This is a genomic window from Pseudomonas sp. B19125, assembly GCF_044218855.1.
GTDB lineage: Bacteria > Pseudomonadota > Gammaproteobacteria > Pseudomonadales > Pseudomonadaceae > Aquipseudomonas > Aquipseudomonas edaphica.
On the sequence record NZ_CP162589.1, the window covers coordinates 57,672 to 170,575 of the forward strand.

Sequence of the window (112,904 nt, forward strand, 5' to 3'; positions counted from 1 at the left end):
ATCCTGCATATTTGCAATAAAACTCAAGGAAATCTTCAGCACCCAAATAAATGATGCACATATATCAATACTTTCGAAAAAAGAAGTCATGCAGCTAGATTTCATAAGAAAAAGCAAATCCATTTTAATTGGATCAGTATCTTCTAATGCCATGAGCATTGAAGCTATAGCTATAAGAGAAAAAATCATAGGACAGCATCCCGCCCCTTCAAGAAACACTCACAATGTAGAGATGTAAAAACCAATAAACCCACATAGAAACATAACAACTTCAAAAATAATATTTCCCCCCGCCTGATAATGACTACATCTCTCAAGATCATCAACCTGTAAAATTCGGCTCTTCAAGCCACTTCAGCTACATGACTCGCGCGAAACTAGATAAAGCTTAAAGGGTACTTTATGAGATACTCTGCATCACTTCGACTTAAAGAACATCTTAAAAACAACAAGATAAAACTCTATTCGACTCCTGGTGCCGCACCATATCTCGAAGCCCCGCAATGCGGGGCTTTGTGGTTTCTGCGGTTTGGGAAACCGCAAAAAGTCAGATCACCGTTTTGGCCAAAATGCCCAAAAAGTGTCCACACTTAACATCTCGGGCTGCTTGCCTCAGTCCAAATCTCGATTTCTATGACGCCTTGCTCAGCTCAACGTCAGTCCCGGGAGACGTATTCTCCAAACCCACCGGACCACCAAAAGCCACCCTCACCCCGCCTCCCAAGTTTTATTCATAATTATGGCTAGCCAATAATTATGCCGCCCTCATAAAACCAATAATTTCACCAGCCACCTATTCGAACCGCCTCAACTGACCGAAAAAACAACCCATCAATTTTCCCGATTGCTCCCCACCCCTCACCACGCTAACCTCCCCCCGTCGCTACCACCCAGCGACCGGGCCTGAGAACCCGATTTGATGCAGGCGCCACTAGCGCCACGCATTCGTTGTCACAACGAACGTGTTGCTCTCACTCAATATGGGAGTTCCACCAATGACCGCAACAAACCCACCCGCACTCACCACCCTCGGCGTCACCCCTTTCTCCTTTCACTCCGACCAACCTCTGTTCCGCGTCAACAGCGGTGTTTCCCTGCATGAAGCCTTGCACCACGTTTCCGATTTGCTTCACGTCGCCAAGTTGCTCGCAGAAGATGCGGCGATGACGAAGGAGACGGACCGTTATGCCTGGGCGTCGCATTATTTGCAGGAGATGAGCAAGGCGGTGATTGATGATGTGGTGAAGGTGTTGGCGTCGCCCTGTAATGCTGAGCAGTAAGCGGTAAATGGGCTCGCCGGGCGGGCGCTATCGCAGTTCAGCCCGGCTCCCACATAGAAGCGCTTGGTTGTCGGATGCGCGTATCGCGCAGGCGCTAAGGGCTATTCATGCAACGCCGACCAAGCAGGAAGGTCGCATCGGCGAGGTGGATTTTGCGATTGGCTATGAGTCCGAGGCCGCGTTCAGCCGAGCCTATAAAGCCTTTTTCCGGCGCTCGCGACGGGATGACCACGCCCGGCCGGGTTAGGCCAGGCGCGTCAGCGTGTCAGTGCCCGGCGCTTTGCCCGCCGTCCACATGCAGGATCTCACCGGTGACAAACCCCGCGCTTTCCAGGTAGGTGATCGCCTGGGCAATATCACTCACTTCGCCCATACGCCCTACCGGGTGCAGTTGCCCCAATGCAGCGTGGGAGTCTTCGCCATGCATCGGCGTCTTGATGATGCCCGGGCTTACCGCGTTCACTCGAATGCCGCGTTTGGCGTATTCAATCGCCAGGGATTTGGTCGCGGCATTCAGCCCGCCTTTGGTGAGGCTGGCGAGTACCGAAGGCACGCCGTCGATGGCGTGATCGACCAGGCTGGTGGTCACATTGACGACGTGGCCAGCGCCGTGTTTTTCCATCTCGGCGATGGCCAGTTGGGTGATGTAGAAAAAGCCGTTGAGGTTCACTGCCAGCACGTTGGCGTAGTCGTCCTGGGTGTAGGCGGTGAAGGGTTTGGCGATGAAGATGCCGGCGTTGTTGATCAGGCTGTCGACGCGCCCGAAGGTGGCCAGGGCTTCGCGGATGACGCGCTGGGCGGTGGCCGGGTCGGCGATGTCGCCGGGCACCGTGAGGATGTTCGGGTCGGTGGATGGCTGAATCGAACGCGAGGTGGCCACCACGCGGTAATCGAGGGCGCGGTAGGCTTGGACCACGGCGGCGCCGATGCCTTGGGAGGCACCGGTAATGATCACGACTTTACTCATTTTGTTTCTCCGGTAAGGGCTTGGGATTTGCGGTATTCGGTGGTGGTGATGCCGGCGTAGCCCCAGTTATCGGTGTCGATTTCTTCGATGACGATGTGGGTCAGGTCCGGGTGCTTGTTGAGCACGCGTTCGAGGGTTTCGGTGAACTCGGCGATGACCTGGGCTTTTTGCTCAGGGGTCACGCCGTCACGGGTGATGCGCAGGCTGACGAAGGGCATAGTGATGGCTCCAATGGGCGGGCATCGGGGTGATGGGCCGGCAGTGGGGTCAATTTAGGCGTGCGCTGAGTCGAGATAAATGGGGGTTTGAGTACTACATTAGTGATGTGGTGTAACAAGTTCCCGCGGTACTTCTACACGATTGGACGCCTCCCGCTGGCGTCCGCAAAACTGATAAAAAACCACCCTTGATCGTTGACGGCGGGACGCGGAGCGTCCCTAGAGGCGTTCCCACGCAGAGCGTGGGAACGATCACCGTCGCTGATCCAAAGGCATAAAAAAACCCCGAACCAGTCGGGGTTTTTTATCGCCTGGCATCAGGCGCGACGTGCGATCAATTAGAAAACGTTGATCGGGTAGTCGGCGAACAGACGGATTTCGTTACCGCCTACGTTGTAGTTGCTGGCGTTGCTGGAGACGCGCAACCAGGACGCACGAGCGCGCAGGCTCAGGTCTTTGGCTGGGCCGCTTTGAACGACATATTTGAACTGGTTGAAGATTTCACGCTCGGTGCCACTGCCACGGTTGGAACCGTCGTCAATGTTGGTGCCGCGCACGTAAGCGATGTTGTAGGTCAGGCCAGGCACGCCGAAGGCGCTGAAGTCCAGGCCGTAGCCTGCTTGCCAGGAGCGCTCGTCCTTGCCGTTGAAGTCGGACCAGTAGGAGTTGGCCAGCAAGATGGTATTGCCGCCGTCGCCGATACCGCCAGCGTTGCGGTAGCCGCCGTACAAGTAGCCGGTGTCACCGGTGCTGCGCTGGTGAGCGAGGGTGAAGCTGTGCGGGCCAACAGCCCAGGTAGCGCCCAGGCTCCAGATTTTGTTGTCGCGGGCGTCCGCATCACCTTGGTTTTCCAGGGCGAAGCTGCGGTCCAGCTTGGTTTTGTAGCCGTTGAAGTCAAAGGTCAACGATTGCTTTTCTGGCAGGGCCAGCACGTAGTTGACGTTGACGTATTGCTTCTTCAGCACGTCCTGCATGTTGGAGGCGTACAACGCGGCCGACAGGCTTTCGGTGAATTTGTAGCTACCACCGATGTAGTCGATGCTTTTCAGCGCGCCACTGTCAGAACCTTCGGCGCTCTTGCGAGCTTCCTTGGTGAAGTGACCGGCGTCCAGTTGCAGGCCGGCGATCTCTTTGGAAACGATCGAAGTACCGGTGTAGGTTTCCGACAACAGACGGGAGTTGTCGTACTGCAGCACAGGCACAGCCGGCATCTGGTCACCGTACTTGAGTACAGTGTTGGAGACACGGAACTTCACGGCAGCGCCGCCCTTGGCCAGGTCGTTGGCGGCTTCGCCGCTGTCGCCTTGCTTGAAGAAGTCGATACCGCCAGCGCCGCTGCGACCTTTACCACCGTCCAGGCGAATGGCGTATTGGCCGATCACGTCCACACCCACACCGACGGTGCCTTGGGTGAAGCCGGATTCGAACTTGCCGATGAAGCCCTGGCCCCATTCGGCTTTGTCTTGCTTGCCGTTTTTGTAGTCACGGCTGATGTAGGCGTTACGTGCTGCGATGTTCAGGTGGCTGTCGTCCACGAAACCCTTGGATTGCTCCTGGTCGTTAGCCATTGCTGTCGATGCGCTCAAAATCCCCAGAGCGATCAGACTCATCCGTTGCTTCAACATTTCTTATATTCCTTATTACTGGTTGAGTACGCGCTGTGACACCAGGCTCCGTGTCGCTTTTCTGGTGTCGACTTCCTCCAGAAAAAACAAGGCCCGCGGACGACTGAACTGCCGCGGGCCTTTTTTTATTGGATGAGTCATGGCGGTGAGCCACAGGCGTTGGGCGCAATCCTATGCGCGCGTTGAACTATGTGTCAATTTCGTGAATCGTCTGTATTTAGGCGAAATAATTCTAAGCGGTGCATTCCAAGGCCCTCGCTCGAGCCTGAAAAATCGTCTGATTCGTCAAGAAAACACATTATGTAACATTTTTGACGAGGGTATGTTTGGGAATAGATAACCTGCGCAAATGCAAAGCATTACCATTCGCGCACTTTCCTTTTTCCAACACTTTTGGATTTATTCCCCATGCCTGCCTCTCGCCTGACGCCCATCACTTTTGGGCTTTCTGTTTTGCTGTCTGCCGGCTTCGCCTGTGCCGCCACGGTCTTGCCCGAAACGTCGGTGAGCGCCGAAGCCGACGAAGACGACCCGCGCGTCAAGGAGACCAACACCGCCACCCGCACAGCCACCTCGGTGCGTTACGTGCCCCAGGCCATCGACTCGGTTAAAACCGAAAGCCTGCGTTCCTACGGCACCAACGACCTGGGGCAGGCGTTAAGCGGCATTCCCAACGTCAGCAGCGGCGCCGATACGCGCTTCGACAGCCTGCGTATCCGGGGTTTTGACGCGAGCAATGACTTCTACCTGGACGGCATCCGCGACGACAGCCAGTACGTGCGCGACCTGCATAACATCGAGCGCATCGAAGTGCTCAAAGGCCCGGCCGCCGTGCTGTACGGGCGCGGCGGCCAGGGCGGGATCGTCAACCGCGTAAGCAAACTGCCCCAGGCGGGCCACACCTCCAGCATCGAAGCCCAAGGTGGCAGCCAGGATCTGCGCAGCCTGTATGCCGACCTCAGCACCGACCCAACGGATAACATCAGCCTGCGCCTGAACATGGGCAACCAGGACAACAACAGCTTTCGCGACGGTGTGAGCGGCAATCGCCAACTGTTCGCGCCGTCGATGAGCTGGCAACTGACGCCGGACCTGAACTGGCTGGTGCAATACGAATACAGCCGTTACAACCGCACGCCGGACCGTGGCATTCCTGGGGTCAACGGCCGCCCGGCCGATGTGAGCCGCAGCACGACCTACTTCGATAGCCGCGATTACATCGACGATAAATCCCAGTCCCTGCGCTCCAAGCTGGCTTATGAACTCAACGCCAACTGGCAGCTGCGCCACACCCTCGGCGTGTTCAAGCTCGACAGCGATTTCGACAACACCTACCAGGTCGGCTACGACCCAAAAACCAACAAAGTCTCGCGCCAGCGCTGGCAACAAGACCTGAACACCCGCAACGTGTTCAACAACCTTGAGCTGGAAGGCGGGTTCGACACTTTCGGCCTGGAGCACCGCCTGCTCACCGGCCTGGAGCTGGGCAGCCAGCGCCGTGATCCAAAGTTGTACAGCGCCACCGCCACCAACCGTGGCGGCCAGGCCGTGCCGAGCCTGGACCTCAACCAGCCCGACCGCCACTTGAGCCACACCGGGCGCATGAGTGTTTCCAGCAACAACCACACCGAAGTCGAAAGCCGCGCCCTTTACGTGCAGGACCAATTGCGCCTCAACGATCAATGGCAAGTGCTGGCCGGCCTGCGTTACGACCACTTTGAAGTGGACACCACCAGCAAGCTGCTCAACACCCAGCAGGCGGTCGACAGCCACAGCACCAGCCCGCGCATCGGCCTGGTCTGGACGCCGCTGGAACACCACTCGTTCTATGCCTCATGGAGCAAAACCTTCTCGCCGGCCGGCGGCGGCTTGATCGGCATCACCCCCAATGCTGCAGGCGCCGTCAACGACCTGAGTCCCGAGTTGACCAAGCAAAAGGAAATCGGGGTTAAAAGCGACTGGCTCGACGACCGCCTGAGCACCACCCTGGCCGTGTACGAGCTGGAACTCTACAACCGCCGCACCAGCGACCCACTGGACCGCACCATCACCCTGCTCACCGGCGAGCAACGCTCACGCGGCGTGGAGCTGACCGCCACCGGCAAAGTCGTCGGCAACTGGTATGTACGCGGCGGCATCGGCCTGCAGGATGCCAAGGTGGTGAAGGACAACAACGGCTTTGAAGGCAAACGCATCAGCGACGTCGCCAAGCGTAACGCCAGCCTGTTTATCACCTGGAAACCGGAGATGGGTTGGTACGCAGAAACCGGCCTGACCCTGGTGGGCGACCGTTACGCCGACAACCTCAACACCGTGGTGCTGCCTGGTTATGGCCGCTGGGATGCACTGGCCGGGTTCCGCCAGAAAGAATGGGACGTGCGTGCGGCGCTGAACAACATCGCGGACAAAAACTACTACGCCTCGGCCACCAGCGCAGCGCAGATCCAACCGGGCGAGCCACGTAGCCTGGTGGTAACCGGCACCTACAATTTCTAAGTTTCACTCGGTCAATGTGGGAGCTGGCTTGCCTGCGAAAGCGGTGTATATGCTGGAAAGTCGCTGGCTGACAGAATGCCTTCGCAGGCAAGCCAGCTCCCACTATTGATCTCAGTGGTCTTCAGGTTCTGATCGTTCCCACGCTCTGCGTGGGAATGCCTCCTGTGACGCTCTGCGTCGCGACCTCAGAAGCGGGACGCAGAGCGTCCCGGCTGCGTTCCCACGCGGAGCGTGGGAACGATCAAATCTGGGTGTTCTTCAGGTTTTCAGTAGTTCGCACAACGCCAGCAGCTCATCCTCACTGAACAACCCCGCCGGGTAGCGCTCAATCATCACACTGCGCACATCAGGCTGTTGCTGCCTCACCTGTCGCGAGCCGTTTGCCTTCAACCAAAGCGCCAGCGCATGGATCGCATCACCACTAACCCGCGTCGGGTGGAACGGGCGCGTGTAGATCGGGTTGATATCGGCATTCATTTCAGCGCTCTCTCCTACTGCGTGAGCGGCTAACTTACTCAAGGTTTGTGACAGAACTGTGCAGTCATCACCTTGGGACACTGTGGCAACACCGATACAAGAGCTATGCCAATGTCCCGTATTTATAGGCATTCGGACACAAAAAAGCCCGCAACCTAGCCAGGCTGCGGGCTTGCTGCAAGCGCTATAAACAAGTAGCGCTCGGCGTTCACTCAAACGCTGTTACAACCGCACTCAGTTTTTGTGCGGTGCCGGCTGTTGTTGGGTCAGGCAATGGATATTGCCGCCGCCCAGTAACAGTTCACGGCCCGGCACCATCACCACTTCGTGCTGCGGGAACAGGTTCTGCAGGATCTCTTTGGCCTGGCTGTCCAGCGGGTCGTCGAAGCTTGGCGCGATGATGCCGCCGTTAACGATCAGGAAGTTCACGTAGGAACCCGCCAGGCGCACAGTAGGATTACGCTCCTGCGAGCCGTCTACCGGATCGACACCGGCGCATTCTTCTTCGGTCGCGTACAACGGGCCTGGGATCGGCATTTTATGCACTGTGAACGGGCGGCCTTTAGCGTCCGTGCTGCTTTGCAGCACGGCCATGGCGGCGTGGCAGCGCGCGTAGTTAGGGTCTTGCGGGTCATCGGTCCAGGCCAGCAACACTTCGCCGGGGCGCACGTAGCAGCAGAAGTTATCCACATGGCCGTCGGTTTCGTCGTTGAACAGGCCGTCCGGCAACCAGATGACTTTATCCACCGCCAAATTGTCACGCAGCACCGCTTCGATCGCCGCACGGTCCAGATGCGGGTTGCGGTTGCGGTTCAACAGGCATTCTTCGGTGGTGATCACGGTGCCTTCGCCGTCGACATGGATCGAACCGCCTTCCAGCACGAAGCCTTCGGTGCGGTAGCGCGGCGCACGTTCGATCTCGAGGATCTTGCCGCCCACCTGCGAATCGCGGCTCCACGGCGCATACAGGCCGCCGTCAAAGCCGCCCCAGGCGTTGAAATCCCAGTTCACGCCGCGCACTTCGCCGCTGTTATTGATCACAAAGGTCGGGCCGGTGTCGCGCACCCAGGCGTCGTCGTTGGACATTTCCACCACGCGGATATTGGGCACATCCAGGCGCGCACGGGCGTTCTCGTACTGGCCGGCAGACACTACGACGGTCACCGGTTCAAAGCGCGCAATGGCCTTGGCCACCGCCACATGGGCCGCCTGCGCCGGCTTGCCGCCCAGGCGCCAGTTGTCCGGGCGCTCGGGCCAGATCATCCAGGTTTGGGTTTGTGGCGCCCATTCGGCAGGCATGTAGAAGCCATCGGCGCGAGGTGTGCTGTGCAGGGTGGTCATGGCGTTCAGGACTCCGAATGGGGTGAAGGTCGACTTTATAACGGATAAAAATCGGCTTTAGAAGTGATAAAAGATCATAGCCGACAAGTATGACAAGCCTTAGTCGATAACAATCGACTACCTATAGTTGCTCATCGAGCACCTTCGACAACATGTCGACAAAGAAATCCACGCTGCGTTTAGACGCCACCATCGGCGGCTTGATCTTGAGGATTTTGAGGTAGTCGCCGGTCCGCAGCATGGAAACCCAACTCGCGCAGGCGATCAAGGCAACCCTTCTTCACCCGAGTATGCTTGCGCCGCCCCGCCGCGTAACTCAAGCTATGCTCTGGCTTAATGTCTGTCTTGGAAAAAAGGCTCTCTGAATGCGCATTCTCATCACCGGCGGCGCCGGCTTCATCGGTTCTGCCCTGGTTCGTCACTTGATTCAACACACCGAGCACGAAGTGCTCAACCTGGACAAACTCACCTACGCCGGCAACCTGGAGTCACTCACCAGCATCGCCGCCAACAGCCGCTATGAGTTCGTGCAGGCCGACATCATCGACCAGGCCGCCGTCAGCTCCGTGCTGGCGCGCTTTGAGCCGCAGGCCATCATGCACCTGGCCGCCGAGTCGCACGTCGACCGTTCCATTGATGGCCCCTCGGACTTTATCCAGACCAACATCGTCGGCACCTACAGCCTGCTGGAAGCCACCCGCGCCTATTGGCAGACCCTGGAAGAACCGGCCAAGAGCGCGTTCCGTTTCCACCATATTTCCACCGACGAAGTGTACGGCGACCTCCACGGCGTGGATGACTTGTTCACCGAAACCACGCCTTACGCACCCAGCTCGCCGTATTCGGCCAGTAAAGCCGCCTCCGACCACCTGGTCCGCGCCTGGCAGCGCACCTATGGCTTGCCGGTGCTGCTGACCAACTGCTCAAACAACTACGGGCCGTTCCACTTCCCCGAGAAACTGATCCCGCTGGTCATCCTCAACGCCCTCGCCGGCAAGCCACTGCCGGTCTACGGCGACGGCCTGCAGGTCCGCGACTGGCTGTTCGTCGAAGACCACGCCCGCGCCTTGTTGAAAGTGGTCACCGAAGGTGTGGTCGGCGAGACCTACAACATCGGCGGTCACAACGAGCAAAAGAACATCGACGTGGTACGCGGCATCTGCGGCCTGCTCGAAGAACTGGCGCCACAACGCCCGGCCGGTGTGGAGAAGTTCACCGACCTGATCACCTTCGTCAAAGACCGCCCAGGCCACGACCAGCGCTACGCGATCGACGCGAGCAAGATCGAAAACGAGCTGGGCTGGGTTCCGGAAGAAACCTTTGAAACCGGCCTGCGCAAAACCGTGCAGTGGTACCTCGATAACCTGGACTGGTGCCGCAGGGTCCAGGACGGCAGCTATCAAGGCGAGCGCCTGGGCAATACCGACCCAAAAGACCTGATCGCATAAGGTTTTGATCACACGACCTGTTCACCCGGCGAGTGCAACCGATGAGTGTGATCGCTACGGAGTTGCCCGAAGTATTGATCCTCGACCCCATGGTTTTGTGGTGCTCAGCGACTCTGCCGAGTTCCTTTACAAAACCACCGATTACTACACGCCTTCGGCAGAGCGTTGTATTCGCTGGGACGACCCGGAACTCAATATTGACTGGCAGTTTGAGGGCGCACCGACCTTGTCCGCCAAGGATCAGAACGGCAAGGCATTGGCAGACGCCGATCTGTTTGCATGACCGGCGAGTGCCTTGCACGCCGGCCCTAGGCATAATGCGCCTGTTCCCACAGGCGCATGACTCCCATGACTCCACCCCTCCCGCGTAGACCTCGCTGGCGCAGCCTCGCCTTATTGGCGTTGTGCCTGGCACCGCTGCTGTGGCCGCTGGAGCATCTGGCCGAGCGCTATTACCGCAGCGAACTCGCCGGGCAAAACCGTCAGACCCTCGACCTGTACGTCGCCAACCTCCTCGGCACCCTGCACCGCTATGAAGTGCTGCCGCAGATCCTCGGTGACTTGCCGGCCCTGCGCACCGCGCTGGATGCGCCTCAGGTCAGCGCCAACCTGACCAACGCCAACCTGCTGCTCAAGGACGTTGCCGCCCAGGCCGGGGTGGAAGTGATGTACCTGATGGACACCACCGGCAAGACCCTCGCCGCCTCCAACTGGGACAAGCAGGACAGTTTTGTCGACCGTAACTTCTCGTTCCGGCCCTATTTCAGCGAAGCCATGGCCGGGCGCCTGGGACGGTTTTTCGGCCTGGGCACCACCTCGGCCAAACGCGGCTACTTCTTCGCCGCCGCTGTACGCGATGGCGCCAAAATAATTGGCGTGCTGGTGGTCAAGGTTGACCTGGACCACACCGAAAGCCTATGGGGCAAAACCCCCGAGCAACTGCTGGTGACCGACCACAACGGCGTGGTCATCCTCACCTCACGCCCGCAATGGCGCTTCCGGGCGACCCGGCCGCTCACGGCGCAAGAGCGTCAGGCAATCATCGCCATCCAGCCCTACCCGACCCGCGACCCGCAACCGCTGGCGTTGAGCACCACGGCATGGCTGCGCCAATCCACGGCCATCGCCGAGACCGGCTGGACCGTGGAAATTCTTGCACCGCGCTCGCTGATCAATCGCCCGGTGCGCACCGTAGTGGCCGTTGGCGGCGCGACGCTGTTGGTGCTGATGTTGCTGCTGGGCTTGATGATGCAGCGCCGTCGCCACTACCTGGAGCGCATCGCCTTCGAAGCCAAGGCCCGCCGCGAACTGGAAGCGCGTGTGATCGAGCGCACCAGCGACCTCGAAGGCCTTAACCGCCGCCTCAAACAAGAAGTGCTGGAGCGTGAGCACGCCCAACAGGAACTGGTGCGCGCCCAGGATGACCTGGTGCAGGCCGGCAAGCTGTCGGCGCTGGGCACCATGTCGGCGAGTATCAGCCACGAACTCAATCAGCCGCTGGCGGCGATCCGTAGCTACGCGGAAAACGCCGAGATCCTGCTCGACCACGAACGTACCAACGACGCCCGTGGCAATCTCAAGCTGATCAGCGAACTGACCGGGCGCATGGCCTCGATCATCGCGCACTTGCGCGCCTTCGCCCGCCGCGACCGCCACGCCCCGGAAAGCGTGGCCCTGCAACCGGCACTCGACGATGCCCTGGCGTTGCTGGCCAAACGGCGGCGCTCGATGGAAGTCGAGTTGATCCGCGACTTGCCCGAGGCGACCTTGTGGGTGCAAGCCGGCGAAACCCGCCTGCGCCAGGTGCTCGGCAACCTGCTGGCCAACGCCCTCGACGCCCTCACCGAAAAAGGCCCGCCGCGCAAACTGTGGCTGAGTGCCCAAACCACCGAACAGGGCGTCAACCTGTACATTCGCGACAACGGCCCAGGTTTTTGCATGGAAGCCCTGGGCCGCGCCAGCGAGCCGTTCTACACCACCAAGACCCGCACCCAGGGTTTGGGGTTGGGCCTGGCGATCTGTGACACCTTGATGCGTGCCTTTGGCGGCGAATTGTTGTTCGCCAACCACAAGGAAGGTGGCGCACTGTTAACCCTGAAATTGCGTGCCGGCTCGCCGGGCGTGAGTCTGCAACCGTCCGAGGACCGCAGTGTATGAGTATCGATAACCAGATCCAGGTGGTGTTGATCGACGACGATCCACACTTGCGTCAGGCTCTGTGCCAGACCCTGGACCTGGCCGGGCTGAAAGTCCTGACTCTGGGCGAAGCCACGGGCCTCACGGCGCGCCTGTCCCGCGATTGGCCGGGCGTGGTGGTCAGCGATATCCGCATGCCCGGCATGGACGGCCTGGAGCTACTGGCTGAACTGCACGGCCAGGACCCGGACCTGCCGGTGCTGCTGATAACCGGCCACGGCGATGTGCCGCTGGCGGTGCAGGCCATGCGCGCCGGGGCCTATGACTTCCTCGAAAAACCGTTCGCCAGTGATGCCCTGCTCGACAGTGTGCGCCGCGCGTTGGCTTTGCGCCGCCTGGTGCTGGATAACCGCAGCCTGCGCCTGGCCCTCAGTGATCGCCAGCAACTGAGCACGCGCCTGGTCGGGCATTCGCCGCAGATGCTGCGCTTGCGCGAGCAGATCGGCGCCCTGGCGGCAACCCGCGCCGATGTGTTGATCCTCGGCGAAACCGGCGCCGGCAAAGAAGTGGTGGCCCGCGCCCTGCACGACCTGTCGAGCCGCCGCAGCGGGCCTTTTGTGGCGATAAACGCCGGCGCCCTGGCGGAATCGGTGGTCGAAAGCGAACTGTTCGGCCATGAGCCGGGCGCCTTTACCGGCGCGCAGAAACGCCGCATCGGCAAGTTCGAGTTCGCCAATGGCGGCACGCTGTTCCTCGATGAAATCGAAAGCATGAGCCTGGATGTGCAGGTCAAATTGCTGCGTTTGTTGCAGGAGCGAGTGGTCGAGCGTCTGGGTGGCAATCAGCTGATCCCGCTGGATATCCGCATCATCGCCGCCACCAAGGAAGACCTGCGCCAGTCCGCCGACCAGGGACGCTTCAGGGCCGACTTGTACTACCGTCTCAACGTCGCGCCGCTGCGCATTCCGCCACTGCGCGAGCGCGGTGAAGACGCACTGATGTTGTTCCAGCATTTTGCCGACGAAGCCAGCAGCCGCCACGGCCTGCCGTTGCACGAGCTGCAACCGGGCCAACGCGCCCTGCTGTTGCGCCACAGCTGGCCGGGCAATGTGCGCGAACTGCAAAATGCAGCCGAGCGCTTTGCCCTTGGGCTCGAACTGGCACTGGACGCCACAGCGGACAACCCCGCCGCGGGCGTGCTGACGTCAACCTCTGGCGGCTTGAGCGATCAGGTCGAGCAGTTCGAAAAAAGCCTGATCGCCGCCGAGCTGACCCGCCCCCACAGCTCGGTGCGCAGCCTCGCCGAAGCCCTGGGCATCCCGCGCAAAACCCTGCACGACAAACTGCGCAAGCACGGCCTGAACTTCGCCGACAGCGCCAGCCACAGCGCCGACGACGAATGACCCGCCAAGAGACCGCCATGAACCGCGACAGCCGCTACCTGGAATCGATCCTTCACCACGACATCCCCCTCACCCGGGAAATGGGCCTCAAGGTGCTCGGCTGGCAACACAGCCAACTGCAGCTGCACCTGCCCTTACAGGCCAATATCAACCACAAGAGCACCATGTTTGGCGGCAGCCTCTATTGCGGCGCCGTATTGGCGGGTTGGGGTTGGCTGCACCTGAAACTGCGCGAAGAAGGTGTCGAAGACGGGCATATCGTGATTCAGGAAGGGCAGATCAGTTATCCACTGCCAGTGACTCAGGATGCGATCGCTATTTGCGCGGCGCCGGAAGACAAGGTGTGGAAGCGCTTTGTGGCGACATACAAACGCTATGGCCGGGCGCGGTTGGCGTTGGAGACGTGGATTGTGAATGAGGGCAGTGAGGAGCGGGCTGTAGCCTTCACTGGCCAATACGTCCTGCACCGCTAACCGTCACAACACAAAACCAACTGTGGGAGCTGGCTTGCCTGCGATGAGGCAGTGTCAGTCGAATCAACTATCGACTGATACACCGCTATCGCAGGCAAGCCAGCTCCCACATTTTGACCTGTTGTGGCCTTAAGAACGGGCCAGGGTCAGCAGGCGCTCGCGCCACGCTGCCTTGGCCGGCAACGCCAGAAAGAACGGGTTTAACAACGAAGCCCGCGCCGGATAGCTGAACGGCGCACCACTCAACTCCAACACCTCACCACCCGCCCCTTCCAGCACACCCTGGGCTGCAGCCGTGTCCCACTGCGACGTCGGCGCCAGACGCGGGTAGCAATCGGCACTGCCTTCGGCCAACAGGCAGAACTTCAGCGAGCTGCCAATATTCGCCAATTTCAGCTCACCCAAACCTTCGCTCAAGCCACTGAGCAAGCGTTCCTGTTCCGGGCTGCTATGGCGGCGGCTGGCTACCACGGTAAACGCCTCGCCGGCCGCCGGGGTCTGGCGTACCTGGATCTGCTTGGGCGCCTCACTCACGTCCGAGCGCCACGCGCCCAGGCCCGCGCCACCGAAGTAGCAACGGCCACTGGTGGGCATCGACACCACGCCAAACACCACGCGGCCTTGCTCGATCAACGCAATGTTGACGGTAAATTCTTCGCTGCCGGAAATAAACTCCTTGGTGCCATCCAGCGGGTCCACCAACCACCAGCGCTGCCAGCCGGCACGCACGTTCTGGTCGATATCGGCGTCTTCTTCGGACAGCACCGGGATGCTCGGGTCCAGAGCGGTAAGGCCCGCCAGGATCAGATGGTGAGCCGCCAGGTCGGCCGCCGTCACCGGTGAATCATCCGCCTTGGCGGTGACCGCTACGTCCGCGCGCCAATACGGCAGGATGACTTCACCTGCCTGGCGTGCCAGCTCGATCACAGGGGCAATAAACGGATGGCCTAAAAACAGTTCGCTCATGCGACAAAAGCTCCACGCTGGGTCAACAGGTCTCGTACCAAATACAGGGCCGCCAATGCACGGCCTTCACTGAACTGCTCGTTTTGCGCCAGCATCGACAGCTCGCGCAGGTTGACGCGCTCCACACGCATCGGCTCAGGTTCATCGCCTTCCAGGCGCTCTTCATACAGCTCGGTGGCCAGCACCACCTGGATTTTCTGGCTCATATAGCCAGGCGACAAGGACAGTTCGGTAATGTGCTCCAACTGGCGCGCGCCATAACCGGCCTCCTCCTTGAGCTCGCGGTTGGCCGCCGCCAGTACGTCCTCGCCAGGTTCGATCAGGCCCTTGGGCAACGACAATTCATATTCGTCGGTACCGCCGCAGTACTCTTCCACCAGCAACGCGTGGTCGGCATCGATCATCGCCACGATCATCACCGCGCCGTAACCGGCACCGCGGCCTACCAGGCGCTCGTAGGTCCGTTCAACGCCATTGGAAAAGCGCAATTGCACTTCCTCCACGCGGAACAAACGGCTACTGGCGACTATTTCGCGGGCGAGGACGGTGGGTTTCTGGCGCATAAGCGGCTCCTTGGCGTGATCGGGTTACTATACCGTGGCTTTTCCGATTGTCTGTGTCGGATATCTTTACTTACATGAGAACGCCCCATGCCCTCTTTGCCCTGGCACGCCATCGACACCGTCCTGCTGGACATGGACGGCACCTTGCTCGACCTGCACTTCGACAACCACTTCTGGATGGAGCACCTGCCCCAGCGTTACGCCGATTTGCACGGGGTGAGCCGGGCCATGGCCGACATGGAGTTGCAGCCGCTGTTCGAGCGTAACGCCGGACAGTTGCAATGGTATTGCCTGGATTTCTGGAGTGCCGAGCTGAACATTCCGGTGCGCGAACTCAAACTGGAAACCGCCCACCTGATCGCCCTGCGCCCGGACGCGGACACCTTTCTGGCGGCAATCAAACAGGCCGGCAAGCGTGTGATTTTGATCACCAACGCCCATCGTGATTCGCTGTCATTGAAGTTGGAGCGCATTGAACTGGCGCCGTATTTCGAGCGGTTGATCAGTTCCCACGACTACGGGTTCGCCAAGGAACACCGGCAATTCTGGGATGCGTTGCAAGCCGACATCCAGTTCGACCCGGCCCGCAGCCTGTTTATCGATGACACCTTGCCGATCCTGCGCAGTGCGCGCGAGTTTGGCGTGGGGCATTTGCTGGCGGTCAAAGAGCCGGACAGTAAGAAAGGGCCAAAGGACACAGGGGAGTTTGCGGCAGTCGATGATTACCGAGATCTGATTGCCGGGCTCTAATGTAAATGTGGGAATGTGAATGTGGGAGCTGGCCAGTGTGGGAGCTGGCTTGCCTGCGATTGCATCACCGCGGTGTGACTGACACACCGCGCTGCCTGCATCGCGGGCAAGCCCGGCTCCCACACAAAGCTGCTCCCACAGTTAGCTCTGTGTGTTACTCAGGAATACGCAGTACTTGCCCTGGGTAAATTTTGTCCGGGTGCGACAACAACGGCTTGTTGGCCTCAAAGATTTTTTGGTATTTATTGGCATCGCCATATTCGCGCTTGGAAATAGCGCTGAGCGTGTCACCTTTTTCAACGGTGACAAAACGGGCGGCTGCCGCAGCCGGGCCAGTCACGGTGATCTGGTCATCCACACTGCCAACACCGGCGATATTGCCCGCAGCCAGGATGATTTTCTCTTTCTCTTCCTGAGTGGCAACTTCACCTTTAACGGTGACTTTGTCGCCCTCAACGGTTGCGGTGATGTTCGGATTTCCGAGCCCTACCTTGCTGATGTGATCCTTCAGCTCATCACTCGCATTGGCGTTACCCGGCGTCAACAGGTCAATCAACTTCTCGCCTGCTTCCTTAACAAAGCTAAAAATACTCATGGTGCGCTCTCCTTGGGGTTTAAGTTCCAGATGCCCAAGACTAGACCAGTCCTGCAGTCTTGGGTTCCAGGCACGTCAAAGACCCAAACACGCTAGCCTGCGCGCTGCCAGGAATAAGCCCGCAACACGCGCCTTGATCGACGCCATCTATCAATAGATCAGTACAGCCGATTAGACGCGACCCTTTGTCGCGCCTAGTCTAAACATTGATCATTCCCTCGGTGGTACTGCCCCATGAACGCCAAGCGCCCAGTCTGCGCGGCGCCTGCCCTCGAAACGCCCGCGCCGGCCGCCAGCCAGAGCTACCAGTTTTGCAATCTGGAACACACTGAAATTGCCAGCACTGCATTGGCCGAAGAAGTGGCGTTGGCGATTGCCTACAACGACATCAGCCAGGCGGTGATGCTGGTGACGCCCACCGACCTGGAAGACTTTATCGTCGGCTTCAGCATCGGCAGCGGCATTATCGCCGACGTTAGCGATATTTATGATCTAAAACTCAGCGGCACGGGCTCTGCCCAATACGCTCACGTACAGATTTCCAGCCGCGCCTTCTGGAACCTCAAGCAGCAACGCCGCCAGTTGGCCGGCACCAGCGGCTGCGGCCTGTGCGGCGTAGAGGCCGTAGAACAAGCCTTGCCGGACCTGCAAGTGCTGGCCGGTGCGCCCTTGCCGCCCGCCGAATGGCTCGACGGCCTGCGCCAACGCATCAGCGCGTTTCAGCCCTTGGGCCAGTACAGCGGCGCGGTGCATGCGGCGATCTTTATGAATAACCAGGGCGAGTTGCTGATGGGCCGCGAAGACATCGGCCGACATAACGCCCTGGATAAATTGATCGGCGCGCTGATCCGCCAAAAAATTCCGACCGACGGCGGCCTGGCCATTGTCACCAGCCGCTGCAGCCTCGAATTGATCCAGAAAGTCTTGCGCGCAGGCATCCAGACCCTGGTCAGCCTGTCGTCGCCCACCGGCCTGGCCCTGCAATGGGCGCGCCGGCACAACCTCAATCTCATCCACCTGCCGCAGAAAAGTGCGCCGCGGGTCTACAGCCCTGCGATGGAGAACCAGCCATGAGCCTGCATCACCAAGCCGACCAAACCCCGACTCCGCGCTACAAGCCTTACAAAGGCCCGGCCGGCGGCTGGGGCGCACTGATCAGCGTGGCGCAGGCCTGGCTGACCAGCGACAACGCCATGAAAAACCTGCGCATGATGCTCAAGACCAACCAGAACGGCGGTTTCGACTGCCCTGGCTGCGCCTGGGGCGACTCGCCGGAAAGCGGCATGGTCAAGTTCTGCGAGAACGGCGCCAAGGCGGTCAACTGGGAAGCCACCAAGCGCCGTGTGGACGCGGCCTTCTTCGCCAAGCACAGCGTGACTGCACTGCTGGAGCAGAGTGACTACTGGCTGGAATACCAGGGCCGCCTGACCGAGCCGATGCGCTACGACGCCGAGACAGATCGCTATAAAGCCATCAGCTGGGACGCCGCCTTTGACCTGATCGGCAAGCACCTCAACACCCTGCCAAGCCCGGACATGGCCGAGTTCTACACCTCGGGCCGGGCCAGCAACGAAGCAGCGTACCTGTACCAGCTGTTTGTGCGCGCCTACGGCACCAACAATTTCCCGGACTGCTCGAACATGTGCCACGAAGCCAGCGGCGTCGCCCTGGCGCAAAGCGTGGGCGTAGGCAAAGGCACCGTGACCTTTGATGACTTCGAACATGCCGATGCGATTTTCGTCTGGGGCCAGAACCCCGGCACCAACCACCCGCGCATGCTTGAGCCGCTGCGCGAAGCGGTAAAACGTGGCGCCCAGGTGGTGTGCATCAACCCGCTCAAAGAGCGTGGCCTGGAACGCTTCCAGCACCCGCAACACCCGCTGGAAATGCTCACCAACGGCGACAAACCGACCAACACCGCGTACTTCCGCCCGGCACTGGGTGGCGACATGGCCATCCTGCGCGGCATGGCCAAGTTCCTGCTGCTGTGGGAACGCCAGGCCCAGGCCGAAGGCAAAGAGGCGGTGTTCGACCACGACTTCCTCAATGAACACAGCGTCAACGTGCTGGAGTACCTGGGCCAGATCGACGACACCCCATGGGATGAAATCGTCGCGCAGTCCGGCCTCACCCTGGTCGAGATCGAGCAAGCGGCGCGCATGTACGCCAAAGGCAAAAACGTGATCATGTGCTGGGCGATGGGCATTACCCAGCATCGCCATTCGGTGCCGACCATCCAGGAAATCGCCAACCTGATGCTGCTGCGCGGCAACATCGGCCGCCCAGGCGCTGGGCTGTGCCCGGTGCGCGGCCACAGTAACGTGCAGGGCGACCGCACCATGGGCATCAACGAACGCCCGCCGGTGGCGTTTTTGGATTCGCTGGAGCGCCGCTTCCAGTTCCAGGTGCCGCGTACCAATGGCCACAACGTGGTCGAAGCGATCCACGCCATGCTCGAAGGCCGTTCCAAGGTGTTTATCGGCCTGGGCGGCAACTTCGCCCAAGCCACGCCAGACAGCCCGCGCACCTTTGAAGCCCTGCGCAGTTGCGACCTGACCGTGCAGATCAGCACCAAACTCAACCGCAGCCACCTGATGCACGGCAAAGACGCGCTGATCCTGCCGTGCCTGGGCCGTACCGACATCGATATCCAGGCCGACGGCCCGCAAGCCGTGACAGTGGAAGACTCGTTCAGCATGGTGCACGGCTCCAATGGCCAGCTGCAGCCGCTGTCGAAGCTGATGAAGTCCGAGCCGGCGATTCTGGCCGGGATTGCCGCCGCCACGTTGGGCAGCAAGCCGGTGGACTGGAACTGGCTGGTGGCCGACTACGGGCGCATCCGCGACTTGATCGCCGATACCATCCCAGGCTTCAAGGACTTCAACGAACGCATCAAACACCCAGGCGGTTTCTACCTGGGCAACTCCGCCGGTGCACGCCGCTGGAACACGCCGTCGGGCCGCGCCAATTTCCGCCCGAACGTGCTGCCCAAAGACCTGATCCACGAACGCACCCACGCCACAGGGCGGGTGCCGGACCTGATCATGCAATCGATGCGTTCCCACGATCAGTACAACACCACCATTTATGGCCTGGACGACCGCTACCGTGGGGTCAAAGGCCAGCGTGACGTGCTGTTCGTCAACGAAGCCGACATCATCCGCCTGGGCTTCAAGCCGGGTCAGAAGGCTGACATTGTGTCGCTGTGGGAAGATGGCCGCGAGCGCCGCGTGAAGGGCTTTACCTTGCTGGCGTTTGATATTCCGGCGGGCCAGGCGGCGGCGTACTACCCGGAAGTGAACCCGCTGGTGCCGCTGGAAAGCACCGGGGATGGCAGCCATACGCCGACGTCGAAGTTCGTCGCGATTTGCCTGGAAGCGGCGAGCGACAGTGGCTTGATCATGGCCCGTTCAGCCTAAGCAGAGCCCATCGTGGCGAGGGAGCTTGCTCCCGCTCGGGTGCGTAGCGACCGTAATAATGTTGGGGTCGCTGCGCAACCCAGCGCGAGCTTGCTCCCTCGCCACAAGAGAACAATGCCGGCAGTTTTACTCAGGCACAAAAAAAGGCCGCTTTTGCATAAAAGCGGCCCTTCCGAAGTAGCTAAAGACTCACAAAATCGACTTAAGTTCCCTATACAAAACAGCAACTTAGCGAATTGTATACAACCTCTACCGCCGGTCGGTTTTCGATTGTCAGCGCCTCGATACAACCTCAGGATCGCGCCGTCATCCTCTTGAGGTCTCTCTATGAAGTTCTCCTCGATTCTCTTGTTGTCCCTTGGCCTGGTCAGTGGCGCAGCCATGGCCGGTGGCACCACCGAAGCCGGTGTGGGCGGCGCATTGGGCGGGGTTCTAGGTTCGGTTGTCGGCCAGCAGTTGGGCGGCAACACAGGTTCCACCATCGGCGCAGCCTTGGGTGGCGCAGGCGGCAGTGCGGTGGGTGCCGATAGACGCAGCCGTGGCGAAGCCGCCATTGGTGGCGCACTGGGCGCAGCCGGCGGCAACGTCGTGGGCCGCAGCATGGGCGGCAGCACCGGCGCACTGGTCGGCTCAGCAGCCGGCGGTGGTGCAGGTGGCGCGCTGGGCAACTACATGGGCAACAAGAGCGATGACGACGACCGCCGCTACCGCGGGCGTGACAACCGTCGTTACGATCGAGATGACCACCGTGGACGCGGGCATGCCTATGGGCATCGCAAGAACAAGCATCACTACCGTCATCGGTAAGTTCTAAAGAACACAGCTGGCCCCCTGTGGGAGCTGGCTTGTCGGGTCGCCGCATCGCTGCGATAGCGGTGGGTCAGGGTTAGATGTGCGTCCTGACCCACCGCTATCGCAGGCAAGCCAGCTCCCACATTTGATTTTCATTGCATGAAAAAGGGCCTCATACCACCAACCGCTCCAACGCCTCGCGCAACTTCCCCGCAATTGCCACCGGCTGGTTCGATGCCCGATCCACAAACACATGCACAAAGCGCCCCGCCGCACTGGCTTCGTCCTCTCCGGCCTTGAACACCGCCAACTCATATTGCACCGAGCTGTTACCAAGCTTTCCAACCCGCAGGCCAATATCCAGGCGATCCGGAAACGCGATCGAAGCAAAATAATCGCACGCCGAACTCACCACAAACCCCACCACCTCACCGTCATGAATATCCAACCCACCTTCTTCAATCAGGTAGGTATTCACCGCCGTGTCGAAAAAGCTGTAGTAGGTGACGTTGTTCACATGGCCATACACATCGTTGTCGTGCCAACGCGTGATGATCGGCTGGAAGTGACGGTAGTCGGCGCGTTGCGGCATTGAGTCAGGCATGGGCGGTTCTCTGGAAAGTGGGTTTACAGGTCATTCCGGTGGGCTTGCGCCCACTCACGCACCTCGGCGTATGGGTAGTCCTCCAGCGCAGCAAAACCCCGTATACCCCGCGCCTTCAACTTGGTAAACAGCGGCACGCTGATACCGCCGAGAAACCGCGTCAGCCGTTCCGCTTCTGGCAGGCTCATGGTGTGCTCATGATGCCTGTGGATAAAATCACCGCACAGCCCCATGAAGTTTTTATCCACAAGTGGCGGCAAACTCGGCGGCGGCGGCAAATGTGCGACGTGGCCGTGGCATACCGAACAATGCCCGCAGCGTTGAGGGGCATTTTCATCACCAAAGTACTTGGCCAGACGCTGCCCCAGGCAATGCTCGGTAGCAAAAAGATCGAGCATGGCGTGGATCCGCGCCACTTCCGTCACTTCATGGTGCTTGAAGCCTGTGTATAACTCGGCGCTCAGCACCCGTGGATCAAAGTCGGTATCGAGCAGGCTGTAGACCTCGGTCATCTGCTTGCTTTCCAGCTCGATCAGGCCCTGTTCCTGGAAGTAGTCCAGCGCCTTCACCACCCGGCTGCGCTCGGCATTGTGCTGTTGGTACAGCGCATCGAAATCCACCGTCGCCCAGGTTTTCGCGCGTTTACATACCTGGATGATCGCCGCGACAAACTGCTGCCGCTCGCCGGAAAACCGCGCCAGCAACGCCTCGGGCTCGATCAGGTATTTGAAGCGGTATTCGGCGTAAAACGCATAACGCGGTGCGATCACACCCTTGAGCTCCAACTGCACCAGCAGCGTCTTGAGCGGCAGCTCGCGGATGTTGCTGTGGTCCGACAGCGACCTCAGCAGGAACTCCCACTGGCCCTCGCTTCGCGCCGCCTGCAACTCCTCCAGTACACGGCGAATGCCCTCCTGCTCCGGCGTATCGCCATACACAAAGTTTTCCAGCACATTGAGGCTGTCGCGGTTGGCCAGCACCAGGCAATCGGACGGCTGTCCATCACGCCCGGCGCGGCCGATTTCCTGGCTGTAGTTCTCGATAGACTTGGGCAGGTCGAAGTGCACCACGTTGCGAATATCACTCTTGTCGATGCCCATGCCGAACGCGATGGTGGCAACAATGCAATTGGAGCGCCCGCCCATGAAACGCTGTTGGATACCTTCGCGTTTATCGTGGGGCAACCCGGCGTGATACGCCTCGGCCTGGATGCCATTGCGGTTCAGGTGTTCGGCAATCTGCTCGGCGGTTTTTTGCAACGTGACGTAAACGATGCTCGGCTGATTGGCCCGCGCGCTCATCCACTCGACCAAGCGCCGGCGTTTGTCGTGGCCGCTCACCGGCTCTACCAACAAGTTGAGATTGGGCCGGTAGAAGCCCGTGGTGATCACATCATCCGGCGCAATGGCGAACTTGGCCTGCATGTCGGCAATCACCTTGGGCGTGGCTGTAGCCGTCAGCAGCAGCGCTTGTGGGATATTGAACTGGCGCTGGTAGTCCGGCAGCTTCAGATAGTCCGGGCGGAAGTTGTGGCCCCATTCGGAAATACAGTGCGCCTCATCCACCACCAACAAGGAAATCTGTACGCTTTGCAGGAAGTTACGGAAGCGCTCGTTCTTTAAGCGCTCCACGGAAATCATCAAAATCTTCAACTCACCCGAACGCGCGCGGGCCATCACCTCATTGGCATCTTCACGGCTCTGCGCCGAATCGATACTGCCAGCACAAATGCCATGGCGTTGCAGGAAACCCAACTGGTCCTGCATCAGCGCCAACAGCGGCGACACCACCAGCGTCAGGTGCGGCAACAGCACCGCCGACAGCTGATAACACAAAGACTTGCCGGAACCGGTGGGGAAAATAGCCGCAGCCGAACGACCGGCCAGCACCGCGCTGATCGCGGCCTCCTGGCCCAAACGAAACTGTGGGTAACCAAAGACCTGTTGGAGGGTGTTGTGCATAAGCTGTCACTCCGTTGACCGCTGAACGAGTCAAAAACATAGACCAGCGATCGGTAAACGGTCGGGGATAAACGCTACAAACTGATACAGAGAAAACCAGCAAGACCGCGCAAAAATGCAGACAGTAGCACGCTTGATTACAAGCCCCGACAAGGAGTCGTGAATGTCTCGCATGCCACCGTTTTCTTTGCTCCTCGCAATGCCCTTGCTGCTGATGGGCTGTGCAACGCCGCCGAAACCCACCTCCGAGCAACTGGCCGTGCATGCCTTTGAAACGCCCGAATACTTCTCCGCAAATGCACTGCCTATCGTCAAGGCATCCACCCTCTATGCGCGTGGCGGCACTGGCCAAGGCGTGAAAGTGGCGCTGATAGACTCAGGCCTCAACAGTGAATTACCTGAGTTCCAAGGTCGCTTGGCCGACATCGGTTACGACTTTGTTCGCCAACAGCCTGGCACTGTCGACATCAAGGGCCACGGCACGCAAATGGCCGGTATTCTCGCCGCCAACAAGAACGCTCAAGGCATGCACGGGATCGCCTTCAACGCCCAGTTAATCCCCATGCGCTTCGGCGACGATAAGGAGCCGTTTTATTTCGACAGCGAAATTGCCCAGGGCTGGCGCCTGGCACATACCCAAGGCGCACGCTTTTTCAGTAACTCCTGGGCAAACCCCATTGAAGCCAACACCAATGAAGTGCCGATCTATGAACGCCTGATGGGCGACTCACTGGAGGCGGCCAAACACCTGGTGGCTGAAGGCGCGGTCTTTGTGTTCTCAACCGGCAACGAGGTCAAACGCGAGCCTCTTGCCGAACCCGGCCTGCCTGCCTTGGTGCCGGAACTGGAAAAAGGCTGGATCGCCGTCATGGCCCTCAAAAATGATGGTAGCGCGATCAACCTCAAGTCCAACTACTGCGGGCTTGCTGCGCGCTGGTGTATTGCCGTACCGGGCGGCGATGGCGGAGCGGGCCTGCTGACGACACAGAAAGATGGCAGCTATGGGCCGACCGCAGGCACTTCCCCGGCCGCCGCGTTGGTCAGCGGCGCCCTGGCGGCATTGCAGAGCCGCTTTCCCGAAATGACCCCGCAGCAGGTTCGCGAACGCTTGCTCAGCACCGCCAATCGGACGGGGATCTATGCCAACAGCGAAGCCTACGGACGCGGGTTGATGGACCTGGATGCGGCTTCGCGTCTGTAGGCTTGGCGATGGCCGTCCCACCTGATCGTTCCTCACGCTCTGCGTGGGAATGCCGCGTGGGACGCTCCGCGTCCCGCCATCCGCGCCCGGCTTTACCCTTCGGCAGTGGTGACGCAGAGCGTCACGGAAGGCATTCCCACGCAGGAGCGTGGGAACGATCTGCCCCCCTACTTAAACCATCTGTTTATTGCTCGAAATAACGCCCACTTCTAAGGTTTGGCCCATCGCTGCCAAGTCAGCGATCGGGTTTGGTCACTCGAAAACAGCGCACATAAGTGCCACTACATGCTTTGCGAACGTCTATCGTCTCGTAAAGCACTGTTATGGCGGCTGTGTGTGGGACGTCTTCGGACGTGCCGGATTGCTGTTTCCGGCTGGCCAACCTGCGCACAGTCCGCCACCCACCGTTTGGCCACGGTGATGTCGGTTACCTAACAGCAAACCGAGTACCTTCAAATGCAAATACCTGAAACGATGGATCGCTATCGTCAGCTACGCACCAACTTCACCGACACCCACCCTCTCGTCATCGACACCGAAGCCGCCGCCGAAGATATCCAGTGCGCCGCACACCAGCGCATCCGCGCTGCCACTGACTTGCTGGAAACCTTCACCTGCCTGACCTACGAACACGCCGACCTCAAAGACATTTCCCACATCATCAATGCCCTATATCTGCTGGTGCAGGATGGCTGTGATCTGCTGGAAGCAGCGCAGCACGTCCAACTGCAACCGGCAGTCGACACGCAGCCCCAACCAAGCCAACCACTGAGCTAAACCTGTGGGAGTCGGGCAAGCCCGGCTCCCACATTGGCTGGGTGTTGCCAAAAAAATCACTGTCAAATCGCAAATGCCGGAAAGCTTTGTGGGAAGCAGACAAACCCCGTGTAGTCCTCTTCCCAAACTGCTTAAAACAGCTATCTCACCCTCTACATAACCTCCCTTCATATGACCGAAACTGGTGACCTCTCAACTGTCCCGGCAAAAACCCGTGAATATCGAAAGGACTCAATACATCGGCCATTACGGCGTCACCTTCATGGTGATTCGCCTTACCGTTTTACCCACCCACAAGCACGCTTTGACAAACCTCTGCTTGCTGGAAGCTGGTACTTCGGCAAACGAAGTGCGCTATCGACTGGTGGATCTCTACGAAAAGATGTTCGCCCGAGATTTGCCTTGCAAGATGACAGTCGCGATCTCCAAGCCACTGACCCGACAACAAGCTGAACTGCTTAACGAACGCGGGACCATCGTCACCTTGCTACTGGCTGGGGCCTTCAGCGTTCCCCTTCACCCGCTTTCGAAACCTGTAGCACGCGTTGTCGGCGTCACAGTGGGTCTATTCACCAAAAACATCATTCGCAGTTATCACGCAGGTGATGTGATTGTCGGAAGTGAAGCTCAGGTAGACGGAGGAATAGGTCCTCAGCGCTCAATGTCTGCAATGGTCATTCAATTTCAGGGAGGAGGGAGACGTTGATGGAATACGTCCAATGGATCATTTTTATCGTGGTGAGCGTTGTCCTGGACAACAAAATGAGGTCCAAAAACCTTAGAAAATATGTCGGTTTATTACTGTTCGCTGTGGGCCTGATCTGCGCAATATGGCTCCCTTACTGGGCACAGGAAGTCCGACTCCCAAGCCTGCCTATAGGTGCGTTGCTATTAGGCTCGGGCCTATATCTGGATCGGCACCGTTATAGCCGAATCAGGTCCTCTCACCCATTGCTCGTCGCCCCCACACTTAACCTGGCAGCCGACTTTCCCGACGACCCCGTCATGCGTCACCTCCTGCAGCTCGTGAATGAAGACGTGGGCCTGCCCAAACATCAAGCTCTCAGCCTCAGCACTTCAATAAATCATGATCTCGGATGCAGCAGCTCTGAGGCTAGAAAATTGATGGCCGCACTGAAGCAAGATTTCGGCATGACGTTCGGAGACTACAGGAGCAATCGCTATTTCAAGCGTCGAGGCTTTGACATGTATTTGAGACATGTGGACAGAGGCAGCAAAGGCAAAATCCCGCTCACCATCGACATGCTCTACCAGGCCGTCAAAGCCAAACGCTGGAACACACGGGCACTCGAAGCAAGGAGATTTCAAGAGTCATGAATATCGTCCTGCAACTAGCCTGTTTCTTTGGTTTTTACCTTTTACTGCATTACCAGATCACTGACTCTATTCTGAGAAAACGCCTTGCAGTCACTTGCCTCGTAACCGGCCTGGCATTGACGTTCTTATTACCCTACATGGCAGTAATCCTTAGAATGCCCTTGCTCCCTATCTTCGTATTCTTGATAGGCTTGGCACTCTTCATCACCCGAAACAAATTCCGCCGCCAACGCAACCCTCCTCCCCACCCACTTCTGCGTGCCCCCACCATGAACCTGGCCCCCAACTTCCCCGAAGACCCCGTGATGCAGCAACTCCTGCAATTGCTGCACGAAGAAATCGGCCTGCCAAAGCACAAGACCCTTCGCCTGGAAACTTCGCTCAATTTCGACCTGAGCTGCGATGGCAGCGAGGCCAAGCAGTTGATGGACGCGCTGGAACAAGAGTTTGCCCTCGACCTGGGCGACTACGATGCTTATCGTTATTTCAAACCGCCGGTGTTCGATGTGTTCCTCAAGCGCCGCGCCAAAGGGCGCGGCGACAAGGTGCCATTGACCATCGGCATGCTCTATCTGGCGATCAAGACCCATAGCTGGGACACGCAAACCCTGGAAAACCTGAGCTGATCCCAAGATCACCGAGTATCAAATGTGGGAGCGGGCTTGCTCGCGAAAGCGGTGTGTCAGGTAGAGTATTTCTCATTGATCTACCGCATTCGCGAGCAAGCCCGCTCCCACAGGGGTTATGCGTTAGTCTGGCGATTTGACCCAATAACAAGGACCTTACATGGACGTAATAATGGGCCTGCTGGCCGCCCTCCTCTGGGGCGGCACGGACTTTCTCGTGGGCCTCAACGCCCGAGCCGTGGGCGTTAAACGCGCGGTGTATTTCGGCCAAGCCCTTGGCTTTTTGATCATGACGCTGTTGCTGGTGATCTTCCCGGCTTTCCTGTTCAAATCCCTGAATGCCCCGTTGAGCGTCTGGCTCCTGGGCATCACCGCCGCCCTGCTCACCGTCTCCGGCGCGCTGGCACTGTCCAAGGCCTTCGCACTGGGCAAAGCCGCCATCGTTGCGCCTTTGGTGACCTCTTACGGCGTAGTCACCACCCTGCTGTCCTGGGCCAGCGGCGAACACATCAACTTAATCCAACTCGGTTGCATCGGCCTCTGCGTAATCGGCGTGATCCTGTCCAGCATCCACAAGGACAACGGCACGCCCCACAACAACCCGCGTCAGTCCATCGCCTACGCCATGCTCGCTGCCTTGCTGTACGGCACCAGCTTCTGGTTGCAAGGCCGCTACACGCTGCCGGCGTTGGGGCCGATCACCATGTTGTGGCTGGGTTACCTGGTGGGCCTGTGCGTGCTGGTGGTGATGGTGCTGAAGATCAAGGACGGCCTGAAGATCCCGCCGTTGAAAAACTGCGCAACCTTGACCGGTGCGAGCCTGATGAACCTCGGCGGGTTCTCGGCGTTTTCCTGGGGCGCGATGGCGGGCTCGGTTTCGGTGGTAACGGTGATCAGTACATTGTCCGGTGGGATTGCGGCGATTCTGGGGTTTGTGTTTTTCAAGGAGCGGTTGTCGGCGGTGCAGGTTCTGGGAGTTGCGCTGGTATTGGTAGGAGCCATAATTTTGCACCTCTAGTCGGTTAACGTTTATAAAAGCCAGACTTTTCTTACAACTGAACGTGACTTTCCAAGAGCCAACCTACAGCTTTTGAGGAACGCTTCCGATGCGAACTATTGATTCTTCATTCATCCTTTCATAGGATGATTTCGACACAACAGTGGCAAAATGGCATTATAAAAGCTAGGCTTCCTGACAGATGTAAAAAATTAATGCTGCCACCATACATAATATAACTATAAGGGAAATACTATGACTTCGGCCGAAAACTTAACTGACGAAATAGTAATCAGCAAAAATTCAGTCATTGAGAGAATCATCTTTCACATTGTAGGGCCAGACCTAAATACGCCTACTATTCTAACTGAAGTTGAAGATCCTAGTACTCACTCAGACTTTTTTGTAGCACGCCTAATTGAAACATCAAAAGGCACTCACTACAATTTTAATCCGGCATCAGGTGTAAAGGACCAGATAAATCAATCCTTAGTAAGCCCACATGCCTTTATAGATTGTTCTCAAATATTAGCCGAACGCTTCCAAAAATTGTATGAGCGCGACAAACGCCTAATCCCGGGCGTGTTGATGCTTTTGCAAATCAAAAGCGGAACGGATACCTATGCAGCAATAATAAAATATGACGATACAAAAGTAATATCTTATAAAACCACAACGACAAAAGACGGAAAAATAAACCCGATACTAAACCACATCCTAAATACTTTTGTACAAGACAAAAAAGCACTTCAAAAGTCTGCGGTAATAAAAATAAAAAATGACACCGACCAACTTATTTGCATTGATCGAAGTGGAAAAAATGGAGACATCACTGAAAAATTTAAAGATTTTCTTGATATCACTAGAAAGTTCACACACGAAGTACTAACCGAACGCCTCCTTGAAGCATTAAAAGCAACAGCAAAAACACATAAAGATATTTTATCTCAAGAGATAACCAGCCAGCTATCCACGATGGCAAAAGGAGCTATTTCATCCATTGAGATATTTAACCCGACAACCCCCAATATCCTTCTGAATGCATTATTTGGAGATTTGCACCTAAACGAACAACTACAACTTACATTTGAGAAAGAACTAAAAAAACAAAAAATACAAAATGAGATTATTAAAATTCCAAAAGGCCACTTCCCTAAGCCTTCCCGTAAAACCAAGGTTACATACGAAGGTATTCAAGTTATCTACACGCAAGCACATGAAGACTCAAAACAGATTGAGTTCGATGAAACAAACGGAACAAAAACATTCAAAGTCTCCACGTTGAAATACGTCATTGAAGATGAATTTCATGGAAAAATTTAAATCAGTTTTATCTACGGCAACGTACGTGAGCGAAAACCTAGACAGTGCGATGTACGAGCTCACGATTAACAGCATGAATAACCTAGATACTCTGAACAAATTTTCAGAAACTCAAAAAGAAAATTTCTCCTTAGAGATCAGACTTCATGATGGGGACCGATACCAGCTCCCGGACAACAATAAGGCAATATTAAACAAAACTGTATCTCTCAAAATATCCAAGTTGAACCGTTCCGACTTTTATGTGTTTTTTTCAGAGCAAGGTTTTTCTAACGGTCTAAAAGAAAAAGAAATTCACAATCGAAACCGCATATATGTAAATTCTAACTTTTCCGAATTTTCATCTCGCAGATGCAAATTCAAGACCTTTAACGGGATGTATGATACCGTCGAATCCTATCAACCTCCAATTGACCCAAGGAAATTTATTAAAGATTCAAGCGGAGGAGAACTTGTAAAAAATCTTGAATTTTGGATAACGAATCAAACGCCATCAGAAGAAAGCAACATCTTTACACTCTGGCTGGAAATAGCGCTAGAGAAAAGCACACTTTTATTCTGCTCCGAAATATGGAATACAGAGGATAGTCTTAATCTAGTCTTCAAAGGAGTTCAAACATTAGAAATTAGTTTTAACCAAAGAGAAAAATCACTAGCTCCCCAACATATAAAAATACTAGAGGCTGCCTCATGGATTTTGGAATTGGACCGAGAGGTCGAAATAAGACATAGTTTGATCTCGTCGCGAATCGCAAATGAGCAACTGAGAAGAGAAGACTCTTGGCCAGAACTCTTGGAGCGCAGCCTCACAAAAATTCTCGAAAACTCGAAAAATGATTACAAAGCATACCTACATAGCAAATCTTCCGAAACCCTGAAATTAATCGCCGAAATACGAAAATCAATTGCTGAAGAATCAGCAAAAATTATTGACCGCACCCATGCACTGTCATCAACTTTATTTAGGGATATAGCCATCGCGTTCGGTACTATCAGCGTGAAATTTTTGGCTTTAAAAAACAAAGATGATTTCAAGGCTGAGATATTATTTTTACTTTTATTTACCGCCTGCTGGTTAGCAGCAAGCCTTTGCATTACGACCAGCACTAATAAAATGTACATAATATCACTTACAAAATCTCGCTTTTTTTGGAGCAGAAAAGTTAATCAGTCCATTCCAATTACAGAATTCAAAGAGCTATCAGAGCGACCATTCCGCGATGCCGTTAAGGCCTACAACAAAACTCGACGACAGGCTTCACTGGTATACGGGCTCGTGATAGTTGCACTACTTGCAATGGCCTTGTCGAGCACACGATGGGCAGGAGCAATAACCGAAAAGCTTGAATCAATCGAAAACAACGTATTTCTCTTTGATTTTTCACACTATAGGAACATGCCGTAAGCCTAGGCAAAAAAAGCCGCCCCGGAGGGCGGCTTTTTCACAACAACCGAACCTTACAACTTAGGCCCGGCCGCCTTGATCGCATCGCTCACTTCAAACTTCTTGAAGTTCTCGATGAACAGACCAGCCAGCGCTTTCGCCGCTTCGTCGTAGGCAGCCTTGTCAGCCCAGGTGTTACGTGGGTTCAACAGGCCGGTATCAACGCCCGGTACGGCCAAAGGCACGTCGAGGTTGATGGTGTCGAGGTGTTCGGTTTGTGCACCGATCAACGCGCCGCTCTGGATCGCCGCGATCACGCCGCGAGTGGTCGGGATGTTGAAGCGCTTGCCGACGCCGTAGCCGCCGCCGGTCCAGCCGGTGTTGACCAGGTAAACCTTGGAGCCGAAGCCGCGCACACGCTTGATCAGCAGTTCGGCGTATTCACCGGCTGGGCGTGGGAAGAACGGCGCGCCGAAGCAGGTGGAGAAGGTCGACTTGATGCCGCTGCCCGAACCCATTTCGGTCGAGCCCACCAGAGCGGTGTAGCCGGACAGGAAGTGGTAGGCCGCTTGTTCTTCGCTGAGGATCGAGACGGGCGGCAGTACGCCGGTCAGGTCGCAGGTCAGGAAGATCACAGCGTTTGGCTCGCCGCCCAGGTTCTTCTCGGAACGCTTGGCAACGTGCTCCAGCGGGTAGGCGGCGCGGCTGTTCTGGGTCAGGCTGACGTTGGTGTAGTCGGCGTGCTTGGCATCGTCGATCACCACGTTTTCAAGCACGGTGCCGTGCTTGATGGCTTTCCAGATTACCGGCTCGTTCTTCTCGGAGAGGTCGATGCACTTGGCATAGCAACCGCCTTCGATGTTGAACACCACGCCTTCGCCCCAGCCGTGTTCGTCGTCACCGATCAGGTAACGGCTTTCGTCAGCCGACAGGGTGGTTTTACCGGTGCCCGACAGACCGAAGAACAGAGTCACGTCGCCGGCTTCGCCGATGTTGGCGGCGCAGTGCATTGGCAGCACGTCGGCGGCCGGCAGCAGGAAGTTCTGCACCGAGAACATGGCTTTTTTCATTTCACCGGCGTAACGCATGCCGGCGATCAGCACTTTTTTCTGGGCGAAATTGAGGATCACGCAACCGTCGGAGTTGGTGCCGTCACGCTCTGGCACGCATTCGAAGTTGGCGACGTTAAGCACTTGCCACTCATCACGGCCGGCTGGGTTGTACTGGGCCGGGTTGATGAACAGGCAACGACCGAACAGGTTCTGCCAGGCAGTCTGGGTGGTCATTTTCACGGCCAGGTAGTGGTCTTCTGCAGCCCCTACGTGAACATGGGAAACGAAATGCTCTTGCGCGTTGTTGAATGCCTCGACGCGAGCCCACAGGGCATCGAACTTGTCGGCCGGGAACTTGCGGTTGATCGGGCCCCAGGCAATTGCGTCCTGGGTGGAAGGCTCTTCAACGATGAAACGGTCAACCGGCGAACGACCGGTGCGGTGACCGGTTTCTACGACCAGCGCGCCAGTATCGGCAAGCACGCCTTCACCGCGCTGCAGGGCTTCTTTGACCAGATCGTCAACACTCAGATCGGTGTATACGGCGTTATTGGCTTGCGTCATGAGGTTCCCCGTCGGCCTATGGCCGAGTGCTCCAAACGTTTTGTAGTAGAAAGTTGCGCACTACTACCGCGAAAAAAGTGGGCCGGATTATGCCAGAAAAGCCCAAAAAGAGTAGGGTCCTCCCGTCAGAACTGCGCTAATCCGGCGTTTGTCAGGTGATTTACCTGTGCTTAAACGTTTTAGTGGCGGGTGTCGGAGGGGGTGTCGATGCCTGCGCCGGCGAATAATTGGGCTACATCGGCCGCATCGAACAGGTAGCGCTGGTTGCAGAATTGGCAGTCGATCTCGATATTGCCGCCATGTTCCACCACCAATTGCTGCGCATCTTCAAGGCCCAGGCTAACCAAGGCGTTGGCCGAGCGCTCACGTGAACAACTGCAACGGAAGCGCAGGCCCTGGGCGTCGAACAGGCGCACGGCTTCTTCGTGGTAAAGGCGATGCAGGATGGTTTCGTTATCCAGGCCCAGCAGTTCTTCAGCCGTCAGGGTGCCGGCCAGGGCGGTCAGTTTTCGCCAGCTGTCGGTGCGCTCATCGTCGTCCTTGATGCGGTCAGCCGGCAATTGCTGAAGCAGCAGGCCACGGGCGCGCTTGCCGTCAGCGTTGAGCCAGAATTTGGTGCCGACCTGCTGGGACATCACGAAATAGTTGGTAAAGCAGTCCGATAGGGTTTCGCCGTCGAGGTCGACGATGCCCTGGTAACGCTGGCCTTCGGTCGGGTCGACGGTGATCGCCAGCACGCCATTGGCCATCAGGTCTGACAAGGTCGCGTCCGGGGCGATCTGGTCCGCTTCGTAACGGGCCAGGCCACGGATTTCGCGCTCGCTCGAGCACTCGATCATCAACATCGGCACCGGGCCTTCGGAACGGGCCTGCAAGATCAGCAAACCATCGAACTTCATGGTGCCTACCAGCAGCGAGGCCGCCGCCATCAGCTCACCGAGCAGCTGCGCAACCGGCTCCGGATAGGGGTGCTTGGCAAGGACTTCGGCATAGCTGCGCTCCAGCGAGACCAGTTCGCCGCGGGCGTCGTTCTCATCGAAGATGAAGCGTTGGGTGAAGTCGGTATCCGGTAGATCAGTCATAGGTCTGGGTATCTGAATTGATGACAAATTGGTTACAAGGTTTATAGAATTAAACGCTTTGGCACCTTTTTGGTGCGTTTTTACAGAGCGAAGAGGGACAGTTTATGAACAATCCGGGTTTGTTCCAAGCCAGGTGGAACCTCCGGGGGTGGGCCTTTTGCAATCTAGTCGCTATCGGGCTGCTGTGTTTTTGGCTGTGGCCCACGGGACAGATGCTGTGTGTGGTTTTCGACGAATGGCTGTTTCATCTGCTTAATGACCCATTGGCAAGCAATTCGACATGGTTGCATGTGTGGGCGGTGGCCAGTCTGCGGCCGTTTGATGCCGTGGTTGGGGTGATTTTGCTGGCACTGCTGATTCGCGGCGACTGGGTGTTCAAGGCCATCCAGGTGCGACAGGCGTTCTTCGGTTTCCTAAGCATTCTGCTGCTGTTGCTGTTTATCCGTATGCTGTTTTCCAAGCTCACGGCGCAAATGGGCTGGCAGCACAACAGCCCGTCGATGGTGATCAGCGGCGCGATTCATATGAGCGATTATTTCCCGGGCCTGGAGAAAACCTGGGAGCTGAAGGATCGTTCCAGCCAGAGCTTCCCGGGCGATCATGCGTCGGTGCTGCTGATCTGGGGCATGTTCATGACGGTGTTTGCCCAGCGTTTCACCCAAATTGTGGTGATCTGGGGCTTGGCATTGTTGTTCATGATGCCGCGGCTGGTGGCGGGCGCACATTGGGGCCAGGACGACTACATCGGCGGAGTGCTGCTGGCGTTGCTGGCGCTGGGTTGGGGGTATTACACGCCGTTTGCGGCGAAAGTGTCGGGGTTGCTGATACGGGTGACGGCGCCGGTTTTCGGGTTGCTCGGGAAGCTGCCAGTCATCGGGCGGTTGAGTGTCATGCGCATAGCCGCGTAACACCGCAGCCCTAATGTGGGAGCTGGCTTGCCAGCTCCCACATTTTTGATCTCCTTTTGAAGGAAGATCCGTGTCATTAATCATCATTGCCACTGCCGCGAAACTTGAACAAATCGCGACGCTGCTTCTTGCTCGGCTTGCCGTCGGTGGTCATGCCGGTTGCGCCGGCCTTACGCATAGCGGCCGCGTTTTCGCGCTTGGCGATGCTGGCTTCGGTCTCGGCGTAAAGCGCCTGCGCTTCTGGAGCACCACGGCGCACGACGGAAAGCGCCTGGACGACAACCGTCTTTTCGTCAAAACCTGTACGAATCTGCAGCTCGTCTCCGACGCGCGGTTCCTTGCCCGGCTTGCAGCGCTCGCCGCGATGGTGCACCTTGCCGCTCTCGATGGCCGCCTTGGCCAGGGCACGGGTTTTATAAAAACGCGCCGCCCACAACCACTTGTCCAAACGGACCTTTTCTTCCTCTTCCTGCTTTTGAGCCACTTGAATTCCTCGCTCTGAAAAATGTCGCAACTTTACCGTTGAACCCCTTCAACGCATAAATCCCAAGCCTCACCTAAGATACGCCAGACACCCGGTTTTTTGCGGGACTTTGCATTCCATCCACTGATTACCAACACCGGAGCGATATCTGTCGCCATTTGCCGGATATTCTGCGTGAATACCGCGAATTCGGCGCCTGGCCCTTGATGAAGGTTTGGGGATTGTCACAATCCATGCGCAGTTGGACGTTACTGTCCTCGACGACTACGAAGTATTTCTGAATGACCGGTTACCCATATTGAAGACATTTGACCATTTGACCGTTGTGGGTCTGCGCGAGTGGGTGGCCCTTCCCGACCTGGGAGTGGCTGGCCTGCGCGCGAAGATCGACACCGGTGCCAGCACCTCGAGCCTGCACGCCACCGATATCGAGCCCTTTGAGCGCGACGGTGAGAAGTGGGTGCGCTTCACTGCGCACCTGGGCAGCGTGGTGCAATTGCGCCATCGTCGCTGCGAAGCGCCCCTGGTGACGATGAAAACTATCAAGAGCTCCAACGGCCATGCGCAGGTGCGGTATGTAATCAGCACCACCCTGGCACTGGGTGACCGAGTATGGCGGGTGGAATTCACCCTGGCCTGTCGCAAGGCCATGCGTTACCGCCTGTTGCTGGGCTCCAAGGCGCTGATTGACGGCCAGTTGGTGGTCAACCCCGGCGTCAAGTACGTTCAAGACAAGCCGGTGTTCCCGGTCTCTACTATTTCTGCCCCAGGTGCTGCATGAAGATTGCTGTGCTGTCGCGAAACCCGCGTCTGTATTCCACCCGCCGCCTGGTCGAGGCCGGCACCGAACGTGGCCATGAAATGGTGGTGATCGACACGTTGCGTGCCTATATGAACATTGCCAGCCACAAGCCGCAGATCCACTACCGGGGCAAACCGCTGGAAGGCTTTGATGCGGTGATCCCGCGGATCGGCGCTTCGGTGACGTTCTACGGCTGCGCGGTGTTGCGCCAGTTTGAAATGATGGGCGTGTTCCCGCTCAATGAGTCGGTAGCCATCGCCCGTTCGCGGGACAAGCTGCGCTCCCTGCAATTGCTGTCGCGCCGGGGTATCGGCCTGCCGGTGACCGGCTTTGCCCACTCCCCCGATGACATCCCCGACCTGATCGAGATGGTCAACGGCGCACCGCTGGTGATCAAGGTGCTCGAAGGTACCCAAGGTATCGGCGTGGTGCTGTGTGAGACGGCGACTGCCGCCGAGTCGGTGATCGAGGCGTTCATGGGCCTCAAGCAGAACATCATGGTGCAGGAATACATCAAGGAAGCCGGCGGTGCGGATATCCGCTGCTTCGTGGTCGGCGACAAGGTGATCGCAGCCATGAAGCGCCAGGCCAAGCCGGGGGAGTTCCGCTCCAACCTGCACCGTGGCGGCAGTGCCAGCCTGATCAAGATCACCCCGGAAGAGCGCATGACCGCGCTGCGGGCCGCCAAAGTGATGGGCCTGGCAGTGGCGGGCGTGGATATCCTGCGCTCCAACCACGGCCCGCTGGTGATGGAGGTGAATTCATCACCGGGCCTGGAAGGGATCGAGACCACCACCGGCAAGGATGTGGCGGGGATCATCATTCAGCATCTGGAGAAGAATGGTGGGCCGAATATGACCCGGACCAAAGGCAAGGGTTGATACAACCCGGCCTTCCACCCACCGAAAAAACCTGTGGGAGCTGGCTTGTCGGGTCGCCGCATCGCTGCGATAGCGGTGGGTCAGCAACCCATTTGTTAACTGATACACCGTTCTCGCAGGCAAGCCAGCTCCCACATTGGGTTGCTGTTGTTTTTTAGACCGCATCCCTTGGCAGCATCAAGCCCAGCGGCAAGCGCACCCGTGCTTCCAGGCCGCCTTCTTCGCGGTTGCGCAGCTCAACATTGCCGCCATGCATCGAAGCAATTCGCCGCACAATCGCCAGCCCCAGCCCCGTACCCTTGCCGCCCCGCGCACGGTCGCCACGGGTGAATGGGTTGAAAATACCTTCCAGCTCCGCCGGGTCGATGCCCGTACCACGGTCCATCACGCTCAACACCACATAGGGCGCCGTGCTGTCGCCGGACACATAGGCGGCCACTTCCACATCTGAACCCGCGTGATGCAAGGCGTTGCCGATCAGGTTGTTCAACAGGCGCTTCATCGACACCCGACGCAATGCAAACGGCTGGATCGGCTCCAGGCGCATGCGCACCTGTTCGCCATTCTGGTTGTAGGGCGCCACCACCTCACGCACCAGGTCCGTGAGGTCGACTTCCTCCACCACCTCATCACGGCCATCGCGGATAAACGCCAGGAACTGATCGAGAATCGCGTCCATGTCCTCGATGTCGCGCACCATGTCGTCGGTCAGGTCGTTATGGTTGCCCATCAACTCCAGGGACAGCCGCAAACGCGTGAGCGGCGTGCGCAAGTCATGGGACACGCCCGCCAGCATCAGCTCGCGTTCGCGCCCGGCCTGTTCGACATCCTCCGCCATCTGGTTGAAGGCACCGTACACCTCGGTCATCTCACTGGGCGTATCGCTGATCGGCAGGCGCACACTGCGCCCCTGCCCGAGTTGGCGGGCGGCAAACACCAGGCGTTTAAGCGGTTGGTTGAGCTGTCGGACGAAAATCCACGCGGAAGCGGTTGAAAGTAAACCGATGGCCAGGAACCAGCCCAACACGTTCCAGATTTTTTGCCCGCGCAGCGGATGGGGGTAAAGGGGCACCTTGATCCAGGCATCTCCCAGACTCGGAGCCCTGACCCAGAGTGCAGGTGAAACATGCATGCGCAGGCGCACCTCGGTGTCCTCTCCCAGCTCAGCCTGCATCTGACGCTGATAAATCTCGCTGTAAGGCCAATGCTGCTCACCTTCGGGCACACCAGCGCCGTCGACTCGAATCAGCGTCGAAGCCTTTGCTACCTTTTCGCGGTTTTCAGGGTCAACGGCCCAGTAGGCACGCAGTGTCAGGGCGACACCGTGGCTGTACTGCCTGTCTACCAGCACGTCTTCGTTCATCAATAGATAAACCAGCGTGAGCGCCTTGGAAAACAGAACGACGATCAGCACCAGCCAAAGGGTGCGAGAGAAGAAACTTTGCGGGAACCACAACGGGGTTTTCATAGGAGACAGCTAAACACCTTGCAGGAACGAGCGGCGCTCGCAGAATTGCAGACGCCGGGCATCCCGTCGACCCTCATGGAGTCAAACGCCGGGATGCCCGCCCCTGCAAGTCATCGGTCACTTGGTTGCAGTGCCATCCGGCACAAACACATAACCCACGCCCCACACCGTCTGGATGTACCGCGGCTTGGCCGGGTCCGGCTCGATCATCCGGCGCAGACGCGAGATCTGCACGTCGATGGAGCGCTCCAGGGCGTCCCATTCGCGGCCACGGGCCAGGTTCATCAACTTGTCGCGGGTCAACGGCTGGCGAGCATTCATCACCAATGCCTTGAGCACGGCGAACTCGCCGGTGGTCAGCATGTGCACTTCTTCGCCACGCTTGAGTTCGCGGGTCGCCAGTGACAGCTCGTATTCGCCAAAGGTGACGCTCTCGTCTTCGCTGCCTGGCGCGCCCGGTACCGGCGGTGCCTGGCGACGCAATACGGCCTTGACCCGAGCCATCAACTCGTCAGGGTTGAACGGCTTGGCCAGGTAGTCATCAGCGCCCAGTTCCAGGCCCTTGATGCGGCTCAGCTCATCGCCCTTGGCGGTCAGCATGATGATGGGGATCTGGTTGTTCGCACCGCGCAGGCGCTTGCAGGCGGTAAGGCCGTCTTCGCCGGGCAGCATCAGGTCGAGTACGACCAGGTTGAACACTTCACGCCCCAACAGGCGGTCCATCTGCTCGGTGTTCGGCACCGCGCGGGCACGGTAGCCCTTGGAGTTGAAAAAACGTTCCAGCAGGCTGCTCAGCCCCGGATCGTCGTCAACGATGAGAATTTTTTCGCCTTCAGCAGTTTGTGCAGTGCTGCTCATTAGATGCTCCTCTTATCTCGGCGCGCATTATGGCGTAGCTGCCGTTATACGCACCGTGTGCATTGTTAGCAGATTTTTCCTCCACCGCCAGCGAACCCGCGTCCTACAACCACCGGCGCAGTACCCCCCAAGGGCAGAACGCTGGTTATAATGCGGCGCCTTCACGCAGGGCACTGTCAGACTTTACTGTTTGCAGCCTCAGCCGTTTTTTCAGCGCGGGGCAGCAATTTCCCGATTTCGAGGGTCAATAGGCAGCCTTTTGACCCAGGCAGCGGTGCCGCTGGCGCCGCTCAACCAGCCTCGCAACGCCTTGTTTTCCGGGCCTGCGAGCTGCTTTCAAGAATTTCAGGTGGTTTTATGGACAGCATCAACAGCCGCATTGCCGAGGAACTCGGTGTACGCCCACAACAGGTCGAAGCGGCCGTCGCGCTACTGGATGAAGGCTCCACGGTGCCTTTCATCGCCCGTTACCGTAAAGAAGTGACCGGCAGCCTCGACGACACCCAATTGCGTCACCTGGAAGAGCGCCTGCGCTACCTGCGAGAACTCGACGAACGGCGCATCAGCATCCTCGCCAGCATCGAGGAACAGGGCAAGTTGACCCCGCAACTGGAACGCGACATCAAGCTCGCCGACACCAAGACCCGCCTCGAAGACCTTTACCTGCCGTACAAACAGAAGCGCCGCACCAAGGGCCAGATCGCCCTGGAAGCCGGTTTGGGCGAGCTGGCCGACGGCCTGTTCAACGACCCGTCGCTGGCCCCGGAAGCCGAAGCCGCGCGCTTTATCGATGCCGAAAAAGGCGTCGCCGACGTCAAGGCCGCCCTCGAAGGTGCCAAGTACATCCTCATGGAGCGTTTCGCTGAAAACGCCGGCCTGCTGGAAAAACTGCGCACCTACCTCAAGCAGGAAGCCATTCTCAGTGCTCGCGTTATCGCCGGCAAAGAGGAAGAAGGCGCCAAATTCCGCGATTATTTCGAGCACGACGAGCCGCTCAAGAGCATGCCGTCGCACCGTGCACTGGCGATTTTCCGGGGTCGCAACGAGGGCATTCTCAGCTCGGCGCTGAAAGTCGGCGACGAATTGCCGGGCACCATGCACCCGTGCGAAGGCATGATCGGGCAACAATTCGGCATCCAGAATCAGAACCGTCCTGCGGACAAGTGGCTCGGTGAAGTCGTGCGCTGGACCTGGAAGGTCAAGCTCTACACCCACCTGGAAACCGACCTGCTCGGCGAGTTGCGCGACGGCGCCGAAACCGAGGCGATCAACGTGTTCGCTCACAACCTGCACGACCTGCTGCTGGCCGCACCGGCCGGCCCGCGCGCCACGTTGGGCCTCGACCCGGGCTTGCGTACCGGCTGCAAGGTTGCGGTGGTCGACTCCACCGGCAAGCTGCTGGACCACGCCACCGTGTACCCGCACGTGCCGCACAACAAGTGGGACCAGACCCTCGCCACTCTGGCCGCCCTGTGCGCCAAGCACGCCGTGGACCTGATCGCCATCGGCAACGGCACCGCCAGCCGTGAAACCGATAAGCTGGCCGCCGAGCTGATCAAAAAATACCCCGCCATGAAGATGACCAAGGTCATGGTTTCCGAGGCCGGCGCTTCGGTGTACTCGGCGTCGGAACTGGCTTCCAAGGAATTCCCGGACCTCGACGTGTCGATCCGTGGCGCCGTCTCCATTGCTCGCCGCCTGCAGGACCCGCTGGCAGAGCTGGTGAAGATCGACCCTAAATCCATTGGTGTCGGCCAGTACCAGCACGACGTGTCGCAGCTGAAACTGGCGCGCGGCCTGGATGCGGTGGTGGAAGACTGCGTGAACAAGGTGGGTGTGGACGTAAACACCGCCTCGGTCGCGCTGCTGGCGCGTATTTCCGGGCTTAACACCACCCTGGCGCAGAACATCGTCACCCACCGCGACGAAAACGGTGCGTTCAAAACCCGCGCCGCGCTGAAGAAAGTCGCACGCCTGGGCGAAAAAACCTTTGAACAGGCCGCCGGCTTCCTACGGGTCATGAACGGCGATAACCCGCTGGACTCGTCTGCGGTTCACCCGGAAGCCTACCCGCTGGTGCAGCGTATTGCCGCCGAGACCGACCGCGATATCCGTTCGCTGATCGGTGACGCCGCGTTCCTCAAGCGCCTGGACCCGAAGAAGTACACCGACGAAACCTTCGGTGTGCCGACCATCACCGACATCCTGCAAGAGCTGGAAAAACCTGGCCGCGACCCGCGTCCCGAGTTCAAGACCGCTGAGTTCCAGGACGGCGTTGAAGACCTCAAGGACCTGCAACCGGGCATGATCCTCGAAGGCGTGGTCACCAACGTGACCAACTTTGGCGCCTTTGTGGATATCGGCGTGCATCAGGACGGTTTGGTGCACATCTCTGCGCTTTCGGAGAAGTTCATCAAGGATCCACGCGAAGCGGTAAAAGCCGGTGACGTGGTCAAGGTCAAGGTCATGGAAGTCGATATCCCGCGCAAACGCGTGGGTCTGTCGATGCGCATGAGCGACACCCCAGGCGAGAAAATCGACGGCGCCCGTGGTGCACGCCCAGGCTCGGCCCCGCGCCAATCCCAGGGTAACGCGCCGCGTAAAGAGCCCACCGCCACGGCCGCACCGAGCTACAACGCCATGGCGTCGTTGTTCGCCAACGCCAAGCAGTTGAAGAAACGCTGATGGAAATCCCGGCCGGTTTGACCCAGAGCGCGTTCAGCGAACTGATCGGCTGCCGCCTGCAACGCCTGGACGAGGGCGTTGCCGAGGTGGCCCTGACCCTGGAGCCGCAACTGCGCAACCGCGCGGGCAAGCTCCATGGCGGGGCGATTTTCAGCCTGGTCGACATCACCATGGGGCTGGCCTGTTCCAGCGCCCATGGATTTGACCAGCAGAGCGCGACCATCGAGTGCAAGATCAACTATATCCGCGCCGTCGAAGACGGTGATGTGCTGTGCACCAGCCGGGTGATTCACGCCGGCAGACGCACGTTGGTGGTGGAAGCCGATGTGTATCAAGGCGAAAGACTTGTCGCAAAAGCACAAGGCACCTTCGCTGTCCTCTAGCTCCCCGCCCTCGATTTGAGTTAATTTCGGCGCTGCGACAACAGCGTCGGAATTTTCTTGCTGCGCTATAGCCCAATTCATGGAGTGAAGTAGGCTTTTTCAATGTGAGCCAAATCGACTCTAAACCAGGCGATAACGCCAGTTTCAACTTCACCCTTGTAGACCGTCCTGCCCACCCCCATATTGGGGCGACTGACGCGTGAAGGAATCCAACTTGAGCGAACTTCTCAACCGCCGCCTGGCCCTGCTCGGCAAGCGCGAACACCTCTCCCTGCTAGAGCAATGCTTGCACGGCATCGAGCGTGAATGCCTACGCGTCACCGGTGAGGGTCGCCTGGCACAAACGCCGCATCCAGAAGCCCTGGGCGCCGCGTTGACCAATGAATTGATCACCACCGACTACTCGGAATCGCTGCTGGAGTTCATCACTCCCGCCCTGCCCAACCCGGCCGACACCCTGAGCAGCCTGGACAAGATCCATCGGTTTGCCTACAGCAAGCTCGGCAGCGAGTACCTGTGGAGCCCTTCGATGCCGTGCCCGTTGCCGGCCGAGGAAGATATTCCGATCGCCTACTACGGCACCTCCAATATCGGCCAGCTCAAGTACGTGTACCGCAAGGGCCTGGCCCTGCGTTACGGCAAGACCATGCAGTGCATCGCCGGCATCCACTACAACTTTTCCCTGCCGGAACAGCTGTGGCCGTTGCTCAAGGAGACTGAAGGCTTCGTCGGCACCGACCGCGACTACCAGTCCACCGCCTACATCGCGCTGATCCGTAACTTCCGCCGCTACAGCTGGCTGCTGATGTACCTGTTTGGTGCTTCACCGGCCCTGGACGCGGGCTTCCTGCGCGGTCGTTCGCACCAACTTGAAGTGCTGGACGCCGACACGCTGTACTTGCCGTACGCCACCAGCCTGCGCATGAGCGACCTGGGTTACCAAAGCAACGCCCAGGCTGGGCTGACGCCGTGCTACAACGACTTGAACAGCTACACCGACAGCCTGCGCGAAGCGGTGGCAACGCCCTACGCGCCTTACGTCGAAATCGGCACCCATAAGGATGGTGAATGGGTGCAGCTCAACACCAACATCCTGCAGATCGAAAACGAGTACTACTCCAACATCCGCCCCAAGCGCGTGACCTACACCGGCGAGCGGCCGATCCAGGCGCTGATGGCCCGTGGCATCCAGTACATCGAAGTGCGCTGCCTGGACATCAACCCGTTCCTGCCGATGGGCATCGACCTGCCGGAGTCGCGTTTCCTTGATGCGTTCCTGCTGTACTGCGCGTTGAACGACAGCCCGCTGTTCGCCAACAACGAGTGTGGCAATGCCACCTCCAACTTCCTCAGTGTGGTCAAGGAAGGCCGTCGCCCAGGCCTGCAATTGCAGCGTGAAGGCCAGGCGGTGGACATGAAGGAATGGGCCACCGAGCTGCTGGAGAAGATCGCCCCGCTGGCGGCCTTGCTGGATGAGAGCCATGGCATCACCGAGCACAGCCAGGCGCTGGACGCTCAGTTGGCGAAGGTCAAGGACGCGTCCCTGACGCCGTCGGCCCAAGTGCTGGCAACGATGGCCGAGCGCAAAGAGAGTTTTGCGCAGTTCTCCCTGCACCAGAGCGAGGTTCACGCCGCGCACTTCCGTCAGGAGCCTTTACCGGCCGAGGAGCAGGCACGCTTTGAAGAGTTGGCACGTAAGTCGCTGGCTCAGCAGGTGGAGCTTGAGCAAAACGAAGTGGGCGACTTTGACGTGTTTGTCGGCTCGTACCAGGCAAGCATTCTGGCGATCAGTAACTAAAGCATCACGCCATCTCCTGTGGGACCTGGGTTGTGTGGGAGCTGGCTTGCCTGCGATGCAAACACCTCGGTGTATCTGTGATACCCAGGTGATGCTATCGCAGGCAAGCCAGCTCCCACATTTGCCTTCATTGGGTTGAAGATTGCGCTCACTCTTCTCCTCATAAGCTAATTCGAAAATGTTATTTATTTTCGAGTTCTTAGATCATTTAGTCTCCTCACACGCCGACCCTCGGCCGCCTGATTGAGGAGCTTCCCCTTGAAACTGCTTACCCCATTGCGCCTCTTGGCCGCATTGTCCCTGGCCGGTGCCAGCCTGTTTGCCCAGGCGGCAGATGTGACCATTGCTTACCAGACCACCGTAGACCCGGCGAAAGTCGCCCAGGCCGACGGTGCGTATGAAAAAGCAACCAACGCCAGGATCGACTGGCGCAAATTCGACAATGGCGCCGACATCATCGCCGCCATTGCTTCCGGCGACGTCCAGATTGGCTACCTCGGTTCCAGCCCGCTGACCGCTGCGGTAACGCGCAAAGTACCCGTTGAAACCTTCCTGGTCGCCACCCAGATCGGCGCCGCCGAAGCGCTGGTAGCGCGCAATGGTTCGGGGATCAACAGCCCACAGGACCTGGTCGGCAAAAAGATTGCCGTGCCTTTCGTGTCTACCGGCCACTACAGCCTGTTGGCAGCGCTGAAACACTGGAACATCGACCCTTCCAAAGTGACCATCCTCAACCTCGCACCACCGGCAATCATTGCGGCGTGGAAGCGCGGTGATATCGACGCGACTTACGTGTGGGACCCGGCCCTGGGCGTTGCCAAGGAAAACGGCAAAGTGCTGATCACCTCCGGCGAACTGGCCAAGTTCGGCGCGCCCACCTTCGATGCCTGGATCGTGCGCAAAGACTTCGCCGAAAAACACCCGGAAATCGTCACGTCCTTCGCCAAAGTCACCCTGGACGCCTACGCCGCCTACCGCAAAGACCCACAGGCCTGGCTGGCCGACAAAGGCAACGTCGACAAGCTGGTGAAGCTCTCCGGCGCCAAGGCCAGTGATATCCCACTGCTGCTGCAAGGCAACGTCTATCCGCTGGCCGCTGACCAAGTAACCCTGCTGGGCGCACCGACTACCAAGGCTGTAACCGACACCGCCGCGTTCCTCAAGGAACAAGGCAAAGTCGACGCCGTGCTGCCGGACTACGCCCCTTACGTCAGCGCCAAGTTCATCACTAACTGATTCAAGGAGCTCATCGCGATGGCCTTGCTACAACTGGAGCGCATCAGCGCACAGTACCCAGGCGCCACAGAACCGGTACTGTCCGATATTTCACTCGACCTTGGGCCTCAGCAATTGCTGGTGGCCCTCGGCCCGTCCGGCAGTGGCAAGACTTCGCTGTTGAACCTGATTGCCGGCTTCGTCGAACCTTCTGCCGGGCGTATCACCCTCGATGGCGTACCGGTCAAAGGCCCGAGCGCCGAACGCGGCGTGGTATTCCAGGACGACGCTCTGCTGCCCTGGCAGGACGTGCTGGCCAACGTCGGCTTCGGCCTGGAACTGGCCGGTGTGCCCAAGGCACAACGCGAAGTGCGCGCCCGGGAAATGCTCGCACTCGTCGATTTGGCCGGTTTCGACAGCCGCCGTATCTGGCAGCTTTCCGGTGGCCAGAAGCAACGCGTCGGCCTGGCCCGCGCGCTGGCGGCTGACCCTCGCGTGCTGCTGATGGACGAGCCTTTCGGCGCCCTCGATGCCTTCACCCGCGAACAGATGCAGGAGTTGCTCCTGCAAGTCTGGCGGCGCACGGCCAAGCCGGTGTTCCTGATTACCCATGACATCGAAGAAGCGGTATTTCTCGCCACCGACCTGATCCTGCTGGCGCCCAACCCAGGCCAGATCGTCGAGCGCCTGCACCTGGACTTCGGTCAACGCTACGCCGCCGGTGAATCGGCGCGGGCGATCAAGTCCGACCCGCGCTTTATCGAAACCCGTGAACACGTGCTGGGCAAAGTGTTCTCGCAACGGCAGGTGCCTGCATGAGCAGCTACGAACTTCCCGCCACGGCCGCCAAGCCGGTAGCGCACAAGGTTATTCCAGTACGTCGTAGCCTGAGCACACGCTGGATCAGCGTACTCACCCTTGTCGCCTTGCTGGTAATCTGGTGGGCCGTCACCGCCACTGGCTTGATCGAACCGTTGTTCCTGCCGCCACCTTCCGCCGTGCTGCAAAAAGGCTGGCTGCTGGCGACCACCGGCTATATGGATTCCACCTTGTGGCAGCACCTGGGCGCGAGCCTCACGCGCATCGGCCTGGGCCTGGGCTTTGCGGTACTGACCGCCGTGCCGGTGGGGATTGCCATCGGTGCCAACCGCATTGCCCGTGGCATCCTCGACCCGCTGATCGAGTTCTATCGGCCGATTCCGCCCCTGGCTTACCTGCCGCTGATCGTGATCTGGTGCGGCATCGGTGAGCTGTCCAAGGTATTGCTGATTTACCTGGCGATCTTTGCGCCTATCGCCATCGCCACCGCGACCGGCGTGCGCACGGTCGACCCGGCCAAACTGCGTGCCGCGCAGTCGTTGGGCGCCACCCGCGCCCAGTTGATTCGCCATGTGATCCTGCCGAGCGCGCTGCCCGACATCCTTACCGGCGTGCGCATCGGCCTGGGTGTGGGTTGGTCGACCCTGGTTGCCGCCGAGCTGATCGCCGCCACCAGCGGCCTGGGCTTTATGGTGCAGTCGGCGGCGCAGTTCCTGGTCACCGACGTGGTGGTGCTGGGGATTCTGGTGATCGCCCTGATTGCCTTCGCCATGGAAATGGGCCTGCGTGCCCTGCAGCGCAAATTAGTGCCTTGGCATGGCCAGGCACATTGAGTGAGAACCGCATGAGCAGCCTGACCGTTACGCCAATAAGCACCGCCCTGGGCGCCCTGATCAGTGGCGTCGATATCACCCAACCGTTGAGCCTCCAAGAACGTGACGCCATTGAGCAGGCGCTGCTCAGCCACTCGGTGCTGTTCTTCCGTGGCCAAGCCGTCACGCCGCAGCAACAGGCGCGGTTTGCGGCAAATTTTGGCGACCTGCATATTCACCCGATCTACCCCAACGTGCCGGAGCAGCCCGAAGTGCTGATCCTCGACACTGCCGTGACTGACGTGCGCGACAACGCCGTATGGCACACCGACGTGACCTTCCTGCCGACGCCGGCGCTCGGCGCGGTGCTCAGCGCCAAACTGCTGCCGGCCTTTGGTGGCGACACGTTGTGGGCCAGTGGCATTGCGGCGTATGAAGCCCTGTCGGAACCCTTCAAGCGCCTGCTCGACGGCCTCACGGCGACTCATGATTTCACCAAATCCTTCCCGCTGGAGCGCTTTGGCAACACCGCCGAAGACCTGGCGCGCTGGGAAGAGACCCGCAAGAAGAATCCCCCCCTGTCACACCCGGTGGTGCGCACGCATCCGGTCAGCGGGCGTAAGTCGCTGTTTGTCAGTGACGGCTTCACCACCAAAATCAACGAGCTGGAGCCGACGGAAAGCGAGGCCATACTCAAGCTGCTGTTTGCCCACGCAACACGGCCGGAATTCACCATTCGCTGGCGCTGGCAGGAGAACGACGTGGCGTTCTGGGACAACCGCGTGACCCAGCACTACGCCGTGGATGACTACCGTCCGCAACGGCGCGTGATGCATCGCGCCACAATCCTGGGCGACGTCCCCTTCTAAACCAGGCACAACCTCTGAATCAATGAAGATCAAAATGTGGGAGCTGGCTTGCCTGCGATAGCGGTGGACCAGCCACAACTTAATCGACTGACACACCGCCTTCGCGGGCAAGCCCGGCTCCCACATTGACCGCGTACTGACGAATGAATTTGCCACACTGAAGATCAAAATATGGGAGCTGGCTTGCCTGCGATAGCGGTGGACCAGCCACAACTTAATCGACTGACACACCGCCTTCGCGGGCAAGCCCGGCTCCCACATTGACCGCGTACTGCCGAATGAATTTGCCACACTGAAGATCAAAATGTGGGAGCTGGCTTGCCTGCGATAGCGGTGGACCAGCCACTACTTCATCGACTGATGCACCGCCATCGCGGGCAAGCCCGGCTCCCACATTGACCGCGTACTGCCGAGTGAATTTGCCACACTGAAGATCAAAATGTGGGAGCTGGCTTGCCTGCGATAGCGGTGGACCAGCCACTACTTCATCGACTGGCACACAGCCATCGCGGGCAAGCCCGGCTCCCACATTGGCCGAGTACAACCGAGTGAATTTGCCACACTGAAGATCAAAATGTGGGAGCTGGCTTGCCTGCGATAGCGGCGTACCAGCCCATGCATTCATCGACTGACACACCGCCTTCGCGGGCAAGCCCGGCTCCCACATTGACCGCGTACTGCCGAGTGAATTTGCCATACTGAAGATCAAAATGTGGGAGCGGGTTGTACCGGCTTATTCAGCAGTGGACGGTTTTTCCCACAGGTTAATCCCGCCTTCCTGCGCAAACCGATCAATCTCCGCCAGTTCTTCCGCGCTGAAGCTCAGGTTCTTCAACGCGCCAACGTTTTCAATGATCTGCTCCGGCCGGCTCGCACCAATCAAGGCACTGGTCACCCGTGGGTCACGCAGGGTCCAGGCCAGGGCCAGTTGCGCGAGGCTCTGGCCACGGCGCTTGGCGATTTCATTCAACCCGCGCACATGGGCAATGTTCGCTTCAGACAAGTGCTTGGCCTGCAACGAGCCGCCACCTGGGCGGTTGACCCGCGCATCGGCTGGCACGCCGTTGAGGTACTTGTCGGTGAGCAAACCCTGGGCCAGTGGTGTGAAAGCAATCACCCCTGCGCCAAGTTCGTCGGTGGTATCCAGCAGGTCTTTTTCAATCCAGCGGTTGAGCAGGTTGTAGGCCGGCTGGTGGATCAGCAACGGCACTTTCCACTCTTTGAGCAGCGCCGCCATTTCGCGGGTTTTCACCCCGGAATAAGACGAGATACCGATGTACAACGCCTTACCCTGTTGCACGGCAGTGGCAAGGGCGCTGGCGGTTTCTTCCAACGGGGTGTCGGCGTCAAAACGGTGAGAGTAGAAAATATCCACGTAGTCGACGCCCAAGCGTTGCAGGCTCTGGTCCAGGCTCGCCAGTACGTATTTGCGCGACCCGCCACCCTGGCCGTAAGGGCCGGGCCACATGTCCCAGCCGGCTTTGCTGGAAATGATCAGCTCGTCGCGGTAGTGCTTGAAGTCTTCACGCAGCAAACGGCCGAAGTTGATCTCGGCGCTGCCATACGGTGGGCCGTAGTTGTTGGCCAGGTCGAAGTGGTTGATCCCCAGGTCAAACGCAGTGCGCAGCAGGGCGCGCTGGGTGTCAATCGGGGTGCTGTCGCCAAAGTTGTGCCACAGCCCCAGGGACAGTGCCGGCAGCACCAACCCACTGCGACCTACGCGGCGGTACGGGATAGATTCATAGCGGTTTTCGGCAGCAATGTAAGTCATCGAATCCTCTCTTGGACGTAGGCAAATAAGGCCCGGGAATAAGGTTATTCCCAGGCCTTTTAACCAGCTGAATCGCTTAAGCCTGCCGTTCCGTTCTACAGCAATTTCCTACCAGAGTGGAACGACGTAGCTGACATAAAAGCGATTTTCATCTTGAACGGTGGCACCGGTAATATCCGGGCTGGCGTGGGCATTTTTCCAGGTCACGCCCAGGCCCTTGAGGGTGCCGGTCGGTACTTGGTAAGCCACGGCAATGTTGCGTTCCCACTCGCTGGTGGTGCCTTGTACGGTGCGGATGTCATCACCGTGGGCATAGGCCGCCGAGAACGTCAGGCCGGTAAGGCCCAGCTTACCGAAGTCATACTTGTACTGCGCAAGCCAAGTGCGCTCACCGGCGTGTTGAAATTTATTCAACTGCATGTTGGTGAGCGCCGGGGTGTCTGCGCCTGAGCCCGGCCCTTGGCGGTTGTCGCCGCTGTTGAGGCCGGAATCGAGGTACGGGAAGTCGCTGTCACCGCTGTTTTTCTGGATGCCCAAGCCGACGGTGTGACCATCCAGGCTGTAGCTCTCCAGCAAGCTGGCGGTGGTTTGGTTGATGCGGCCCTTGCTGGTGCCGTCGCCATACAGACCGGCGCCGGTAAAGTCTTTATCGCCGTCGGCGTTGGCGCCTACACCAAGGCTGCGGAACACACGCACGTCGGTGTCGATGGCGCCCACGGACAACGCGTCATGACGCTTGGCGCCGAGGAAGAACTGCTGGTAGTAATCCTCAAGGTTGGAGTACCACAGGCTCACGGTGGTGTTCTGGATGCCGGTGTAATCCGCACCGCCGAACAGGAAGCGATCGCTTTCTCGGGTGCCGCCGGCGGTGATCATGCCTTGGTCGCCGGTTTCGTTGCGGATCTTGGTCTTGAAGATATCGCCGCCGGTGAAGGTGAAGTCGCTGAGGTCCTTGGAGACCAGTTGCACGCCGGTGTTGGTCTGCTGGTACAGGCGGCCGTCGGTGTTGGCCAGTACCGGGTTGTTGCCATACAGCGTGCCAACCCGCAGTTCATCTTTGGCGAAACGCATCTTGAAGGTCGGGCTGAGTACACCGAACTGGTCGGCGGATTTGCCGTTGTCCAACGGGAACATGCTGCCTGGGTAACGGCCCTGGTGATCCTTGTCGTTGAGGTCGCCGCCGGAGTCGAGTTTCAAGCCGTAAAACGCCTGCAAGTCCAGGCCAAAACCTACCGGGCCTTCGGTGTAGCCGGACTTGAAGTTGAACTCGAAACCCTGGCCCCAATCCCGCACGCTATGCGCCTTGGCGTTGCTGCCCACCACATCACGACCTTGCTGGTTGAGATAGCGGTTGAGCAGGGTCACGTCGGCGTGGCTGTCGTCGATAAAATCGGCATGGGCGGACAGCATAAAGCTCGCCATGGCGGCACCTACCATGGGGCTTATTAACGTCTTCATTGTTACCGGTCTCCGTCACTGTTCTGAAATGAAAGCGTCAAACGCTTCACACAATTACGCAGTGGCCAGATGACAGTTCGGAGTCAAAACGCTTAGTTCACGAATGAAATTAAGTTTAAGAAAGCCTTTAATTACACGGGTTTGCGGGCATTTGATCGTTCCCACGCGGAGCGTGGGAACGATCGGTGGGTCAGCGCACCAGGTGCAGGAACTGCAGGTGGCGCTCGTACTGGTCGAGGATGTCGTTGATGATCTGCTCCTTGGTGTAGCCGACCAGATCGTAGTCCTGGCTGCCCTCACTCAAGTGCACTTCCGCGCGGTAATAGCGGCGGTTGTTGATCTCTTTGGAACCCATGCCACCCCGGGCAAACGACGGCGTGAAGTAACCGCGCATCTGCACCTGGTAAACGAATGGATGCTCCTCGCCATGCCCGATTTCCAGGCTGACGCTGTCGTTGGACGGGTCCGGCTGAGTCACCACATTCAGGCCTTTCTCGACAAACACCGCCGTCACTTCTTCGATCGCCGGGCGCACCGTCGATTCGAGGAAACGGTACACCTCATCACGTGACGGGAAGTGCACAGCCTGGCTCAAACGCTGGCGCCAACCGCCTCGGCCTTTGCGCGCCGCCGACACCGGTGCCAGCGAATGCAACTGGGCAATCTGTTTCTGCGATTCGAGGTAGAAGGCCTTGTGCAGCCCCCACATCATCAGCAGCAAAATCAGCGAGAACGGCAACGAAGTCAGCACCACCGCCGACTTGAGCGAGTCGATACTGCCGGCAAACAGCAACGCACTGGTGACCAGCGCCGTCATTGCGCCCCAGAACACCCGCAGCCATTTCGGCCCGTCTTCATCGGCGTTGCCGCCTTTGGACGAAAGCGTCGACAGCACTACAGTGCCGGAATCCGCCGAAGTGACGAAGAACACGAAGCTGATAAACACCGTGACGGCGATCACCGTCTTGCTCCACGGGTAGGTTTCCAGCAGCAAGTAGAGGCTCATCGAAGGGTCATCGATGGCCGACTGGCCCAACGCGGTCATGCCGTGGTTGAGCACCTGGTCGATGGCGCTGTTGCCGAAGATCGACATCCACGCCAGGGTGAAGCCCAGCGGAATCAGCAGTACGCCGAAGACGAACTCGCGGATGGTCCGACCACGGGAAATACGCGCGATGAACAGGCCCACGAACGGCGACCATGCGATCCACCAGGCCCAGTAGAACACCGTCCAACCGCCCAGCCAGTCGCTGGGTTTGTCGTAGGCGTACACATCGAAGCTCTTGGTCGGCAAGGCGCCGAGGTAGTCACCGATGTTCTGGATCAAGGTGTTGAGCAAGTGCTGGGTGGGGCCTGCGAACAACACAAACAGCAGCAGCGCACAGGCCAGCAGCATGTTGATGTCGGACATCACTCGCACGCCCTTGTCGACGCCGGCGACGGCAACCAGGATCGCGGCGCCCATCATCAAGGTGATCAGGCCGACCTGGATCCACTGCGTATGCGCGATGCCAAACAGGTAGTCGAGACCGGAGTTGAGGTGCAACACGCCAAAACCCATATCGGCGCCCAGGCCGAACACCGTGGCGATGATGCCGAAGCCGTCCACCGCATAACCGATGGGGCCGTTGATGCGCTTGCCGATCAATGGGTACAGCGCCGAACGCAGCGCCAGCGGCAGGTTATGCCGGTAGGCGAAGTACGCCAGGGCCATGCCGACAAAGGCAAACACGCCCCAGCCATGCAGACCCCAGTGCAGAAACAGGATCTGCATGGCCTGGCGAGCCGCATCGGCATTCATCGGCGCGCCCTGAGGCGGCTGCACCAGGTGCGTCAATGGCTCGGAGACGCAGAAGAAAAACAGCGTGATGCTGATCCCCGCGGCGAACAGCATGCCGGCCCAGGACAGGTAACTGAATTCGGGCTCGTCGTGGTCGGCACCGAGTTTTATCTTGCCGTAGCCCGATAGCGCGGTGACCACCACGAAGACCAGATACAGCGTCATCGCGAGCATGTAGTACCAGCCGACCGTGTTGGCCGCCCAGTTTTGCGCTGCCAGCAGCCAGGCACCGGCCTGTTGCGGAATAGCGATGACAGTGATGCCAAACAGCAGAATGAAGGTTGCGGCAAAGTAGAAAACCGGCGCATTCATGCGCACCAGGCCGCTGGATGGGGTGGACGATGCACTCATGAACGATGCACCCCGAAGGTGTGTGATGTGGCTGTAAATAACGGACTCAGCAAAGGTAAGCCTCCTGTTGTGAGCGGGCAGCGAACCACCGGGTTTAACTTGAACGAGCATTCAAGTTAAACATAGGTAGGCGGTTTTGGACTAATCGCAGGGCTGAGTGGTAGACAATTCCTACACTAGCTCAAGGATTGGTATGACGGGCGCGAGAGGTAAATCGTTCAGCGATTACCGGTCTAATTTGAAATGCGGTTAACCCTGTGGGAGCTGGCTTGTCGGGTCGCAGCGATGCGGCGACCCGACAAGCCAGCTCCCACAGTTGATCGGTGTTTGGCTCAAATACTATTTCTGCGCACCGTCGTCATGCTGCAAATTCGCCTGCGTGATGTTCGCCCCCGCCGGCACGCTGCGGGTCAGCCACACATTGCCGCCGATGGTCGAGCCCTTGCCGATGGTGATGCGCCCCAGGATCGTCGCCCCGGCGTAAATCACCACATCGTCCTCAACGATCGGGTGGCGTGGATGGCCTTTCTGCAACTGCCCGTCCTCATCCGCCGGGAAGCGCTTGGCGCCCAACGTCACGGCCTGGTAGATGCGCACGCGCTCGCCGATGATCGCGGTCTCGCCGATCACCACACCTGTCCCGTGGTCGATAAAGAAACTCGGACCGATCTGCGCACCAGGGTGAATATCGATGCCGGTGGCCGAGTGAGCAATCTCTGCACTGATCCGCGCCAGCAACGGCAGCCCGGCGCGGTACAGATGGTGCGCCAGGCGATGGTGAATCACCGCCAGAATCCCCGGATAGCACAGCAGCACTTCATCCACACTGCGCGCAGCCGGGTCGCCGTGGTAGGCGGCGAGCACATCGGTGTCCAACAGGCTGCGCAGCGAGGGCAAGGCCAGCGCGAAATCCTGGATCAGGCGGATGGCCAGGGCATCGACCTCGCTGTCATCCCTTGCGCCCTGGCGCGCGGCGTAGCGCAGCTCCAGGCGGGCCTGGGCGAGCAAGGCATTCAGGGCGACGTCGAGGGTATGGCCGACGTAAAAATCTTCACTTTCTTCACGCAGGTCCACCGGGCCCAGGCGCATCGGGAACAGCGCGCCGCACAGCGCTTCAAGAATCTGCGCCACCGCCTCGCGGGACGGCAACTCGCGGCCACCGTGTTCGCCACTCAGGCGGCCATTGCGCGTTCGCCACTGGTCCCGGGCGCTGCGCAGCTCGCTGACGATGGTCTGTAATTGCCAATGACTGGAACGCTCACTCACGGTATTCACTCCTGACGAAATGGCCATCACTTTACGGTATGCACCCTGGCCACCCTTAAGAACCAATGGTGTGATGCTAAGAACTATCCGGAATAAGCGATTGGCGGTTGCCGGTTGAAAAGTGCCTGCCTATAGTCGCCCCATCACTTAGCCACTGTATGTCGCCATGATCAAACAACAGCTCGACCGTTTTAACCGCCTGGAACTGCTGGGCGGCGCCACCGCCCTGGAAAAACTCGAGCGGCTGTCGGCCTGGCTGGGCAGGGACATTTACGTCAAGCGCGACGACACCACGCCGCTGGCCATGGGCGGCAACAAGCTGCGCAAGCTTGAATACCTGGCCGCCGATGCCATCGCCCAGGGCGCCGACACCCTGGTGACCGCCGGCGCCATCCAATCCAACCATGTGCGCCAGACCGCCGCGCTGGCCGCCAAGCTTGGCCTGGGCTGCGTGGCGCTGCTGGAAAACCCCACCGGCACCGAAGACCCCAACTACCTCGGCAACGGCAACCGCCTGCTGCTGGAGTTGTTCGACGCCAAAGTCGAATTGGTCGAGAACCTCGATAACGTCGACGACCAACTCAACGCCCTTGCCGACCGCCTGCGCAGCAACGGCAAGAAGCCCTACCTCGTCCCCATCGGCGGCTCCAATGCCTTGGGTGCCTTGGGTTACGTGCGCGCCGGGCTGGAGCTGGCCGGGCAGATCGAAGACAGCGGCATTGAGTTCGCCGCCGTGGTGCTGGCCTCGGGCAGCGCGGGCACCCATAGCGGCCTCGCGCTGGCGTTGAGTGAAGTGCTGCCGAACCTGCCGGTGGTGGGCATTACCGTGTCGCGCACCGAAGAAGCCCAGTTCCCGAAAGTACAGGGTCTGGCCGAACGCACCGCCGAGTTGCTGGGCGTGGACATTCCCGAAGCCTTCAAAGTGATCCTGTGGGACGAATATTTCGGCCCGCGCTACGGCGAACCGAACGCCGGCACCCTGGCGGCGGTCAAGCTATTAGCCAGCCAGGAAGGCTTGCTGCTGGACCCGGTCTACACCGGCAAGGCCATGGCCGGTTTGCTCGATGGCATCGGGCGTCAGCGGTTTGAGGACGGCCCGATCATTTTCCTGCACACCGGCGGGGCACCGGCGTTGTTTGCGTATGACTCGGTGCTTAACTGAATAAACACCGATCAAAATGTGGGAGCTGGCTTGCCTGCGATAGCGGTTCGTCAGCTACAAATGTGTTGGCTGATACACCGTTATCGCAGGCAAGCCAGCTCCCACATTAGATCAACCCCATATTCAAAAAAGAAATATCAAATTAATTTTATATTATTTTCAAGTCTTAAAAACTCGCTTTATAGTCGCGCCGAAGGCGAAGACGCGCACCGCGCTTTAAGGCAGGATACGACTACTGCGTCACCTGCTTCGCTCAACATAAAAAACACAGGGGCTGTTCATGACTATTTCTGTATTGCGTCGCACGTTGCTGGTTGGCACTTTGGGCTTGGCACTCGGGGCTGGTCTGATGGGCCAAGCCATCGCCGGCGAGCAGCTGAGCACCATCAAGAAGGCGGGCGAGATCAAGATCGGCCTGGAAGGCACCTACCCGCCGTTCAGCTTTGTCGATGAAAGCGGCAAGCTCAGCGGCTTTGAAGTCGAGCTGTCCGAAGCGCTGGCCAAAGAGCTGGGTGTCAAGGTCAAGCTGCAGGCCACGCCATGGGACGGCATCCTCGCCGCCCTGGAATCCAAGCGCTTGGATGCAGTGGTCAACCAAGTGACCATCTCCGAGGAGCGCAAGAAGAAGTATGACTTCTCCAAGCCTTACACCGTGTCCGGTATCCAGGCGCTGGTGCTGAAGAAAAACGTCGACAGCATCAAGACCGCCGACGACCTGGCCGGCAAGAAAGTCGGTGTGGGCCTGGGCACCAACTATGAGCAATGGCTCAAGGACAACCAACCCAAAGCCATCATCAAGACTTACAACGATGACCCAACCAAGTTCCAGGACCTGCGCATTGGCCGTATCGACGCCATCCTGATCGACCGCCTGGCCGCTCTGGAATACGCTAAGAAAGCCCCGGACACCGCCGCTGCCGGTGATGCCTTCTCCCGTCAGGAAGCCGGTATTGCCCTGCGCAAAGGTGAGCCAGAACTGCTCGACGCAGTGAACAAGGCCCTCGACAAGCTGCGCGCCGATGGCACCTTGAAGAAGCTGTCCGAGAAGTACTTCAACGCTGACGTCACTGAATAATGGAAGCAGGTTTCCAACTCGCGCTGGACTCCGCGCCCTTTCTGCTCAAGGGCGCATACTACACGGTGATTCTTAGCCTCGGCGGGATGTTTTTCGGCTTGCTGCTGGGCTTCGGCCTGGCCTTGATGCGTTTGTCGCGCTTCAAGCTTCTAAGCTGGACCGCCCGAGTCTACGTGTCGTTCTTTCGCGGCACGCCCTTGCTGGTGCAGCTGTTCTTGATCTACTACGGCTTGCCGCAAGTGGGCATCGAGCTGGATCCGATCCCGGCGGCCATGATCGGCTTTTCGCTGAACATGGCCGCTTACGCCTGTGAAATCCTGCGCGCCGCGATCAGCTCCATCGAGCGCGGCCAATGGGAAGCTGCCGCCAGCATCGGCATGACACGCGCGCAGACCCTGCGCCGGGCCATTCTGCCGCAGGCCATGCGCACGGCCTTGCCGCCGCTGGGCAACAGCTTTATTTCGCTGGTCAAGGACACGGCACTGGCCGCCACAATCCAGGTGCCGGAGTTGTTCCGCCAGGCACAGCTGGTGTCGGCGCGTACTTTCGAAATCTTCACCATGTACCTGTCCGCCGCCCTGATCTACTGGATCCTGGCAAGCATCCTGGCGCACTTTCAAAATCGCCTGGAAGACCGGGTCAACCGGCATGACCTGGAGTCCTGAGCATGATCGTGGTTGAAAAACTGACCAAACAATTCAAAGGTCAGGTAGTACTCAACGGCATCGACCTGGAGGTCAAGGAAGGCGAAGTGGTCGCCATCATTGGCCCCAGCGGTTCCGGCAAGACCACATTGCTGCGCTGCCTGAACTTCCTCGAAGAACCCACCAGCGGTCGCATCAAGGTCGGTGATATCGAGATCGACAGCAGCAAACCGCTCAGCCAGCAGCAAGGCCTGGTGCGGCGCTTGCGCCAGCATGTGGGTTTTGTGTTCCAGAATTTCAACCTGTTCCCGCACCGCACCGCGCTGGAAAACGTCATCGAAGGCCCGATCGTGGTCAAGAAGATGCCGCGCGAGGCGGCGACCGCGCTCGGTCGCAAGCTCTTGGCCAGGGTCGGCCTGGCCGGCAAGGAAGACGCCTACCCACGGCGTTTGTCCGGCGGCCAGCAACAGCGCGTGGCGATTGCCCGTGCCTTGGCCATGGAACCGGAGGTGATTCTGTTTGACGAACCCACCTCGGCGCTCGACCCGGAGCTGGTCGGCGAAGTGCTGGCGACCATCCGCAGCCTGGCCGAAGAAAACCGCACCATGGTCATCGTCACCCACGAAATGAGCTTCGCCCGCGATGTTGCCAACCGGGTGATCTTCTTCGACAAAGGCGTGATCGTGGAGCAAGGCGAAGCCAAGGCACTGTTCGCCAACCCCAAGGAAGAACGGACCAAGCAGTTTTTGAGCAAGTTTTTGGCCCACTGACTGGCTTGCAGCGTGGCGAGGGAGCTTGCTCCCGCTGGGCTGCGCAGCGGCCCCAAAATCCTGGGAGCGCTTCGCACTCCAGCGGGAGCAAGCTCCCTCGCCACAGTCCTACGCAAAACCCTCGCAACTATGGGTAAAACGCCCCGCCAAACCCGCCTTAAAATCCCCAGCCGCGTCAGCCTTTTCTGAATCTGCTCCAACTCGCCGTTTAGCCTTTTGCCGCCATTGACGCCCGCTGGCCAACCCTCTTATCTAGCGCTCAGAGGATTGGATCCTATCCCGGCTACTCACTGAATCGTTCCTTTCGGCACCCTGCGCGCAATCGCGCCACGGGCGCCGGAACGATTGCTGCTGGCTGCATCAAGGAGATTACTTATGACGCGCACCGCACCCCAGGCCACGCTCACCGCCCCGACCCTGCCCCAGGCGAATCGACACGGCATCAATGCCCTCGCCGCCACCCAATTGCAGGTGGATATCGCGCCTTACCCTGGCATGGACGAGGGCGACCTGATCGAACTGTTCTGGAACAACTGCTTTGCCGACTCACGTCGGATTACCGCGTGCAAGGTCGGCACGCTGACCCGCCTGCGTGTACCCGAAAGTTTTATTCAGGATGGCACCGCACGGGTTCACTACCAGGTCATGCAAGTCGGCCACGGCCCGGCACGTTCAGACCTCACTCAGGTGCCTGTGAAGACCTGCTATCCCGGTGGCCACCCTTCTGCACTGCTGGACGATGAAAACCAGAACCTCGCCCCGGTGTGCCTGCCCGAAACTATCAGCCGCTACGGTGTCAACGGCAGCCAGGTGCGGCGCGGCATTCCGCTGACCATCCAGCCCTACCTGAACATGGCCACGGGCGATTCAATCACCTTGCGCTGGGGCGACGTGCGCCTGGACCTGCCAAGAATCCAGGCCAAAGGCGTCGGCCTGCCGGTGCAGGTGTGGGTGCCGTCCACAATGATTATCGAAGCGGGCGACGACAGCCGCCTGGACGTGACGTACTGCATTCTCGATCGGGTCGGCAATAATTCGCGCTGGGCACCGGTACGCACCTTGAACATCGCCACCTGCGCGCCACAGCCGCCAGCCCGCTCCGCCAGGGCCGCGACGACCTATCAACCGCGCCAGCCCGGGTCACCCTGCGAACCTGGGTAACAGCCCTTCTATGCATATTCCTATAAGTTAGTTTATTTATAAATTTAACACGCTTAGGGTATATGCACCGGACCACCGGACTTCTCTGATTTTTCTGTTTTTATTTCATTGAATGCGAGGTCGGTATGGTCAGAATTACCCCGGTGCATAACGCCAGGGCATTACGTGCAGCCAAGGAGCGGCGCTGATGTCTAACTTGGCTCTAACACCCCCCCAGAGTGATCTGGACGTAGCCCCACTGCTGTTGCCGGCCACGGTGCTGCGCAACGACGCCCAGGCGTTGAGCGCGGCCCATGAGCTGGCTCAGGCCGCGCGCCTGCAAGCAGCCAAACGCGACCAGCAGCGCAAACTGCCTTGGGCGCAGCTTGAGCAGTTCACCCGCAGCGGGCTGGGCAGTATTTCCATTCCCCGTGAATACGGCGGCCCCCAAGTGTCATTCGTGACCCTGGCCGAAGTGTTCGCGATCATCAGCGCAGCGGACCCGGCCCTCGGGCAAATCCCGCAGAACCATTTCGGCATTCTGCACCTGCTGCACAGCACCGCCACCGAGCGCCAGAAAAAGCAGCTGTTCCAGAGCGTGCTCGACGGTTGGCGCATCGGCAATGGCGGCCCCGAGCGCGGCACCAAAAACACCCTGGAACTCAAGGCGCGCCTCACGGCCAAGGATGACGGCTATGTGATCAGCGGCCAGAAGTTCTACTCCACCGGCGCCTTGTTCGCCCATTGGGTCGCAGTAAAAGCACTCAACGATGACGGCAAGCAAGTCATGGCGTTTGTGCGCCGTGGCACGCCGGGGCTACGCATCGTTGACGATTGGTCGGGCTTTGGCCAACGCACCACCGCCAGCGGCACGGTATTGCTCGACCAGGTGCCAGTGGACGCAGAGTTGGTCGTCGACAACTGGCGCCTTGGCGAAAGCCCGAACATCCAGGGCGCCGTTTCGCAACTGATCCAGGCCGCCATCGATGCCGGCATCGCCCGTGGGGCGCTGGATGACACCATCGCCTTCGTGCGCGAACGTTCGCGCCCGTGGATCGACGCCAAGGTCGAACGCGCCAGCGATGACCTGTACGTGATCGCCGATATCGGCAAACTGAAAATCGAACTGCACGCCGCCGAAGCCCTGCTGCGCAAGGCCGGCAAGCTGCTGGACGAGGTCAGCGCCGCGCCGATCACCGCGCACTCGGCCGCCCGCGCCTCGATTGCCGTGGCCGAGGCCAAGGTGCTGACCACCGAAGTGTCGTTGTTGGTCAGCGAAAAGCTCTTCGAACTGGCCGGCAGCCGCGCCACCCTCGCCGAATTCAACCTCGACCGCCACTGGCGCAACGCCCGCGTGCACACCCTGCACGACCCGGTGCGCTGGAAGTATCACGCCATAGGCGCATATCGACTAAACGGCACTTTGCCTGCTCGACATTCCTGGATCTGACCGACCAGACATCTGGAGAAACCCATGACTTTTTCCCCTAACGTCGCGGTCATCACCAGCGACGAACACGCCCTTGTTGTCGCCAGCGACCTGGCCGAAGACTTCCGCCGTGACAGCGCCCAGCGCGACCGCGAACGCCGCCTGCCCTTGCCTGAACTGGACGTGTTTTCGCGCTCCGGCCTGTGGGGCATCAGCGTGCCTAAGGAGTACGGCGGCGCTGGCGTTTCCAACGTCACCCTGGCCAAGGTCATCGCCCTGATCGCCCAGGCCGACGCCTCGCTGGGCCAGATCCCGCAAAACCACTTTTATGCGCTGGAAGTGCTGCGCGTAAACGGCAGCCCGGCCCAGCAAAAACGCCTGTACGCCGAAGTACTCGCCGGGCAACGTTTCGGCAACGCCTTGGCGGAACTCGGCACCAAGACCGCCCATGACCGCGTCACCGCCATCACCCGCGATGGCGACGGTTTTCGCATCACCGGGCGCAAGTTTTACTCCACCGGCGCGATCTACGCCCAGCGCATCCCCACTTCGGTGGTGGATGAACACGGCGTGCAGCAACTGGCGTTTGTGCCCCGCGACAGCGAGGGCTTGAGCGTGATCGACGACTGGAGTGGTTTCGGCCAGCGCACCACTGGCAGCGGTTCGGTGGTGTTCGACAACGTCTGGGTGGTCGCCCAGGACGTGATCCCGTTTCAGAGCGCCTTCGAGCGCCCGACCACCGTCGGCCCGCTGGCGCAGATCCTTCACGCCGCCATCGACACCGGCATCGCCCGTGCCGCCTTTGAGGATGTGCTGCACTTTGTGCGCACCAAAACCCGCCCATGGATCGACGCCGGCAACGACAAGGCCAGCGAAGACCCGCTGACACTCAAGAGCTTCGGCCACTTGAGTATCCGCCTGCACGCGGCCGAGGCCTTGCTGGAGCGCGCGGGCGAATACCTCGACCGCGCCCAGGCCGATAGCAATGCCCAGACCGTCGCAGCAACCTCTATTGCTGTCGCTGAAGCGCGCGCCTTGAGTACAGAAATCTCCCTGGCTGCCGGCAGCACCTTGTTCGAGTTGGCCGGCAGCCAGGCGACCCTGGCCGAACATGGCCTCGACCGCCACTGGCGCAACGCCCGCGTGCACACCCTGCACGACCCGGTGCGCTGGAAATACCACGCGGTGGGCAATTACTACCTCAACGATGAAAACCCACCCCTGCGGGGGACCATCTGAATGGCCAAGAAAAAAATCCTGCTCAATGCCTTCAACATGAACTGCATCGGGCATATCAACCACGGCCTGTGGACCCACCCACGGGACACCTCGACGCACTACAAAACGGTCGAATACTGGACCGACCTGGCGCAAACCCTGGAACGCGGGCTGTTCGACGGTTTGTTCATCGCGGATATCGTCGGCGTGTACGACGTCTACCAGAACGCTATCGACGTGCCGCTCAAAGAGTCGATCCAACTGCCGGTCAATGACCCGCTGCTGTTGGTCTCGGCCATGGCCGCCGTGACCAAAAACCTCGGTTTCGGCCTCACCGCCAACCTCACCTACGAGCCGCCGTACCTGTTCGCCCGACGCATGTCCACGCTCGATCACCTGAGCCGTGGCCGGGTTGGCTGGAACATCGTCACCGGCTACCTCGACAGCGCCGCCAAGGCCATGGGCCTGACCGAGCAGGTTGAGCATGACCGCCGCTATGACCAGGCCGATGAGTACCTGCAGGTGCTGTACAAACTCTGGGAAGGCAGCTGGGAAGACGACGCGGTGCTCAACAACCCCAAGCAGCGGGTCTACGCGCAGCCGGGCAAGGTGCACAAGGTCGAGCATCACGGCGAGTTCTATCAGGTTGAGGGTTATCACCTGTGCGAACCGTCGCCGCAGCGCACGCCGGTATTGTTCCAGGCCGGCAGTTCGGACCGTGGCCTGCTGTTCGCCGGGCAACATGCCGAGTGCGTGTTCATCAGCGGCCAGAACAAGGCTGCGACCAAAGCCCAAGTGGACAAGGTGCGCGCCAGTGCCGTCGAGGCTGGGCGCAACCCGGATGACATCAAGGTGTTCATGGGGCTTAACGTGATTGTTGGCGCCACCGAAGCACTGGCCTGGGCCAAGCACGCCGAGTACTTGAGCTACGCCAGCCCGGAGGCTGGCGTGGCGCATTTTTCGGCGTCCACGGCGATTGATTTTTCTCAATACGAGATCGACGAACCGATCCAGTACGTGAAGAGCAACGCGATTCAGTCGGCCACCAAGAACCTGCAGAACAACGACTGGACCCGGCGCAAATTGCTCGAACAGCACGCCTTGGGTGGGCGCTACATCACTTTGGTTGGCTCGCCCGAGCAAGTGGCTGATGAGCTGGAATCCTGGATCAGCGAGACCGGCCTGGACGGCTTCAATTTGACGCGGATTGTGACGCCGGAAAGCTATGTCGACTTTATCGACCTGGTGGTGCCGGAGTTGCAGAAGCGTGGGTCGTACAAGACGGCCTATGAGCAGGGAACACTGCGCGAAAAGGTCTTTCACGCTGGCGCTCGCCTACCCGAGCAACACACCGGTTCCACTTATCGACACTGAACCAAAACTGTGGGAGCTGGCTTGTCGAACCGTCGCACCGCTGCGATAGCGGTCTGTCAGCCACATTTTTTTTGCTGACCCACCGCCATCGCAGGCAAGCCAGCTCCCACATTTAGAACCGCATTGTTCTTATCCATTACCTTATGACTGGAAATCGATTATGAAAAAGACACGGCTCTCCCACCCAGTCAAAGCACTGGCCCTGGCCTTCGGCTTGTTCAGCTCGGCCGTATTTGCCGCTGACGCACCGCTGAAAATCGGTACCACCGCCGCCTTCGCGATTCCCCTCGAAGCCGCCGTGGCCGAAGCCGACAAGCAAGGCCTGAAAGTCGAGCTGGTGGAGTTCACCGACTGGATCGCGCCCAACGTCAGCCTGGCCGCCGGCGATATCGACGTGAACTACTTCCAGCACATTCCGTTCCTGGAAAACGCCAAGGCTGCCGCCGGTTTTGACCTGGTGCCCTACGCGCCCGGCATCATCAACAACGTCGGGCTGTATTCCAAGAAGTACACAACCATCAACGACCTGCCCCAAGGCGCCAGCGTGGCGATTGCCAACGACCCGATCAACAGCGGTCGCGGCCTGCAATTGCTGGCCAAGGCCGGGCTGATCAGCCTCAAGCCGGGCGTGGGCTACAAGGCCACCGAAGAAGACATCATCGCCAACCCGAAAAAGCTCAAGATCCTGCAAGTCGAGGCCGTGCAACTGGTGCGCGCCTATGACGACGCCGATCTGGTGCAGGGCTACCCGGCGTATATCCGCCTGTCCAAGACCTTCGATGCCGAGTCGGCGCTGCTGTTCGACGGCCTCGACCACCCGGAATACGTGATTCAGTTTGTGATCCAGCCCAAGAGCAAAACCGACCCGCGCGTGATCAAGTTCGTCGACATTTACCAGCACTCACCAGTGGTACGTGCGGCGCTGGATAAATCCCTCGGCAAGCTCTACCAGGTCGGCTGGGAAGATAAAAAATGACCGCCGCCAACGCCCAACTGCGCGACCTGGGCACGCCGCCCCGGGCCGCCGAACAGACAGAGCTGCACCCGGACCTGAACCGCGCCCATGTGCGTTTTATCAACCTGGGCAAAACCTATGACGGCGCCGTGCATGCCCTGCAAGGCATTGATCTGGCGATCCAGCACGGTGAAGTGTTCGGCATCATCGGCCGCAGCGGCGCCGGCAAGTCGTCACTGATCCGCACCATCAACCGCCTGGAGCAACCCAGCAGCGGGCGCGTATTGATTGATCAGGTGGACATCGGTGAGTTCGACGAAGACCGCCTGGTGGCGCTGCGGCGGCGCATCGGCATGATCTTCCAGCACTTCAACCTGATGTCGGCCAAGACCGTGTGGCAGAACGTCGAACTGCCGCTGAAAGTCGCCGGTGTACCCAAGCTGCAGCGTGAGCAAAAAGTGCGCGAGTTGCTGGAGTTGGTCGGCCTCAAAGACAAGCACAAAGCCTATCCGGCGCAACTCTCCGGCGGGCAGAAGCAGCGCGTGGGCATCGCCCGCTCGCTGGTGCATGACCCGCAGATTTTGCTGTGCGACGAAGCCACTTCGGCCCTCGACCCGGAAACTACCCAATCGATCCTCGGCCTGTTGCGCGAGATCAACCAGCGCCTGGGCCTGACCATCGTGTTGATCACCCACGAGATGGCGGTGATTCGCGATATCTGCGACCGCGTGGTGGTATTGGAACACGGGCGCATCGTCGAGCAAGGCCCGGTGTGGCAAGTGTTCGGCAACCCGCAGCACGAGGTCAGCCAAACCCTGCTGGCGCCGTTGCAACACGGGTTGCCGGAAGACCTGCAAAGTCGCTTGCAGACTGAACCTTCGTCGACGGCGGCGGTGGTGTTGCGGTTGCAGTTCACCGGCAGCGCCGCGGACGAACCCGACCTGGCCGCGCTGTTCGCTGCCCTCGGAGGGCGCGTGCGCTTATTGCAAGGCGGTGTGGAACGGATTCAGGGGCATGCCCTGGGGCAATTGCTGTTGGCGGTAAATGGCTCGCCCCACAACGCCGAAGAGTTGCGCAGCCGCGCGGGGAATTGGGCGCAACAGGTAGAGGTGCTGGGCTATGTGGTTTGATCGTTTATTGCAGGGCGCCATCGACACCTTGTTGATGGTTGGCGTGTCATCACTGATCGCGTTGCTGGCAGGTATTCCACTGGCGGTGTTCCTGGTCACCAGCGACAAGGGCGGCATCTACCAGGCACCGGCGCTGAACCGCGTGCTGGGAGCGTTCGTCAATCTGTTCCGCTCCATTCCGTTTTTGATCCTGATGGTGGCGCTGATCCCGTTCACCCGGCTGATCGTCGGCACCACCTATGGCGTGTGGGCCGCCGTTGTACCACTGACCATCGCCGCCACGCCGTTCTTTGCGCGGATCGCCGAGGTGAGCTTGCGTGAGGTCGATCATGGTTTGATCGAGGCCGCACAGGCCATGGGCTGCCGGCGCTGGCACATTATCTGGCATGTGCTGCTTCCCGAGGCGCTGCCGGGGATTGTCGGCGGGTTTACGATTACCCTGGTGACGATGATCAACTCATCGGCCATGGCCGGGGCGATTGGGGCTGGAGGCTTGGGGGACATTGCGTATCGGTATGGCTACCAGCGGTTTGATACGCAGATCATGCTGACGGTGATTGTGCTGCTGGTGGCGTTGGTGGCGGTGATTCAGTTGGGTGGGGATCGGTTGGCGCGGGTGCTTAATAAGGGGTAAGGGAGAGGTGAGGTATAGTCGGGCAATCTCAGCGCCCGGTATTACCCGTCATGACCCTAAAGCCCGACGACCTCAACCAGATCACCACCACCACCCTCGACCACTACAACAAAGTCGCCGAAGACTTCCGTGAAGGCACCCGCGATCACGATGTGAGCCAGAACATCGACGCCCTGCTGCGGCATATCCAGGGCACGCCCCCGTTCACCGTGCTGGATTTCGGCTGCGGCCCTGGGCGGGATTTGCAGACGTTTACGCGCATGGGGCATATCGCCGTCGGGCTGGATGGCTCTGAGCGCTTTGCGCAAATGGCGCGTGAAGACAGTGGTTGTGAAGTGTTGCAGCAGGACTTCCTGAAGCTGGCTTTACCCGCCGCGCGCTTTGATGGGGTATTTGCCAATGCGGTGCTGTTTCATATTCCCAAACAGGAGCTGCCTCGGGTGCTCAAGCAGCTGCATGGGGCGCTGAAGCCGGGTGGTGTGTTGTTCAGTTCCAACCCTCGGGGTGAGAATCAGGAAGGCTGGAACGGGCCTCGGTACGGGTCTTATCACGACCTGGAGGCGTGGCGGGGTTTGCTGACGGCGGCAGGGTTTGTGGAGTTGGAGCACTACTACCGACCGGCCGGGTTGCCGCGGGAGCAGCAGCCTTGGTTGGCGAGTGTGTGGCGCAAGGCCTAGAGATTTGTTGTTTGATCTGACGCTATCGCAGGCAAGCCAGCTCCCACATTTTGATGTGTGAATACCTTCAAATGTGGGAGCTGGCTTGCCTGCGATAGCGATTTAACCGGCGCTACGGATCCACCTGATACACCACCGGTTTCTCACCCACCACCAACGCCGTCACACTGCGCCCCACATACCCCGCTTGCTCCTGCGCAGAAAAATTCGCCACCAACCTTGTGCCATCCGCAAAGGTAGTCTGCTGCACCTGTTTGTCCGCCGTCAGCCAACGGAAATCGGTCATCGCCTGAGCCGCCAAACGCTGATGCAACGGCCTGAAGAAACGGTCCTGACGCTGGATCACCGGCAGCCGCTGCTTAAGCGTCGCATCCGTGAGGTGATACAAAGGCGGCACGTTGTAGAGCAGTTGGGTCAGCTCGTTCTCGGCCTGCACATTGCTCAGCTTCAGGCTGTCGAACAGCCAATGGTGGGTGGTAATCACCGAGCCGTGGAAAACCGCCTGATACAGCGGCAGGCGCATGGTCGGGTCGAAGTACAGCGTGCGAAACGGCTCTTTTAACGGCACAGGCTTGAAGAACACTGCCGGCTGCTCCGGCGGGTACCAGTTGCCGACGTAATAGGGCGATTGCTTGTCCTGGGTCATCTGCCGATCGCCCCAGCCGATCACCGGCGTCTGCATGCCGTGGGCGAACAGAGTGCCTTGGGCGGTGCTGGCATTGCCATCTTCGGAACCCGCCGGCAGCTTGAGTACCGTGCTGATCCAGCGGGAGGCGTCGATATTGCCTTCGGCGTTCTGCTCCTGAGTCATGGGCGCACTGTCACGGTAGCTGTCGAACACCATGCCGGTGGCGTAGGCATCCAGGAACCAGGCGTTGAAACCGGCCCTGGCCTGCACCGCCTTCACCCGCGCTTCCAGCAAAGGCCGTATACAGCGCGGGTCGATGTAGTGGCCCGATTGCTGGAAGCCGGTTTTCAGCTTGCCGTCCTTGAGCACAATCGCGCAGTCACGGTAGGCCTTGGCGCCCAGGTGCGCGGTGGTCCAGTCCGGGTTTTCGCTGGCGGACAAGGCGGTTTCATAGGAGTCGTAGGGCGCCACCAGGTAACCGGCTGCGACACCGGCGCGAATTGCTTCGGGATGCCACAGGCCACCTTCCCAGCCTTCGCCCAGGGTCAGCAACAGGCGCGGCAGCCCGGCGTCGCGCAGGGATTGAATCGTCTGGTTGCCCCAGGTCTCGGGGGTGCCGGTCAAGGCCCCGGCAAAGTCCTTGGCCAGCTCGCTGCGCAGTTCACCATAGCGGGCGGCGAGGCGGGTCATGTCCGGGTCTTCGACTTGCCAAGCCTGCCGCGCTTGCTGATTGATCGCCGCATTCAGGCCCCGCAACAAAACGCCTTGCTCATAACGGTTCAAAGCCTTGGCCTGCGCCAGAACCTGAGTCGCCTCTTTGTCCATCAACCCCTTGAGTGCATGGCCGCGCAAGCGTTTGACCAGCAGCGGCCAATCACGCACATCAGCGGGGGCCAGCAGGCTGTTGCCCCACAGGTAGACATGGCTGGCGCCCAGCAGTTTTTTGGCCTCGGGGGTTTGTTGCAGCTTGTCCGCCAGCGGCTCGTAGCGGCCCTGCTCTACCAGCCATTGGCGATAGCGCTTGGCACCGGCCAATGGGTCGGCGTCACCCAGGTGCAAGCGCAAGTTCATCGGCGCCGTGGGGTCAAGACGGGTAAATTCGTGAGCCACCGAAAGTGCCAGGCCCTTGCCGTCGGCCTGCCATTGCAAGTGGTTGTTGTAGGGGTTGGTCAGCAACCAGCTCAACGTGAAGCGGCCGTGATCCATGCCCCATAACGGCAGGCTGAGGTCCTGGGTAGTATTGAGTTCGCCCTGCTCCAGCAAAAACGCTTTCCACACGGCGTTACCGGCCGGTACGTAATGACCTTCGGCCAAGGGCCAGATCAACCCCTTGCCCATGGCCGCAGCGGGTTGGCGCAGCAGCGGCAGTTCACCCGGCTCGCGGGCGCTGAGGGTCAGGGACAGGTCGCGCTGCTCAAGGCGAGCCGTCAGGCGATAGGCGCCGTTGTCCCACTGCCAGGCAGCCTGCTCGGCACCCGCTTGCAAATCACTGACAGCATGGGCAGCCACACCGCTGGACGCCTGCACCGAGGTCTCGCCTGCGGGCGTAACGCGCAGCGCGAGCGTGGCGGGGTCGAGTTCGACACGCCACAGGGCGTTTTCCAACACGGTGCCGGCTAATGCCAGTGGAGATAACAACAGGCTGACAACCAGCAAAAAATGACGCATGGCACGGGCCTTCCAGACAAGATCAGGCCCGGAGGGTAATGCACATAAGCCTCAGCAAGTGTTCGAAAAGTGTTTCAAAGAACCTTCCCACATCCATTCAGGAAGGCTCCGATGGTCAGGCCTGTTCTTTTTTCGGCTCGCGAATCTTGTACCAAGCCACATACAACGCCGGCAAAAACAGCAGCGTCAGCAAGGTCGCAATGATGATCCCGCCAATCATCGCGTAAGCCATCGGCCCCCAGAACACTTCCCGCGCAATCGGGATCATGCCCAGGCTGGCCGCCGCTGCGGTGAGCAGGATCGGCCGGCGCCGGTGCTCGGTGGCTTCCACCACCGCGTCCCATGGTGTGTAGCCGGCCACTTCATATTCGTGGATCTGCGTCACCAGAATCACCGAGTTACGGATGATGATGCCGATCAGCGCCAGAATGCCGAGGATCGCCACAAAGCCCATGGGCGTGCCGGTGGGGATCAGCGCCAGCACCACGCCAATAAGGCCCAGTGGCGCGACACTGGCCACCAGGAACATCTTCTGCACGCTGTGCAGCTGGATCATCAGGAACGTCGCCATCAGGAACAGCATCAGCGGCACCACCTTGGCAATCGGGCCTTGGGCCTTGCCGCTTTCTTCGACGGTGCCGCCGGTGGCCACCTTGTAACCCACCGGCAGCCCCGCGCTGAATTTCTCGATGGTCGGCGCCAGCTGTTTGACCAGGTCCGTGGGCTGCATCTCATCGCGCACCGAGGCCTTGATGGTGATCGTCGGCTTGCGGTCGCGACGCCATACCAGCGGCTGCTCCAACTCATAACGAACGGTGGCGAAGGCCAGCAGCGGAATCGAGGTGCCGTTGGGTGTGACGATCTGCAGGTTCTGCAAGGTTTCCGGCGTACCGCGCTCGGCATCTTCGGCGCGGCCGACCACGTTGATCAGGTAGATATCGTCGTGTACCTGGGTCACCGAAGCGCCGCTGACCACGCTGTTCATCAACTGCGCCACGTCTTCCGACGACAGCCCGAGTTGGCGCGCCTTGTCCTGGGCAATGTCCACGCGCAGCACTTTGCCGGGCTCGTTCCAGTCGTAGATGATCTCGCCCAGGTGGCTGTTTTTATCCAGCAAGGTCGCCAGTTCGATGGCATGTTTGCGCACCTGATCAATGTCTTTGCCCGACACCCGATACTGGATCGGCCGCCCCACCGGCGGGCCCATTTCCAGCGGCTGCACATAACTGCCGATGCCGACAAAATCATCGCGCAGGCGCTTTTGCAGGCGTGCAATTAACGCACCGCGCTCTTCCAGGCCTTTGCTCACGATGACCAACTGCGCGTAGTAGGGGTTTTCCAGTTGCTGGTCCAGGGGCAGGTAGAAACGAATCGCACCCTGGCCAATGTAGGTGCTCCAGCGCGCAATGTCCGGGTCGTCCTTGATGATCGCTTCAAGGCGGTCGACGGCCTTGCGCGTCTCATTGATCGAGGCGTTTTGCGGCAGGTTGAGGTCGACGAGGATTTCCGGGCGGTCCGAGGACGGGAAGAACTGGTTCTGCACAAATTGCATCGAAAACACCGAGGCTACAAACAGGCCCACGGTGATGCCGATGGCCCACCAGCGGTTGCGCATGGCCCAGAGCATGCCGCCGTTGAAGGCGCGGCCGATGCGCCCCGGCTCAGCGTCATGCGGTTTTACCTTGGCGCTGAGGATATGCACGCCGATCACCGGCGCGAACAGCACCGCCACCACCCATGACACCAGCATGGCCACGGCAATCACCGCAAACAGGGTGAAGGTGTACTCACCCGCCGAACTGGCGTTGAGGCCAATCGGCACAAAGCCGGCGACGGTCACCAGCGTACCGGTGAGCATCGGGAAAGCCGTCGAGGTGTAGGCGTAGGTCGCCGCCTGCTCCTTGGTTTCGCCTTTTTCCAGGCGCGTGATCATCATCTCGACGGTGATCATCGCGTCGTCCACCAACAGGCCGAGGGCGATGATCAACGCGCCCAGCGACACCCGCTGCATGGTGATGCCGCTGTATTCCATGAACACGAACACCAGCGCCAGCACCAGTGGAATCGAGCACGCCACCACCAGGCCGGCACGCATGCCGAGGCTGATAAAGCTCACCACCAACACGATGATCACCGCTTCAAACAAGGCGCTGGTAAAGCCGCCGACGGCTTCTTCCACCACTTCGGCCTGGTCGGAAACCTTATGCACGCCGACGCCCACTGGCAGGTCGGCGGTCAGTTCGTCCATGCGCGTGTGCAGCGCCTTGCCGAAGGATTGGATATTGCCGCCCTTCTGCATGGCGATGGCCAAGCCAATCGCCTGTTTGCCGTTGAAACGGAACATCGGCCGCGCCGGGTCGACGTAGCCACGGCTGATGTCGGCAATGTCGGCCAACCGGTAGAAACGGTCATTGAGCCGCAGGTTGACGTTGGCCAGGTCTTTCTCCGAGGCGAATTGCCCGGACGTGCGCACCGAAATCCGTTCCGGCCCGGCCTCGATCACCCCGGCAGGCGTCACGGCGTTCTGTGATTGCAGGCTTTGCACCACTTGGCGTTGATCAATGCCCAACGCGGCGAGTTTGCGCGTGGAGAAGTTCAGGTAAATCACTTCGTCCTGCTGGCCGATCATCTCGACCTTGCCCAGCCCCGGCACCGAACGAATTTCGGCACGCACCTGCTCCACATAGTCACGCAGTTGGCGCATCGACAGGCCGTCGCCGGTAAAGGCGTAGACCGAGCCGAACACATCACCGAACTCATCGTTGAACGACGGCCCCTGCAAACCCTGGGGGAAGGTGCCGCGAATATCGTCGATCTTCTTGCGCACCTGGTACCAGATCTCCGGGATGGCCTTGGCGCTGGTGGTGTCCTTGAGGAAGACGAATACCGTGGATTCACCCGGCCGCGTGTAGCTCTTCACGTAGTCAAGGGAGTCGAGTTCTTCGAGTTTTTTCTCGATGCGGTCGGTGACCTGCTTGAGGGTTTCTTCCTGGGTCGCGCCCGGCCAGCGGGTCTGGATCACCATGGTCTTGATGGTGAACGACGGGTCTTCCTCGCGGCCCAGGTTCATGTAGGAGAACACGCCCATCAGCAGCGCGACGAACATCAAGTACCAGACGAAGGACTGATGCTTAAGGGCCCAGTCGGATAAGTTGAAGCTCCCTTTCATCGCGGGCTGTCCTCGTCGATTTTGACTTTTTGCCCGGGTTTCAGGCTGTTCACGCCAGCGGTGACGATGCGTTCGCCGGGTTTGACGCCGCCGTTGAGCAAGGCGCTGTTGGCATCACGGCTGATCACCGTGACGTCACGCGGCAGCACGGTCTGGCTCTGGGTGTCGAGCAACCAGATACGGGTTTTGCCGTCGGCTTCCTGCAAGGCGGTCAGCGGTACTTCGATACGCGGTGCAATGGCCGTGCTCAGGGTCACGCTGATGGCGGTGCCGAGGCGGAACGCAGGTGGCGTCTCGGCCAGGGTCAGGCGCGCGCGGCGGGTGCGCGTGGCGCTTTGGGCCTGGGGTTCGATCTCGCGCACGATGGCGGTGGTGTTGACGCTGGGGTCGAGCTGCCCGGCGACCAGGAATACCACGTCCGGCGGCAGGCGCTCGGCAAGCCCGGCGGGCAGGTCGATCACCGCTTCCTTGATGTCCGGGCGCGCCAGGGTCACCACTTGCTGGCCGGCGCTGACCACTTGTCCGGCCTCGGCATTCCAGGCGGTGACGATCCCGGCGTGGTCGGTGCGCAGTTCGGCGTAGTTGAGTTGGTCTTTAGCCTGGTTGACCGAGGCTTTGGCTTGATCAAGGGTCGCCTGGGTGGTTTTCAAGTCGGTCTGCGCCACATCCAGCTGGGCCTGGGCACCGACGCCGCGATTGAACAGTTCCTGCTGGCGCCGAGCGTTGGCCTGGGCATTGATGAACTGCGCCTGCACGCGGGCCAGGTCGCCTTGGGCGGCGCGCAACTGGTTTTGCTGGTCGGTGGGGTCGAGCACCGCGAGCAAGGCGCCCTTCTCCACTTCGGCGCCGACATCCACGGCGCGGCGGGCGATACGGCCAGGCACGCGGAAACCCAGGTTGCTTTCGTAGCGGGCCTGGATGGTGCCGGCGAAGCGGCCGAGGTTTTCCTGATCTTCGGACTTCACTTGCATGGACAGCACCGGCCGCACGGGCTCGGGCGGCGTTTCCTCTTTGGAACAAGCGACCAGCAACAGGCTGGCGGCAAGCAATGCCGTCAGGCGCTTCATGGCTGGACTCCTTGCTGGGCGATCTCGACGATCATGCCCGGGTGCAGCAATTGCCCGCCGGCCACCACGACTTTTTCGCCGCCTTTAAGGCCGTCGCCAATGATCACTTTGCCGGTCAGATAGCGCGCTACCGTGACTTTGTGCAGTTGCGCCTTGCCGTCGCCGTCAATCAGCCACACGGCGGGTTCGTTGAGGTCTTTGGTCAGCGCCGACCACGGCAACTCCACACTGGCCTTGGCCGGGCCATTGGCCGTGGCGCTGACCACTGAGCCCAGTTGCATGCCTTTAGGCAGCGATTGCAGGGCGATTTTCACTTGCACGGTGCCGGTATTGGCCGCCACGGCGGGCGTGACTTCGCGCACTTTACCCACGGCCTTGATACTCGGGTCATCCAGCAGGCTCACGGTGATCGGCGCATCGGGCGGCGGCTCCACCAGCAAGGACTCATAGACGTTGAACACCGCATCGCGCTCGCCATCGGTGGCCAGGCTGAAAATCGGCACGGTGGCCTGCACCACCTGGCCGACTTCGGCCTGGCGTGCAGTGATCACGCCAGGTGCATCGGCGACCAGCGCGGTATAGCCGAGTTGTTCGCGGGCATTGGCCAATTGGGCTTGGGCGGCAGCCAGAGCGCTTTGGCTGCTACGCCGCGCGGCTTGGGCAGCGTCGTATTCGCTGCGGCTGGTGTAGCCCTTGGGCAGGAGCTTTTCCTGGCGTACGAAGGCGGCGGCGGTTTGCTTGACCCGCGCCTGCTCGGCCACGACCTGGGCCTGAGCGGAATCGACGTTGGTCTGCAAGTCTTTGGGGTCAAGTTTGGCCAGCACTTGCTTGGCGGTCACGCGGTCGCCCACGTCGACCATGCGCTGGATAATCTTGCCGCCCACGCGAAAGGACAAATCGGTTTGCACGCGGGCCTGGATATCGCCGGTCAGGGTCACTGCGGCGGCAAAATCCGCGGGTTGCACGGCCTGCACAAACACCCGCGAATGTTCCTTGGGTTCGGACTTTTCCTGGCCGCAACCGCTCAGCAGCGTCAGCAGGCCCAATGCGAAAATACAGGTGTAAATACGACCGCCCATGCAGGCTCCTTTTGCGTGACGCGATGTGACAGTGAGTATGCGACTGTGAGCTTAGATCAGGGTTCCTTATCTGCATTGAGCATCCCATACTCCAAGGGTTCCCACGCCGGCTAAATACACATGCTCAAAACCCTCGCGGTGGCCAACTACCGCTCGATCAATAAATTGGTGGTGCCGCTGGACCGGTTGAACCTGGTCACCGGCCCCAATGGCAGCGGCAAGTCCAACCTGTACCGTGCCCTGCGCTTGCTGGCGGAGACGGCCCAGGGCGGAGTGATCAATGCACTGGCGCGTGAGGGTGGGCTGGATTCGACCTTCTGGGCCGGGCCTGAGAACGTCAGCCGACGCATGCGCAATGGCGAGGTGGCGGTTGAGCCGACCGTGCGCCAGGGCGTCAAACGCCTGCGCCTGGGGTTTGCCGCTGAGGACTTCAGCTACGCAATCTCCCTTGGGTTGCCGGAAAAGACCCTGTCCGCGTTCCAACTGGACCCGGAGGTAAAGAAAGAATGCATCTGGGCCGGTCACATCTACCGCCCGGCCAGCCTGCTGGTGCAGCGGTCCGGGCCGATGGTGCGCGCACGCGATGGCCGCGCCTGGGACGTATTGGCCCAGCACACACCCAACTACCACAGCCTGTTCGATCAGGTCGGCAGCCTGCGCGGCTCGCCGGAAGTGTTGCTGCTGCGCGAAAGCATTCGTGGCTGGCGCTTTTATGATCATTTTCGCAGTGATGTGGATGCCCCCGTGCGCCAGCCGCAACTGGGCACGCGCACACCGGTACTGCATCACGATGGGCGCGACTTGGCTGCGGCATTGCAGACCATCCGCGAAATCGGCGACCCCGAGGCGTTGCAGCGCGCAGTCAGTGATGCCTTCCCCGGCGCACGGCTGAATATCGAGCCGTTGCAAGGTGGGCGTTTTGCAATTGAGTTTTATCAGGAAGGTTTGCTGCGGCCATTGTCGGCAGCGGAATTGTCAGACGGCACCTTGCGCTACCTGCTGCTGATCGCGGCACTGCTGACGCCACGGCCGCCGACCATGATGGTACTGAACGAACCGGAAACCAGCCTGCACCCGGATTTATTACCGGCGTTGGCACGTTTGATTATCCAGGCCTCGAAGCAGTGCCAGGTGTGGGTGGTGTCGCATGCCAGCCGCTTGATCGCGGCGTTGCAGCAAGATGAAGAATGCAATTCGATCGTGCTGGAGAAGGTGCTGGGGCAGACCCAGATTGTCGGCCAGGGAATTCTGGATGCACCGGCCTGGCATTGGCCGGAATAAGAGATGACTGGGCCGGCCTCATCGCGGGCAAGCCCGCTCCCACATTTGAAGATATTCACACATCAAAATGTGGGAGCTGGCTTGCCTGCGATAGCTATATCAGCCCTGCCACTTCCCGCCTTCAACAATCACACTCTCAGGCTTGGTGTCATCGCTCAGCTCTTTACGCACGTACTGGTCATACAGCTTGAGCAAAAACTTCTCCTCACCCAACTTCGCCAGCTCCGCGTTCACCCAGTCGCGCAGTTCGATATTGCCCTTCTTCACCGCCGGCGCAATCGGCGCTTCATCACCGAGTTTCTCTTCCAGCACGCGGTAGCCAGGGTTCTGCTTGGCCCAGCTGAACAGCACCAGGTTGTCTTGCGCGTAGGCATCGCCACGCCCGGCGGACAGGGCTTGCAGTGACTCGGAGTTTTTCTCGAACTTGAGCAGTTTCCAGTCCGGGTGGTTCTTGGTCAGCCAGATATCGGCGGTGGTGCCGGTGGTGACGATGATGGTGCGGGTCGCCAGGTCATCCAGGCTTTTGACCGCGCTGTCATTCGGCACCAGCGCCTGCACAGCGACCTTCAAGTTGGGGTTGGTAAAGTCCACCGCTTCCTTGCGCTCCGGCGTCACGGTCATGTTGGCGAGGATCAGGTCGACCTTGTCGCTTTGCAGGAACGGAATACGGCTGGCCGGCTCGACGGCTACGAACTCAACCTTGTTTTCATCGCCCAACAGGTCCTTGGCGAATTGGCGGCCAATGTCGGTATCAAACCCCACATAGCGGCCCGCTTCGTTGACGAAACCAAACGGTGGTTTGTCGGTAAACACGCCGACGATCAGCTTGTCGCGTGCTTTGATCTTGTCGATGTAACTGGCAGCAGCGACGGGTTTGGCAGGCTCTTCGGCCTTTTTATCGCAGCCGGCCAGTAAGGCGACGGCAAACAGTGGCAGCAGTAGTTTTTTCATATCAGCTCCAATTCCTTGGTCTTTTTGGGCAGTGTTGAAACAAAGGAGAACTTCTCCAGGAACTGCTGCGCGCGTGCGGTTTGCGGGTTCGTAAAGAATGCCTCGGGGGTGTTGTGCTCGAGGATGCGACCGGCCTCCATGAACACCACGCGGTCAGCGACGGCTCGGGCGAAGGCCATTTCATGGGTGACAATCAACAGGGTCATGCCATCGCGGGCCAGGCCTTGAATCACTTCCAGCACTTCCTTGACCATCTCCGGGTCGAGGGCGGCGGTGACTTCATCAAACAGCATGACCTGCGGGTTCATGCACAGCGAACGGACGATGGCGATGCGTTGTTGCTGGCCGCCGGAGAGCTGTCGCGGGAAGGCGTCGCGCTTGTCGGCAAGTCCCACACGCTCCAGCAGGTTCTCTGCTTGCTCACGGGCTTCACGCGGGTCGCGCTTTTGCACCTTCAGCGGGCCGAGCAGGATATTGTCGAGCACGCTCATGTGCGGGAACAGGTGGTAGCTCTGGAACACCATGCCCACGTCCTGACGCACCTGGCGCCAGTCGGTGTGTTTGTCCAATAGCTCCTTGCCGGCAAAACGCAGGCTGCCGCTGTGGGCGACTTCCAAGCCATTCAGGCAACGCAGCAACGTGCTTTTGCCGCAGCCGCTGGGGCCAAGGATCACCACCACTTCGCCACTCTGCACGCTCAGGTCGATGCCCTTGAGCACCTGCGCCTCGCCGAAGAATTTGTTGAAACCCTGGAACTCGATCAATGCGCTCATGCCTGGCCCCAGCGCCGTTCCAGCACCTTGGAGGCGGCCGACAACGGGTAGCAGATAAAGAAGAAAAACAGGAACAGCACGCCGTAGATCAATACCGACTCGTAGGTGCGCTCGATGATTTGCTGGCCGACCTTGATCACATCCACCACGCCGATCAGCACCGCCAGCGAGCTGGTCTTGATGATGCGCGTATAGACGTTGATGGTCGGCGGCGTCATGCGTTTGAGGGCTTGGGGCAGCAGTACGTAGCCGTACAGTTGCGGGTCGGATAAACCAATCGACAACCCCGCCTCGCGCTGGCCGCGTGGCAGCGAATGGAGCGCGCCACGCACCACTTCGCCGACCTCGCTGGCGCCCCATAGCGACAGCACCAGCACCGCGCACCAGAAGCTTGGAATGCTCAGGCCAAAGAAAATCGGCAGCCCGAAAAACAGCAGGTACAACCACACCAGCACCGGGATCGCCCGGAACAGCTCGAGGTAAACCCGCAGCACCGCGTTGATCACCTTGTTATTCAAGGTGCGCAATACGCCATACAACACGCCGCCGACAGTGCTGAAGGCGATGCTCAAAAATGAAATCGACAGGGTTTGCGCCGCGCCCTTGCCCAGTTGCGGCAACGACACCCACAACAACTCAAGACCCGAACTGGCCATGCTGGAGCCTCCTTTCCAGGCGGCTGAGCAACAGCGACAGCGGCAAGAACAGCAACACGCAAATCAGCGTCAGCACGGCGAGCATTTCGTAGGTCTTGTAGTAGAGCGCGATGTAGCTCTTGGTGGTGTAGAGAATCTCCGGCACCGCCACGGCGGACACCACGGTGGTCTCTTTGAGCAAAAAGATGAAATTGGCAAACAGCGCCGGCAGGCTGAGGATACCGGCCTGGGGCAGGATCACATGACGCAGCAATTGCCAGTCCGACAGGCCGATGGACTTGCCCGACTCGATCTGCGCCAGCGGCACCGCTTCCACTCCGGCGCGCAGCACTTCGGTGAGGTAGGCGCCGCCGAGGAAGGTCATGGTGATGATCGCCGCCCAGAACCCGGAGATATTGAAGCCCAGGGCCGGCAGTGCGAAGTAGACGAAAAACAGTTGGATCAGCAGCGGTGTATTACGCGCCAGCTCCACATACAGCGCCACCAGGCGCGACAGGTAGGGCGTGCGAAACACCAGCAGTGCGGCGTTGATCAGCGCCACCAGCAGGGAGGTGGCAATGGCGATCAAACCCACTTGCAGCGTGACCCCCACGGCTTTGAGAAACGCCGGCAAGGTGCTGAGGATAAAAGCAAAATCGAAGGTCATCTTGAGTCCATGACGCCGCAGGGGTAATGCGGCGGGCGCTGTCCGTTCCGGCATGGGTAACGCCGGGTAGCGCGAACTTTAAAGGCATAAAAAGTAAAATTTAAATACCCAAATAGCATATTGATATCACCCAAAAAGATAACCCGCGGATTCGCGGGTTTGGCGGGCTGCGGCTATGGTTGATGGGTCTGTGTTTCGAGGGAATGAATAATGAACGAAGCGAAACCGATTGATCCGCAGGAACTGGTGAAGTGGCTGGTGGCGTTGCGTCGGGCGATCAATAGCCGCGAGCTCTGAAACGCTGATCGTTCCCACGCTCTGCGTGGGAATGCAGCACAGGACGCTCTGCGTCCGCTCGTGACGCGGAGCGTCACAGGAGGCATTCCCACGCGGAGCGTGGGAACGATCAATCGCAGGCAAGCCAGCTCCCACAGGGTTTGATTGTGTTTCAGGCATAAAAAAACGCCGACGCTGCAGTAGCCGTCGGCGTTCAAACCTTGAAGGGGGTTTGGTTTACATCAGAACGCAGGCACTACCGCGCCGTTGTACTTCTTCTCGATGAAGGCTTTGACTTGCGGGCTGGTCAGGGCCTTGGCCAGTTTCTGGATGGCGTCGCTGTCCTTGTTGTCCGGGCGCGCCACCAGGAAGTTCACGTACGGCGACTTGGCGTCTTCGATGATCAGCGCGTCTTTGGCTGGGTTCAGGCCGGCTTCCAGGGCGTAGTTGGTGTTGATCACATCCAGGTCAACCTGGTCCAGCACACGTGGCAGCAGCGCCGATTCCAGCTCTTTGAATTTCAGGTTTTTCGGGTTGCTGGCGATGTCTTTCGGCGTAGCCAGTGCATTGGTCGGGTCTTTCAGCGTAATCAGGCCGTTCTTTTGCAGCAGCAACAGGGCACGGCCAGCGTTGGAGCCTTCGTTAGGGATGGCCACGGTGGCGCCATCTTTGAGTTCAGAAATATTCTTGATCTTTTTCGAGTAACCGCCGATGGGCTCAACGTGCACACCAATCACGGTGACCAGGTTGGTGCCCTTGCCCTTGTTGAAGTTTTCCAGGTACGGCAGGGTCTGGAAGTAGTTGGCGTCCAGACGCTTCTCGGCAACCTGGGTATTGGGTTGCACATAGTCAGTGAAGACTTTGATTTCCAGGTCCACGCCTTCTTTAGCCAGGGTCGGCTTGACCAGCTCAAGGATCTCCGCGTGCGGGATCGGGGTAGCCGCTACCACCAGTTTCTCGTTGGCCTGGGCGAAGCTTGCAGTCAGGGCAGCCGCCAGTGCGGTAAACAACAGAACCTTTTTCATGCAGTGTCCTTATCGAAATTCCGGGGCGTCTCTGACGACCGTTTTTTATGGTGTGCCAGCGAAGTGCTATCGCGGCGTGGGATGGACAATACCTAGATTTTTTATTCCCGAACAATATCTTTTATTCACGTTGATATTCCATTTTGTTCATGTTGCGGCTGCTCATTTAGAAAGCTGAGCAAGCTTTGCTGTTCCGCGGCGCTGGCACTCGCGAAGATCCGCCGCAGTTGTTCCAACGGCGAACCGGCGGCGGGCAGGTTCAAATGCTCGGGTAAAATCTCATCGCCACTGCTTACCAACAGCGCAAAGTGAATAACGTTTTCCAGCTCACGGGTATTGCCCGGCCAGCTGTGATGCTCCAGCACACGCTGGGCGGCGTCACTGATCAGGGGCACCGGCAGGTCGAGGCGCTGGCTGTAGATGCCGAGGAAATATTCAGCCAGGGACAAAATGTCGCCCACCCGCTCACGCAGAGCCGGCAGGTCCAACTGGCCTTCGCTCAGGTAATGGAACAGGCGTTCATGAAACTTTCCGGCGGCCACGGCCTGGGCCAGGTCGATACTGGTGGCGGCGACCAGCCGCACATCCACCGGGCTTGGCTGATGAGCGCCGACACGGGTGACTTCGTGGTTTTCCAGGGCGGCGAGCAATTTCACCTGGATCGGCAGCGGCAAATCGCCGATCTCGTCCAGGTACAAGGTGCCGCCATTGGCCGAGCCAAACCAGCCGGCGCGGCTGCTGGCTGCTCCGCTATGGCTGCCGGCGGCATAGCCGAACAATTCGGCATCCGCGTAGGTAGGGCTGATGGCGCCGCAATTGACCGACACAAACAAACCCGTGCGGTCGCTGCCCCGGTGAATATGTCGCGCGAGCAGCTCTTTACCGCTGCCGGTCTCACCGCGAATCAACACCGGCAATGCACGCGGTGCGAGGCTTTCCAGCTCTTCACGCAGCTGGCGGGAACGCGGGTCGACAAACACCAGCGCCTTGGCGCGGATGCTCAGCGGGCTTTTTTCAGCATCGGGAAAGGTCAGCAACGGCTGGCCAAAGGTGTCATGACTCATGGCAGGCTCCCGCCCCAAATCCGCTCAGGGACGGGGCGTTGAAAAAAATTTATGCACGGCGCCGGGCGTGATGCTCAAGGCGGTTTTGCAGGCGATAGAGGTAGGCGAAACCCTGTTCCCAGCGTTGGTGGCCGGACTTCACATTGATATGCCCGGCACCGGACAAAATGCCGGCCTCGGCGCCCCAGTTGCGGGCCAGCTCCAAGGCGCGGGTGGCGCTGACGGCGCTGTCATTGTCGGAGCTGACCACTTGGCTGGGAAACGGCAACAGGTGCGTGGGAATCGGTGCAAAGTTGCGCAGGGCGGGGGCACAGGCTGGGCGTTCGACATCCGCCGGCGCCACCAGCAAAGCGCCGCGCACTTGGCGTAGAAAATGCACCGGCGCCGTGGCCGCCCAATGGGCGACCGTGATGCAACCCAGGCTATGGGCAATGAGAATCACCGGCGTGCTGTCGGCGGCGATGGCCTCCGCCAGTGCCGCCACCCAGTCTTCGCGACGCGGGGTAAGCCAATCGGCCTGCTCCACACGCGCACTGTTGGGCAGGCTGTTCTGCCAATGACTTTGCCAATGATCTTCTGGCGATCCTTGCCAGCCCGGCACGATCAGATAACGAATCGACTCGCTGTGCATGGGTGTGCCCTCCTGCAGCGTTTAACGTTGCTGGTCAGTATAGGGACGAGGGTTATATTCGTTAAGGAATAAGAAGCTATTTATTAATAACCAAAATATCAATCACACGAATACTTAAAAATGTGGGAGCTGGCTTGCACAGTGGAAATCAGGTAAATACCAGGCAAAAAAAAGGCCGCACCCTGCCAAGGAGACGGCCAAAAAATTGTCGAGGCTTTTGAAACTTAACGTGCAGTAATCACCGACAGCTTGGTGATGCCTGCGCGCTCGATAGACGCCATGGCTCGCGCCACTTCGCCGTAATTCACACCATCATCGGCCTGCAGCTGCACCCGCACCTCCGGGTCCTTGGCCTTGGCCGCCTGCAGGTTGAACTCGAGCAGGTCGGACTGGATTTCGTCCTTGTTGATAAACAATTTGCCGGCGCCGTCGATGCTGACCACCAGCGGGTCTTTCTGCTCCACCGGGGCTACGGCCTGGGTCTTGGGCAGGTTGATCGGGATCGAATTGGTCAATAACGGCGCGGTGACGATAAACACCACCAGCAGCACCAGCATCACGTCCACCAGCGGCGTGACGTTGATCTCGCTCAGCACCTCATCACTGTCTTGCGTGGAGAAGGCCATTTCAGGACGCCTCCTTCACTTTTTGCGCGGTGCCTGCCGCGCTTTTGGTCAGCGTAGGGTGCAGCAGCACGCGGAAGGAATTCTTCTGCGCCAGGCTGTAGAAGTCGTGAGCGAAGTCATCCAGGTCCGCCGCCGTGAGCTTGAGGCGACGCAGGAAGTAGTTGTAGACCAGCACCGCCGGCACCGCGACCGCGATACCCACACCGGTGGCGACCAATGCCGCACCAATCGGGCCGGCCACGGTTTCCAGGCTGGCCGAGCCAGCAGCGCTGATGCCTTTGAGGGCTTCCATGATGCCCCACACGGTGCCGAACAGGCCGATAAACGGCGAGGTGCTGCCAATACTGGCGACCACGGCCAGGCCGGTTTCCAAAGAGCGGCGCTCACGCACGATCTGCTGGCGCAGGGCACGTTCAAGGCGGTCCTGGTGATTGATGGCCTGGCTCAAGTCTGCTGCGTGCGGGGCATCACCGACCTGGATCGCGGCATAACCGGCCTGGGCTACACGGGCTGCGGCGCCGGGCTGGGTCTCGGTCAGCTCAGCGGCGGAATCGAGACTCGACGCCGCCCAGAACTGTTTGTGAAACTTGCGATCCTGCGCCTTGAGGCGCCCGAACTGCACGCCCTTCAATAACGCCAGGCCCCAGGTGGCGACCGAAAAGACCACCAGCAGCCAGATTACCGCGCTTTCGATGGATTCAAGTGGAGATGCTAATGCCATGATGTTTTCCCTCTGTGCAGGTGGCGGCGTGTCCAACACACCGCTGCCGAATAGTTAGTGAATCTTGAAATCGATCGGAACGCTGACCCAGCCGTCCTGGGCCACATCGCCCTGCTTGGCCGGCACGAAGCTCCAACGCTTCACGGCGGTCAATGCGGCGTCGTCGAGTTGCTGGCGACCGCTGCTTTTCTGGACCTGGACCTCACCCGGCTTGCCGCTGGCCAACACATGCACGCGCAACAACACCGTGCCTTCCCAGCCACGGCGCTGGGCCAGTGACGGGTACTCCGGCGCCGGGTTCTTCAAGTACGCGGCGTTGGCCGAAGCAGGTGTCACCGGCGCAGGTGAAGGTGCCGGTGGCGCTGCTGGCGCTGGAGGCGCAGGCTTCGGTGGCGCAGGCGGTTGCTCGACCGCTTTTGGCACAGGTTTGGGTTCAGGTTTTGGCACCGGCTTCGGCTTGGGTTTTGGAACAGGTTTGGGCGGCGCTGGTTTGGCGGCCAACTCATCGACCACCGGCGGTGGTGGCTCCACCACAGGCGGTGGCGGCGGTACAGGCGCAGGCGGCTCCACCACCGGCGGCGCGGGTTGGGAAAATTCGATCGTCATCGGCGGGATTTCCGGCGGCACAATCGGCAACACCGGCGTGGGCTTCTGGCTCACCCAATAAATCACCGCACCGTGCAAGGCCAACACCAGCAACCCCAGCAGAATCCCTTCACGACGACTCGAAAAACGCTTCGGGGTTTTCTGCAAACGCAATTGCCCCAACGGCGCGCGGTGCGGCCGGCCAAGGTCGACCAACTCACCACCCGGTGCCTGGCGCCACTTCGCCTCGGGTGCACTGGCGGCGGTCTGGACATTGCCCATTGATTCACTCCCTACGGTTTTCACACCAAAAAACCGACAGGCCTGCCAAAGCGGCCGTCGAGGGCTGAATCATCGGGGCTAGACGCTTATCCCTTAAAGTAATCTTTAAAGTTATACATAGATCTAAATTGAATAAACGAAACATCCTGAAACGCCAAAGCCACGTTGGCCGTGGCCTGTGGCGAAGGGGTTGTTTTTGAATGCTTTAAAGGCATAAAAAATATTCAGTAAACGCATGGATTGTGGCGAGCGGGCTTGCCCCGCGTTGGGCTGCGTAGCGGCCCCTCTAAGGCAAAACGCGGCGCGTCAGGCATAGCGTGTTGGCAGGTTTTGGGTCTGCTGCGCAGCCCAACGCGGGGCAAGCCCGCTCGCCACAAAAAAACATTCGTCGAACGCTTCAAGATGGATTGTTGGCGCATAAATCGAGCAATTGCCGCTGCAACGTTTGCCCCGCTGCCCCCAGGCCGCTGCGGCCATACAGCGCAAGGCGCACGCCCTGGACCATGGGTAAACCACTGTCGTCACCCAGTACCACATGCCCTGGCTGCACCACCCGTCGCGGCAACAGGCTGATACCCAACCCCGCCGCCACCGCCGAGCACACACTGGCCAGGCTGGCGCTGGAATAGCCGATGCGCCAACGCCAACCGCCAACTTCCAGGTGGTGGAGCATTTCATTGCGGTACAAACCGCCTACCGGAAACGCTACCAAGGGCAGCGGGTCGCGCCCAATCGACGGCATGCTGCGGCTGTCTACCCAACACAGCGGTTCCGGCCACGAGGCCACGCAGTCATCGCTGTCGCCCATCTGCTTGACCAGCAACACGTCGAACTCACCGGCGCGGTATTGCCGCTGCAGTTCCGGACCGAGACCGCTGGTGACTTCCAGCCGCACTCGCGGATAGGCCACCACAAAAGCCGACAGCAACGGCATCAGGCGCTCGGCGGCAAAGTCCTCCGGCACGCCGAGGCGCAACACGCCGTCGCTTTGCTGGTTGATCAACACATCGGCGGCCTCCTCATGCAACGCGAGGATGCGCCGCGCGTAGGCCAGCAAACGCTCGCCCTCGGCGGTGGCCACCACGTGGCGTTGATCGCGGTCGAGCAACTGGCATGCCACGGCGTCTTCCAGGCGACGAATCTGCTGGCTCACGGTGGATTGGGTCAGGTGCAAGCGCTCGGCAGCGCGAGTGAAATTGCCGCAATCCACCACGGCGATAAAACTGCGCAGCAACACGGGATCGAACATGTTTTTCACCATTGCGTTTGCCACTGGTTGGCATGGTTATATTTAATTTCAGAATACTCTGGCGGCTCGCCATACTTCACGCCTCTTTTGCGCAGACGATAGGCCGTGCATGACGCTCAACCATTCATTCGCAGGAAAATTGGCCGGCTGGGGCCTTTTGGTTGTACTGGGCCTGAACCTGCGCCCCATTCTCAGCTCCATCAGCCCCTTGCTCGGCGAGATTCGTCAGGCCACCGGGCTGAGCTTCCAAAGCAGCGCCCTGCTCACCAGCCTGCCAGTGGTGTGCATGGGCCTGGTGGCGCTGGTCGGTGTGCGCGTGGAAGCGCGCCTGGGCGAGCGGCGCGGCATCGCGCTCGGCTTAATGATGATTCTGCTGGCCTGCCTGGCACGTTGGTTGATGGGCCAGGCGTCGGCGCTGCTCGTTACGGCGTTGCTGGGCGGCGCCGGTGTGGCGCTGATCCAGGCATTGGTGCCGGCAATGATCAAGCGCGAATTTCATCACCGCGTGCCGGTGGCGATGGGTGTGTACTCAGCCTCGTTGATGGCGGGCGGTGGCCTGGCGGCGTTGCTCAGCCCCGTGGTGGCTACGCATTTTCAGCAATGGCAGGCGGGGCTTGGCGTTTGGCTGTTACCTGCGTTGGGGGCGTTGCTGCTGTGGGCCTGGCTGCCGTTGGGCGCGGCGAGAAACCTGCAAATCGCGCCGGCATTCAAGGGGCTGCGCAATCGTCGGGCCTGGCTGCTGGCGTTGTATTTCGGGCTGGTGAATTGCGGCTACATGAGCATGGTGGCGTGGCTGCCGGCCTACTATCAGCAACTGGGTTGGGGCGTGTTGCCGAGCGGTTCGTTGCTGGCGTTCATGACCATCTTCCAGGTGATCGCTGCGCTATTGATGCCGGTGCTGGCTCAGCGCGGTATCGACCGTCGCCCGCTGCTCGGCATCAGCCTGTTGGCACAGACAGTCGGCTACCTCGGCCTGATCCTCGCACCGCTGGAGTACCCGCACCTGTGGGTAGCCTTGTGCGGGTTTGGCCTGGGCGCGTGTTTCGCCCTGAGCCTGCTGCTGACCCTGGACCACCACCGCGACCCGCGCCAAGCCGGGCAACTGGCGGCTTTCGTGCAAGGCGTAGGTTTTTTGATCAACGCGATTTCGCCGTGGCTGACCGGCTGGCTGCGCGAACTGACCGGTAGTTTCGTCAGCGCCTGGATGGTGCTGACGGTGACGGTGGTGGCGATGCTGATCGTGACCCGCGTGTTCAGCCCGGCCACCTACCGCGCCGGCTCTATGAATATGCAATTTGAGTCTAGATAAAAAAATAAAGCTTCTTTGGAGGAATAAGCGAGGCGATTAAAATCCCGGCTTCCTTCAGGACGCCGGAAAACTCCATGGACCTTCGCCAACTGCGCTACTTCATCGCTCTGAACGAGTACCGCAGTTTTGTGCGCGCCGCCGACGCCATGGGCATTACCCAGCCGGCGTTCAGCCGCAGTATCCAGAGCCTGGAACAGGAGTTCGGCTGTGTGCTGGTGGACCGCGCCCACAAAGACCTGCGCCCCACCCCCGAGGGCCAGGTGGTGTTGCAACATGCCTTGTCGCTGGTTCAGGGGGCGGCGCGGCTGAGCCACGAAGTCACCCGCATGACCAAGCTCGACGCCGGCGAATTGCGCTTCGGCTGCGATGCCGTGGCGGCAGTGAACCTGGTGCCCGAGGCGATCGCGCGGTTTGTCGGCGCCCATCCCCGAGTACGCAGCGGTTTGCAGGTGGATAACTGGGAAAAACTCGGGCGTAGCTTGAGCCGCGAGGAGATCGAATTCTTCATCGCCGATGTGCGCCACTTCGAGGCCGATCCGAACTTTCAGACCCAGGCCCTGACACCCAGGCGCAATGTGTTTTTCTGCCGCGCCGGGCACCCGTTACTGGCCAAGGACAGCCTCTCAACCAACGATTTGTTTGACTACCCACTGGCCACACCGCTGATCGCTCCCGGAGTACGCAAGCTGCTGGCCAACCTGAGCGGGCGTATCGACTTTTCTCCCGCAATCGAGCTGGAGCAGTTTGCGGCGCTGGCAGCCATCGTGCACCAGTCCAATGCGATTGGCCTGGGCGCCGAGGATGCGTTTGCCGAAGACGTTGCCCGTGGCGCACTGACGGTACTGCACTGGCGCAATGTGCCTCACAGCCTCGACAGTTTGAACAACCGCTGCGGGATCATCAGCCGTACCGGGTTTCGCTTGTCGCCGGCGGCGAAGGCGATGATCGAAACCCTGGTCACCGTGGACAGCCCCTCTGCTGAAGCAAGCTTGCTCGCCCGCAGCTAAAAAACCGGGCGTGCGCGGCAACCCATTCTCTTGATTTCAATGAAACTGTTATCGGCAATCAGCGGGTTTTTTCGTCTGCAGGGAACCGACACCATTGGCTCCAGAACAGAAAAACCTGGAGCCCCGCCATGTACTTGAAATACCCACTCAGCTGGACTGCCCTCGCCTTGGCAGTGGCCCTCACCGGCACTGCCGCCCAGGCTTCCATGCCGGCGAACCTGCCCGCCGATCAGAGCGTTGGCGCCATCGAGCAGGTGCACGCCTTCCACGATGCCATGCCCACCGGCGTGAGCGTTACCGAGACCGGACGCATCTTTGTCAACTTTCCTCGCTGGGGCGACGAGGTGCCGTTTACCGTCGCAGAACTGCGCGATGGCAACGTCGTACCCTACCCTGACCAGGCGATAAATCAGGCCAACCCCAAAGACCCGGCCAAAGGATTTATCAGCGTACAAAGCGTGGTGGCCGACGGGCGCGGGCACCTCTGGATACTGGACACCGCAGCGCCTGGCTTCTCGTCTCCACAGCCGGGGGGTGCCAAGCTCGTCGCGGTTGATCTCGCCACCAACAAAGTGGTCAAGACCCTCGTATTCCCGAAAAACGTCATGCTGCCCGGCACCTACGTCAACGACATGCGCTTTGATTTTCGCGTAGGTGACCAAGGCGTGATCTATATCACCGACTCCTCCCTTACCGGCCCGGGCGCGATCATCGTCATGGACATCGCCAGTGGCACGGCCATACGCCGGCTCAGTGGTGCACCCTCGACCTCGGTCGACCCGAACTTCGTGCCCATGGTCGAAGGCCAGGTCCTGAAAGTGCGGGATGCCAAAGGCGGCACCCAACCGTTTGCCGTGGCTTCGGACGGCATCGCCCTGTCGGCGGATGGTCAGACCTTGTACTTCTGCCCGCTGTCGAGCCGGCACCTGTATTCCATCCCCACGGCGCTGCTGCGAGACACGACAGTCAGCGAAGCGCGCCTAGAGATGGCGGTCAAAGACCTCGGGGAAAAAGGCGCCTCGGACGGGCTTGAAGCCGACGCCTCGGGGGCCGTCTATGCCGGTGACTACGAAAACAACAGCGTGCGCAAACGGCTGGCGAACGGGCAATGGCAGACCATCGTCCATGATCCTCGCGTGCTCTGGCCCGACACACTGTCAATCGGTCCTGACGGCTACCTGTACTTCATCGCCAATCAGTTGCACCGCCAAGGCATCTTTCACGCAGGCAAAGACTTGCGCCAGAAACCCTACAGCCTGCTGCGAGTGAAGATCGATGCCGCACCGGCGCCCACCCACTAGCGGCGCACAAGCATGAATATCGATGCGTTGAACCTTTTCATGCGATCAACGGAACTGGGCAATATCACCGCAGCCGGCAGGGAGCTGGGACTCGCGCCCTCGGTGGCCAGCCACAAGCTGGCGAAGCTTGAAGAATACCTGGGCATGCGCCTGCTGCATCGCACTACCCGCCAGGTCAGCCTGACCGAAGACGGTGCGCTGTTTCTGCCCCATGCAATCAGGGTGCTGGCAGCCGTGGATGAGGCCTATCTGGTCGCGGTGAAAGGCAAGGACGTGGCCAAGCGGGTGTTAAGAGTGTCCGCCCCCGGATCCTTCGCGCGGATGTGCCTGATGCCGGCCATTACCCGGTTCTTGCACGCCAACCCGAAGCTGAAGATCGACCTGATACTGTCGGATCAAATGCAGGACCTGACCGAGATCGGGATTGATGTGGCAATCCGCATCGCCTCCCTGAAGGACTCATCTCTGGTGGCGCGCAAGCTCGGCTGCGACCGGCGCATCCTGTGTGCGGCACCCGCCTACCTCCAGGCGCATGGCGAACCGACTTCACCGGCGGAGCTGGTCAACCATTCCTGCATCCTGCTGGGCGACGAGGACCATTGGCGTTTCGTGGGCGCCCAGTCACACGAAGTAACGGCAATCAGTGGTTCGCTCAGAGTCAATTGCGGCGAAAGCGCGCGGCTTGCCGCCGAGGGTGGGCTCGGCATTGTCTCTGTTTCACAGTGGAACGTCAGGGCCTCACTGGAAAGCGGCGCGTTGGTGGAAATCATGCCGGGGTGTGTGTTGGAGCAAACCCGGGATATCTGGGCGATCTATCCCAGCGCGCGGTTGATCTCATCCAAGGCTCGGGCGTTCGTCGAGTTCATGATCGCCGAGTTCCAGGGCGATTTTTAGCATAGGAATAAATCATGACGGTAACTCACCAGGCTGCAGGCAAAACAAATCTCGCGAGCGGCCCACGCGTCGTTCGACTAGGGGTGACGGACCTGTCTTTCCATCGGGTTACCGCTGCGGTGGTAGCGCTGGTTTTGCAACGCATGGGCCTGACCGTCGAGCGCCACTATGCCCTGCACGAGGAAAACTTCGAGCAGTTGCGCAAAGGCTCGGTCGACATGCTGGTCTCCGCCTGGATTCCGTTCAGCCACGGGCTGTACAAGCAAGCGGTGGAGGCAGTGACGCCCACTCGCGAACTGGGCTTGCACTACCAGCCTTATGCCTTGTGGGGAGTGCCGGACTACGTCAGCGAGCAGGACGTGGAATCCATCGAGGACCTGCTCAAGCCCGACGTCCGGGCCCGGATGAACCCGCTGATCCAGGGGATCGGCCCGGGTGCAGGCATTACTCGTTTCTCGCTGAAAATCATGGACGAATACGGGTTGAACAACGCCGGATATCAGTTCCGCACGGGCAGCCAGGACGATTGTATTAAGGCGTTCGAGGCGCTGTATCAGCAGCGGCGCTGGGGCATCGTGCCACTGTGGCACCCTCAGTTCCTGCACCACCGTTATCGAATTCGCGACCTGAAAGACCCCAAGGGATTACTCGGCAGTGTCGACAGAGCAGTGCTGCTGGCCCGCGAGGATCGCTTGGTGTTACTCACGGCTGCCGAAATCCAGGTGCTGGACAATATTCGCCTCTCCAACCTCATCGTTGCCGAACTCGATGATGCGCTCAACCGTGGCGGGCAATCCGCAGATGCCGCCGCGAGCGATTGGCTGGCAAGGCATCCCGACACCTTGCGCGCCTGGCTCGCCCCCCTGGCCTGACTGGGCAACGAGGCCTTTTACGAATTCTGAATTCGCGGCGGACTGGCTACAAGGGCCTGCTCACTGAGGCTAGTTTGGCGATGCAGATGTTCTGCAATCTCCCCAAACCGAGGACTCCAACATGCTCTACCTGGTTTTCAGCGGCACCATCAAAGAAGGCAAGCAGGCCGAGTTCTATCGTGATGTAGCGGCCGTCTCACAGAAACTCACCCATCAGCACGACAAGGCCGTGGTCTATCAATGGCATAAGGATGAAGAGAACCCCAACCGGTTCTTTCTCAACGAACAGTGGGAAAGCGTCGCGGACCTGCACGCGCATTTCGAAACGCTCTACAAAGCCTTCGGCCCGGCGAAACCCACCGAGCGCCTGCCGGCGAAAATCCTCGCGTACCTCGATGAAGCACAGGTGAACTTCTACCAGGCCATTCAGTAAACCGTACCCGGTCACCCCAGGGTGACCGGGACGCTTGCTCAGCGCGTGGTCGTTTCCATCGGGTTGAGTTCGCTCAGCCGTCCCTCCTGGCGCTCAAGCCGATTGGCGCGGGTAAACGTGCCGATATCATTGAAGCGCACGCCCATCTCGCGCATCACCTTGTGGGCCACCTTGGCGGTCATCTGACGGATGTAGAACGGCTCCTTCACCACAAAATGGTGGATGCCGTGAGTGCTGCCGAAGTTGAAGCAAAACGCCTGCAACGGCCACATCCACCACGGGTTGAGCACCTGGGTTTGCTGGATCACGTTGCCCAGTTCCACATCGCCGTAATAGTGCATGTTGGAGCTGACAAAGTGCAGGCAAAAGGTGCGCAGCACGTTAGGACCGATGATCACCACGGCGGCGATATCAATCACCTGCATCATCTGCAAGGTACCGGCGGACCACTGGATTGGCGCGCCCATCAGGCTGGCGATGCCATTGGCGGCATGAAAGCCCAGGAACACATACCACGCGCCCCAATGCAGCAGCGCCAGCGGTGCGTACACCAGCAGCGAGCGTTTGAGGATCTTGAGTTTGTGGCTCCAGGTCTTGGCCCGCAGCATGCGGATAAACGCCGACATCACGTTATCGCCCACCATCAGCAACCGCGCGAACCCCCACGGCTCGCCATTGGTAATGGCGCGCTCTTCCATATCGGTTTCGGTGCCGGACACCTTGTGGTGGTTAAGGTGCAAATGCCGGCGTATCCACGGGTTGATGGTGCTCGGCCGCGCCAGCCACACCAGGCCCATCATCAGGTTGTGTGGCACACGTTGCTTGCGAAAGTACATGCTGTGGATCAGGTCGTGTTCCAGCTCGTGGGTCAGCGAAGCAAGGAAGGCATTGAGCAGCAGGCACGCCCACCAGGCCATATGACCGGTGATATAGAGCGCCGCCGAGCCGAGCATGCCGAGCAAGGCAAAGGCCAGGATGCCCGCGCCCAACGCGTCCTGATGCAGCAGCCAGGGGTGCTGTTGGCGCAACCGCACACCCTCGGCGAGCACCACTTCGCGGATTTTTGCCGAGCGCTGTTGCGCATTCATCTGTTGGGGACTTGCAGAAGTACCGTCCATGCTTCCATCCTCTTGTTAAGTGATACGTCCATCCTGCCCCAAGCGATCGGGCGGGACGCTAGCCCCGGACGCCAACCTGTTGACCGCAAGCGCCAATCACCATGACTGAACCCACGTCTCTCGCCAGTTGGACCCGCGCCCTGCGCAAGCAGCTCGACGCCCTCAACCTGGACAGCGCCGCGCTGTGCATCGAGGCCGGGCTCGACCCGCAGCAGATGGACGACCCCAACGCACGCTACCCGCTGTCGGCCACCACACGCCTGTGGGCGCTGGCAGTGCAGGCCAGTGGCGACCCGGCGATCGGCTTGCGCGTGTCGCGGTTTGTGAGCCCGACCACCTTTCATGCGCTGGGTTATGCGCTGGTGGCCAGCGGCAGCTTGCGTGAGGTGTTCGAGCGCATCGTGCGGTATCACCAAGTGGTCAGCGATGCCCTGACGCTGGAGCTTAGCCGAGCGGGTGAGCGTTACCGCTTTCGTCTGCTGCAACCTGCGGACAGTCCGGCACCCGCGCCGGAAGCGATTGATGCGTTTGCAGCGATCTATGTGCGCACCTGCCGTAATCGCCTGGGCCGTGACTACGCGCCGTTGGCGGTGTACCTGCGGCGGCCGGAACCGGCGGATCCAAAACCCTGGCACACGGTGTTTCGCGCACCGGTGTTTTTCGATGCCGAGGAAGACCGTCTTGAATTTTCCGCCCAGGACTTCGACAGCCACCTGGACGACGCCAACCCCGAGTTGGCCGAGCACAATGAAACCGTGCTCAAGCGCACCCTGGCCCAGTTGCAACCGCTGACCTGGGAACGCAAGGTGCGCAGGGCGATCGAGGAACAATTGCCGGAGGGCGAGCCGAGTGCCGAGCGCATCGCCCAGGCGTTGCACCTGAGTCTGCGCAGCTTGCAGCGGCATTTGGCGGATGAAGGCTGTCGGTTTGATGCGTTGCTCAATGAGTGCCGCGAGAACCTGGCGCTGCTGCACCTGCGCGATCCGCACTGCTCATTGGCCGAGATCAGTTATTTGCTTGGGTTTGCCGATACCAGCAGTTTCAGCCGAGCGTTCAAGCGCTGGACAGGGATGACGCCGGGGCAGTTTCGCGATGGGTTGCGTTAGGTAGGGCCTCATCGCGGGCAAGCCCGGCTCCCACAGGGCAATGCATTCCAACTGTGGGAGCTGGCTTGCCTGCGATAGCGGTGGCTCAGCGACCACGCCGCAAGAGTTTTTTCACCCGCGCCACCAGCACCTTGGCATCAAACGGCTTGAGCAAATAATCATCCTCATGCAGTTCCAACCCACGCAAGCGGTCTTCAATGCCACCGGGCGTGGTCAGGAACAGCACGGGTGTCTCACCCTTTAACCGAATCGCCTGCTGCAACTTCCAGGCATTCAGGCCCGGCAGCATCACATCCAGGATCACCAGGTCGTACTCGGTGCTTTCCACGAAACGCAACGCCGCCATGCCATTGGCCGCGACTTCGACGCTGTAACTGGCCTCGTTCAAGCCCTGGGCCATCCGCTGTGCCTCTTCGGATTCATGTTCCACTAACAGCACGCGCATAACACACCTCGATTAATCAGGCTTGCAGGCTAACACCCTCAGGTGTGCGCCGCCTCACGCAGTCGCCGGGCGTCGAGGATTTCGATCTCGCCGTAGCCCAGGCGCACGATGCCTTGGGCCTGCAGGTCCTTGAGCAAGGCGTTGGTGGTCTGGCGTGACAGGCTCAACATAGCGGCCAGGTCTTCCTGGGGCAGTTGCAGCACGCTTTTTGAAGACTCGGCCTCGCCGTAACCCTCGACGATCATCAACAGACGATGGGCCAGGCGCACCGACGCCGGCATCAGGCTCAATTGCTCGATATTGATAAAACTCAGGCGCAGCTTCTGGCTCATCAACAACGCCAGGTCGCGCCAGTACTGCGGGCTTTCATTGAGGATACTGAGCAACGCCTGCTGTGGCACCTGCAGCAGCGTGCACGGCCCGACGGCGCAGGCGTCGTGGGTGCGTGGCAGGCCGTCGAACAGGCAAATCTCACCCAGCCAGAAGGGTGATTCCACCAGGCTCAACAGTGCTTCCTTGCCGTGTTCATTCACCGCACTGATGCGCAAGGCGCCGTCGAGCACCGCGTACAGGCCACAGGGTGGGTCGCCACGCTTGAACAGGGTTTGCCCCGCCGCCAGCTGCCGCTGCCGGGCGTGGGCCAGCAGGCTATGCTGAAAAGGCTCAGGCAGGTGGCTGAACCAGTGGCCAGAGGCCAAGCGAGTACGCCATTTCTCTGTGTCCATGAGCACTCCGAAGATTGTCGCCCAGCTGACAGTCAGTCACAGGCGGACAGGGCATGATCAAGCATCCTACAGGAGGAACAACAATGAAAAGCCTCGTCGACCACCTCAGCCAATACGCCGCCTACCACCGCGACCCGCGCAATATCGCCAGCCACTTTATCGGCATCCCGTTGATTGTGGTCGCCGTGGCGGTGCTGCTGTCGCGCCCTGAATGGGCAATCGGCAGCCTGTGGATATCTCCGGCAGTGCTACTCGCGCTGTTTTCGGCATGGCTCTACTTGCGCCTGGAACTGGCGCTGGGCCTGCTGATGACGCTGTTGATGGGTTTGTCGGTATGGGCCGGGCATGCGCTGGCGGCACAGAGCACGCTGGTATGGCTGAGCAGCGGCATCGGTATGTTTGTGGTGGGCTGGGTGATTCAGTTTGTCGGGCACTATTACGAAGGCAGGAAGCCGGCGTTTGTGGATGATGTGTCGGGATTGATTGTGGGGCCGTTGTTTGTGGTGGCGGAGCTGGCGTTTGTGCTGGGGTTGCGGCAGGAACTTAAAGAGCAGATTGAGGCGCGGTCCGGCCCGGTAGAACGCCGCGATCTGAAGCCAAGCAAGGTCTGAATGTGGGAGCTGGCTTGCCTGCGATACAGGCACCTCGGTGTATCAGTCACACCGTAGTGATGCTATCGCAGGCAAGCCAGCTCCCACATGATCGTTCCCACGCAGAGTGAACGATCTGAGGGTCAGGCTTTTTGCCAGACCTTGGGCTTGAAGAACAAGGTCTCGCCACGCGCCAAACCGGTCAGGCTGTCGTGGTCTTTGACCACTTCGGCCTCGATCAACTCGCTTTGGCCTTCGACCTTGAGCGTCACCCGTGTGGTGGCGCCGAGCGGGCGAATATCGCGCACTTGCGCGGCGTGGTGATCTTCCAGCTCATGGCGCGACAGCGACACTTCATGCGGGCGGAACAGCACGTGCTTGTCTTCGCCCAAGTGCAGACGGTTGGAATCACCGAGGAAGTGATACACAAAATCGCTGGCCGGGTTTTCGTAGACTTCGCCCGGTGAGCCGATCTGCTCGATCACGCCCTTGTTCATCACCACGATACGGTCGGCGACTTCCATGGCCTCTTCCTGGTCGTGGGTCACGAACACCGAGGTGAGGTTGATATCTTCGTGCAGGCGCGCCAGCCAGCGGCGCAGCTCTTTACGCACCTTGGCGTCGAGGGCACCGAAGGGTTCATCCAGCAGCAGCACCTTGGGTTCTACCGCCAGGGCGCGCGCCAGGGCGATACGCTGACGCTGGCCACCGGAGAGTTGTTCCGGGTAGCGATCCGACAGCCAATCAAGCTGCACCATATTCAGCAGTTCATGCACTTTGACCGCAATCTGGCTTTCGCTCGGGCGCTGGTTTTTCGGCTTCATGCGCAGGCCGAAGGCAACGTTGTCGAACACGGTCATGTGGCGGAACAGCGCGTAGTGCTGGAACACAAAGCCGACGTTGCGATCACGCACGTCGTGGCCGGACACGTCTTCACCGTGGAACACGATGCTGCCGTCATCCGGGGTTTCCAGGCCGGCGATGATGCGCAGCAAGGTGGTCTTGCCGCAGCCGGACGGGCCCAGCAACGCCACCAGCTCGCCACTCTGGATGTCCAGATTGATGCTGTTCAGGGCCTTGAAGGCGTTGAAGTTCTTGCTGACATTACGGACTTCGATCGACATGACTTATTCCTCACCGGCGCTGTTGCGCAGGCGGTTGATACGGTTCTCGCTCCACTGCTTGAGCAGCAGGATGAAGAGCGCCAGGATCAGCAACAGGCTCGCGACGGCAAACGCGGCGACATGGTTGTATTCGTTGTAGAGGATCTCGACGTGCAGCGGCAAGGTGTTGGTCACGCCGCGAATGTGGCCGGACACCACCGACACCGCGCCGAACTCACCCATCGCCCGCGCGGTACACAGCACCACGCCGTAGATCAGGCCCCACTTGATGTTCGGCACGGTCACATGCCAGAACATCTGCCAGCCATTGGCACCCAACAGGCGTGCGGCTTCTTCTTCCTGGGTGCCCTGCTCCTGCATCAACGGGATCAGTTCACGGGCCACGAACGGCACCGTCACGAAGATGGTCGCCAGCACAATGCCCGGCAAGGCGAACACGATCTGGATGTCATGGTCTTGCAGCCACGGGCCGAAGAAGCCCTGGGCGCCGAACATCAGCACGTAGACCAGGCCCGCGATCACCGGCGACACCGAGAACGGCAGGTCGATCAGCGTGACCAGAATGCTCTTGCCACGGAACGAGTACTTGCTCACACACCACGCGGCACTGACGCCGAACACCAGGTTGAGCGGCACCGAAATCACCACGGCGATCACCGTGAGCTTGAGTGCCGACAGCGCGTCCGGCTCAAGGATCGCCGTGAAGAACGCGCCGAGGCCATTCTTCAAACCCTGGGACACCACGATAAACAGCGGCAGCAGCAGGAACAGGAAGAACACCAGCCAGCCCAGGCCGATCAGGATGCGTCGCGACACCGCGCTGCCACGCCGGGCAGCATTGGCCGAGGCTGCAGCGGAAATAGACGATTGGGACATGCTCCGCGCCTCCTTATGGACGTTCGATGCGCCGCTGCAACAAGTTGATCAGCAGCAGCAAGACAAAGGAAACCACCAGCATCAACACGCCAATGGAGGTGGCACCGCGGTAGTCGTATTGGTCGAGCTTGACCATGATCAGCAGCGGCAGGATCTCGGTTTTCATCGGCATGTTGCCGGCGATGAAAATCACCGAACCGTACTCACCCACGCCACGGGCAAAGGCCAGCGCAAAGCCGGTCAGCCAGGCGGGCAGCAAGGCCGGCACGAGGATGTAGCGGAACACCTGCAACGGTTTGGCGCCCAGGCAGGCGGCGGCTTCTTCGATTTCCCGGGGGATGTCGGCCAGCACCGGCTGCACCGTGCGCACCACGAACGGCAGCGTGACGAAGGTCAGCGCCAGGGTGATGCCCAAGGGGCTGTAGGCGATCTTGAAGCCCAGGTCGGCGGCGAACTGGCCAACCAGGCCGGTCGGCGTGTACAAGGCGGTCAGCGCAATACCGGCAACGGCCGTGGGCAGGGCAAACGGCAAGTCGATCATCGCATCGATGATCTTGCGGCCCGGGAAGGTGTAGCGCACCAACACCCAGGCCAGCAACGTGCCGATCACGCCATTGATCAACGCGGCGTAAAGCGCGGTGCTGAAGCTCAGTTTTAACGCCGCCAGCACACGCGGTGCGCTAATGATGGCCCAGAACTGATCCCAAGTGAGTTGAGCGGCGTGTACAAACATCGCCGCCAGGGGGATGAGTACGATCAGGCTGAGGTACACCACGGTGTAGCCCAGCGTCAGCCCGAAGCCGGGTATGACGGGGGAAATACGACGCGACATAAGAGTCCTTGGTTAAAGGGTAAACACCACTGCCTTTCTGTGGGAGCTGGCTTGCCTGCGATGCAGGCACCTCGGTGTGTCAGTCACACCTTGGTGATGCTATCGCAGGCAAGCCAGCTCCCACACAAGCCGGCCCCCGCCGAAAGGCGGGCTCCTACAGGTAATTTGGCTTACTGCGCCGTGTAGATCTGGTCGAACACGCCACCGTCGTTAAAGAATTTCGGTTGGGCAGTTTTCCAGCCACCGAAGTCTTTGTCGATAGTCACCAGGTCCAGTTTCGGGAACTGCTGGGCGTATTTGGCGGCCACTTTTGCATCGCGTGGGCGGTAGAAGTTCTTCGCCGCAATCTCCTGGCCAGCCGGGCTGTACAGGTGCTTGAGGTATTCGGTGGCGATCTCGGTATTGCCCTTTTTCTCGGCGTTTTTGTCGACCACGGCCACTGGCGGCTCCGCGAGGATCGACAGGGACGGCACGACGATATCGAACTTGTCGGCGCCGCCGTCTTCTTTGAGTGCCAGGAACGCCTCGTTTTCCCACGCCAGCAACACGTCACCCTGACCGTTGTTGACGAAGGTGATGGTCGAACCGCGAGCACCGGTGTCGAGGATCGGCACGTGCTTGAACAGCTCTTTTACGTATTCCTGGGCCTTGGCTTCGCTGCCGCCGGATTTCAGGCCGTAGGCCCACGCGGCGAGGAAGTTCCAGCGCGCACCGCCGGAGGTTTTCGGGTTAGGCGTGATAACGGAAACGTCTTTCTTGATCAGGTCGCCCCAGTCCTTGATGCCTTTAGGGTTGCCCTTGCGCACCAGGAACACGATGGTCGAGGTGTACGGAGTGCTCGCATCCGGCAGGCGGGTTTGCCAGTTTTCCGGCAGGGTCTTGCCCAGTTTGGCGATTTCATCGATGTCGCCAGCCAGGGCCAGGGTCACTACGTCGGCGCGCAAGCCGTCGATCACCGCACGGCCTTGCTTACCCGAGCCACCGTGGGATTGCTGGATCTTCACGTTGTCGCCAGGGTGGGACTGTTTCCAGTAGCTGGTGAATTCAGCGTTGTAGTCCTGGTACAGCTCACGGGTCGGGTCATACGAGACGTTGAGCAACTCGTAGTCCTTGGCAACGGCGGAACCGGCAAACACGGCGCTGGCCAGTGCGGCCAGGGCGTAACGGCGAATCGACGACATAGAAGCTCCTGATAATTCTTGGGTGTTGGCTTTTTCTTATAGTTGCGGGTCTAGCATGCGAATCGCCGTTGTTGCTTAGCTCGGTTTGTTACCCGGGTTTTGCAAACGGAATTTTTCCTTGCGCTCGATCTGTACCACTTGGGCGTTGTGCACAGTGATTTCCACCGCGCCAAACCGCAGGTCGCGCAAGGCGCTCTGGATCTCACGCAAAATGGCTGCTTCGTCCTGGCCGTCGACGCTACGTAGAGATGCGCTCATGGTCTCGCTCCTGAAATGAATAGTGCCTGGCAGTGGCGGCACTGCTTGCGGCGTGAGGGCGATAGTAGATAAGCGCGGATATTCTTAAAAATACTATTTAAGAATGTTTATATAACTAGAAAGAATTTTCTGACAGGACGTGGGGTTGCGAAGGTTTTGGCCTGGAAAATACTGCTACCCAAGCACCGCTAAACCCTGTGGGAGCCGGGCTTGCCCGCGATGGCGGTGTGTCAGGCACTGATGTTTCGACTGATACTGCCTCATCGCGGGCAAGCCCGGCTCCCACATTGGCCTGCATTTCACATGCGGATAGCGGGTGCCCGGGCCCAATCCATTTCTTGCGCCGGCACCGGCCGGCCAAACCAATACCCTTGCGCCAAATCACACTCTTGCTCCAACAAAAACCGCGCCTGCTCCGCCTGCTCAATGCCTTCAGCATGCACCTGCATGCCCATGCTTTTTGCCAAAGCGATCACCACGCGCACAATCGCCGCGTCGTCTTCATCCCACGGCAAGCCGGCGACAAAGCCCTGGTCGATCTTGAGCTTCTGCACCGGCAGGCGCTTGAGGCGCAGCAATGACGAATAACCGGTGCCAAAGTCGTCGATCGCCAGGCGCAGGCCCAGCTCGCGCAGGCGGTGCAATTGCTCAAGGGCGACTTCGGGGTCTTCCATCACGGCGCTTTCGGTGACCTCAAGCTCCAGATAAGCCGGGTCAAGGCCGGTGGTGTGCAGCACCTGGGCGACTTGCTCATACAGTTCACGCCGGGCAAACAAACGGCTGGAGACATTCACCGCAATAAAGCTCAACGGCGCGCCATCGGCCAGCCATTGGCCCATCTGGCGGCAGGCCTGGTCCATCACCCAGGCATCGATATCGGCAATCAGCCCGGTGCGCTCGGCAATCGGGATAAATTCACCCGGCGGCACCAGGCCGCGCTCAGGGTGTTGCCAGCGCACCAGGGCTTCGACGCCAACCAGACGACTGTCTTGCAGGTCGTGCACGGGCTGGTAGTACACACGCAGCTCTTGCTGATCGAGGGCGCGGCGCAGTTCGCTGGCGATTTCCACGCGGTGCTGGGCGTGGGCCGTCAGTTCTTCGGTGTACAGCGCATAACCTTCGCGGCCGGCGCTCTTGGCTTTGAACAGCGCGGAGTCGGCATTGCGCAGCAGTTGTTCGGCGCTCAGGGCATCACTGGGAAACAGACTGATGCCGATGCTGGCGCTGATAAACAACTGGTTGCCGTCGAACACAAACGGCTCTTTCATCGCGTCGAGCATGCGCTGCGCCAGCGCGGCAGCCTGCACCACCTGTGGACAACTTTCGGCCAGCACGGCGAACTCATCGCCACCGAGGCGCGCCAGGGTCACGCCGGGGCCGAACAGGCCCTTTAACCGCTCGCCAACGGCCTTGAGCAGCTGGTCACCGACATTATGGCCGAGGCTGTCGTTGATGATCTTGAAGTGGTCCAGGTCCATCAACAGCAACGCGCAGCCGCGTTTGTGCACTTGCGCCGAGGCCAGCGCCTGCTCGGCGCGGTCAGTAAAGAGCAGGCGGTTGGGCAAGTCGGTGAGCGGGTCGTGGTGGGCCAGGTGCGCCAGTTCGTGCTCGGAGTCCTTGATGGCGCTGATGTCGGAAAACACCGCGACGTAATGGCTGACCTGGCCCTGGTCATTGTGGATAACTCGGATGGTTTGCCACTGTGGATAAATCTCACCGCTTTTACGCCGGTTCCAGATTTCGCCGCTCCACTCGCCGGTGCGTTCGAGGGTCTGGAACATCTGTTGATAAAAATTCGACGAATGGCGTCCGGACTTGAACAGGCTCGGCCGTTCGCCCATCACGTCCTCTCGGCTGTAGCCGGTGATCTCCATAAAGGCCCGGTTCACATGCACGATCAGCCCCTGGGCGTCGGTGACCAGTACGCCTTCACGGGTGCAATCGAACACGGCGGCGGCCTGTTGCAGGCGTTCATGGTTTTCTTTCAAGGGTTGCTGCAACCGATGGGTGCGGGCAAAACGGGCACAGATCAGGTAAATGACCCACGCGCTGAGGGCCACCCACACATAACCGCGCGCCTGCAACCAACGTCCTAACTGCCTCGGGTCATCGAGAAAGTTGATCAATAGGTGGTTGCTGAGCTGGAGCCACACAATGGAAACCAGCAGGTATACCAGCCCCACCCGCAGGGCACCTCGGTACGAAAACAGCATATGGTCAGTAATCCTTACCCAAAAAACAAAATCGCCCTACAAACGCTGCGGATTATAGAATAAGAAACATCCAGTCACTCCTATCTGAAAGGGCGGCTGGTTTTCTCTGTAGGCTTAGTGATAATGCGTGAGCTGTTTTTTTCTTTATCTGAGGGCCATACAGCCTATGTGGTACAACGGTTTTCTTGACCTGTCAGCCTGGCAACTGGTGGCAGTCACGCTGTTGATGACCCACGTGACCATTGTTGGGGTCACGGTCTATCTGCACCGTTATTCAGCCCATCGCTCCCTGGAGCTCAATGCCGGCCTGAAACACTTCTTCCGCTTCTGGCTGTGGCTGACCACGGCGCAGAACACCCGCGAGTGGACCGCCATCCACCGCAAACACCACGCCAAGTGCGAAACCGTCGACGACCCGCACAGCCCGGTCATCAAGGGTTTGTCCACCGTGCTGCGCAAAGGCGCCGAGCTGTACCGCGCCGAGGCCGAGAACCCCGAGACCCTGCGCATCTACGGCAAAAACTGCCCGGACGACTGGATCGAACGCAAAATCTATACGCCTTACCCGCTGCTGGGCGTGGCGATCATGGGGGTCATCGACCTGCTGCTGTTCGGCACCATTGGCATCACCATCTGGGCGATCCAGATGATGTGGATCCCGTTCTGGGCCGCCGGTGTGATCAACGGCCTTGGCCATGCGGTCGGTTATCGCAACTTTGAGTGCCGTGACGCCGCCACCAACCTGGTGCCGTGGGGCATCATTGTCGGCGGCGAAGAGCTGCACAATAACCACCACACTTACCCGAACTCGGCCAAGCTGTCGGTGAAGAAGTGGGAGTTCGACCTGGGTTGGGCGTGGATCAAAGTGTTCAGCTTCCTGCGCCTGGCCAAGGTGCAGCGCGTCGCGCCGATCGCGCACCGCGTGGAAGGCAAAGGCCACCTGGACATGGACACCGCCATGGCGATCCTCAACAACCGCTTCCAGATCATGGCCCAGTACCGCAAGTTGGTGATTGGCCCACTGGTCAAGCAGGAGCTGGAAAAGGTCGATCATTCGGTACGCCACCAGTTCCACCGCGCCAAGCGCCTGTTGTCACGTGAAACCAGCCTGCTGGATGACCGCCACCACGTGCGCATCCAGAGCATGCTCGAACACAGCCACGCGCTGACCGTGATCTACGAGAAGCGCCTGGCGCTGCAGCAGATCTGGCTGAAGACCAGCACCAATGGCCACGACATGCTGGCCGCGATCAAGGAATGGGTGCACGAGGCTGAGGCCAGCGGTATTCAGTCCCTGCGCGATTTTGCCCACCAACTGAAGACCTACTCGCTGCGCCCTGCAGCGGTCTGACACGGTCTCGTGGTGAGCGGGCTTGCTGTGGCGAGCAGGCTTGCCCTGCGTTGGGCTGCGAAGCAGCCCTGAAACCAAACACCGCGCCCTGCCTGGCAGAACGCGGTGTTTTTATTGGGGCCGCTGCGCGCCCCAACGCGGGGCAAGCCTGCTCGCCACAGTAAGCCCGCGCTCTGCATACTGGTTTCTGACGCCATTTCTTAGTCAGCCCGTTCACGGAACTTCACCGCAAATCCCCTCTCTCAAGGAACACTTCGCCATCATGGTGGCCCTTGCACTGACCGCTGCTCCATCCTGCGGCGAGCCCAGAGAGAGTTGTGCCGATGGTTCCCGAAAAGCCTTATTCAACCGATGCGCCCGTCGCTGAGCACCCACGCCCGGCTGCGGCGGCCACCCTGCTGGCGCTGATGCATGCCCAAGGTGAAGTCGAACGGCTGAGTGAGCGTGAACAACTGCTCAGTTCGCTGTTGGTCAGCGTGAATGCCGTGCTGTGGGCCATCGATTGGGAAACCCGGCGTGTGTTGTACGTGAGCCCGGCCTACGATCGGGTGTTTGGCCGATCCGCCGGTTTACTGCTCGCCGACTACCGCGAATGGCGTAACAGCATTCACCCCGAAGACCTCGACTACGCCGAATACAGCCTGGCCCGCGTGATGGAAGACGGCGCCGTGGAGGACCGCGAGTACCGCATTATCACCGCCGACGGTCAGATTCGCTGGTTGAGCGACAAGTGCTACATCAACCAACAGGTCGAACCCGGCAAGCCGGTGATTGTGGTCGGCATGGCCGAAGACATCACCGAAAAAAAGCACATGGAGTTGGAGCTGCACCGACTCGCCACCACTGATGTGCTGACCCAAAGCAGCAACCGCAGGCACTTTTTCGAGTGCGCCAACCAGGCGTTCGACAGCGCCTGCGCCCAAAGCGCCCCGCTGGCGTTCCTGCTGCTGGACATCGATGACTTCAAAGACGTCAACGACAGCTACGGCCACCTGGAAGGCGACCAGGTGCTGCGGCGTATCGCCGAGAGCGGTCGCGGCGTGCTGCGCCGTGGCGACCTGTTCGGGCGCATTGGCGGCGAAGAGTTCGCTGCGGTACTGCCTGGCTGTGCGCCGCACATGGCGTTGCAGGTAGCCGAACGGCTCGGCAAGGAAATCCAGGCCCTGAGTTTCAGCTATGAAGGCCGGGAGTTTACCGTGACCGTCAGCCAAGGCCTGGCCAACCTGCGTGAAGACGACTCAACCCTGGACAGCCTGTTCGCACGGGCCGATGCCGCCATGTACGAGGCCAAGCGCCAAGGCAAAAACCGCGTCATAGAGGGCTAGAACTCGATCAAGCAATGGGAACCGGCCTGGTTGGGAGCTGGCTTGTGTGGGAGCGGGCTTGTGTGGGAGCCGGGCTTGCCCGCGATAGCATCAACTCGGTACCCCTGATAGACCGAGGTGCCGGCATCGCAGGCAAGCCAGCTCCCACACAAGCCAGCTCCCAGACCTGAACTTCGTTGCCCGCTAGGTTTTGCGCACCCGCGTCAGCTCCGACAAGCCCACCTTGAGTAACCTGGCCGTCTTGCTCTTGGCCAGCGCTTCCAACCCCTCATGCTCGGTCAGACGCGCCATTTGCGCCGCCAGGTTCACCACCAGCGCGTCGCGCGAATACACCCCACCCTCGAGTGAATAGGTCGCCGCAATCAACTGCCGCAACTCCAGCGGCAAGCGCCAGCGCGTGCGCAACGCCGAGCCATAGGCGGCGCCAAAGGTGTCGAGGGACTCACCGATTGCCTCGTCATCCAGCGCCCCGCCACCCAGGCGCCAGTCTTCCAGGCAGCGTAACAACGCCAAGTCACCCAGCCGATGCAGAATGCCCGCGCAGTAGCAACGTTCGTGGTCCAGTTCGAGCATGCGCGCCAGGCGGCGGCCGTAGTCGGCGGTGTCCTGGGACAGCTGCCAGTGGCGCTCGGCGTAGGCCACCAACGCCGGGTCACCCAGCACCACGTTGTGCTTGAGCGCCAGGCCCAGGATCAGGTTCATGCTCTGCCCGGCGGCGAGCTTTTGCAGTGCAGCGGCCAGGGTCTGTACCGGCGTGCCGTGATGGCCGGCGCTGTTAGCGGCGGCGATCAGCACAGCGGTGATTTGCGGGTCGGTTTTTACCTGTTCTTCCAGTTGCTTGAGGTCCAGGCCGTCCGGCGCCAGGCTGTGTTGCACGGCGGCTTTCACATCGACCCGCAGCGGCGCACCATCACAGACGTCGCGGCGGCGTTCCAGGAACACTGGCAAGGCCATACCGGGCGCCAGCGGCGGTATCTCGCAATACACACTTTCGCCTTCATCGAGCAGCAGGTCTTGCAGGCGCTGGGTCAGGCCTTCCATGTTCAGGGGTTTGGTCAGATACGCCGTGGGCGCCAGGGGCAAGGCTTCGCGCACGCTGGCGCTGTCATTGCGACTGCTCAGCAGAATAAACGGCAGCGAACGGCGCTTCTGGCGCACGCTGCGCAGCAGGCTCAGGCCATCGACGCCCGGCAGCTCCCAATCCGCCAGGATCAGGTCATAGGTTTTGTCTCGCAACAGCGTGGCCGCTTCCTGGCCATCGGCACACACATCCAGCCGCGCGTCGCAGCGCACATTCAACAACACTTGCTTGAGCAGGTCCCGCGACCAAGGGTCCGCCTCGGCAATCAACACGCGGGGTACAGCGGGTAAATCAACAGCAGTCATCCAGCACGCTCCATCGGCAATACTTGCACCTTAGACAATCACGCCGCCTGCGTACAATGAACATGGCCTGAATGTGCTGCAGCGGGCACAAAAAAACCCGCCGAGGCGGGTTTTTTCTGTCGATCAAGTCAGCCTCCGCTTACAGCTCGGAGAAGCACTCTTCGATGATCGCCAAGCCTTTGTCCAACTGCTCGTCCGGCGAGGTCAGCGGGACCAGTACGCGCAACACGTTGCCGTAGGTACCGCAAGACAGCAGGATCAGGCCCTTGTCACGCGCCTTGGCCACCACGGAAGCCACGGCAGCGGCGTTTGGCTTGTGGCTGTCGCCATCTTCGAACAGCTCAACCGCGATCATCGCGCCCAGGGCACGCACTTCGCCGATCACCGGGTACTTGGCTTGAATGGCTTTGAGGCCCGTCACCAAGCGCTCGCCAACCGCCTTGCAGCGGTCCAGCAGGTGCTCTTCTTCGAACACTTCCATCACCGCCAGCGCAGCAGCGCAAGCAATCGGGCTACCGGCATAAGTGCCGCCCAGGCCGCCTGGCGCAATGGCGTCCATGTATTCAGCCTTGCCGCACACACCGGCCAGCGGGAAGCCGCCAGCGATGGATTTGGCGAAGGTGGTCAGGTCGGCAGCCACGCCCATCTGTTCCATGGCGAAGAACGTACCGGTACGGCCGGCACCGGTTTGCACTTCGTCGGCGATCAGCAGGATGCCGTGCTTGTCGCACAGTTCGCGCAGGCGCTTCATGAAGGACTTAGGCGCGACGTAGAAACCGCCTTCGCCCTGCACCGGCTCGATGATGATGGCAGCGATGTCACGCGGCTCGGCATCGTTTTTGAAGATGCGTTCGATGCTGGCGATAGCGTCATCATCGCTCACGCCGTGCAGTTCGTTCGGGAACAGTGCGCGGAACACCCCGCCTGGCATCAGGCCCATGCCGGCCGAGTACGGCACGACTTTACCAGTGAGGCCCAAGGTCATCATGGTGCGGCCGTGGTAAGCGCCGGTAAACGCGATTACGCCAGCACGGCCAGTGGCGGCGCGGGCGATTTTTACGGCGTTTTCGACCGCTTCGGAACCGGTGGTGACCAGCAGGGTTTTCTTGGCGAAATCACCTGGCACCTTGGCATTGATCTTTTCGCACAGCTCCACGTAAGGCTCATAAGCCAGCACCTGGAAGCAGGTGTGAGTCAGCTTGTTCAGTTGCTCGGTCACGGCGGCGATGATTTTCGGGTGCACGTGGCCGGTGTTCAACACGGCGATACCGCCGGCGAAGTCGATGAACTCGCGACCTTCAACGTCGGTCACGGTGGCGTTCTTCGCGGATTCAGCGAAGATCGGGTGAATCTGGCCAACACCGCGCGGTACAGCGGCTTCGCGGCGTTTCATCAGGGATGCGTTGGTCTTGCTCATAAAGTCCTCATTCGCCACTCATCGGGTGGCGTGGTCCAAGGAATACGTGGCGGGGAGGCAACTACGGCAGCATGCGATGATCGACTGCCACAGCTTTCCCGGCCACTACGAATAACGTCTTCAAACACGCAAAGGGTCAGCGCTCTCGTGCCCTCTGCGTTTACTGCAATCTCTTGCCGAGCTTAGATGCCCAGGCAGAGGTATTTGATTTCCAGGTAATCCTCGATCCCGTACTTGGAGCCTTCACGGCCCAGGCCCGAAGCCTTGATGCCGCCGAACGGCGCCACTTCGTTGGAGATCAACCCGGTGTTCACGCCAACCATGCCGTATTCCAGGGCTTCGGCCACACGGAACACGCGGCCCAGGTCGCGGGCGTAGAAGTAGGAAGCCAGGCCGAACTCGGTGTCGTTGGACATCGCGATCACTTCGGCTTCGTCTTTGAAACGGAACAGCGGCGCCAGTGGGCCGAAGGTTTCTTCCTTGGCAACAGCAGCGTCTTTGGGCACGTTGACCAGAATGGTCGGCTCAAAGAAGTTGCCTTCCATCACCTTGCCACCGGCCAACAGCTTGGCACCTTTGCTCAGGGCATCGGCGATGTGCTCCTGAACCTTGGCCACGGCTTTTTCGTCGATCAGCGGGCCAGTGGTGGTGCCTTCTTCCAGACCGTTGCCGATCTTGAGTTTGGCCACGGCCACTTTGAGTTTTTCGGCGAACGCGTCGTACACCGAATCCTGGATGTACAGGCGGTTGGCACACACGCAAGTCTGACCGTTGTTGCGGTACTTGGAGATGATCGCGCCTTCGACGGCCTTATCCAGGTCGGCGTCGTCAAACACGATAAACGGCGCATTGCCGCCCAATTCCAGCGAGACTTTCTTGATGTCCTTGGCGCACTCGGCCATCAGCTGACGACCGATTTCGGTGGAGCCAGTGAAGGACAATTTACGCACGATCGGGTTGCTGGTCAGCTCGCTGCCGATATCTCCGGCGCTGCCGGAAACCACGCTGAACACGCCTTTTGGAATGCCCGCGCGCTGGGCCAGTTCAGCCAGGGCGAACGCCGAAAACGGGGTTTGCGAAGCCGGCTTGAGCACCATGGTGCAACCGGCGGCCAGCGCTGGGCCGGCTTTACGGGTGATCATCGCGGCCGGGAAGTTCCACGGCGTGATGGCCGCGGTAACGCCGATCGGTTGCTTGATCACGATCAGGCGCTTGTCCGGCTGGTGGCCAGGAATCACATCACCGTAGACGCGCTTGGCCTCTTCGGCGAACCACTCGATAAAGGAAGCGGCGTAGACGATTTCGCCTTTGGCCTCGGCCAGCGGCTTGCCCTGCTCCAGGGTCATCAGGCGCGCCAGGTCGTCCTGGTTCTCGATGATCAGCTCAAACCAGCGACGCAGCTTGTTGGCGCGGTCCTTGGCGGTGAGCGCACGCCAGGCCGGCAGGGCCTTGTCGGCGGCTTCGATGGCGCGGCGGGTTTCAGCCGCGCCCATCTTCGGCACGGTGCCGAGAATTTCGCCCGTGGCCGGGTTGTTGACCTTGATGGTTTGACCGTTGTCCGCATCGACCCAAGCGCCATCGATAAAGGCTTGTTGGCGGAACAACTGGGTATCTTTGAGCTGCATGTCGGCTTTCCTTAACAGCACCGCGCGCACGCGGAGCGAATTAGAGTTGTTGAAAGGCGCCTTGTGGGCTGCCGTCAGGGAAATCAGCCCCAGCACGCGAGATAAGTGAAATAGCGCACGGGAGACAGAGCGTTTGAAATCTCAAACGAATCCTAGGATCAATGGGGGTACAGGGCAATAGTCTGTTCGAAAAAAAGAACGAAAACGGCGCATTTGATGCATCTTTCAGATCAAGCGCACAAACGACAACAGCCCCGGTGCCTTGTGGGCGCCGGGGCTGTTGGGCCTTGCAACTTACGGTTGGAACGACTTGAGCACGGCCAACAGGCTGGTCAAGTTGTCGGCCACGCCACCTTGGGCGACTTTTTCGGTGGCCGCAGCGCCAGCGGTGGTGTCGACGCTGTAGATCTGCATCACGCCTTGGTTGGTGGCGGCCTGGGCCAGGGTGTTTTGTTGCTGTTGGGCCGAGACCGAGTTCTGGAACAGGATCGCCGTGGCCTGGCCCATGGATTGATAGATCGTGCTCATGGCCATCGCTGGCGATTCGGCAACGACCTTGACGTTGGTCTGGGTGACGGCATCGGTGATTTGCGGGCTGACTGTGCTCATGGTTGAAACTCCTGGTGTGAGAAAGAACAACATCCGTTATCGCTGAGTGCTTAAGGCTGGAAGGACTTGAGCACAGTCAACAGGCTGGTGAGGTTATCCGAGACGCCGCCTTGGGCGACTTTTTCGGTGGCCGCCGCACCGGCGGTGGTATCGACGCTGTAGATCTGCATGACGCCCTGGTTGGTGGCCGCCTGGGCCAGGGTGTTTTGCTGCTGCTGGGCCGACACAGCGTTCTGGAACAGAATCGCCGTGGCCTGCGCCATGGATTGATAGATAGTGCTCATCGCCATCGCCGGCGATTCGGCCACCACTTTGACGTTGGTCTGGGTGACCGCGTCGGTAATTTGCTCGTTAACAAATGCCATGATCAATTTCCTTATAGGGGTACACGGTGCATTCCGTGTTCATGAATGAACGTTGCCAAACAGGCCCTGTGAAACGCGCGAGCTCAAGGTTTCGCAGTTGGGCCCAGCGCCGCTTCAATCTGCGTAATCAAACCCTGGATCAGGGCCTGCACTTCCTTGCGTTGCGCGTCCTTGTCCGGGGCCGCGCCGTCCAACACTTGGCGTAGCGCCGCCTCACGCTGCTCGGCGGCAGCCTTGAGCGCTTGCTCATTGGCCTTGGACTGCTCAAGCACCTGGCTGGCGCGCTTGAGGGTTTCGTCGACGATGGCCTGGGGCGTTCCGGCGAAGATCTGCGGGTTGCGCAGCATCGCTTCCAGCCGCAAGCGATCATCGCTGGACAGCACTGAGGGTGTGGCTGGGTGAGCCATGACGGCCTCCTTGGGTACTACGTTGCTGGCTGAAGGGCCGCTAAAGCCGCACCTCGACGTTGTCCTGCCAGAAGCCCGAGAAGTAGAAATACGCCGAGGCATCACAGAACGTCGCCAACTCCGCAGGGGTAATGGCGCTGGGTTGGTTGCCGAAAATCGCCGGCGGCGGCGGCAGCAGGTTGGCCGAGTTATAAAGGTTGCCGACTTCATAGCAGTTGGCCGCGAACTGGGAACAGAACGAGCTGCTGCCAATCGCCACCGACTCGTTGATGCGCTCGACCAGGCTGGTGTTGGAGGTCCAGCGCCGGAATGCAGAAATCATCGCGTTCCACACGCTGTAACGGCCACGGATATCGCCGCTGATCTTGTCGAAATAGAACTGCTTGGCCGCCACGACTGCCGCTTCGCCCAACTCACTGCTCATGCAAGAGAAAACCATCGCCGAACGCGGGGGCTTTTCAAGGCTGAGGTCAGTCAGCGACAGCCCCTCACCCACGCTTTCAATCACCTGGGTGTCGCTCACCGCAATCGCCGGATGAACCACATTCAGGAACGTCGTGTCCTGGGAAAACACCTTGGCCTTGACCAACTGGCCCGCGCGAATGAACGCGCGCGTCGCGCTGTCGTCTTCTTGCTTCACCGAAAAAATAATATCTCCAGGCTGCATGATGTCGCTCCTCACTTAAGAAAAGTTGCTTTCAAGTTGCTGTTGCACCGTTCCAGAAGAACCCTGGAACGTTGTGCTCGGTTCAGGCCGCTGGCGCAGCCCGGTTGGCCAAGGTGTCGGCGTACTTGGCGATGCTCTGGTCGATCTTGTCGATGGCCACGCTGGCGGCTTCGGCTTCCATGGCACCCGCGGCGGCGGCCACGGCGGCAGCGGCGCCCACCAGCAAGTCGGTGGCCAAGGCGCCCAAGGCGTCTTCGGCAGCGGCCGGCAGGTTGTCCTTGACGATGTTCTCGGTCATTTGCTGGAGCAGCACGGCCTGGGCCGCCAGGGCGATCTTGCTGACCCCGTCGAAATACCCCGCCGCCGCCTGCGCCACCAGGCCGGCCGCCTGGCTGATCATCATGTCGGCCGGCACCGCAATCTGCGCCGGCGCATAGGCAAAGTTCTGCGAGTTGGTGAACTGCACCGCCTGCACGATCTGGCTGTTGAGGGCCGCGGTGCTGTCGGGCGACGGCGTGCTCGCCTGGTTGAGCAGGTGCTCGTTCATGCGCGCCATGATCGAGCGCGAGGCCGGTGCGGCGGGCGCCGGCGCAGGTGGGTCGGCGGCGGGCGTTGCTTGCGGGGCGGCGGGTTTCTTTCTACTGAACCACGACATAATCGATCTCCCGAGGGCTTAGCCCTTCTCGCCAATCTGCATGATCAGCGCCACGGCCTTGGAGATCACCGCATTCGAAATCTGGTTCATCGCCTGTTGGCTGTTGACCGCGTTCTGTAACGACAGGCCCGCCGCACTGCTCGCCACCTGATACAGCGACGCGATGGCCTGGGCCGGCGCTTCTGCCACCACTTTGACGTTGGTTTGGGTGACCGCGTCGGTGATCTGGCTGTTGACCTCTGTCATACATCTCTCCTTGATGGCATTCACCCAGGGTTGGGCGTGGGTAGTGGCGGCAGGACGCGCTCATACAACTAGAACGCCCCGCGCCGGCGTGTGTGAATCAAATTCAGCGCAAGGCGTTGCGCAGCAGTTGCACACGCTTGCGCACAAGTGGCAGCGTGACCTGCAACGCGGCAGCGATCTGCGGATACGGCAGGTCATCCACAAAGCGCATCTCAAACAAGCGCTGCTGCAACACCGGCAACCGCGCCACCTGCGCCTCGATCAGCTCCAGGCGCTCGTAACACTCCACCCGTTCCAGCACCGAAGCGCAGGGCGCGGCGAGTGCGGCCAGGTGATCGTGCTCGAGGTCCACCGAATCATCGAGCAGCCGCTCCTCGCGCTTGCTGCGTCGCAAGCTGTCGAGAAACACATGGTCGAGTACCAGAAACAGAAACCCCTGAGGGTCGCGAATGCGCTCCGGCGAGCGCCGAAAGAACAGCAGGGCCTTGATCGCCGTGGCCGACAACCATTCCTGGCCCTGATCCAGATTGCCCTTGGCCCGCCGCAACGCGCGCCGCTTGAGTTCGCCCTGCACGGCGCGCCAACTCGCTTCGAACAAACGGTCATCGGCGGCCCATTGATCCTTGAACTGAACAGTCATCCCCATCGCCAGCACTCCTGTGCATCCTTGATGAAGGGCCAGTCTGCAAGCGCGGGACAGGGGTGCGCTGTTACCTGCGGAACACTGCAACGACTAATTCAAGGCAAAGGCCTTGCGCCGCAAATGCTCGAGATCGTTGATCACCATGCGCTCCAGATTGCCGCTGATCAGCCCACTGCGGCGCCACAATTGCAGCTGCACATTGAGTTTGGGACGGCTGGTGTTAAGCATCGACGCCAACACCCCCTGGCTGGCGGGCAAAGAGACACTCGGCATGGCCAGCGCCAGGTCGATATCGCCCAGGTTGGCCAACAGAAACCGCGCCAACCGCGACTCCAACCGATGCAGGCACACCAACTCCAGCAACTCGATGGCATGCAGCAAGCGCAGCATCATCAGCATCAACAAGCGCCGCAAAAACACCGGCTCCTCAAACAGCACACCAAAATGCCGGCTACCCAGTTGCAACAGCCGCGTGGGGCCACTGGCAAAGGTGGAAGACTCGCGCCCATGATCCTTGATCAACGCCGTCTCCCCCACCACCTGCCCGGCCCCGGTACTGCCGATAATCTGCTCCCGGCCGTCCGGCCCATGCACCACCGAATAAATCCGGCCCTCAACCACCAAAGCAATAAATTCGAGGCTGTCGTCCTTGAAATACAGCAGTTCACGATCATCCAGCAGGCGCTCCACCATATGGGTGGCAACGTAGCGCAAGAGGTGCTCCGGCATACCTCGAAACAAATCGGAGCGGGCCAACAGGGTTTGTCTCAACGGGAGATCGAGCATCACGGTTCCTTTGGAATGCATGCGTTC

Annotated in this window: 106 protein-coding genes and 1 pseudogene (1 of these 107 only partly in view); 53 read left to right on the top strand and 54 right to left on the bottom strand. The window is 59.9% G+C overall.

Features of this window, described 5'->3' with window-relative positions; all coding sequences use genetic code 11:
- Positions 1 to 238: the 3' portion of a nucleotidyltransferase domain-containing protein gene (locus AB4P96_RS00280; protein WP_330792399.1), read on the top strand. The gene continues 134 nt to the left of window position 1, outside the view; 238 of the gene's 372 nt are visible here — the last part of the coding sequence; its start codon lies off the left edge, out of view; the stop codon is at positions 236 to 238.
- Positions 239 to 995: 757 nt separating this feature from the next.
- Positions 996 to 1,280: a DUF3077 domain-containing protein gene (locus tag AB4P96_RS00285; protein WP_068931363.1), complete on the top strand. Its 285-nt coding sequence runs from the start codon at positions 996 to 998 to the stop codon at positions 1,278 to 1,280.
- Positions 1,281 to 1,545: 265 nt separating this feature from the next.
- Here AB4P96_RS00285 and AB4P96_RS00290 read toward each other — a convergent pair whose 3' ends face one another.
- The 3 genes from AB4P96_RS00290 to AB4P96_RS00300 form a co-directional block, all read right to left on the bottom strand.
- Positions 1,546 to 2,247 (bottom strand): SDR family NAD(P)-dependent oxidoreductase, encoded by a 702-nt coding sequence (locus tag AB4P96_RS00290; RefSeq protein WP_169986650.1) that lies wholly within the window; start codon positions 2,245 to 2,247, stop codon positions 1,546 to 1,548.
- Positions 2,244 to 2,465, bottom strand: a complete 222-nt coding sequence (locus AB4P96_RS00295; RefSeq protein ID WP_395600399.1) for a 4-oxalocrotonate tautomerase family protein — start codon at positions 2,463 to 2,465, stop codon at positions 2,244 to 2,246. Before AB4P96_RS00295 ends, AB4P96_RS00290 begins: the two co-directional genes overlap by 4 nt.
- 338 nt (positions 2,466 to 2,803) lie before the next feature.
- Positions 2,804 to 4,090, bottom strand: coding sequence for an OprD family porin (locus AB4P96_RS00300; RefSeq protein WP_056860697.1), 1,287 nt, complete (start codon positions 4,088 to 4,090; stop codon positions 2,804 to 2,806).
- 408 nt (positions 4,091 to 4,498) lie between these two features.
- On the opposite strand from AB4P96_RS00300, the gene AB4P96_RS00305 reads away from it, so the two are divergent.
- Entirely contained in the window at positions 4,499 to 6,586 is a 2,088-nt protein-coding gene (locus tag AB4P96_RS00305) for a TonB-dependent siderophore receptor (protein WP_099549511.1), read from the top strand.
- 258 nt (positions 6,587 to 6,844) lie between these two features.
- Here the strand turns inward: AB4P96_RS00305 and AB4P96_RS00310 are convergent, their stop codons facing one another.
- Both AB4P96_RS00310 and aguA read right to left on the bottom strand, forming a co-directional pair.
- On the bottom strand, positions 6,845 to 7,063 hold the full coding sequence (locus tag AB4P96_RS00310) for a hypothetical protein (RefSeq protein WP_395600400.1): 219 nt from the start codon (positions 7,061 to 7,063) through the stop codon (positions 6,845 to 6,847).
- A 234-nt stretch (positions 7,064 to 7,297) separates the two neighbouring features.
- On the bottom strand, positions 7,298 to 8,404 hold the full coding sequence (aguA, locus tag AB4P96_RS00315) for an agmatine deiminase (RefSeq protein ID WP_176991699.1): 1,107 nt from the start codon (positions 8,402 to 8,404) through the stop codon (positions 7,298 to 7,300).
- Positions 8,405 to 8,769: 365 nt separating this feature from the next.
- Between aguA and rfbB the strand changes: the two genes are divergently transcribed.
- From rfbB to AB4P96_RS00340, 5 genes and pseudogenes are all read left to right on the top strand, one after another.
- The gene (rfbB, locus tag AB4P96_RS00320) at positions 8,770 to 9,852 is read left to right on the top strand and encodes a dTDP-glucose 4,6-dehydratase (protein ID WP_017135390.1); all 1,083 of its coding nucleotides are present in this window, start codon (positions 8,770 to 8,772) and stop codon (positions 9,850 to 9,852) included.
- An 88-nt stretch (positions 9,853 to 9,940) separates the two neighbouring features.
- Positions 9,941 to 10,135, top strand: a pseudogene (locus AB4P96_RS00325) (dTDP-4-dehydrorhamnose 3,5-epimerase family protein); the annotation flags it as partial.
- 65 nt (positions 10,136 to 10,200) lie between these two features.
- A complete protein-coding gene (locus tag AB4P96_RS00330; RefSeq protein WP_017135388.1) occupies positions 10,201 to 12,009 on the top strand; it encodes an ATP-binding protein in 1,809 nt (602 codons plus the stop codon).
- Positions 12,006 to 13,391 carry a sigma-54 dependent transcriptional regulator gene (locus tag AB4P96_RS00335; protein WP_017135387.1) on the top strand — a complete coding sequence of 462 codons (1,386 nt, stop codon included), beginning with the start codon at positions 12,006 to 12,008 and terminating at the stop codon, positions 13,389 to 13,391. Before AB4P96_RS00330 ends, AB4P96_RS00335 begins: the two co-directional genes overlap by 4 nt.
- Positions 13,392 to 13,408: 17 nt before the next feature.
- Complete coding sequence (locus AB4P96_RS00340) at positions 13,409 to 13,864, top strand: thioesterase domain-containing protein (protein WP_017135386.1); 456 nt, start codon at positions 13,409 to 13,411, stop codon at positions 13,862 to 13,864.
- Between the two features lie 129 nt (positions 13,865 to 13,993).
- Here AB4P96_RS00340 and cysQ read toward each other — a convergent pair whose 3' ends face one another.
- Both cysQ and nudE read right to left on the bottom strand, forming a co-directional pair.
- Positions 13,994 to 14,830 (bottom strand): 3'(2'),5'-bisphosphate nucleotidase CysQ, encoded by an 837-nt coding sequence (gene cysQ / locus AB4P96_RS00345; RefSeq protein ID WP_017135385.1) that lies wholly within the window; start codon positions 14,828 to 14,830, stop codon positions 13,994 to 13,996.
- On the bottom strand, positions 14,827 to 15,393 hold the full coding sequence (nudE, locus tag AB4P96_RS00350; RefSeq protein WP_017135384.1) for an ADP compounds hydrolase NudE: 567 nt from the start codon (positions 15,391 to 15,393) through the stop codon (positions 14,827 to 14,829). Before nudE ends, cysQ begins: the two co-directional genes overlap by 4 nt.
- Positions 15,394 to 15,480: 87 nt before the next feature.
- Here nudE and yrfG point away from each other — a divergent pair, with 87 nt between their 5' ends.
- The gene (gene yrfG / locus AB4P96_RS00355) at positions 15,481 to 16,143 is read left to right on the top strand and encodes a GMP/IMP nucleotidase (protein WP_138453660.1); all 663 of its coding nucleotides are present in this window, start codon (positions 15,481 to 15,483) and stop codon (positions 16,141 to 16,143) included.
- Between the two features lie 154 nt (positions 16,144 to 16,297).
- Here the strand turns inward: yrfG and lysM are convergent, their stop codons facing one another.
- Positions 16,298 to 16,738 carry a peptidoglycan-binding protein LysM gene (gene lysM / locus AB4P96_RS00360; RefSeq protein WP_305457049.1) on the bottom strand — a complete coding sequence of 147 codons (441 nt, stop codon included), beginning with the start codon at positions 16,736 to 16,738 and terminating at the stop codon, positions 16,298 to 16,300.
- Between the two features lie 234 nt (positions 16,739 to 16,972).
- On the opposite strand from lysM, the gene fdhD reads away from it, so the two are divergent.
- From fdhD to AB4P96_RS00375, 3 genes are all read left to right on the top strand, one after another.
- Positions 16,973 to 17,812, top strand: coding sequence for a formate dehydrogenase accessory sulfurtransferase FdhD (gene fdhD / locus AB4P96_RS00365; RefSeq protein WP_186617982.1), 840 nt, complete (start codon positions 16,973 to 16,975; stop codon positions 17,810 to 17,812).
- Positions 17,809 to 20,157 (top strand): FdhF/YdeP family oxidoreductase, encoded by a 2,349-nt coding sequence (locus AB4P96_RS00370; protein WP_395600401.1) that lies wholly within the window; start codon positions 17,809 to 17,811, stop codon positions 20,155 to 20,157. The genes fdhD and AB4P96_RS00370 overlap by 4 nt, the downstream gene beginning before the upstream one ends.
- Before the next feature lie 327 nt (positions 20,158 to 20,484).
- The gene (locus AB4P96_RS00375; protein WP_017135379.1) at positions 20,485 to 20,964 is read left to right on the top strand and encodes a YMGG-like glycine zipper-containing protein; all 480 of its coding nucleotides are present in this window, start codon (positions 20,485 to 20,487) and stop codon (positions 20,962 to 20,964) included.
- Positions 20,965 to 21,121: 157 nt separating this feature from the next.
- Here AB4P96_RS00375 and AB4P96_RS00380 read toward each other — a convergent pair whose 3' ends face one another.
- A complete protein-coding gene (locus AB4P96_RS00380) occupies positions 21,122 to 21,553 on the bottom strand; it encodes a thioesterase family protein (RefSeq protein ID WP_017135378.1) in 432 nt (143 codons plus the stop codon).
- A gap of 23 nt (positions 21,554 to 21,576) precedes the next feature.
- A complete protein-coding gene (locus AB4P96_RS00385; RefSeq protein ID WP_395600402.1) occupies positions 21,577 to 23,514 on the bottom strand; it encodes an ATP-dependent DNA helicase RecQ in 1,938 nt (645 codons plus the stop codon).
- Between the two features lie 163 nt (positions 23,515 to 23,677).
- Between AB4P96_RS00385 and AB4P96_RS00390 the strand changes: the two genes are divergently transcribed.
- The 8 genes from AB4P96_RS00390 (at position 23,678) to AB4P96_RS00425 (ending at position 31,181) form a co-directional block, all read left to right on the top strand.
- Positions 23,678 to 24,715 (top strand): S8 family peptidase, encoded by a 1,038-nt coding sequence (locus tag AB4P96_RS00390; RefSeq protein ID WP_395600403.1) that lies wholly within the window; start codon positions 23,678 to 23,680, stop codon positions 24,713 to 24,715.
- A 456-nt stretch (positions 24,716 to 25,171) separates the two neighbouring features.
- Positions 25,172 to 25,492 carry a hypothetical protein gene (locus AB4P96_RS00395; RefSeq protein ID WP_058422612.1) on the top strand — a complete coding sequence of 107 codons (321 nt, stop codon included), beginning with the start codon at positions 25,172 to 25,174 and terminating at the stop codon, positions 25,490 to 25,492.
- A gap of 184 nt (positions 25,493 to 25,676) precedes the next feature.
- Positions 25,677 to 26,198, top strand: coding sequence for a hypothetical protein (locus tag AB4P96_RS00400; RefSeq protein ID WP_225933022.1), 522 nt, complete (start codon positions 25,677 to 25,679; stop codon positions 26,196 to 26,198).
- A complete protein-coding gene (locus AB4P96_RS00405; RefSeq protein WP_225933021.1) occupies positions 26,198 to 26,830 on the top strand; it encodes a DUF1493 family protein in 633 nt (210 codons plus the stop codon). Before AB4P96_RS00400 ends, AB4P96_RS00405 begins: the two co-directional genes overlap by 1 nt.
- Positions 26,831 to 27,099: 269 nt before the next feature.
- Entirely contained in the window at positions 27,100 to 27,456 is a 357-nt protein-coding gene (locus AB4P96_RS00410; protein ID WP_056858194.1) for a DUF1493 family protein, read from the top strand.
- Positions 27,457 to 27,616: 160 nt separating this feature from the next.
- A complete protein-coding gene (locus tag AB4P96_RS00415; RefSeq protein WP_225933020.1) occupies positions 27,617 to 28,474 on the top strand; it encodes a DMT family transporter in 858 nt (285 codons plus the stop codon).
- A 234-nt stretch (positions 28,475 to 28,708) separates the two neighbouring features.
- Positions 28,709 to 29,776 carry a nucleoid-associated protein gene (locus tag AB4P96_RS00420; RefSeq protein WP_217858141.1) on the top strand — a complete coding sequence of 356 codons (1,068 nt, stop codon included), beginning with the start codon at positions 28,709 to 28,711 and terminating at the stop codon, positions 29,774 to 29,776.
- Positions 29,763 to 31,181, top strand: coding sequence for a hypothetical protein (locus tag AB4P96_RS00425; protein WP_217858138.1), 1,419 nt, complete (start codon positions 29,763 to 29,765; stop codon positions 31,179 to 31,181). Before AB4P96_RS00420 ends, AB4P96_RS00425 begins: the two co-directional genes overlap by 14 nt.
- Positions 31,182 to 31,234: 53 nt before the next feature.
- Here the strand turns inward: AB4P96_RS00425 and AB4P96_RS00430 are convergent, their stop codons facing one another.
- The gene (locus tag AB4P96_RS00430) at positions 31,235 to 32,776 is read right to left on the bottom strand and encodes a phosphoenolpyruvate carboxykinase (protein ID WP_017135372.1); all 1,542 of its coding nucleotides are present in this window, start codon (positions 32,774 to 32,776) and stop codon (positions 31,235 to 31,237) included.
- Positions 32,777 to 32,955: 179 nt separating this feature from the next.
- Entirely contained in the window at positions 32,956 to 33,858 is a 903-nt protein-coding gene (hslO, locus tag AB4P96_RS00435; protein ID WP_017135371.1) for an Hsp33 family molecular chaperone HslO, read from the bottom strand.
- A 104-nt stretch (positions 33,859 to 33,962) separates the two neighbouring features.
- On the opposite strand from hslO, the gene AB4P96_RS00440 reads away from it, so the two are divergent.
- On the top strand, positions 33,963 to 34,766 hold the full coding sequence (locus tag AB4P96_RS00440; RefSeq protein ID WP_236460975.1) for a phosphatase PAP2 family protein: 804 nt from the start codon (positions 33,963 to 33,965) through the stop codon (positions 34,764 to 34,766).
- A gap of 76 nt (positions 34,767 to 34,842) precedes the next feature.
- Here the strand turns inward: AB4P96_RS00440 and AB4P96_RS00445 are convergent, their stop codons facing one another.
- Positions 34,843 to 35,250 carry an RNA-binding S4 domain-containing protein gene (locus AB4P96_RS00445; RefSeq protein WP_017135369.1) on the bottom strand — a complete coding sequence of 136 codons (408 nt, stop codon included), beginning with the start codon at positions 35,248 to 35,250 and terminating at the stop codon, positions 34,843 to 34,845.
- Between the two features lie 364 nt (positions 35,251 to 35,614).
- On the opposite strand from AB4P96_RS00445, the gene AB4P96_RS00450 reads away from it, so the two are divergent.
- Entirely contained in the window at positions 35,615 to 36,031 is a 417-nt protein-coding gene (locus AB4P96_RS00450) for an ATP-dependent zinc protease (RefSeq protein WP_231124439.1), read from the top strand.
- On the top strand, positions 36,028 to 36,933 hold the full coding sequence (rimK, locus tag AB4P96_RS00455; protein ID WP_003171022.1) for a 30S ribosomal protein S6--L-glutamate ligase: 906 nt from the start codon (positions 36,028 to 36,030) through the stop codon (positions 36,931 to 36,933). Before AB4P96_RS00450 ends, rimK begins: the two co-directional genes overlap by 4 nt.
- Before the next feature lie 154 nt (positions 36,934 to 37,087).
- Here the strand turns inward: rimK and AB4P96_RS00460 are convergent, their stop codons facing one another.
- A complete protein-coding gene (locus AB4P96_RS00460; protein WP_017135367.1) occupies positions 37,088 to 38,401 on the bottom strand; it encodes an ATP-binding protein in 1,314 nt (437 codons plus the stop codon).
- Between the two features lie 117 nt (positions 38,402 to 38,518).
- The gene (ompR, locus tag AB4P96_RS00465) at positions 38,519 to 39,259 is read right to left on the bottom strand and encodes a two-component system response regulator OmpR (RefSeq protein WP_017135366.1); all 741 of its coding nucleotides are present in this window, start codon (positions 39,257 to 39,259) and stop codon (positions 38,519 to 38,521) included.
- A 357-nt stretch (positions 39,260 to 39,616) separates the two neighbouring features.
- Between ompR and AB4P96_RS00470 the strand changes: the two genes are divergently transcribed.
- From AB4P96_RS00470 to tauD, 7 genes are all read left to right on the top strand, one after another.
- Positions 39,617 to 41,944, top strand: a complete 2,328-nt coding sequence (locus AB4P96_RS00470; protein ID WP_395600404.1) for a Tex family protein — start codon at positions 39,617 to 39,619, stop codon at positions 41,942 to 41,944.
- Positions 41,944 to 42,327: a PaaI family thioesterase gene (locus AB4P96_RS00475; RefSeq protein WP_017135364.1), complete on the top strand. Its 384-nt coding sequence runs from the start codon at positions 41,944 to 41,946 to the stop codon at positions 42,325 to 42,327. The genes AB4P96_RS00470 and AB4P96_RS00475 overlap by 1 nt, the downstream gene beginning before the upstream one ends.
- A gap of 214 nt (positions 42,328 to 42,541) precedes the next feature.
- Positions 42,542 to 44,125 (top strand): glutamate--cysteine ligase, encoded by a 1,584-nt coding sequence (gene gshA, locus AB4P96_RS00480; protein WP_395600405.1) that lies wholly within the window; start codon positions 42,542 to 42,544, stop codon positions 44,123 to 44,125.
- A 258-nt stretch (positions 44,126 to 44,383) separates the two neighbouring features.
- On the top strand, positions 44,384 to 45,361 hold the full coding sequence (gene tauA, locus AB4P96_RS00485) for a taurine ABC transporter substrate-binding protein (RefSeq protein WP_395600406.1): 978 nt from the start codon (positions 44,384 to 44,386) through the stop codon (positions 45,359 to 45,361).
- Between the two features lie 18 nt (positions 45,362 to 45,379).
- The gene (gene tauB, locus AB4P96_RS00490) at positions 45,380 to 46,159 is read left to right on the top strand and encodes a taurine ABC transporter ATP-binding subunit (protein WP_017135361.1); all 780 of its coding nucleotides are present in this window, start codon (positions 45,380 to 45,382) and stop codon (positions 46,157 to 46,159) included.
- Positions 46,156 to 46,992, top strand: coding sequence for a taurine ABC transporter permease TauC (tauC, locus tag AB4P96_RS00495; RefSeq protein ID WP_138449709.1), 837 nt, complete (start codon positions 46,156 to 46,158; stop codon positions 46,990 to 46,992). The genes tauB and tauC overlap by 4 nt, the downstream gene beginning before the upstream one ends.
- Positions 46,993 to 47,003: 11 nt before the next feature.
- Complete coding sequence (gene tauD, locus AB4P96_RS00500) at positions 47,004 to 47,840, top strand: taurine dioxygenase (protein WP_017135359.1); 837 nt, start codon at positions 47,004 to 47,006, stop codon at positions 47,838 to 47,840.
- A gap of 733 nt (positions 47,841 to 48,573) precedes the next feature.
- Here tauD and mgrA read toward each other — a convergent pair.
- The 4 genes from mgrA to epsC form a co-directional block, all read right to left on the bottom strand.
- Entirely contained in the window at positions 48,574 to 49,611 is a 1,038-nt protein-coding gene (gene mgrA, locus AB4P96_RS00505; protein WP_017135725.1) for an L-glyceraldehyde 3-phosphate reductase, read from the bottom strand.
- A 108-nt stretch (positions 49,612 to 49,719) separates the two neighbouring features.
- Positions 49,720 to 51,048: an OprD family outer membrane porin gene (locus AB4P96_RS00510; protein WP_017135726.1), complete on the bottom strand. Its 1,329-nt coding sequence runs from the start codon at positions 51,046 to 51,048 to the stop codon at positions 49,720 to 49,722.
- A 211-nt stretch (positions 51,049 to 51,259) separates the two neighbouring features.
- Complete coding sequence (gene betT / locus AB4P96_RS00515; protein ID WP_169986756.1) at positions 51,260 to 53,221, bottom strand: choline transporter BetT; 1,962 nt, start codon at positions 53,219 to 53,221, stop codon at positions 51,260 to 51,262.
- A gap of 378 nt (positions 53,222 to 53,599) precedes the next feature.
- Entirely contained in the window at positions 53,600 to 54,526 is a 927-nt protein-coding gene (epsC, locus tag AB4P96_RS00520; RefSeq protein WP_138449702.1) for a serine O-acetyltransferase EpsC, read from the bottom strand.
- Positions 54,527 to 54,692: 166 nt separating this feature from the next.
- Here epsC and AB4P96_RS00525 point away from each other — a divergent pair, with 166 nt between their 5' ends.
- The 12 genes from AB4P96_RS00525 (at position 54,693) to AB4P96_RS00580 (ending at position 66,734) form a co-directional block, all read left to right on the top strand.
- Positions 54,693 to 55,688: a D-cysteine desulfhydrase gene (locus AB4P96_RS00525; RefSeq protein WP_186617889.1), complete on the top strand. Its 996-nt coding sequence runs from the start codon at positions 54,693 to 54,695 to the stop codon at positions 55,686 to 55,688.
- 280 nt (positions 55,689 to 55,968) lie between these two features.
- Entirely contained in the window at positions 55,969 to 56,763 is a 795-nt protein-coding gene (tcyJ, locus tag AB4P96_RS00530) for a cystine ABC transporter substrate-binding protein (protein WP_186617888.1), read from the top strand.
- A complete protein-coding gene (gene tcyL / locus AB4P96_RS00535) occupies positions 56,763 to 57,428 on the top strand; it encodes a cystine ABC transporter permease (RefSeq protein ID WP_017135731.1) in 666 nt (221 codons plus the stop codon). The genes tcyJ and tcyL overlap by 1 nt, the downstream gene beginning before the upstream one ends.
- Before the next feature lie 2 nt (positions 57,429 to 57,430).
- Positions 57,431 to 58,177, top strand: coding sequence for an L-cystine ABC transporter ATP-binding protein TcyN (tcyN, locus tag AB4P96_RS00540; protein WP_170039521.1), 747 nt, complete (start codon positions 57,431 to 57,433; stop codon positions 58,175 to 58,177).
- Between the two features lie 375 nt (positions 58,178 to 58,552).
- Entirely contained in the window at positions 58,553 to 59,338 is a 786-nt protein-coding gene (locus AB4P96_RS00545) for a hypothetical protein (protein WP_395600407.1), read from the top strand.
- Positions 59,339 to 59,525: 187 nt separating this feature from the next.
- Positions 59,526 to 60,767, top strand: a complete 1,242-nt coding sequence (locus AB4P96_RS00550) for an SfnB family sulfur acquisition oxidoreductase (RefSeq protein ID WP_395600408.1) — start codon at positions 59,526 to 59,528, stop codon at positions 60,765 to 60,767.
- 24 nt (positions 60,768 to 60,791) lie between these two features.
- Entirely contained in the window at positions 60,792 to 61,985 is a 1,194-nt protein-coding gene (locus AB4P96_RS00555; protein ID WP_395600409.1) for an SfnB family sulfur acquisition oxidoreductase, read from the top strand.
- Positions 61,986 to 63,338: an LLM class flavin-dependent oxidoreductase gene (locus AB4P96_RS00560; RefSeq protein ID WP_395600410.1), complete on the top strand. Its 1,353-nt coding sequence runs from the start codon at positions 61,986 to 61,988 to the stop codon at positions 63,336 to 63,338. It begins immediately after the preceding gene.
- 160 nt (positions 63,339 to 63,498) lie between these two features.
- The gene (locus tag AB4P96_RS00565) at positions 63,499 to 64,314 is read left to right on the top strand and encodes a MetQ/NlpA family ABC transporter substrate-binding protein (RefSeq protein ID WP_138452217.1); all 816 of its coding nucleotides are present in this window, start codon (positions 63,499 to 63,501) and stop codon (positions 64,312 to 64,314) included.
- A complete protein-coding gene (locus AB4P96_RS00570) occupies positions 64,311 to 65,423 on the top strand; it encodes a methionine ABC transporter ATP-binding protein (RefSeq protein ID WP_099549530.1) in 1,113 nt (370 codons plus the stop codon). The genes AB4P96_RS00565 and AB4P96_RS00570 overlap by 4 nt, the downstream gene beginning before the upstream one ends.
- The gene (locus AB4P96_RS00575) at positions 65,413 to 66,057 is read left to right on the top strand and encodes a methionine ABC transporter permease (protein WP_395600411.1); all 645 of its coding nucleotides are present in this window, start codon (positions 65,413 to 65,415) and stop codon (positions 66,055 to 66,057) included. Before AB4P96_RS00570 ends, AB4P96_RS00575 begins: the two co-directional genes overlap by 11 nt.
- 50 nt (positions 66,058 to 66,107) lie before the next feature.
- Positions 66,108 to 66,734, top strand: a complete 627-nt coding sequence (locus tag AB4P96_RS00580; protein ID WP_395600412.1) for a class I SAM-dependent methyltransferase — start codon at positions 66,108 to 66,110, stop codon at positions 66,732 to 66,734.
- Between the two features lie 112 nt (positions 66,735 to 66,846).
- Here the strand turns inward: AB4P96_RS00580 and AB4P96_RS00585 are convergent, their stop codons facing one another.
- From AB4P96_RS00585 to AB4P96_RS00600, 4 genes are all read right to left on the bottom strand, one after another.
- Positions 66,847 to 69,030: a glycoside hydrolase gene (locus tag AB4P96_RS00585; RefSeq protein ID WP_395600413.1), complete on the bottom strand. Its 2,184-nt coding sequence runs from the start codon at positions 69,028 to 69,030 to the stop codon at positions 66,847 to 66,849.
- Between the two features lie 115 nt (positions 69,031 to 69,145).
- Complete coding sequence (locus AB4P96_RS00590) at positions 69,146 to 72,199, bottom strand: efflux RND transporter permease subunit (protein ID WP_017135742.1); 3,054 nt, start codon at positions 72,197 to 72,199, stop codon at positions 69,146 to 69,148.
- Positions 72,196 to 73,266, bottom strand: coding sequence for an efflux RND transporter periplasmic adaptor subunit (locus AB4P96_RS00595; RefSeq protein WP_017135743.1), 1,071 nt, complete (start codon positions 73,264 to 73,266; stop codon positions 72,196 to 72,198). The genes AB4P96_RS00590 and AB4P96_RS00595 overlap by 4 nt, the downstream gene beginning before the upstream one ends.
- The gene (locus tag AB4P96_RS00600) at positions 73,263 to 74,345 is read right to left on the bottom strand and encodes an efflux RND transporter periplasmic adaptor subunit (protein WP_395600414.1); all 1,083 of its coding nucleotides are present in this window, start codon (positions 74,343 to 74,345) and stop codon (positions 73,263 to 73,265) included. Before AB4P96_RS00600 ends, AB4P96_RS00595 begins: the two co-directional genes overlap by 4 nt.
- Positions 74,346 to 74,465: 120 nt before the next feature.
- Here AB4P96_RS00600 and AB4P96_RS00605 point away from each other — a divergent pair, with 120 nt between their 5' ends.
- Positions 74,466 to 75,626 carry an AAA family ATPase gene (locus AB4P96_RS00605; RefSeq protein ID WP_017135745.1) on the top strand — a complete coding sequence of 387 codons (1,161 nt, stop codon included), beginning with the start codon at positions 74,466 to 74,468 and terminating at the stop codon, positions 75,624 to 75,626.
- Between the two features lie 99 nt (positions 75,627 to 75,725).
- Here the strand turns inward: AB4P96_RS00605 and AB4P96_RS00610 are convergent, their stop codons facing one another.
- From AB4P96_RS00610 to AB4P96_RS00660, 11 genes are all read right to left on the bottom strand, one after another.
- Complete coding sequence (locus AB4P96_RS00610; RefSeq protein ID WP_138452525.1) at positions 75,726 to 76,577, bottom strand: transporter substrate-binding domain-containing protein; 852 nt, start codon at positions 76,575 to 76,577, stop codon at positions 75,726 to 75,728.
- Complete coding sequence (locus AB4P96_RS00615) at positions 76,574 to 77,350, bottom strand: amino acid ABC transporter ATP-binding protein (RefSeq protein ID WP_017135747.1); 777 nt, start codon at positions 77,348 to 77,350, stop codon at positions 76,574 to 76,576. The genes AB4P96_RS00610 and AB4P96_RS00615 overlap by 4 nt, the downstream gene beginning before the upstream one ends.
- Complete coding sequence (locus AB4P96_RS00620; protein WP_065930871.1) at positions 77,347 to 78,006, bottom strand: amino acid ABC transporter permease; 660 nt, start codon at positions 78,004 to 78,006, stop codon at positions 77,347 to 77,349. Before AB4P96_RS00620 ends, AB4P96_RS00615 begins: the two co-directional genes overlap by 4 nt.
- Positions 77,987 to 78,652 (bottom strand): amino acid ABC transporter permease, encoded by a 666-nt coding sequence (locus AB4P96_RS00625; RefSeq protein ID WP_003187615.1) that lies wholly within the window; start codon positions 78,650 to 78,652, stop codon positions 77,987 to 77,989. The genes AB4P96_RS00620 and AB4P96_RS00625 overlap by 20 nt, the downstream gene beginning before the upstream one ends.
- A 518-nt stretch (positions 78,653 to 79,170) precedes the next feature.
- Positions 79,171 to 79,953 carry a MetQ/NlpA family ABC transporter substrate-binding protein gene (locus AB4P96_RS00630; RefSeq protein ID WP_017135750.1) on the bottom strand — a complete coding sequence of 261 codons (783 nt, stop codon included), beginning with the start codon at positions 79,951 to 79,953 and terminating at the stop codon, positions 79,171 to 79,173.
- Between the two features lie 125 nt (positions 79,954 to 80,078).
- Positions 80,079 to 81,017 carry a sigma 54-interacting transcriptional regulator gene (locus tag AB4P96_RS00635; RefSeq protein WP_395600415.1) on the bottom strand — a complete coding sequence of 313 codons (939 nt, stop codon included), beginning with the start codon at positions 81,015 to 81,017 and terminating at the stop codon, positions 80,079 to 80,081.
- 49 nt (positions 81,018 to 81,066) lie between these two features.
- Entirely contained in the window at positions 81,067 to 81,648 is a 582-nt protein-coding gene (locus AB4P96_RS00640; protein WP_058422586.1) for an alpha/beta hydrolase, read from the bottom strand.
- A gap of 224 nt (positions 81,649 to 81,872) precedes the next feature.
- Positions 81,873 to 82,274 (bottom strand): biopolymer transporter ExbD, encoded by a 402-nt coding sequence (locus AB4P96_RS00645; protein WP_236461084.1) that lies wholly within the window; start codon positions 82,272 to 82,274, stop codon positions 81,873 to 81,875.
- Between the two features lies 1 nt (position 82,275).
- A complete protein-coding gene (locus AB4P96_RS00650) occupies positions 82,276 to 82,998 on the bottom strand; it encodes a MotA/TolQ/ExbB proton channel family protein (RefSeq protein ID WP_085985974.1) in 723 nt (240 codons plus the stop codon).
- Between the two features lie 51 nt (positions 82,999 to 83,049).
- Positions 83,050 to 83,862 carry an energy transducer TonB gene (locus AB4P96_RS00655; RefSeq protein WP_395600416.1) on the bottom strand — a complete coding sequence of 271 codons (813 nt, stop codon included), beginning with the start codon at positions 83,860 to 83,862 and terminating at the stop codon, positions 83,050 to 83,052.
- Positions 83,863 to 84,259: 397 nt separating this feature from the next.
- Positions 84,260 to 85,111, bottom strand: a complete 852-nt coding sequence (locus AB4P96_RS00660) for a LysR family transcriptional regulator (protein WP_395600417.1) — start codon at positions 85,109 to 85,111, stop codon at positions 84,260 to 84,262.
- 109 nt (positions 85,112 to 85,220) lie between these two features.
- On the opposite strand from AB4P96_RS00660, the gene AB4P96_RS00665 reads away from it, so the two are divergent.
- The 6 genes from AB4P96_RS00665 (at position 85,221) to AB4P96_RS00690 (ending at position 90,927) form a co-directional block, all read left to right on the top strand.
- Entirely contained in the window at positions 85,221 to 86,420 is a 1,200-nt protein-coding gene (locus tag AB4P96_RS00665; protein ID WP_395600418.1) for a CynX/NimT family MFS transporter, read from the top strand.
- A gap of 74 nt (positions 86,421 to 86,494) precedes the next feature.
- On the top strand, positions 86,495 to 87,427 hold the full coding sequence (locus tag AB4P96_RS00670) for a LysR family transcriptional regulator (protein ID WP_186617873.1): 933 nt from the start codon (positions 86,495 to 86,497) through the stop codon (positions 87,425 to 87,427).
- A gap of 128 nt (positions 87,428 to 87,555) precedes the next feature.
- The gene (locus tag AB4P96_RS00675; protein WP_186617872.1) at positions 87,556 to 88,728 is read left to right on the top strand and encodes an L-dopachrome tautomerase-related protein; all 1,173 of its coding nucleotides are present in this window, start codon (positions 87,556 to 87,558) and stop codon (positions 88,726 to 88,728) included.
- 12 nt (positions 88,729 to 88,740) lie between these two features.
- A complete protein-coding gene (locus AB4P96_RS00680; RefSeq protein WP_170039453.1) occupies positions 88,741 to 89,622 on the top strand; it encodes a LysR family transcriptional regulator in 882 nt (293 codons plus the stop codon).
- Positions 89,623 to 89,636: 14 nt separating this feature from the next.
- Positions 89,637 to 90,494, top strand: a complete 858-nt coding sequence (locus AB4P96_RS00685; protein WP_170039451.1) for a glycine betaine ABC transporter substrate-binding protein — start codon at positions 89,637 to 89,639, stop codon at positions 90,492 to 90,494.
- A gap of 121 nt (positions 90,495 to 90,615) precedes the next feature.
- Positions 90,616 to 90,927, top strand: a complete 312-nt coding sequence (locus AB4P96_RS00690) for a putative quinol monooxygenase (RefSeq protein ID WP_003218128.1) — start codon at positions 90,616 to 90,618, stop codon at positions 90,925 to 90,927.
- Between the two features lie 38 nt (positions 90,928 to 90,965).
- On the opposite strand, the gene AB4P96_RS00695 is transcribed toward AB4P96_RS00690, so the two are convergent.
- Complete coding sequence (locus tag AB4P96_RS00695) at positions 90,966 to 92,045, bottom strand: fatty acid desaturase (RefSeq protein ID WP_170039449.1); 1,080 nt, start codon at positions 92,043 to 92,045, stop codon at positions 90,966 to 90,968.
- A 101-nt stretch (positions 92,046 to 92,146) separates the two neighbouring features.
- On the opposite strand from AB4P96_RS00695, the gene AB4P96_RS00700 reads away from it, so the two are divergent.
- Positions 92,147 to 93,151, top strand: a complete 1,005-nt coding sequence (locus tag AB4P96_RS00700; RefSeq protein WP_017136701.1) for an AraC family transcriptional regulator — start codon at positions 92,147 to 92,149, stop codon at positions 93,149 to 93,151.
- Positions 93,152 to 93,236: 85 nt separating this feature from the next.
- On the opposite strand, the gene AB4P96_RS00705 is transcribed toward AB4P96_RS00700, so the two are convergent.
- Both AB4P96_RS00705 and AB4P96_RS00710 read right to left on the bottom strand, forming a co-directional pair.
- On the bottom strand, positions 93,237 to 93,596 hold the full coding sequence (locus AB4P96_RS00705) for a response regulator (RefSeq protein ID WP_017136700.1): 360 nt from the start codon (positions 93,594 to 93,596) through the stop codon (positions 93,237 to 93,239).
- A gap of 38 nt (positions 93,597 to 93,634) precedes the next feature.
- The gene (locus tag AB4P96_RS00710) at positions 93,635 to 94,321 is read right to left on the bottom strand and encodes a Crp/Fnr family transcriptional regulator (RefSeq protein WP_236461076.1); all 687 of its coding nucleotides are present in this window, start codon (positions 94,319 to 94,321) and stop codon (positions 93,635 to 93,637) included.
- 83 nt (positions 94,322 to 94,404) lie between these two features.
- Here AB4P96_RS00710 and AB4P96_RS00715 point away from each other — a divergent pair, with 83 nt between their 5' ends.
- Positions 94,405 to 94,932: a DUF962 domain-containing protein gene (locus tag AB4P96_RS00715; RefSeq protein ID WP_395600419.1), complete on the top strand. Its 528-nt coding sequence runs from the start codon at positions 94,405 to 94,407 to the stop codon at positions 94,930 to 94,932.
- Between the two features lie 122 nt (positions 94,933 to 95,054).
- Here AB4P96_RS00715 and AB4P96_RS00720 read toward each other — a convergent pair whose 3' ends face one another.
- The 6 genes from AB4P96_RS00720 to dibA form a co-directional block, all read right to left on the bottom strand.
- Entirely contained in the window at positions 95,055 to 96,035 is a 981-nt protein-coding gene (locus AB4P96_RS00720; RefSeq protein WP_065930891.1) for a sulfate/molybdate ABC transporter ATP-binding protein, read from the bottom strand.
- Positions 96,036 to 96,038: 3 nt separating this feature from the next.
- Entirely contained in the window at positions 96,039 to 96,911 is an 873-nt protein-coding gene (gene cysW, locus AB4P96_RS00725; RefSeq protein ID WP_138451201.1) for a sulfate ABC transporter permease subunit CysW, read from the bottom strand.
- A 13-nt stretch (positions 96,912 to 96,924) separates the two neighbouring features.
- Complete coding sequence (gene cysT / locus AB4P96_RS00730; protein ID WP_064450147.1) at positions 96,925 to 97,743, bottom strand: sulfate ABC transporter permease subunit CysT; 819 nt, start codon at positions 97,741 to 97,743, stop codon at positions 96,925 to 96,927.
- A gap of 170 nt (positions 97,744 to 97,913) precedes the next feature.
- Positions 97,914 to 98,924, bottom strand: a complete 1,011-nt coding sequence (locus AB4P96_RS00735; RefSeq protein ID WP_003170959.1) for a sulfate ABC transporter substrate-binding protein — start codon at positions 98,922 to 98,924, stop codon at positions 97,914 to 97,916.
- A gap of 75 nt (positions 98,925 to 98,999) precedes the next feature.
- Positions 99,000 to 99,182 carry a sulfur starvation response protein OscA gene (gene oscA, locus AB4P96_RS00740; RefSeq protein ID WP_003170956.1) on the bottom strand — a complete coding sequence of 61 codons (183 nt, stop codon included), beginning with the start codon at positions 99,180 to 99,182 and terminating at the stop codon, positions 99,000 to 99,002.
- 299 nt (positions 99,183 to 99,481) lie between these two features.
- Positions 99,482 to 101,395 carry a phosphodiesterase DibA gene (gene dibA / locus AB4P96_RS00745; RefSeq protein ID WP_395600420.1) on the bottom strand — a complete coding sequence of 638 codons (1,914 nt, stop codon included), beginning with the start codon at positions 101,393 to 101,395 and terminating at the stop codon, positions 99,482 to 99,484.
- Positions 101,396 to 101,561: 166 nt separating this feature from the next.
- Between dibA and desA the strand changes: the two genes are divergently transcribed.
- Both desA and AB4P96_RS00755 read left to right on the top strand, forming a co-directional pair.
- The gene (gene desA / locus AB4P96_RS00750) at positions 101,562 to 102,746 is read left to right on the top strand and encodes a delta-9 fatty acid desaturase DesA (RefSeq protein WP_017136693.1); all 1,185 of its coding nucleotides are present in this window, start codon (positions 101,562 to 101,564) and stop codon (positions 102,744 to 102,746) included.
- Between the two features lie 323 nt (positions 102,747 to 103,069).
- Positions 103,070 to 104,071: a GGDEF domain-containing protein gene (locus AB4P96_RS00755; protein ID WP_395600421.1), complete on the top strand. Its 1,002-nt coding sequence runs from the start codon at positions 103,070 to 103,072 to the stop codon at positions 104,069 to 104,071.
- 183 nt (positions 104,072 to 104,254) lie between these two features.
- On the opposite strand, the gene AB4P96_RS00760 is transcribed toward AB4P96_RS00755, so the two are convergent.
- From AB4P96_RS00760 to AB4P96_RS00810, 11 genes are all read right to left on the bottom strand, one after another.
- Positions 104,255 to 105,457 carry an HDOD domain-containing protein gene (locus tag AB4P96_RS00760; protein ID WP_236461069.1) on the bottom strand — a complete coding sequence of 401 codons (1,203 nt, stop codon included), beginning with the start codon at positions 105,455 to 105,457 and terminating at the stop codon, positions 104,255 to 104,257.
- A gap of 139 nt (positions 105,458 to 105,596) precedes the next feature.
- The gene (gene gabT, locus AB4P96_RS00765; protein ID WP_012721619.1) at positions 105,597 to 106,874 is read right to left on the bottom strand and encodes a 4-aminobutyrate--2-oxoglutarate transaminase; all 1,278 of its coding nucleotides are present in this window, start codon (positions 106,872 to 106,874) and stop codon (positions 105,597 to 105,599) included.
- A gap of 182 nt (positions 106,875 to 107,056) precedes the next feature.
- Positions 107,057 to 108,499, bottom strand: a complete 1,443-nt coding sequence (gene gabD / locus AB4P96_RS00770) for an NADP-dependent succinate-semialdehyde dehydrogenase (protein WP_017136690.1) — start codon at positions 108,497 to 108,499, stop codon at positions 107,057 to 107,059.
- Between the two features lie 294 nt (positions 108,500 to 108,793).
- Positions 108,794 to 109,108, bottom strand: a complete 315-nt coding sequence (locus AB4P96_RS00775; protein ID WP_003187551.1) for a RebB family R body protein — start codon at positions 109,106 to 109,108, stop codon at positions 108,794 to 108,796.
- 50 nt (positions 109,109 to 109,158) lie between these two features.
- Positions 109,159 to 109,473, bottom strand: a complete 315-nt coding sequence (locus tag AB4P96_RS00780; protein ID WP_005783676.1) for a RebB family R body protein — start codon at positions 109,471 to 109,473, stop codon at positions 109,159 to 109,161.
- Between the two features lie 83 nt (positions 109,474 to 109,556).
- Positions 109,557 to 109,880 carry a hypothetical protein gene (locus AB4P96_RS00785; protein ID WP_138451229.1) on the bottom strand — a complete coding sequence of 108 codons (324 nt, stop codon included), beginning with the start codon at positions 109,878 to 109,880 and terminating at the stop codon, positions 109,557 to 109,559.
- Between the two features lie 40 nt (positions 109,881 to 109,920).
- A complete protein-coding gene (locus AB4P96_RS00790; RefSeq protein ID WP_169986711.1) occupies positions 109,921 to 110,547 on the bottom strand; it encodes a hypothetical protein in 627 nt (208 codons plus the stop codon).
- An 82-nt stretch (positions 110,548 to 110,629) separates the two neighbouring features.
- Positions 110,630 to 111,202 carry a hypothetical protein gene (locus AB4P96_RS00795; RefSeq protein WP_099549556.1) on the bottom strand — a complete coding sequence of 191 codons (573 nt, stop codon included), beginning with the start codon at positions 111,200 to 111,202 and terminating at the stop codon, positions 110,630 to 110,632.
- An 18-nt stretch (positions 111,203 to 111,220) separates the two neighbouring features.
- The gene (locus tag AB4P96_RS00800) at positions 111,221 to 111,448 is read right to left on the bottom strand and encodes a RebB family R body protein (RefSeq protein WP_003187543.1); all 228 of its coding nucleotides are present in this window, start codon (positions 111,446 to 111,448) and stop codon (positions 111,221 to 111,223) included.
- A 103-nt stretch (positions 111,449 to 111,551) separates the two neighbouring features.
- Positions 111,552 to 112,094, bottom strand: a complete 543-nt coding sequence (locus AB4P96_RS00805; protein ID WP_017136685.1) for an RNA polymerase sigma factor — start codon at positions 112,092 to 112,094, stop codon at positions 111,552 to 111,554.
- A gap of 87 nt (positions 112,095 to 112,181) precedes the next feature.
- Positions 112,182 to 112,898 carry a Crp/Fnr family transcriptional regulator gene (locus AB4P96_RS00810; protein WP_032865579.1) on the bottom strand — a complete coding sequence of 239 codons (717 nt, stop codon included), beginning with the start codon at positions 112,896 to 112,898 and terminating at the stop codon, positions 112,182 to 112,184.
- Between the last annotated feature and the right edge of the window lie 6 nt (positions 112,899 to 112,904).

Excerpts from the sequence above, each read along its gene's own strand:
- lysM (WP_305457049.1), bottom strand. The coding sequence starts at position 16,738 with ATGAGTATTTTTAGCTTTGTTAAGGAAGCAGGCGAGAAGTTGATTGAC.
- nudE (WP_017135384.1), bottom strand. The coding sequence starts at position 15,393 with ATGCGCCAGAAACCCACCGTCCTCGCCCGCGAAATAGTCGCCAGTAGC.
- AB4P96_RS00430 (WP_017135372.1), bottom strand. The coding sequence starts at position 32,776 with ATGACGCAAGCCAATAACGCCGTATACACCGATCTGAGTGTTGACGAT.
- AB4P96_RS00775 (WP_003187551.1), bottom strand. The coding sequence starts at position 109,108 with ATGAGCACAGTCAGCCCGCAAATCACCGATGCCGTCACCCAGACCAAC.
- AB4P96_RS00785 (WP_138451229.1), bottom strand. The coding sequence starts at position 109,880 with ATGGCTCACCCAGCCACACCCTCAGTGCTGTCCAGCGATGATCGCTTG.
- oscA (WP_003170956.1), bottom strand. The coding sequence starts at position 99,182 with ATGAGCGCATCTCTACGTAGCGTCGACGGCCAGGACGAAGCAGCCATT.
- AB4P96_RS00375 (WP_017135379.1), top strand. The coding sequence starts at position 20,485 with ATGAAGTTCTCCTCGATTCTCTTGTTGTCCCTTGGCCTGGTCAGTGGC.
- AB4P96_RS00565 (WP_138452217.1), top strand. The coding sequence starts at position 63,499 with ATGAAAAAGACACGGCTCTCCCACCCAGTCAAAGCACTGGCCCTGGCC.
- AB4P96_RS00735 (WP_003170959.1), bottom strand. The coding sequence starts at position 98,924 with ATGTCGTCGATTCGCCGTTACGCCCTGGCCGCACTGGCCAGCGCCGTG.
- betT (WP_169986756.1), bottom strand. The coding sequence starts at position 53,221 with ATGAATGCGCCGGTTTTCTACTTTGCCGCAACCTTCATTCTGCTGTTT.
- AB4P96_RS00780 (WP_005783676.1), bottom strand. The coding sequence starts at position 109,473 with ATGGCATTTGTTAACGAGCAAATTACCGACGCGGTCACCCAGACCAAC.
- AB4P96_RS00410 (WP_056858194.1), top strand. The coding sequence starts at position 27,100 with ATGAACCTGGCCCCCAACTTCCCCGAAGACCCCGTGATGCAGCAACTC.
- AB4P96_RS00630 (WP_017135750.1), bottom strand. The coding sequence starts at position 79,953 with ATGAAAAAGGTTCTGTTGTTTACCGCACTGGCGGCTGCCCTGACTGCA.
- AB4P96_RS00475 (WP_017135364.1), top strand. The coding sequence starts at position 41,944 with ATGGAAATCCCGGCCGGTTTGACCCAGAGCGCGTTCAGCGAACTGATC.
- tcyN (WP_170039521.1), top strand. The coding sequence starts at position 57,431 with ATGATCGTGGTTGAAAAACTGACCAAACAATTCAAAGGTCAGGTAGTA.
- AB4P96_RS00390 (WP_395600403.1), top strand. The coding sequence starts at position 23,678 with ATGTCTCGCATGCCACCGTTTTCTTTGCTCCTCGCAATGCCCTTGCTG.
- AB4P96_RS00405 (WP_225933021.1), top strand. The coding sequence starts at position 26,198 with ATGGAATACGTCCAATGGATCATTTTTATCGTGGTGAGCGTTGTCCTG.
- dibA (WP_395600420.1), bottom strand. The coding sequence starts at position 101,395 with ATGCTGTTTTCGTACCGAGGTGCCCTGCGGGTGGGGCTGGTATACCTG.
- AB4P96_RS00760 (WP_236461069.1), bottom strand. The coding sequence starts at position 105,457 with ATGACTGCTGTTGATTTACCCGCTGTACCCCGCGTGTTGATTGCCGAG.
- AB4P96_RS00290 (WP_169986650.1), bottom strand. The coding sequence starts at position 2,247 with ATGAGTAAAGTCGTGATCATTACCGGTGCCTCCCAAGGCATCGGCGCC.
- gabD (WP_017136690.1), bottom strand. The coding sequence starts at position 108,499 with ATGCAGCTCAAAGATACCCAGTTGTTCCGCCAACAAGCCTTTATCGAT.
- fdhD (WP_186617982.1), top strand. The coding sequence starts at position 16,973 with ATGAACGCCAAGCGCCCAGTCTGCGCGGCGCCTGCCCTCGAAACGCCC.
- AB4P96_RS00675 (WP_186617872.1), top strand. The coding sequence starts at position 87,556 with ATGTACTTGAAATACCCACTCAGCTGGACTGCCCTCGCCTTGGCAGTG.
- AB4P96_RS00810 (WP_032865579.1), bottom strand. The coding sequence starts at position 112,898 with ATGCATTCCAAAGGAACCGTGATGCTCGATCTCCCGTTGAGACAAACC.
- AB4P96_RS00440 (WP_236460975.1), top strand. The coding sequence starts at position 33,963 with ATGAACAATCCGGGTTTGTTCCAAGCCAGGTGGAACCTCCGGGGGTGG.
- AB4P96_RS00395 (WP_058422612.1), top strand. The coding sequence starts at position 25,172 with ATGCAAATACCTGAAACGATGGATCGCTATCGTCAGCTACGCACCAAC.
- cysT (WP_064450147.1), bottom strand. The coding sequence starts at position 97,743 with ATGTCGCGTCGTATTTCCCCCGTCATACCCGGCTTCGGGCTGACGCTG.
- AB4P96_RS00470 (WP_395600404.1), top strand. The coding sequence starts at position 39,617 with ATGGACAGCATCAACAGCCGCATTGCCGAGGAACTCGGTGTACGCCCA.
- AB4P96_RS00385 (WP_395600402.1), bottom strand. The coding sequence starts at position 23,514 with ATGCACAACACCCTCCAACAGGTCTTTGGTTACCCACAGTTTCGTTTG.
- rimK (WP_003171022.1), top strand. The coding sequence starts at position 36,028 with ATGAAGATTGCTGTGCTGTCGCGAAACCCGCGTCTGTATTCCACCCGC.
- AB4P96_RS00595 (WP_017135743.1), bottom strand. The coding sequence starts at position 73,266 with ATGAAGCGCCTGACGGCATTGCTTGCCGCCAGCCTGTTGCTGGTCGCT.
- tcyJ (WP_186617888.1), top strand. The coding sequence starts at position 55,969 with ATGACTATTTCTGTATTGCGTCGCACGTTGCTGGTTGGCACTTTGGGC.
- AB4P96_RS00330 (WP_017135388.1), top strand. The coding sequence starts at position 10,201 with ATGACTCCACCCCTCCCGCGTAGACCTCGCTGGCGCAGCCTCGCCTTA.
- AB4P96_RS00605 (WP_017135745.1), top strand. The coding sequence starts at position 74,466 with ATGCTCAAAACCCTCGCGGTGGCCAACTACCGCTCGATCAATAAATTG.
- AB4P96_RS00795 (WP_099549556.1), bottom strand. The coding sequence starts at position 111,202 with ATGTCGTGGTTCAGTAGAAAGAAACCCGCCGCCCCGCAAGCAACGCCC.
- AB4P96_RS00600 (WP_395600414.1), bottom strand. The coding sequence starts at position 74,345 with ATGGGCGGTCGTATTTACACCTGTATTTTCGCATTGGGCCTGCTGACG.
- AB4P96_RS00460 (WP_017135367.1), bottom strand. The coding sequence starts at position 38,401 with ATGAAAACCCCGTTGTGGTTCCCGCAAAGTTTCTTCTCTCGCACCCTT.
- yrfG (WP_138453660.1), top strand. The coding sequence starts at position 15,481 with ATGCCCTCTTTGCCCTGGCACGCCATCGACACCGTCCTGCTGGACATG.
- AB4P96_RS00525 (WP_186617889.1), top strand. The coding sequence starts at position 54,693 with ATGATCAAACAACAGCTCGACCGTTTTAACCGCCTGGAACTGCTGGGC.
- AB4P96_RS00720 (WP_065930891.1), bottom strand. The coding sequence starts at position 96,035 with ATGTCGATCGAAGTCCGTAATGTCAGCAAGAACTTCAACGCCTTCAAG.
- AB4P96_RS00555 (WP_395600409.1), top strand. The coding sequence starts at position 60,792 with ATGACTTTTTCCCCTAACGTCGCGGTCATCACCAGCGACGAACACGCC.
- AB4P96_RS00800 (WP_003187543.1), bottom strand. The coding sequence starts at position 111,448 with ATGACAGAGGTCAACAGCCAGATCACCGACGCGGTCACCCAAACCAAC.
- tauC (WP_138449709.1), top strand. The coding sequence starts at position 46,156 with ATGAGCAGCTACGAACTTCCCGCCACGGCCGCCAAGCCGGTAGCGCAC.
- AB4P96_RS00635 (WP_395600415.1), bottom strand. The coding sequence starts at position 81,017 with ATGAGTCATGACACCTTTGGCCAGCCGTTGCTGACCTTTCCCGATGCT.
- mgrA (WP_017135725.1), bottom strand. The coding sequence starts at position 49,611 with ATGACTTACATTGCTGCCGAAAACCGCTATGAATCTATCCCGTACCGC.
- AB4P96_RS00415 (WP_225933020.1), top strand. The coding sequence starts at position 27,617 with ATGGACGTAATAATGGGCCTGCTGGCCGCCCTCCTCTGGGGCGGCACG.
- AB4P96_RS00660 (WP_395600417.1), bottom strand. The coding sequence starts at position 85,111 with ATGTTCGATCCCGTGTTGCTGCGCAGTTTTATCGCCGTGGTGGATTGC.
- AB4P96_RS00570 (WP_099549530.1), top strand. The coding sequence starts at position 64,311 with ATGACCGCCGCCAACGCCCAACTGCGCGACCTGGGCACGCCGCCCCGG.
- AB4P96_RS00310 (WP_395600400.1), bottom strand. The coding sequence starts at position 7,063 with ATGAATGCCGATATCAACCCGATCTACACGCGCCCGTTCCACCCGACG.
- AB4P96_RS00690 (WP_003218128.1), top strand. The coding sequence starts at position 90,616 with ATGCTCTACCTGGTTTTCAGCGGCACCATCAAAGAAGGCAAGCAGGCC.
- cysW (WP_138451201.1), bottom strand. The coding sequence starts at position 96,911 with ATGTCCCAATCGTCTATTTCCGCTGCAGCCTCGGCCAATGCTGCCCGG.
- aguA (WP_176991699.1), bottom strand. The coding sequence starts at position 8,404 with ATGACCACCCTGCACAGCACACCTCGCGCCGATGGCTTCTACATGCCT.
- AB4P96_RS00655 (WP_395600416.1), bottom strand. The coding sequence starts at position 83,862 with ATGGGCAATGTCCAGACCGCCGCCAGTGCACCCGAGGCGAAGTGGCGC.
- ompR (WP_017135366.1), bottom strand. The coding sequence starts at position 39,259 with ATGAGCAGCACTGCACAAACTGCTGAAGGCGAAAAAATTCTCATCGTT.
- AB4P96_RS00670 (WP_186617873.1), top strand. The coding sequence starts at position 86,495 with ATGGACCTTCGCCAACTGCGCTACTTCATCGCTCTGAACGAGTACCGC.
- AB4P96_RS00640 (WP_058422586.1), bottom strand. The coding sequence starts at position 81,648 with ATGCACAGCGAGTCGATTCGTTATCTGATCGTGCCGGGCTGGCAAGGA.
- AB4P96_RS00755 (WP_395600421.1), top strand. The coding sequence starts at position 103,070 with ATGGTTCCCGAAAAGCCTTATTCAACCGATGCGCCCGTCGCTGAGCAC.
- AB4P96_RS00715 (WP_395600419.1), top strand. The coding sequence starts at position 94,405 with ATGAAAAGCCTCGTCGACCACCTCAGCCAATACGCCGCCTACCACCGC.
- AB4P96_RS00425 (WP_217858138.1), top strand. The coding sequence starts at position 29,763 with ATGGAAAAATTTAAATCAGTTTTATCTACGGCAACGTACGTGAGCGAA.
- cysQ (WP_017135385.1), bottom strand. The coding sequence starts at position 14,830 with ATGAGCGAACTGTTTTTAGGCCATCCGTTTATTGCCCCTGTGATCGAG.
- AB4P96_RS00625 (WP_003187615.1), bottom strand. The coding sequence starts at position 78,652 with ATGACCTTCGATTTTGCTTTTATCCTCAGCACCTTGCCGGCGTTTCTC.
- AB4P96_RS00340 (WP_017135386.1), top strand. The coding sequence starts at position 13,409 with ATGAACCGCGACAGCCGCTACCTGGAATCGATCCTTCACCACGACATC.
- AB4P96_RS00305 (WP_099549511.1), top strand. The coding sequence starts at position 4,499 with ATGCCTGCCTCTCGCCTGACGCCCATCACTTTTGGGCTTTCTGTTTTG.
- AB4P96_RS00610 (WP_138452525.1), bottom strand. The coding sequence starts at position 76,577 with ATGAAAAAACTACTGCTGCCACTGTTTGCCGTCGCCTTACTGGCCGGC.
- AB4P96_RS00700 (WP_017136701.1), top strand. The coding sequence starts at position 92,147 with ATGACTGAACCCACGTCTCTCGCCAGTTGGACCCGCGCCCTGCGCAAG.
- AB4P96_RS00580 (WP_395600412.1), top strand. The coding sequence starts at position 66,108 with ATGACCCTAAAGCCCGACGACCTCAACCAGATCACCACCACCACCCTC.
- AB4P96_RS00805 (WP_017136685.1), bottom strand. The coding sequence starts at position 112,094 with ATGGGGATGACTGTTCAGTTCAAGGATCAATGGGCCGCCGATGACCGT.
- AB4P96_RS00790 (WP_169986711.1), bottom strand. The coding sequence starts at position 110,547 with ATGCAGCCTGGAGATATTATTTTTTCGGTGAAGCAAGAAGACGACAGC.
- AB4P96_RS00645 (WP_236461084.1), bottom strand. The coding sequence starts at position 82,274 with ATGGCCTTCTCCACGCAAGACAGTGATGAGGTGCTGAGCGAGATCAAC.
- AB4P96_RS00510 (WP_017135726.1), bottom strand. The coding sequence starts at position 51,048 with ATGGTAGGTGCCGCCATGGCGAGCTTTATGCTGTCCGCCCATGCCGAT.
- AB4P96_RS00285 (WP_068931363.1), top strand. The coding sequence starts at position 996 with ATGACCGCAACAAACCCACCCGCACTCACCACCCTCGGCGTCACCCCT.
- AB4P96_RS00560 (WP_395600410.1), top strand. The coding sequence starts at position 61,986 with ATGGCCAAGAAAAAAATCCTGCTCAATGCCTTCAACATGAACTGCATC.
- AB4P96_RS00620 (WP_065930871.1), bottom strand. The coding sequence starts at position 78,006 with ATGGCCAGTTCGGGTCTTGAGTTGTTGTGGGTGTCGTTGCCGCAACTG.
- tauB (WP_017135361.1), top strand. The coding sequence starts at position 45,380 with ATGGCCTTGCTACAACTGGAGCGCATCAGCGCACAGTACCCAGGCGCC.
- AB4P96_RS00710 (WP_236461076.1), bottom strand. The coding sequence starts at position 94,321 with ATGGACACAGAGAAATGGCGTACTCGCTTGGCCTCTGGCCACTGGTTC.
- tauD (WP_017135359.1), top strand. The coding sequence starts at position 47,004 with ATGAGCAGCCTGACCGTTACGCCAATAAGCACCGCCCTGGGCGCCCTG.
- AB4P96_RS00420 (WP_217858141.1), top strand. The coding sequence starts at position 28,709 with ATGACTTCGGCCGAAAACTTAACTGACGAAATAGTAATCAGCAAAAAT.
- AB4P96_RS00590 (WP_017135742.1), bottom strand. The coding sequence starts at position 72,199 with ATGAAAGGGAGCTTCAACTTATCCGACTGGGCCCTTAAGCATCAGTCC.
- AB4P96_RS00370 (WP_395600401.1), top strand. The coding sequence starts at position 17,809 with ATGAGCCTGCATCACCAAGCCGACCAAACCCCGACTCCGCGCTACAAG.
- AB4P96_RS00615 (WP_017135747.1), bottom strand. The coding sequence starts at position 77,350 with ATGAGCGCATTGATCGAGTTCCAGGGTTTCAACAAATTCTTCGGCGAG.
- AB4P96_RS00695 (WP_170039449.1), bottom strand. The coding sequence starts at position 92,045 with ATGGACGGTACTTCTGCAAGTCCCCAACAGATGAATGCGCAACAGCGC.
- rfbB (WP_017135390.1), top strand. The coding sequence starts at position 8,770 with ATGCGCATTCTCATCACCGGCGGCGCCGGCTTCATCGGTTCTGCCCTG.
- AB4P96_RS00380 (WP_017135378.1), bottom strand. The coding sequence starts at position 21,553 with ATGCCTGACTCAATGCCGCAACGCGCCGACTACCGTCACTTCCAGCCG.
- desA (WP_017136693.1), top strand. The coding sequence starts at position 101,562 with ATGTGGTACAACGGTTTTCTTGACCTGTCAGCCTGGCAACTGGTGGCA.
- AB4P96_RS00300 (WP_056860697.1), bottom strand. The coding sequence starts at position 4,090 with ATGTTGAAGCAACGGATGAGTCTGATCGCTCTGGGGATTTTGAGCGCA.
- AB4P96_RS00665 (WP_395600418.1), top strand. The coding sequence starts at position 85,221 with ATGACGCTCAACCATTCATTCGCAGGAAAATTGGCCGGCTGGGGCCTT.
- gabT (WP_012721619.1), bottom strand. The coding sequence starts at position 106,874 with ATGAGCAAGACCAACGCATCCCTGATGAAACGCCGCGAAGCCGCTGTA.
- AB4P96_RS00575 (WP_395600411.1), top strand. The coding sequence starts at position 65,413 with ATGTGGTTTGATCGTTTATTGCAGGGCGCCATCGACACCTTGTTGATG.
- AB4P96_RS00585 (WP_395600413.1), bottom strand. The coding sequence starts at position 69,030 with ATGCGTCATTTTTTGCTGGTTGTCAGCCTGTTGTTATCTCCACTGGCA.
- AB4P96_RS00680 (WP_170039453.1), top strand. The coding sequence starts at position 88,741 with ATGAATATCGATGCGTTGAACCTTTTCATGCGATCAACGGAACTGGGC.
- AB4P96_RS00295 (WP_395600399.1), bottom strand. The coding sequence starts at position 2,465 with ATGCCCTTCGTCAGCCTGCGCATCACCCGTGACGGCGTGACCCCTGAG.
- AB4P96_RS00550 (WP_395600408.1), top strand. The coding sequence starts at position 59,526 with ATGTCTAACTTGGCTCTAACACCCCCCCAGAGTGATCTGGACGTAGCC.
- AB4P96_RS00705 (WP_017136700.1), bottom strand. The coding sequence starts at position 93,596 with ATGCGCGTGCTGTTAGTGGAACATGAATCCGAAGAGGCACAGCGGATG.
- hslO (WP_017135371.1), bottom strand. The coding sequence starts at position 33,858 with ATGACTGATCTACCGGATACCGACTTCACCCAACGCTTCATCTTCGAT.
- AB4P96_RS00335 (WP_017135387.1), top strand. The coding sequence starts at position 12,006 with ATGAGTATCGATAACCAGATCCAGGTGGTGTTGATCGACGACGATCCA.
- tcyL (WP_017135731.1), top strand. The coding sequence starts at position 56,763 with ATGGAAGCAGGTTTCCAACTCGCGCTGGACTCCGCGCCCTTTCTGCTC.
- AB4P96_RS00545 (WP_395600407.1), top strand. The coding sequence starts at position 58,553 with ATGACGCGCACCGCACCCCAGGCCACGCTCACCGCCCCGACCCTGCCC.
- AB4P96_RS00685 (WP_170039451.1), top strand. The coding sequence starts at position 89,637 with ATGACGGTAACTCACCAGGCTGCAGGCAAAACAAATCTCGCGAGCGGC.